The 114,782-nt window shown below is 61.3% G+C and carries 98 protein-coding genes, 1 tRNA gene and 2 pseudogenes (1 of these 101 running past the window's edge); 42 read left to right on the top strand and 59 right to left on the bottom strand.

The features are described from left to right. The 3 genes in view from dgcB to NPS29_RS06885 are tightly spaced (each overlapping or abutting the next) and all read left to right on the top strand, a layout consistent with a single transcriptional unit that may run on beyond the window. Nucleotides 1-1,733, top strand: the 3' portion of a protein-coding gene (dgcB, locus tag NPS29_RS06895) for a dimethylglycine demethylation protein DgcB (protein WP_274131578.1). 214 nt of this gene lie to the left of the window's left edge; the window shows 1,733 of its 1,947 coding nt (coding positions 215-1,947); the start codon falls outside the window, past its left edge; its stop codon occupies nucleotides 1,731-1,733. Then, entirely contained in the window at nucleotides 1,733-2,953 is a 1,221-nt protein-coding gene (locus NPS29_RS06890; protein WP_274131577.1) for an electron transfer flavoprotein subunit alpha/FixB family protein, read from the top strand. Before dgcB ends, NPS29_RS06890 begins: the two co-directional genes overlap by 1 nt. Next, entirely contained in the window at nucleotides 2,943-3,746 is an 804-nt protein-coding gene (locus tag NPS29_RS06885; protein WP_274131576.1) for an electron transfer flavoprotein subunit beta, read from the top strand. Before NPS29_RS06890 ends, NPS29_RS06885 begins: the two co-directional genes overlap by 11 nt. A gap of 183 nt (nucleotides 3,747-3,929) precedes the next feature. Here NPS29_RS06885 and NPS29_RS06880 read toward each other — a convergent pair whose 3' ends face one another. The 3 genes from NPS29_RS06880 to gbcA all read right to left on the bottom strand — a co-directional run bounded on the left by NPS29_RS06880 (nucleotide 3,930) and on the right by gbcA (nucleotide 6,784). Beyond that, nucleotides 3,930-4,448: a hypothetical protein gene (locus tag NPS29_RS06880; protein ID WP_274131575.1), complete on the bottom strand. Its 519-nt coding sequence runs from the start codon at nucleotides 4,446-4,448 to the stop codon at nucleotides 3,930-3,932. After that, complete coding sequence (locus tag NPS29_RS06875) at nucleotides 4,445-4,639, bottom strand: hypothetical protein (protein ID WP_274131574.1); 195 nt, start codon at nucleotides 4,637-4,639, stop codon at nucleotides 4,445-4,447. The genes NPS29_RS06880 and NPS29_RS06875 overlap by 4 nt, the downstream gene beginning before the upstream one ends. A gap of 846 nt (nucleotides 4,640-5,485) precedes the next feature. Then, the gene (gene gbcA, locus NPS29_RS06870) at nucleotides 5,486-6,784 is read right to left on the bottom strand and encodes a glycine-betaine demethylase subunit GbcA (RefSeq protein ID WP_274131573.1); all 1,299 of its coding nucleotides are present in this window, start codon (nucleotides 6,782-6,784) and stop codon (nucleotides 5,486-5,488) included. Between the two features lie 332 nt (nucleotides 6,785-7,116). On the opposite strand from gbcA, the gene gbcB reads away from it, so the two are divergent. Then, nucleotides 7,117-8,217 (top strand): glycine-betaine demethylase subunit GbcB, encoded by a 1,101-nt coding sequence (gbcB, locus tag NPS29_RS06865; RefSeq protein WP_274131572.1) that lies wholly within the window; start codon nucleotides 7,117-7,119, stop codon nucleotides 8,215-8,217. A gap of 84 nt (nucleotides 8,218-8,301) precedes the next feature. On the opposite strand, the gene NPS29_RS06860 is transcribed toward gbcB, so the two are convergent. Both NPS29_RS06860 and NPS29_RS06855 read right to left on the bottom strand, forming a co-directional pair. Then, a complete protein-coding gene (locus tag NPS29_RS06860) occupies nucleotides 8,302-9,285 on the bottom strand; it encodes an Abi family protein (RefSeq protein WP_274131571.1) in 984 nt (327 codons plus the stop codon). 209 nt (nucleotides 9,286-9,494) lie between these two features. Next, the gene (locus NPS29_RS06855; RefSeq protein WP_274131570.1) at nucleotides 9,495-11,120 is read right to left on the bottom strand and encodes a methyl-accepting chemotaxis protein; all 1,626 of its coding nucleotides are present in this window, start codon (nucleotides 11,118-11,120) and stop codon (nucleotides 9,495-9,497) included. A 318-nt stretch (nucleotides 11,121-11,438) separates the two neighbouring features. Between NPS29_RS06855 and NPS29_RS06850 the strand changes: the two genes are divergently transcribed. Continuing rightward, the gene (locus tag NPS29_RS06850) at nucleotides 11,439-11,672 is read left to right on the top strand and encodes a hypothetical protein (RefSeq protein ID WP_274131569.1); all 234 of its coding nucleotides are present in this window, start codon (nucleotides 11,439-11,441) and stop codon (nucleotides 11,670-11,672) included. Next, complete coding sequence (locus tag NPS29_RS06845) at nucleotides 11,669-11,971, top strand: cell division protein ZapA (RefSeq protein ID WP_274131568.1); 303 nt, start codon at nucleotides 11,669-11,671, stop codon at nucleotides 11,969-11,971. The genes NPS29_RS06850 and NPS29_RS06845 overlap by 4 nt, the downstream gene beginning before the upstream one ends. Nucleotides 11,972-12,104: 133 nt before the next feature. Here the strand turns inward: NPS29_RS06845 and NPS29_RS06840 are convergent, their stop codons facing one another. After that, a complete protein-coding gene (locus tag NPS29_RS06840; protein ID WP_274131567.1) occupies nucleotides 12,105-13,145 on the bottom strand; it encodes a low specificity L-threonine aldolase in 1,041 nt (346 codons plus the stop codon). Nucleotides 13,146-13,242: 97 nt separating this feature from the next. Between NPS29_RS06840 and NPS29_RS06835 the strand changes: the two genes are divergently transcribed. From NPS29_RS06835 to fdhA, 9 genes are all read left to right on the top strand, one after another. After that, entirely contained in the window at nucleotides 13,243-13,986 is a 744-nt protein-coding gene (locus tag NPS29_RS06835; RefSeq protein WP_274131566.1) for a TraX family protein, read from the top strand. A gap of 212 nt (nucleotides 13,987-14,198) precedes the next feature. Further along, the gene (gene alaC, locus NPS29_RS06830) at nucleotides 14,199-15,416 is read left to right on the top strand and encodes an alanine transaminase (RefSeq protein WP_274131565.1); all 1,218 of its coding nucleotides are present in this window, start codon (nucleotides 14,199-14,201) and stop codon (nucleotides 15,414-15,416) included. 329 nt (nucleotides 15,417-15,745) lie between these two features. Continuing rightward, nucleotides 15,746-16,999 carry a serine hydroxymethyltransferase gene (glyA, locus tag NPS29_RS06825; RefSeq protein ID WP_274131564.1) on the top strand — a complete coding sequence of 418 codons (1,254 nt, stop codon included), beginning with the start codon at nucleotides 15,746-15,748 and terminating at the stop codon, nucleotides 16,997-16,999. A 15-nt stretch (nucleotides 17,000-17,014) separates the two neighbouring features. Beyond that, complete coding sequence (locus NPS29_RS06820) at nucleotides 17,015-18,265, top strand: sarcosine oxidase subunit beta family protein (protein WP_062385335.1); 1,251 nt, start codon at nucleotides 17,015-17,017, stop codon at nucleotides 18,263-18,265. Nucleotides 18,266-18,279: 14 nt separating this feature from the next. After that, nucleotides 18,280-18,594 (top strand): sarcosine oxidase subunit delta, encoded by a 315-nt coding sequence (locus NPS29_RS06815; protein ID WP_166595674.1) that lies wholly within the window; start codon nucleotides 18,280-18,282, stop codon nucleotides 18,592-18,594. Next, nucleotides 18,591-21,611, top strand: a complete 3,021-nt coding sequence (locus NPS29_RS06810; protein WP_274131563.1) for a sarcosine oxidase subunit alpha — start codon at nucleotides 18,591-18,593, stop codon at nucleotides 21,609-21,611. Before NPS29_RS06815 ends, NPS29_RS06810 begins: the two co-directional genes overlap by 4 nt. A 156-nt stretch (nucleotides 21,612-21,767) precedes the next feature. Further along, nucleotides 21,768-22,400 (top strand): sarcosine oxidase subunit gamma, encoded by a 633-nt coding sequence (locus tag NPS29_RS06805; protein WP_274131562.1) that lies wholly within the window; start codon nucleotides 21,768-21,770, stop codon nucleotides 22,398-22,400. Between the two features lie 163 nt (nucleotides 22,401-22,563). Continuing rightward, on the top strand, nucleotides 22,564-23,421 hold the full coding sequence (gene purU, locus NPS29_RS06800) for a formyltetrahydrofolate deformylase (RefSeq protein WP_274131561.1): 858 nt from the start codon (nucleotides 22,564-22,566) through the stop codon (nucleotides 23,419-23,421). 220 nt (nucleotides 23,422-23,641) lie between these two features. Further along, complete coding sequence (gene fdhA, locus NPS29_RS06795) at nucleotides 23,642-24,841, top strand: formaldehyde dehydrogenase, glutathione-independent (RefSeq protein WP_274131560.1); 1,200 nt, start codon at nucleotides 23,642-23,644, stop codon at nucleotides 24,839-24,841. A 105-nt stretch (nucleotides 24,842-24,946) separates the two neighbouring features. Here fdhA and NPS29_RS06790 read toward each other — a convergent pair whose 3' ends face one another. After that, on the bottom strand, nucleotides 24,947-25,279 hold the full coding sequence (locus tag NPS29_RS06790; RefSeq protein ID WP_274131559.1) for a hypothetical protein: 333 nt from the start codon (nucleotides 25,277-25,279) through the stop codon (nucleotides 24,947-24,949). A 228-nt stretch (nucleotides 25,280-25,507) separates the two neighbouring features. Here NPS29_RS06790 and NPS29_RS06785 point away from each other — a divergent pair, with 228 nt between their 5' ends. Next, the gene (locus NPS29_RS06785; protein ID WP_274131558.1) at nucleotides 25,508-26,083 is read left to right on the top strand and encodes a DUF2780 domain-containing protein; all 576 of its coding nucleotides are present in this window, start codon (nucleotides 25,508-25,510) and stop codon (nucleotides 26,081-26,083) included. 100 nt (nucleotides 26,084-26,183) lie between these two features. Here NPS29_RS06785 and NPS29_RS06780 read toward each other — a convergent pair whose 3' ends face one another. Then, complete coding sequence (locus NPS29_RS06780) at nucleotides 26,184-27,068, bottom strand: acyltransferase (RefSeq protein ID WP_274131557.1); 885 nt, start codon at nucleotides 27,066-27,068, stop codon at nucleotides 26,184-26,186. A gap of 195 nt (nucleotides 27,069-27,263) precedes the next feature. Between NPS29_RS06780 and NPS29_RS06775 the strand changes: the two genes are divergently transcribed. After that, entirely contained in the window at nucleotides 27,264-27,764 is a 501-nt protein-coding gene (locus tag NPS29_RS06775; protein WP_274131556.1) for an ATP-dependent zinc protease family protein, read from the top strand. Nucleotides 27,765-27,904: 140 nt separating this feature from the next. On the opposite strand, the gene NPS29_RS06770 is transcribed toward NPS29_RS06775, so the two are convergent. The 9 genes and pseudogenes from NPS29_RS06770 to NPS29_RS28820 all read right to left on the bottom strand — a co-directional run. Continuing rightward, a complete protein-coding gene (locus NPS29_RS06770) occupies nucleotides 27,905-28,534 on the bottom strand; it encodes a glutathione S-transferase family protein (RefSeq protein ID WP_274131555.1) in 630 nt (209 codons plus the stop codon). 90 nt (nucleotides 28,535-28,624) lie between these two features. After that, on the bottom strand, nucleotides 28,625-28,816 hold the full coding sequence (locus NPS29_RS06765; protein WP_274131554.1) for a hypothetical protein: 192 nt from the start codon (nucleotides 28,814-28,816) through the stop codon (nucleotides 28,625-28,627). Then, nucleotides 28,813-29,946: a PepSY-associated TM helix domain-containing protein gene (locus tag NPS29_RS06760; protein WP_274131553.1), complete on the bottom strand. Its 1,134-nt coding sequence runs from the start codon at nucleotides 29,944-29,946 to the stop codon at nucleotides 28,813-28,815. The genes NPS29_RS06765 and NPS29_RS06760 overlap by 4 nt, the downstream gene beginning before the upstream one ends. A gap of 81 nt (nucleotides 29,947-30,027) precedes the next feature. Then, on the bottom strand, nucleotides 30,028-32,484 hold the full coding sequence (locus NPS29_RS06755) for a TonB-dependent siderophore receptor (protein WP_274131552.1): 2,457 nt from the start codon (nucleotides 32,482-32,484) through the stop codon (nucleotides 30,028-30,030). 197 nt (nucleotides 32,485-32,681) lie between these two features. After that, nucleotides 32,682-33,671, bottom strand: coding sequence for a FecR family protein (locus NPS29_RS06750; protein ID WP_274131551.1), 990 nt, complete (start codon nucleotides 33,669-33,671; stop codon nucleotides 32,682-32,684). Then, nucleotides 33,668-34,186, bottom strand: a complete 519-nt coding sequence (locus tag NPS29_RS06745; protein WP_274131550.1) for an RNA polymerase sigma factor — start codon at nucleotides 34,184-34,186, stop codon at nucleotides 33,668-33,670. The genes NPS29_RS06750 and NPS29_RS06745 overlap by 4 nt, the downstream gene beginning before the upstream one ends. Nucleotides 34,187-34,438: 252 nt before the next feature. Beyond that, on the bottom strand, nucleotides 34,439-35,158 hold the full coding sequence (locus tag NPS29_RS06740; protein ID WP_274131549.1) for a 3'-5' exonuclease: 720 nt from the start codon (nucleotides 35,156-35,158) through the stop codon (nucleotides 34,439-34,441). A gap of 11 nt (nucleotides 35,159-35,169) precedes the next feature. Further along, nucleotides 35,170-35,649 (bottom strand): putative nucleotidyltransferase substrate binding domain-containing protein, encoded by a 480-nt coding sequence (locus tag NPS29_RS28825; RefSeq protein WP_425312458.1) that lies wholly within the window; start codon nucleotides 35,647-35,649, stop codon nucleotides 35,170-35,172. A gap of 129 nt (nucleotides 35,650-35,778) precedes the next feature. Continuing rightward, a pseudogene (locus NPS29_RS28820) lies at nucleotides 35,779-37,001 on the bottom strand (DUF294 nucleotidyltransferase-like domain-containing protein); the annotation flags it as partial. Nucleotides 37,002-37,314: 313 nt separating this feature from the next. On the opposite strand from NPS29_RS28820, the gene NPS29_RS06730 reads away from it, so the two are divergent. Then, nucleotides 37,315-37,761, top strand: coding sequence for a response regulator (locus NPS29_RS06730; protein ID WP_274131547.1), 447 nt, complete (start codon nucleotides 37,315-37,317; stop codon nucleotides 37,759-37,761). Between the two features lie 194 nt (nucleotides 37,762-37,955). Here the strand turns inward: NPS29_RS06730 and NPS29_RS06725 are convergent, their stop codons facing one another. Continuing rightward, nucleotides 37,956-40,133, bottom strand: a complete 2,178-nt coding sequence (locus tag NPS29_RS06725; RefSeq protein WP_274131546.1) for a malate synthase G — start codon at nucleotides 40,131-40,133, stop codon at nucleotides 37,956-37,958. Nucleotides 40,134-40,607: 474 nt separating this feature from the next. On the opposite strand from NPS29_RS06725, the gene NPS29_RS06720 reads away from it, so the two are divergent. Beyond that, a complete protein-coding gene (locus NPS29_RS06720) occupies nucleotides 40,608-41,126 on the top strand; it encodes a glycine cleavage system protein R (RefSeq protein WP_274131544.1) in 519 nt (172 codons plus the stop codon). Between the two features lie 16 nt (nucleotides 41,127-41,142). Here NPS29_RS06720 and rarD read toward each other — a convergent pair whose 3' ends face one another. The 5 genes from rarD to NPS29_RS06695 form a co-directional block, all read right to left on the bottom strand. Then, nucleotides 41,143-42,030, bottom strand: coding sequence for an EamA family transporter RarD (gene rarD, locus NPS29_RS06715; RefSeq protein ID WP_274131542.1), 888 nt, complete (start codon nucleotides 42,028-42,030; stop codon nucleotides 41,143-41,145). Between the two features lie 162 nt (nucleotides 42,031-42,192). Next, nucleotides 42,193-43,167: a serine/threonine protein kinase gene (locus tag NPS29_RS06710; RefSeq protein ID WP_274131541.1), complete on the bottom strand. Its 975-nt coding sequence runs from the start codon at nucleotides 43,165-43,167 to the stop codon at nucleotides 42,193-42,195. A gap of 183 nt (nucleotides 43,168-43,350) precedes the next feature. After that, nucleotides 43,351-45,279, bottom strand: a complete 1,929-nt coding sequence (locus NPS29_RS06705; RefSeq protein ID WP_274131539.1) for a PhoX family protein — start codon at nucleotides 45,277-45,279, stop codon at nucleotides 43,351-43,353. A gap of 105 nt (nucleotides 45,280-45,384) precedes the next feature. Continuing rightward, nucleotides 45,385-46,149 carry a TOBE domain-containing protein gene (locus NPS29_RS06700; protein ID WP_274131536.1) on the bottom strand — a complete coding sequence of 255 codons (765 nt, stop codon included), beginning with the start codon at nucleotides 46,147-46,149 and terminating at the stop codon, nucleotides 45,385-45,387. Nucleotides 46,150-46,316: 167 nt separating this feature from the next. Next, nucleotides 46,317-47,051 (bottom strand): ComF family protein, encoded by a 735-nt coding sequence (locus tag NPS29_RS06695; RefSeq protein WP_274131534.1) that lies wholly within the window; start codon nucleotides 47,049-47,051, stop codon nucleotides 46,317-46,319. 109 nt (nucleotides 47,052-47,160) lie between these two features. Between NPS29_RS06695 and bioB the strand changes: the two genes are divergently transcribed. The 5 genes from bioB to bioD all read left to right on the top strand — a co-directional run bounded on the left by bioB (nucleotide 47,161) and on the right by bioD (nucleotide 51,915). Beyond that, nucleotides 47,161-48,216, top strand: a complete 1,056-nt coding sequence (gene bioB, locus NPS29_RS06690; protein WP_274131532.1) for a biotin synthase BioB — start codon at nucleotides 47,161-47,163, stop codon at nucleotides 48,214-48,216. 171 nt (nucleotides 48,217-48,387) lie between these two features. Further along, entirely contained in the window at nucleotides 48,388-49,578 is a 1,191-nt protein-coding gene (gene bioF / locus NPS29_RS06685) for an 8-amino-7-oxononanoate synthase (protein WP_274131530.1), read from the top strand. Continuing rightward, complete coding sequence (locus tag NPS29_RS06680) at nucleotides 49,571-50,302, top strand: alpha/beta fold hydrolase (RefSeq protein WP_274131528.1); 732 nt, start codon at nucleotides 49,571-49,573, stop codon at nucleotides 50,300-50,302. The genes bioF and NPS29_RS06680 overlap by 8 nt, the downstream gene beginning before the upstream one ends. Then, nucleotides 50,295-51,146, top strand: a complete 852-nt coding sequence (gene bioC / locus NPS29_RS06675; protein WP_274131526.1) for a malonyl-ACP O-methyltransferase BioC — start codon at nucleotides 50,295-50,297, stop codon at nucleotides 51,144-51,146. Before NPS29_RS06680 ends, bioC begins: the two co-directional genes overlap by 8 nt. Before the next feature lie 88 nt (nucleotides 51,147-51,234). Then, entirely contained in the window at nucleotides 51,235-51,915 is a 681-nt protein-coding gene (gene bioD / locus NPS29_RS06670) for a dethiobiotin synthase (RefSeq protein ID WP_274131524.1), read from the top strand. A gap of 146 nt (nucleotides 51,916-52,061) precedes the next feature. On the opposite strand, the gene NPS29_RS06665 is transcribed toward bioD, so the two are convergent. The 6 genes from NPS29_RS06665 to NPS29_RS06640 form a co-directional block, all read right to left on the bottom strand. After that, nucleotides 52,062-53,534: an aldehyde dehydrogenase family protein gene (locus tag NPS29_RS06665; RefSeq protein ID WP_274131522.1), complete on the bottom strand. Its 1,473-nt coding sequence runs from the start codon at nucleotides 53,532-53,534 to the stop codon at nucleotides 52,062-52,064. After that, nucleotides 53,527-54,345, bottom strand: a complete 819-nt coding sequence (locus tag NPS29_RS06660) for an ABC transporter permease (RefSeq protein WP_274131520.1) — start codon at nucleotides 54,343-54,345, stop codon at nucleotides 53,527-53,529. Before NPS29_RS06660 ends, NPS29_RS06665 begins: the two co-directional genes overlap by 8 nt. 1 nt (nucleotide 54,346) lies before the next feature. Beyond that, entirely contained in the window at nucleotides 54,347-55,279 is a 933-nt protein-coding gene (locus NPS29_RS06655) for an ABC transporter permease (RefSeq protein WP_274131518.1), read from the bottom strand. 43 nt (nucleotides 55,280-55,322) lie between these two features. Continuing rightward, nucleotides 55,323-56,474, bottom strand: coding sequence for an ABC transporter substrate-binding protein (locus NPS29_RS06650; protein WP_274131516.1), 1,152 nt, complete (start codon nucleotides 56,472-56,474; stop codon nucleotides 55,323-55,325). Between the two features lie 43 nt (nucleotides 56,475-56,517). Continuing rightward, on the bottom strand, nucleotides 56,518-57,654 hold the full coding sequence (locus NPS29_RS06645) for an ABC transporter ATP-binding protein (protein WP_274131514.1): 1,137 nt from the start codon (nucleotides 57,652-57,654) through the stop codon (nucleotides 56,518-56,520). A 211-nt stretch (nucleotides 57,655-57,865) separates the two neighbouring features. Beyond that, a complete protein-coding gene (locus NPS29_RS06640) occupies nucleotides 57,866-58,675 on the bottom strand; it encodes a helix-turn-helix transcriptional regulator (protein WP_274131512.1) in 810 nt (269 codons plus the stop codon). 306 nt (nucleotides 58,676-58,981) lie between these two features. Here NPS29_RS06640 and NPS29_RS06635 point away from each other — a divergent pair, with 306 nt between their 5' ends. From NPS29_RS06635 to NPS29_RS06620, 4 genes are all read left to right on the top strand, one after another. Next, on the top strand, nucleotides 58,982-59,278 hold the full coding sequence (locus NPS29_RS06635) for a pyrroloquinoline quinone biosynthesis protein PqqE (protein ID WP_274131510.1): 297 nt from the start codon (nucleotides 58,982-58,984) through the stop codon (nucleotides 59,276-59,278). Nucleotides 59,279-59,658: 380 nt separating this feature from the next. Continuing rightward, on the top strand, nucleotides 59,659-61,464 hold the full coding sequence (locus NPS29_RS06630; protein ID WP_274131508.1) for a phenylacyl-CoA dehydrogenase: 1,806 nt from the start codon (nucleotides 59,659-59,661) through the stop codon (nucleotides 61,462-61,464). A gap of 425 nt (nucleotides 61,465-61,889) precedes the next feature. Then, nucleotides 61,890-63,185 (top strand): GGDEF domain-containing protein, encoded by a 1,296-nt coding sequence (locus NPS29_RS06625; protein WP_274131506.1) that lies wholly within the window; start codon nucleotides 61,890-61,892, stop codon nucleotides 63,183-63,185. A 224-nt stretch (nucleotides 63,186-63,409) separates the two neighbouring features. Further along, the gene (locus NPS29_RS06620) at nucleotides 63,410-65,188 is read left to right on the top strand and encodes an acyl-CoA dehydrogenase C-terminal domain-containing protein (RefSeq protein WP_274131504.1); all 1,779 of its coding nucleotides are present in this window, start codon (nucleotides 63,410-63,412) and stop codon (nucleotides 65,186-65,188) included. Between the two features lie 245 nt (nucleotides 65,189-65,433). Here the strand turns inward: NPS29_RS06620 and NPS29_RS06615 are convergent, their stop codons facing one another. Then, nucleotides 65,434-66,342, bottom strand: coding sequence for a LysR family transcriptional regulator (locus tag NPS29_RS06615; protein WP_274131502.1), 909 nt, complete (start codon nucleotides 66,340-66,342; stop codon nucleotides 65,434-65,436). A gap of 162 nt (nucleotides 66,343-66,504) precedes the next feature. Here NPS29_RS06615 and NPS29_RS06610 point away from each other — a divergent pair, with 162 nt between their 5' ends. Together NPS29_RS06610 and NPS29_RS06605 are read left to right on the top strand one after the other, a co-directional pair. Next, nucleotides 66,505-67,161: an aminotransferase class III-fold pyridoxal phosphate-dependent enzyme gene (locus tag NPS29_RS06610; protein WP_274131501.1), complete on the top strand. Its 657-nt coding sequence runs from the start codon at nucleotides 66,505-66,507 to the stop codon at nucleotides 67,159-67,161. 173 nt (nucleotides 67,162-67,334) lie between these two features. Next, a complete protein-coding gene (locus NPS29_RS06605; RefSeq protein WP_274131500.1) occupies nucleotides 67,335-67,496 on the top strand; it encodes a YqaE/Pmp3 family membrane protein in 162 nt (53 codons plus the stop codon). 205 nt (nucleotides 67,497-67,701) lie between these two features. Here the strand turns inward: NPS29_RS06605 and NPS29_RS06600 are convergent, their stop codons facing one another. The 10 genes from NPS29_RS06600 to NPS29_RS06555 all read right to left on the bottom strand — a co-directional run bounded on the left by NPS29_RS06600 (nucleotide 67,702) and on the right by NPS29_RS06555 (nucleotide 78,752). Then, complete coding sequence (locus NPS29_RS06600; RefSeq protein WP_274131498.1) at nucleotides 67,702-69,528, bottom strand: S9 family peptidase; 1,827 nt, start codon at nucleotides 69,526-69,528, stop codon at nucleotides 67,702-67,704. After that, a complete protein-coding gene (gene pqqE / locus NPS29_RS06595) occupies nucleotides 69,494-70,696 on the bottom strand; it encodes a pyrroloquinoline quinone biosynthesis protein PqqE (protein WP_274131496.1) in 1,203 nt (400 codons plus the stop codon). Before pqqE ends, NPS29_RS06600 begins: the two co-directional genes overlap by 35 nt. After that, nucleotides 70,668-70,943, bottom strand: a complete 276-nt coding sequence (pqqD, locus tag NPS29_RS06590) for a pyrroloquinoline quinone biosynthesis peptide chaperone PqqD (protein ID WP_274131494.1) — start codon at nucleotides 70,941-70,943, stop codon at nucleotides 70,668-70,670. The genes pqqE and pqqD overlap by 29 nt, the downstream gene beginning before the upstream one ends. Beyond that, nucleotides 70,940-71,695, bottom strand: coding sequence for a pyrroloquinoline-quinone synthase PqqC (gene pqqC, locus NPS29_RS06585; RefSeq protein ID WP_274131492.1), 756 nt, complete (start codon nucleotides 71,693-71,695; stop codon nucleotides 70,940-70,942). Before pqqC ends, pqqD begins: the two co-directional genes overlap by 4 nt. 137 nt (nucleotides 71,696-71,832) lie before the next feature. Beyond that, nucleotides 71,833-72,744, bottom strand: a complete 912-nt coding sequence (pqqB, locus tag NPS29_RS06580) for a pyrroloquinoline quinone biosynthesis protein PqqB (RefSeq protein WP_274131491.1) — start codon at nucleotides 72,742-72,744, stop codon at nucleotides 71,833-71,835. A gap of 98 nt (nucleotides 72,745-72,842) precedes the next feature. Then, nucleotides 72,843-72,914, bottom strand: a complete 72-nt coding sequence (gene pqqA / locus NPS29_RS06575) for a pyrroloquinoline quinone precursor peptide PqqA (RefSeq protein ID WP_008365141.1) — start codon at nucleotides 72,912-72,914, stop codon at nucleotides 72,843-72,845. A gap of 174 nt (nucleotides 72,915-73,088) precedes the next feature. Next, the gene (gene pqqF, locus NPS29_RS06570; RefSeq protein ID WP_274131490.1) at nucleotides 73,089-75,494 is read right to left on the bottom strand and encodes a pyrroloquinoline quinone biosynthesis protein PqqF; all 2,406 of its coding nucleotides are present in this window, start codon (nucleotides 75,492-75,494) and stop codon (nucleotides 73,089-73,091) included. A 171-nt stretch (nucleotides 75,495-75,665) separates the two neighbouring features. Beyond that, a complete protein-coding gene (locus NPS29_RS06565; RefSeq protein ID WP_274131489.1) occupies nucleotides 75,666-76,466 on the bottom strand; it encodes a carbon-nitrogen hydrolase family protein in 801 nt (266 codons plus the stop codon). 10 nt (nucleotides 76,467-76,476) lie between these two features. Continuing rightward, entirely contained in the window at nucleotides 76,477-78,171 is a 1,695-nt protein-coding gene (locus NPS29_RS06560; RefSeq protein ID WP_274131488.1) for a flavin monoamine oxidase family protein, read from the bottom strand. Nucleotides 78,172-78,290: 119 nt separating this feature from the next. After that, nucleotides 78,291-78,752: an Lrp/AsnC family transcriptional regulator gene (locus NPS29_RS06555; protein ID WP_274131486.1), complete on the bottom strand. Its 462-nt coding sequence runs from the start codon at nucleotides 78,750-78,752 to the stop codon at nucleotides 78,291-78,293. 263 nt (nucleotides 78,753-79,015) lie between these two features. Here NPS29_RS06555 and NPS29_RS06550 point away from each other — a divergent pair, with 263 nt between their 5' ends. From NPS29_RS06550 to ppk2, 5 genes are all read left to right on the top strand, one after another. Continuing rightward, nucleotides 79,016-80,020: a 2-keto-3-deoxygluconate permease gene (locus NPS29_RS06550; RefSeq protein ID WP_274131484.1), complete on the top strand. Its 1,005-nt coding sequence runs from the start codon at nucleotides 79,016-79,018 to the stop codon at nucleotides 80,018-80,020. Continuing rightward, entirely contained in the window at nucleotides 80,017-81,306 is a 1,290-nt protein-coding gene (locus NPS29_RS06545; protein WP_274131482.1) for a four-carbon acid sugar kinase family protein, read from the top strand. The genes NPS29_RS06550 and NPS29_RS06545 overlap by 4 nt, the downstream gene beginning before the upstream one ends. Then, on the top strand, nucleotides 81,299-82,300 hold the full coding sequence (gene pdxA, locus NPS29_RS06540) for a 4-hydroxythreonine-4-phosphate dehydrogenase PdxA (RefSeq protein ID WP_274131480.1): 1,002 nt from the start codon (nucleotides 81,299-81,301) through the stop codon (nucleotides 82,298-82,300). Before NPS29_RS06545 ends, pdxA (NPS29_RS06540) begins: the two co-directional genes overlap by 8 nt. Nucleotides 82,301-82,354: 54 nt before the next feature. Next, on the top strand, nucleotides 82,355-83,125 hold the full coding sequence (locus tag NPS29_RS06535; protein WP_274131478.1) for a DeoR/GlpR family DNA-binding transcription regulator: 771 nt from the start codon (nucleotides 82,355-82,357) through the stop codon (nucleotides 83,123-83,125). Nucleotides 83,126-83,279: 154 nt separating this feature from the next. After that, nucleotides 83,280-84,191, top strand: a complete 912-nt coding sequence (gene ppk2 / locus NPS29_RS06530; RefSeq protein WP_274131476.1) for a polyphosphate kinase 2 — start codon at nucleotides 83,280-83,282, stop codon at nucleotides 84,189-84,191. 407 nt (nucleotides 84,192-84,598) lie between these two features. Here ppk2 and NPS29_RS06525 read toward each other — a convergent pair whose 3' ends face one another. Beyond that, the gene (locus tag NPS29_RS06525) at nucleotides 84,599-85,645 is read right to left on the bottom strand and encodes an FUSC family protein (protein WP_274131474.1); all 1,047 of its coding nucleotides are present in this window, start codon (nucleotides 85,643-85,645) and stop codon (nucleotides 84,599-84,601) included. Nucleotides 85,646-85,764: 119 nt separating this feature from the next. Here NPS29_RS06525 and NPS29_RS06520 point away from each other — a divergent pair, with 119 nt between their 5' ends. Continuing rightward, a complete protein-coding gene (locus tag NPS29_RS06520; protein ID WP_274131472.1) occupies nucleotides 85,765-86,457 on the top strand; it encodes a CatB-related O-acetyltransferase in 693 nt (230 codons plus the stop codon). Here the strand turns inward: NPS29_RS06520 and NPS29_RS06515 are convergent. The 6 genes and pseudogenes from NPS29_RS06515 to rpsU all read right to left on the bottom strand — a co-directional run bounded on the left by NPS29_RS06515 (nucleotide 86,454) and on the right by rpsU (nucleotide 94,973). After that, nucleotides 86,454-87,083 carry a hypothetical protein gene (locus tag NPS29_RS06515; protein ID WP_274131470.1) on the bottom strand — a complete coding sequence of 210 codons (630 nt, stop codon included), beginning with the start codon at nucleotides 87,081-87,083 and terminating at the stop codon, nucleotides 86,454-86,456. The genes NPS29_RS06520 and NPS29_RS06515 overlap by 4 nt on opposite strands. Before the next feature lie 62 nt (nucleotides 87,084-87,145). Then, a tRNA-Ile gene (locus NPS29_RS06510) sits at nucleotides 87,146-87,222 on the bottom strand. A 16-nt stretch (nucleotides 87,223-87,238) separates the two neighbouring features. Next, a pseudogene (locus NPS29_RS06505) lies at nucleotides 87,239-90,196 on the bottom strand (EAL domain-containing protein); the annotation flags it as partial. A gap of 429 nt (nucleotides 90,197-90,625) precedes the next feature. Then, nucleotides 90,626-92,473 carry an RNA polymerase sigma factor RpoD gene (gene rpoD, locus NPS29_RS06500; RefSeq protein WP_274131466.1) on the bottom strand — a complete coding sequence of 616 codons (1,848 nt, stop codon included), beginning with the start codon at nucleotides 92,471-92,473 and terminating at the stop codon, nucleotides 90,626-90,628. A 67-nt stretch (nucleotides 92,474-92,540) separates the two neighbouring features. Further along, nucleotides 92,541-94,511, bottom strand: a complete 1,971-nt coding sequence (dnaG, locus tag NPS29_RS06495; RefSeq protein WP_274131465.1) for a DNA primase — start codon at nucleotides 94,509-94,511, stop codon at nucleotides 92,541-92,543. A 246-nt stretch (nucleotides 94,512-94,757) separates the two neighbouring features. Continuing rightward, on the bottom strand, nucleotides 94,758-94,973 hold the full coding sequence (rpsU, locus tag NPS29_RS06490; protein WP_002551877.1) for a 30S ribosomal protein S21: 216 nt from the start codon (nucleotides 94,971-94,973) through the stop codon (nucleotides 94,758-94,760). A gap of 196 nt (nucleotides 94,974-95,169) precedes the next feature. Here rpsU and tsaD point away from each other — a divergent pair, with 196 nt between their 5' ends. Further along, nucleotides 95,170-96,195, top strand: a complete 1,026-nt coding sequence (tsaD, locus tag NPS29_RS06485) for a tRNA (adenosine(37)-N6)-threonylcarbamoyltransferase complex transferase subunit TsaD (protein WP_274131464.1) — start codon at nucleotides 95,170-95,172, stop codon at nucleotides 96,193-96,195. Between the two features lie 54 nt (nucleotides 96,196-96,249). On the opposite strand, the gene plsY is transcribed toward tsaD, so the two are convergent. After that, nucleotides 96,250-96,819: a glycerol-3-phosphate 1-O-acyltransferase PlsY gene (gene plsY, locus NPS29_RS06480; protein ID WP_274131463.1), complete on the bottom strand. Its 570-nt coding sequence runs from the start codon at nucleotides 96,817-96,819 to the stop codon at nucleotides 96,250-96,252. Between the two features lie 74 nt (nucleotides 96,820-96,893). Here plsY and folB point away from each other — a divergent pair, with 74 nt between their 5' ends. Both folB and folK read left to right on the top strand, forming a co-directional pair. Further along, nucleotides 96,894-97,247 (top strand): dihydroneopterin aldolase, encoded by a 354-nt coding sequence (gene folB / locus NPS29_RS06475; protein ID WP_274131462.1) that lies wholly within the window; start codon nucleotides 96,894-96,896, stop codon nucleotides 97,245-97,247. Further along, nucleotides 97,238-97,765, top strand: a complete 528-nt coding sequence (folK, locus tag NPS29_RS06470; protein WP_274131461.1) for a 2-amino-4-hydroxy-6-hydroxymethyldihydropteridine diphosphokinase — start codon at nucleotides 97,238-97,240, stop codon at nucleotides 97,763-97,765. The genes folB and folK overlap by 10 nt, the downstream gene beginning before the upstream one ends. 196 nt (nucleotides 97,766-97,961) lie before the next feature. On the opposite strand, the gene NPS29_RS06465 is transcribed toward folK, so the two are convergent. The 11 genes from NPS29_RS06465 to NPS29_RS06415 form a co-directional block, all read right to left on the bottom strand. Continuing rightward, on the bottom strand, nucleotides 97,962-99,191 hold the full coding sequence (locus NPS29_RS06465; protein WP_274131460.1) for a multifunctional CCA addition/repair protein: 1,230 nt from the start codon (nucleotides 99,189-99,191) through the stop codon (nucleotides 97,962-97,964). Between the two features lie 71 nt (nucleotides 99,192-99,262). Then, nucleotides 99,263-100,825 carry a SpoVR family protein gene (locus NPS29_RS06460; protein ID WP_274131459.1) on the bottom strand — a complete coding sequence of 521 codons (1,563 nt, stop codon included), beginning with the start codon at nucleotides 100,823-100,825 and terminating at the stop codon, nucleotides 99,263-99,265. Continuing rightward, the gene (locus NPS29_RS06455; protein WP_274131458.1) at nucleotides 100,822-102,093 is read right to left on the bottom strand and encodes a YeaH/YhbH family protein; all 1,272 of its coding nucleotides are present in this window, start codon (nucleotides 102,091-102,093) and stop codon (nucleotides 100,822-100,824) included. Before NPS29_RS06455 ends, NPS29_RS06460 begins: the two co-directional genes overlap by 4 nt. A gap of 169 nt (nucleotides 102,094-102,262) precedes the next feature. Beyond that, the gene (locus NPS29_RS06450; protein WP_274131456.1) at nucleotides 102,263-104,185 is read right to left on the bottom strand and encodes a PrkA family serine protein kinase; all 1,923 of its coding nucleotides are present in this window, start codon (nucleotides 104,183-104,185) and stop codon (nucleotides 102,263-102,265) included. 287 nt (nucleotides 104,186-104,472) lie between these two features. Further along, nucleotides 104,473-104,793 (bottom strand): thiosulfate sulfurtransferase GlpE, encoded by a 321-nt coding sequence (gene glpE, locus NPS29_RS06445; protein WP_274131454.1) that lies wholly within the window; start codon nucleotides 104,791-104,793, stop codon nucleotides 104,473-104,475. 56 nt (nucleotides 104,794-104,849) lie between these two features. Then, nucleotides 104,850-105,731, bottom strand: coding sequence for a symmetrical bis(5'-nucleosyl)-tetraphosphatase (locus NPS29_RS06440; RefSeq protein ID WP_274131453.1), 882 nt, complete (start codon nucleotides 105,729-105,731; stop codon nucleotides 104,850-104,852). Beyond that, entirely contained in the window at nucleotides 105,731-106,111 is a 381-nt protein-coding gene (apaG, locus tag NPS29_RS06435; protein ID WP_274131451.1) for a Co2+/Mg2+ efflux protein ApaG, read from the bottom strand. Before apaG ends, NPS29_RS06440 begins: the two co-directional genes overlap by 1 nt. 119 nt (nucleotides 106,112-106,230) lie before the next feature. Then, the gene (gene rsmA, locus NPS29_RS06430) at nucleotides 106,231-107,034 is read right to left on the bottom strand and encodes a 16S rRNA (adenine(1518)-N(6)/adenine(1519)-N(6))-dimethyltransferase RsmA (RefSeq protein ID WP_274131449.1); all 804 of its coding nucleotides are present in this window, start codon (nucleotides 107,032-107,034) and stop codon (nucleotides 106,231-106,233) included. Continuing rightward, on the bottom strand, nucleotides 107,031-108,020 hold the full coding sequence (pdxA, locus tag NPS29_RS06425) for a 4-hydroxythreonine-4-phosphate dehydrogenase PdxA (RefSeq protein ID WP_274131447.1): 990 nt from the start codon (nucleotides 108,018-108,020) through the stop codon (nucleotides 107,031-107,033). The genes rsmA and pdxA (NPS29_RS06425) overlap by 4 nt, the downstream gene beginning before the upstream one ends. After that, nucleotides 108,017-109,339: a peptidylprolyl isomerase gene (locus NPS29_RS06420; RefSeq protein WP_274131445.1), complete on the bottom strand. Its 1,323-nt coding sequence runs from the start codon at nucleotides 109,337-109,339 to the stop codon at nucleotides 108,017-108,019. The genes pdxA (NPS29_RS06425) and NPS29_RS06420 overlap by 4 nt, the downstream gene beginning before the upstream one ends. Further along, nucleotides 109,320-112,124: an LPS-assembly protein LptD gene (locus NPS29_RS06415; protein ID WP_274131442.1), complete on the bottom strand. Its 2,805-nt coding sequence runs from the start codon at nucleotides 112,122-112,124 to the stop codon at nucleotides 109,320-109,322. Before NPS29_RS06415 ends, NPS29_RS06420 begins: the two co-directional genes overlap by 20 nt. 129 nt (nucleotides 112,125-112,253) lie before the next feature. Here NPS29_RS06415 and NPS29_RS06410 point away from each other — a divergent pair, with 129 nt between their 5' ends. Genes NPS29_RS06410 through NPS29_RS06400 form a run of 3 tightly spaced genes read left to right on the top strand, consistent with a single transcriptional unit; the run spans nucleotide 112,254 to nucleotide 114,771 of the window. Continuing rightward, a complete protein-coding gene (locus tag NPS29_RS06410; RefSeq protein ID WP_274131440.1) occupies nucleotides 112,254-113,276 on the top strand; it encodes an aminoglycoside phosphotransferase family protein in 1,023 nt (340 codons plus the stop codon). Between the two features lie 55 nt (nucleotides 113,277-113,331). After that, nucleotides 113,332-114,000 (top strand): N-acetylmuramate alpha-1-phosphate uridylyltransferase MurU, encoded by a 669-nt coding sequence (murU, locus tag NPS29_RS06405; protein ID WP_274131438.1) that lies wholly within the window; start codon nucleotides 113,332-113,334, stop codon nucleotides 113,998-114,000. Then, complete coding sequence (locus NPS29_RS06400; RefSeq protein WP_274131437.1) at nucleotides 114,001-114,771, top strand: TerB family tellurite resistance protein; 771 nt, start codon at nucleotides 114,001-114,003, stop codon at nucleotides 114,769-114,771. The last annotated feature ends 11 nt before the right edge of the window (nucleotides 114,772-114,782 follow it).

The following is a 114,782-nucleotide window of genomic DNA, read 5'->3' as shown; positions in this document are numbered from 1 at the left end:
GTGGCGCGGTGGCGTCCATCATCCTGGCGATTCTGGTGCATGGTTTCGGCCTGCATAACCGCATCCTCGGCTATGCGCTGCTGCTGATGTCGGCGGTGATGTTCGTCGGTGCGATCTTCGTTTATCTGCGTCGTCGCAACCCGCCGAGCCGCCTGTCCAAAGGCCCGTGGATGCGCCTGCCGAAAAGCCTGCTGGCGTTCTCGGCCTCGTTCTTCCTGGTGACCCTGCCGGTGGCCGGGATCCTTCCGGAAAACTTCGGCGGCTGGTTGCTGGCAGTGATCCTGGGGATCGGCGTGCTGTGGGGTGTGTCCGAGCTGTTCTTCGGCATGACCTGGGGCGGGCCGATGAAACACGCCTTCGCCGGTGCCCTGCACCTGGCCTGGCACCGCCGCGCCGAGCGTTTTGGCGGCGGCCGCTCCACCGGCCTCAAGCCGCTGGACCTGGCTGATCCGACCGCGCCGCTGGGTGTGGAAAAACCCAAGGACTTCACCTGGAACCAGCTGCTGGGCTTCGACGCCTGCGTGCAGTGCGGTAAATGCGAGGCCGCGTGCCCAGCGTTCGCTGCAGGCCAGCCACTGAACCCGAAAAAACTGATTCAGGACATGGTCGTCGGCCTGGCCGGCGGCACCGATGCCAAATTCGCCGGCAGCCCCTATCCCGGCAAACCTGTCGGGGAGCACGGCGGCAACCCGCATCAACCGATCGTCAATGGTCTGGTCGATGCCGAAACCCTGTGGTCGTGCACGACCTGCCGCGCCTGCGTGGAAGAGTGCCCGATGATGATCGAGCACGTGGACGCCATCGTCGACATGCGCCGTCACCTGACCCTGGAAAAAGGCGCGACCCCGAACAAGGGCGCCGAAGTCCTGGAAAACCTCATCGCCACCGACAACCCGGGCGGCTTTGCACCGGGCGGCCGTCTGAACTGGGCTGCGGACCTGAACCTCAGCCTGCTGAGCGAAAAGAAAACAGCCGACGTGCTGTTCTGGGTAGGCGATGGTGCCTTCGACATGCGCAACCAGCGCACCTTGCGCGCCTTCGTCAAAGTACTGAAAGCCGCTCAAGTGGACTTCGCCGTGCTGGGCCTGGAAGAACGTGACAGCGGTGACGTGGCCCGTCGCCTGGGTGACGAAGCGACCTTCCAGATGCTCGCCAAGCGCAATATCCAGACAATGTCCAAATACAGCTTCAAACGCATCGTGACCTGCGACCCGCACAGCTTCCACGTCTTGAAAAACGAGTACGGCGCCTTTGGCGGCGAATACCTGGTGCAGCATCACAGCACCTACATGGCCGAGCTGATCGGTGAGGGCGCGTTGAACCTGGGCCAGCACAAAGGCTCCAGCGTGACCTACCACGACCCATGCTACCTGGGCCGCTACAACGGCGAATATGAAGCGCCGCGCGACGTGCTCAAGGCATTGGGGATCGAGGTCAAGGAAATGCAGCGTTCCGGTTTCCGTTCCCGCTGCTGCGGTGGCGGTGGTGGCGCGCCGATCACCGATATTCCGGGCAAGCAGCGTATCCCCGACATGCGTATGGAAGACATCCGCGAAATCGGTGCCGAGCTTGTGGCCGTGGGTTGTCCACAGTGCACGGCAATGCTCGAAGGTGTGGTCGAACCTCGCCCGATGATCAAGGACATCGCTGAACTGGTGGCCGACGCCCTGCTTGAAGAAGCAGCGCCCGCCAAGCCGGCTCCTGTCAAACGTGAACCTGCGGAGGCGCACTGATGAGCGACATTATCCGCCGCGACCCTCGTGCCGAGTGGATCGCCCGCAACCGCCTGCACCCGCTGCATGCCGCCATGCAGCCGCAACAGGCGAGCTGGATGGGGCCTAACGGCATCATTCGCAAGAACGTCCACGGCGCCGGTTTCATCGGCCCCAACGGCATCAAGCGTATCGACCGCAGTGGCGCGCAACAGGGCGGCTCGGTCAAGCGCTCCGCCTCCGTTGAAGCGCAATTGCCGCTGCATCAGGTTGCAGAGCCTGCGTTCTACATCGCCGTGGTGCCTGACATGGTCGGCGGCCGCCTGAGCAGCCACGACCGCGATCTGCTGGGCTTGGCCCATGGGTTGGCGGGCAAAGACGGTGCGGTACTGGCCGTGGTGTTCGGCGAGCACAAGGAGTCGGCGTTCGACACCGCCGGTGTCGATCGGCTGCTGGTCCTGGAGGGCAGCGAGTTCAGCGGTTACTCCCCTGAACAGCGCGTACAGGGGCTGCGGGCTGTGGATAACCAGTTCGACCCACGTCACTGGTTGCTGCCTGACAGCCGTACCGGTGGTGGGGAATTGGGCCGCCGCTTTGCCGCGAGCATGGGCGAGCGCCCGGCGACGCGCGTCTGGCAGGTCAAAGACGCACAGGCCACGGGCCGGGCAGGGGCAGGGCAGCAAGATGTGTCGCGTCCGGTTTCGCGCTTGATCCTGGCAGCCGCTGAATGTGCGGAGCCCGTGAGCGAAACTCGCCACGAAGCGTTGCCGGTGGAGTTGTCCACAGGCATCGCGCGCAGCCTGGCGCGTATTGAGGATCTGGGCGCGGTGGCGGTCGATCCGGCACTTATCCCCATGGCCGAAGCGGAGTTCATCTTCTCGGGCGGCAACGGCGTCAAGGACTGGGAACTGTTCCACCGCACAGCCGCTGCGTTGGGCGCCACTGAAGGCGCATCCCGCGTGGCCGTGGACGACGGCTTCATGACCCGTGATCGCCAGGTCGGCGCATCGGGCACCTGGGTCACCGCGCGTGTCTACGTGGCTGTGGGTATCTCGGGGGCGATCCAGCACTTACAAGGCATCGGGGCCTGCGACAAAGTTGTGGCGATTAACCTGGATCCGACGTGCGACATGATCAAACGTGCTGATTTGTCGGTGATTGGCGAAAGCGCAGACGTGCTCAAGGCGCTGATCGAGGCCGTTGAGGCGTACCGGAACGAGGGAAAACGCGATGCAGCCTGACAAAATACTGCCTGTGGATAAAGCCGCCTTGCACGTTATCAGCCTCGTGTCTGTGGGTGCGCACCCGACTTCCGATCGTCCACGCCGTGCGGAACAGGATGCCCGCGCAGTCGAACTGGGCCTGCAACTGGCTGGGGATAACTTGCACGTGCTCCACGCTGGCAATGCGGAGGAGCCTGCATTGCGCGCCTACCTCGGCATGGGCCTGAAAGAATTGCACGTGCTCGACCAGCCCGGAGGTGCCGATGCGCTGCCGGGGCTGGCCGATTACATACGCGAGTCCGGGGTACAGTTGGTGCTTGCTGGCACCCAGGCCGAGACTGGTGAAGGTTCGGGCATGTTGCCCTACCTGCTGGCCGAAAAACTCGGCTGGCCGCTGGTGGTGGGCATGGCTGAAGTCGAATCCATCAGCGGTGGATCCGCCCAGGTCCTTCAGGCCCTGCCACGCGGCCAACGGCGTCGCCTCAAGGTTCGCCTGCCTTTCCTCGCCACTGTGGACAACGCCGCCCCCAAACCGCGCCAGAGCGCCTACGGCCCTGCACAGCGCGGCACGCTGGATGTGGAACAGATCGAAGTCACCATTGATGAGTTATTCACAGGCGCCGAACTGACACCCGCCAAACCTCGGCCAAAACGCCTGAAGGTCATCAAGGCCAAAAGCGGTGCCGACCGGATGAAGGCAGCGACGGCCAAGGCCAGCGGTGGCGGCGGGCAAGTGCTCAAAGGGGTTAGCCCCGAGGAAGGCGCTGCAGCGATTTTGAAGCTCCTGGTGGAGGAAGGGGTGGTTCGCTAACCCCTCGCCGCGCCCTCAACGCCGCTCCCGCCGGCAAGCCGTGCTGCTACGGATCGGCGTCCGTACCCACATCAATGACAACCCCCATCCCCCGTAGCAGCATGGCTTGCCGGCGGGGGCGTTCTCGACATCGCTATCGTCGGCACGCCGTGAGGCGATGTGGGAACTGGGTGTATCTCCCGTTCAAGACTTTGGGTCATCTGTCTCCATCGCCGACCGAGTGGTGGCAGCATCGACAATCATCACGTCGAATACTTGCTCGATGACCTGACGAGGCCCTTGTTTCAAGCTCCAGGTGAAGAAGACAAGGCAGCCAAGCAGCATGATGAAGCATGCCGAGCCAATGACGCTCTGTGATACGCCAGTCCAGAAGCCAGGTCGCGCGGATCGTATCTCGTGGCTGGCTTTTGCGGCGTACATGTCTTCCATCTCCCTTGTTTCATCAGCGAGAGATGCTTTCAGAAAATCCACCGCCAGCTGCGCTGCCTGGCTCCGGTAGCTCTCAAGAACTGACACGTTGTTGCTCATATCGTGGAACGCGGCAAGGTCGGCGTCTTTCGGGAGTTCTCCGTGCTTTTCCTTGAATGCCAGGATGTATTCGATTTTCTGACGCTTGTATTGCGAATAGGCGAGCTTGCCAACGATGTCGTTATCGTCCGCGACCAACGCGTTATAGATATGGTTGTAGTTCGCTTTGGTCATGCAAACTCAGTCTCGCGCAGCCTTGCGTACGCAGTGGCAAAGGCGGTGTTGATCTCATCGATGGTTCTGGGGCGGAAGGTGACGACACCCAACAGCTCTCGTGGAAGCTTTGCAGGGCGGCCTCCGTGCTCGATCAGTTGGGCATTGGCTCTCAAGACGACGTCTCGTGAGAAGTGGGCTCTGCTTTTCATGATTGAATCCTTCCAGTCAGGAGAGTTGTGCTAGCGGGAGTTTACGGTCCTTGGATTTGCAACGATGTCAGACGCTTCCGAATCTTCTGCCCTTCAATCAATCCACATACCCACAATCGCTGTTGATCCACCTGTGGATAAACTGTTCGGCCATTGGTGCGAGCCACGTACGGCGTGGCTTACAAACGATCGATCAAAAAACAACCATCCTATCTAGCGGTTTCTAAAGGCTTTTTCTCCACAGCACCTGGTCCAGACTCAGATTTTTTGCCCACATTCTCTGTGCGCGGCTGTGTGGATAAGATGTTCGCTTTCCTCTGAGAGCAAGGTAAACCGGGGCTTTCAAAGATTTGTTCAAATTTTGATCAGTGCAACGTTTCTCTGACGAATGTGCATCGTATGAGCCTGAATTTCGGCGCGACATAAGCTTTTCCACAGATGCTCGCGTATCTTGACGAGTTGCGCACATTCTCTGTTGGCGGTTCTGTGGATAAGGTGTTTGCGCTCTTCTGCATCCCGCTATAATCGTGGCTTACAGAGCTTTGTTCAAATATTGATCAGCCATTTCCAGCCCACGCCAGGAGAAATAAGTCACGGTTTTTTCTGACTTTTTACACAGGCGAAATTCGACTTCCCCACAATTGCTGTGGGTTGTGCTGTGGATAAGTTGTTTGTGGATGCTGCAGAGGGGCGGCGGGGGTGGTGTGGAGCAGGGTTGAGCGTTTTCTGACCAATATTCGGATTTCAGCTCACAAACGCATCGCGGGCAAGCGCGCTCCTACAGTTCGATTTCTGCAGGAGCGCGCTTGCCCGCGATGACGTTGGAACAAGCGCTGCAGTTGGACCTTACTCGTGGTTGACCGCCACACCTTTCAGATACGGCGCAGGCTCAGCGCCCATGTTCTCCAGGAGCTTGGCGCTGTACCAGTCGATGAAGTTGACCACGCCGAACTCGTAGGTTTTCGAGTACGGGCCTGGCTGGTAGGCGACGGAGTTGATGCCGCGCTGGTTTTCTTCGGCCAGGCGACGGTCCTGGTCGTTGGTGGCGTCCCAGACTTCGCGCAGGCGGGCAACGTCGTAGTCCACGCCTTCGACAGCGTCCTTGTGCACCAGCCACTTGGTGGTGACCATGGTTTCCTGGGCGCTGATCGGCCACACGGTGAACACGATCACGTGGTCGCCCATGCAGTGGTTCCAGGAGTGCGGCAGGTGCAGGATGCGCATCGAGCCCAGGTCCGGGTTCTGGATGCGGCCCATGAGCTTCTTGCTGCCTTGCTTGCCGTCCATGGTCATGGACACGGTGCCTTTGAGCAGTGGCATGCGCACGATGCGGTTACGCAGGCCGAAGCTCTTGTGCAGGTAGGGAATCTTTTCGGCTTCCCACGCCGCGGCCGATTCGGCGACGTGATCCTTGAATTTCTGGTCGGCGCGGGGATCGTTGGTGTCGTCCCACTCCAGCAGGGTGTTCAGCAGTTCAGGGTGAGAACCGTTGCAGTGGTAGCACTCGCGGTTGTTTTCCAGCACCAGCTTCCAGTTGGCCTTTTCCATCAAGGTGGTTTGCACCGCCACCTTGGTGTTTTCCATGTCGTACGGTTCCATGTAGTGGTTCAGGGTCTGCAGGAACTCGTCGATGGCCGGCGGATTGGTCGCCAGGCTGATGAAGATGTAGCCGCCGGACACCTTGCAGTGCACAGGCTTGAGGCTGAATTCCTTCATGTCGAAGTCAGCGCCCATTTCGGTACCCGCGTACAGCAGGCGGCCGTCGAGCTCGTAGGTCCACTGGTGGTATGGGCACACCAGTTTGGCGACCTTGCCTTTTTCCTTGGTACACAGACGCGAGCCGCGATGGCGGCAGACGTTGTGGAACGCGTTGACCGTGCCATCTGGCGAGCGTACGACCAGGATCGGGTTCTTGCCGATCTGCAGGGTCATGAAGTTGCCCTTGGCCGGAATCTCGCAGGTCATGCCCGCGATCAGCCATTCCTTTTGAAAGATTTCCTGCATGTCGATTTCAAACAGCCGCTCATCGCTGTAGAAAGGCTGCGGCAGCGAATAAGTACGCTCACGAGTCTGCAGCATTTCGGCGGTTGCCTTGCGTGCGGGTTCCAGCGGATCGCCCAGGCTCAGAGTTGCGGTGACGTCCATCTTTCAAGTCCTCAGACCGCGATTTCAGCGGTCTACGAATGTGGCCAATTACGGTTGTGTTGTGTGTCTGGCACGCGAGGCGACGGTATTTTCTGTCGCTCAGGCTTTATGAGTAAAAAATGTGTATCGATTTAGCCGCGAGTGTGGAGTGGGGCGCGACGTGAACCTTATCCATGGGCGACATGGCCGATTCCGTTGACGACTACGCAACCCCTATAGACCGGGCCTGGTCGCCATAAGTATGTGAATGTCGCTGATAGGTAAATAGGCCGTTCTCGCGTTACGCAGAATCGCCACCATAAGAGGCCGACAGTCGGCCGTGGAGAGTGAGTATGTCCCAGAGTTTCCTCAGCCCGGTCAACACGCAGACTTGGGCCAATGGCCGCCACCTTGTGCGGGTCGTAAAAGTGATCCAGGAAACCTGGGACGTGCGCACCTTTTGCTTCATGGCCGATCAGCCGATCCTGTTCTTTTTCAAGCCGGGTCAGTTCGTCACCCTGGAGCTGGAAATCGACGGCGTGCCGACCATGCGCTCCTACACCATTTCCAGCTCGCCATCGGTGCCATACAGCTTCTCGATCACCATCAAGCGTGTGCCGGGCGGCAAGGTGTCCAACTGGCTGCACGACACCCTTCACGAAGGCCAGGAGCTGGCCGTGCACGGGCCGGTGGGTTTGTTCAACGCCATCGACTTCCCGAACCCGAAGATTCTGTACCTCAGCGGCGGTGTCGGTATCACGCCGGTGATGTCCATGGCGCGCTGGTACTACGACACCAACGCCAACGTCGACATGGTGTTCGTCCACAGCTCACGTTCGCCCAAGGACATCATCTATCACCGCGAGCTGGAGCAGATGGCGTCGCGCATCAACAACTTCTCGCTGCACATCGTGTGCGAGAAGCATGGTCTGGGTGAGCCGTGGGCGGGTTATCGCGGTTACCTGAACCAGAAGATGCTTGAGCTTATGGCGCCGGACTTCATGGAGCGTGAGGTGTTCTGCTGCGGCCCGACGCCGTACATGAACGCGGTCAAGCGCCTGCTGGAAGCCAACGGTTTCAACATGGCGCAGTACCACGAGGAATCTTTCGGCGCGACGCCTCCGGAGGCTCGTGCAGACGCCGTGGAGCATGCCGAGCAGGCCGCCGACGCACCGGAAATCGACGTTGCCGAGTTGCATCAGGTGGAATTCACCGACACCGGCAAGAGCATCCGCGTGGCGCCGGGCGAAACCGTTCACGCCGCTGCAGCCAAGCTTGGCCTGATGATTCCGAAAGCCTGCGGCATGGGGATCTGCGGGACCTGCAAGGTGATGAAGCTGAGCGGGGAGGTGGAGATGGAGCACAACGGCGGGATCACCGACGACGACGTGGAAGAGGGTTACATCCTGTCGTGCTGCAGCGTGCCGAAAGGGGATGTGCGGATCGAGTATTGATAAGCGTGTAGCAGCATGGCTTGCCGGCGGTGGCGATTTCGAAGGCGCTGCCGCCGGTAAGTCGGACTGTTCCATGCCACGGACCTAATTCCACTGTTCCTGGGCTGACCAACCAACCGGGAATCCCATCGGCCTCAGTTTTGAGGCGTCCTGATCTCTCAGCATCTTCAGTGCTCGGGCCTTCCACTGAGTATCCGGGCTGATCAGATCCGTCAGGTAAGCAAGCATGGTGAATACCACGTACAGCCGCTGTGATGGCTGAGGCTGGTTGTGGCAAGCCGCCAATAGCGCCCAGCTTTTGGGCAGTGACGGGCGAACGGGCAGCTCTCTGTTCCACAGGCGTGAGTGATGGGCGCAGCAGTTGCGGATGAACGTCAGCGTGTGCAACCAAGACTGCAGTACTTCAAAAGGCAGTTTGAACCGCGATGCGATGGCTTTCTTGTCGCGGCTTCTGGCGAGGGCCCTGAAAAGGGTCGAGACCGTCCCAAGGCTCATTTCCTCAAGCATTGCCCACGCAGGCGGCAGCTGCGGCGCACTATAGGTTGCGCCATAAAAGCGGAAGTAGTTATCGCGAGCGCGGTTCTCCATGTGTTGTTGAGTCGCCTGCTCAGAGAGTTCGTTGCGCCGGTTTCGGACGCGTTCGCGCTCCAGCTTTCTTGCCTCGTCGGCGAGCTTAAGCCGCAGTGGGCGCAAGAGCTCGCCATGAGCATAGGATGACTGAAACGACTTCGGGTCGGCTATCCAGCCTGAACCGAGCCTGGGACTTAAATGGTTGTTGATGGCTGCGCGCACGGCCACTTCGACTTTTTCTATTGCCTCCATGACGAGGCTGCGTAATGAAGAGTCGAAGCGATAGACCTCCACGATATCTTTCAAGCTTGAACCAGGCTTGAACGCGTGGTCAGGGCGTGTTTCCTGAAATGGACGCATGTATGGACTGAGCCGGAACAGCGTGACCACCTCCAGCAAAGACATCGCCTTTTTTTCATTCGCGATGTGCAGGCCGCGCTTCTTCAGCAGTTCCAGTTGCTGATCTACGCTGAGGGCGGGTTTATCGAATGGCCTCATGCCATTTTCTCCAGGCAAAAAAAACCCGCGCGATTTGAGCGTGCTGACCAGGTCAACCTAGGCTTGGCGGGTGTGTTGCGCTGGATTATATGGGCCTCCGTAAGGAGGTCAACTTTGAGGTTTCAGCAAATTGTAACGGTGGCTTCCTTGGTTCCAGAGGTCAGGAATGCCGCGATGAGCAGCATTCCCTTTCTGGATTTGGAACCCATTCACAAACGGAAGCGCGCCACCATCCCGTTCAAATCCACCGCCAGGCGCGACAGCTCATTGCTCGCTGCGCTGGTCTGGTTGGCACCGGTGGCCGACTGGGTCGACAGGTCACGGATGTTGACCAGGTTGCGGTCCACTTCGCGGGCCACTTGGGCCTGTTCTTCCGCAGCGCTGGCAATGACCAGGTTGCGTTCGTTGATTTCCACCACCGCGTTGTTAATGGTATCCAGCGCAAGACCCGCGCCTTTGGCGATGCTCAGGGTGGATTCTGCGCGTTCGGTGCTGCTGCGCATGGAGTTCACGGCTTGCTCGGTGCCACCCTGAATGCTGCCGATCATGCGCTCGATCTCGCTGGTCGACTGCTGGGTGCGGTGCGCCAGGGCGCGAACTTCGTCGGCGACCACGGCAAAGCCACGGCCGGCTTCACCCGCGCGCGCCGCTTCGATGGCAGCGTTGAGGGCCAGCAGGTTGGTCTGGTCGGCCAGGCCGCGGATCACGTCCAGCACCTTGCCGATGTCGCGGGATTCATCGGCGAGGTTGCCGATCAGGGTCGCGGTGCTTTGCACGTCGCCGCTCATGCGCTCGATGGCGCTGACGGTTTCCTGAACCAGGTCACGACCATCGCTGGCCGAGGTGGTGGCATTCTGCGAGGCTTCGGACGTGCTCACGGCGTTGCGTGCCACTTCTTCGACGGCGCTAGTCATTTCGTTGACCGCAGTCGCTGCCTGTTCGATCTCGTTGTTCTGCTGCGACAGGCCCCGGGCGCTTTCGTCGGTCACCGCGTTCAGTTCTTCTGCGGCCGAGGCCAACTGGGTGGCGGATCCGGAAATGCGTTGCAGCGTGTCGCGCAGCTTGGACTGCATTTTCAGCATGGCGGTCAGCAGTCGGCCAGCTTCGTCGGTGCCATCGACCTGGATGGTGCGGGTCAGGTCGCCTTCGGCAATTTCTTCGGCAGCGTTCAGTGCCGCTGCAATCGGACGGGTAATGCTGTTGGTCAGCAGCCAGGCGAACAGCAGGGTCAGTGCAGTGGCAATGATGAGCAGGGTCACGACCATGGTGAAGGCGGTCGAGTACTGGTCCGACGCCATCTTGTTGGTGTCGTTTAGCTGCTGGGTGTTGATCTCTACCAGCTTGCCGAGGACGGTGTTCATCTGGTCGGAGTTGGTTTGCAGGTCAGCGCCGAGCAGGGTTGCCAGTTCGTCCAGCTTGTTGGCGTTACTCAGGGACTTCATGCGGTCTTCGAGCCCGCGGTACTCGTTGAGCAGCCTGACGTACTGGTCGTAGGCGGCCTGCTCCTCGGGCGCTGCGATCAGCTTGACGTAGATGGCGCGAGCTTCTTCGATCTGCCTGTTGCGCATGGCCAGCAGTTCGACGGTCTTGGCCAGGGTTTCAGGCTCGCGATTGAGCATCAGGCGGTACGACAGCACGCGCAGGCGAATGCTGCCTTCGGTCAGTTTGTCCAGCGACTTGATGCTGGGCATGCTGTTGGTGGCCATGGTTTCGGTGGCGTCGTTGATCTTGCTCATTTGCATCAGAGCGAAGACACCCAGAACCAGCATCAACAAGCCGATGATGGAAAAACCGAGGAATGCGCGGGGCGCGATGTTCATATTACGTAGGGACATGACGGTTCCAGAAAGGCCGCAATCCATGCGAGGCGAGGGGGAGAATGGTCAGAGATGCATGACTTATCGGTCGCGTCTTCCCAGACTTGAACCCGTTGGTCCATACCTGTGCGCTTGTGTCGCAGGGGGCCGATCTGACGAACAGCAGGAACAAGACGGCCAAAACGCAGTCAATCAGGTCCGTTATGCGTTTGTGCCGTTGAAGTGAACGAAGTGCTTGCAAGGTCGGTGTTGTGGCGTAAATGCCCTGATTTCACTGGTAGCCGAAGTCTCTTTTCTTTATCGTACGCGCCCTTGAAATTTGCCTGAGAAATCAAAATGTTGGAAGCATCCCTAAGCCAGTTGGAAAAGCTCGTTGCAGACCTGGTGCAGCAGAACCAGGAATTGCAGAACTCGAACGCGCAACTCACTGACGAGTTGCGAAAGGCCAGGGATGACAACGACAGCCTGCAGTTGAGCCTGCTGGAGCAGGAAGAAAAGCAAGGCGCTACCGCAGCCCGCATTCAGGCGCTGGTTGACCGTGCCACCAGCGTCAGCGCGGTCGGCGCATGATTATCGACCGCGACACCACCAAGGTCATTTCCATTCTGGGCAACGATTACACGATCAAGGCACCCGAGGGTCAGGAGCAGACCTTGATGGATGCCGTGGTCATGCTCAAGGCGGCATTGTCCGAGACCAAGCGCAGCTACCCGACCCTGATCGGCGACCGCCTGCTGGTGCTGGCGGCGCTGAACCTGTGCTCGAAGCAGATCGAACTCAAACAGCAGCATGCCGCAGAGCTGAGCGTTTACGAGGAAAAGGTCAATGCGACGGTCGAGGTGATCGAGAAGGTGATTGCGCAGGGGTGAACATCCTGCCGATCACAATGGCTCTGTGGGAGCGGGCTCGCCCGCGAAGAGGTCGTAACAGCCGCAGCATATTCAGCGGCTGAAATTCCGTCTTCGCGGGCGAGCCCGCTCCCACAGTTGTTATTTGCTGTTCTCAGGCGCCCATCACCAGGCGGATATCCGCTGCCAGCTCGCGCACGCGGGCTTCTTCGGTGTCCCAGGAGCACATGAACCGTGCGCCGCCGCTGCCGATGAAGGTGTAGAACCGCCAGCCCTTTGCGGTCAGTGCCGCAATCGCCGCTTCCGACAGTTGCAGGAACACGCCGTTGGCCTGCACCGGGAACATCAGGTCGACCCCCGGAATATCCTTCACCAGTTCGGCCAGCAACTGCGCGCAGCTGTTGGCGTGGCGGGCATGTTTGAGCCAGGCGTCGTTTTCCAGCAGGCCGACCCACGGCGCCGAAAGGAAGCGCATTTTCGACGCCAGTTGCCCTGCCTGCTTGCAGCGGTAGTCGAAGTCTTCGGCCAGCTTGTGGTTGAAGAACAGGATCGCTTCACCCACCGCCATGCCGTTTTTCGTGCCGCCAAAGCACAGCACATCGATGCCGGCCTTCCAGGTCAACTCCGCCGGTGTGCAACCCAGGTACGCACAGGCGTTGGCGAAGCGGGCGCCGTCCATGTGCAGGTTCAGGCCCAGTTCCTTGCAGGTGTCGCTGATGGCCTTGAGTTCTTCAGGCAGGTAGACGCTGCCCACTTCGGTCGCCTGGGTCAGGGTCACGACCCGCGGTTTGGGGTAATGGATGTCGGCACGCTTGAGCGCCACTTCGCGGATCGATTCGGGCGTCAGCTTGCCGTTCTCGCTGCGTGCGGTCAGCAGCTTGGAGCCGTTTGAGAAGAACTCCGGCGCGCCGCATTCGTCGGTCTCGACGTGGGCGGTTTCGGAGCAGATGACGCTGTGGTAGCTCTGGCACAACGACGACAGGGCCAGGGAGTTGGCCGCCGTGCCGTTGAAGGCGAAGAACACTTCGCAATCGGTTTCGAACAACTGACGGAATTGATCGGCGGCGCGTGCTGTCCACTGGTCATCGCCATAGGCGCGTTGATGGCCGTGGTTCGCTTGTTCCATGGCCGCCCAGGCTTCCGGGCAGATTCCCGAATAGTTGTCGCTGGCAAACTGCTGGCTTTGGTCTGACATGGCCGGTTCCCTGTAGTCGAAGGCTGCGACTGTAACGAACATTCCATGGTTTGGTCATGCATTCTTGCGTCAGAAAATTCATCAGATGAGTGAGGACATGAGCGAGACCACGGCGAGTACCCGCCCTTTGCGTGACCGGGCACTGGACCTGCTCAAGTGGCTGGCGATGCTGAGCATGCTGCTGGACCACTTGCGTTACGTCGGCTGGTCTGCAGATTGGCTGTACGTGCCGGGACGTCTGGCGTTCGCGTGGTTTTGCCTGGCGATCGCGGTGAACGTGCGGCGCGGCATGGATCGCGCCCCTCAGGCCGGTGTGAGCTGGAAATATCTGGCGTGGCTTGCGGTGTTTTCGCTGATTGCCGAACTGCCTTATCGCCTGTACATGGCAGGTGAGGTGACCACGCTCAACGTGCTGGCGACCCTGGTGCTGGGGTTGCTGGTGGCGCAGGGGGCGGTCGCTCGTTCGTGGTCGGTGCGAGCCATGGGCATCGTCGCGCTGGGACTGGGTGTCGCGTTTGCGCCGCATTGGATGTTCGGCGCGTTCGGGGTCCTGTTGCCGGCCGCTTTTGTGTTGGTGTTGCGCGGTTCGTTGTGGTTGGCGGTGGTGCCGGGGATCGTCTGCCTGTTGAGTAATGAGTGGTCCAGGATCATCGACGGCATGCTCTGGGGTGACCCTATCTCAATCGGCGCGCTGGTCGCTTGTCTGCTCGGACCCTGGTTGGGACTGGCGCTGCTGCGCAGCAAGCCTGGGTTCGGGGTATGGCCGATGCGTAAATGGGCCTACCTGATTTATCCGGTGCATTTTCTGGTGTTGTACGTCCTGCGCTCACAGATCCTGTAGGAGTGAGCTTGCTCGCGATTATGGTGTGTCAACCAACATAGGTGTGTCTGACACGCCGCTATCGCGAGCAAGCTCACTCCTACAGGGCGCTGTGGTGTTGAAAAAACACTGTAGACAAACCGCCGTCCCCACCCTTATCTTCCGCACCAGGCCACCGCAGTGGCCAACGTCGCTCGGACGGTTCCGGGCGCTTACGTCTTCTAGAGGCCTCCATGGCAGACCAAGGTTCGCCGCGCCGCTTTGCGCGCATCGATCGACTCCCCCCTTACGTGTTCAACATCACTGCCGAGCTGAAAATGGCCGCTCGTCGTCGTGGTGAAGACATCATCGACCTGAGCATGGGCAACCCCGATGGGGCAACGCCGCCGCACATCGTCGAAAAACTGGTCACCGTCGCCCAACGTGAAGACACTCACGGCTACTCGACTTCGCGTGGCATCCCGCGTCTGCGTCGGGCGATCTCCAGTTGGTACAAAAAACGTTACGAGGTCGACATCGACCCCGAAACCGAAGCCATCGTCACCATCGGCTCGAAAGAGGGCCTGGCGCATCTGATGCTCGCCACCCTCGATCAGGGCGACACAGTGCTGGTGCCCAATCCCAGTTACCCGATCCACATCTACGGCGCAGTGATTGCCGGGGCGCAGGTGCGTTCGGTGCCGCTGATTCCGGGCGTGGACTTCTTCGCCGAACTGGAAAAAGCCATTCGCGGCTCGATCCCCAAGCCTAAGATGATGATCCTGGGCTTTCCGTCCAACCCGACCGCCCAGTGCGTCGAACTGGACTTCTTCGAGCGCGTCGTCGCGCTGGCCAAACAGTACGACGTGCTGGTGGTTCACGACCTGGCCTACGCCGACATCGTCTACGACGGCTGGAAAGCCCCCTCGATCATGCAGGTGCCGGGCGCCAAGGACATCGCGGTGGAGTTCTTCACCCTGTCCAAGAGCTACAACATGGCGGGCTGGCGGATCGGCTTCATGGTCGGCAATCCCGAGCTGGTCAACGCACTGGCGCGGATCAAGAGCTACCACGACTACGGCACCTTCACCCCGCTGCAAGTCGCTGCCATTGCCGCGCTGGAAGGCGACCAGCAGTGCGTGCTCGACATCGCCGAGCAATACCGCCAGCGCCGCAACGTGCTAGTAAAAGGCCTGCATGAACTGGGCTGGATGGTCGAAAACCCCAAAGCCTCGATGTACGTCTGGGCCAAGATCCCTGAGGCGTACGCCCACTTGGGCTCGCTGGAGTTCGCCAAGAAGCTGCTGGCCGAGGCCAAGGTCTGTGTGTCACCGGGTGTCGGTTTTGGCGAATACGGCGACGATCATGTGCGTTTCGCCCTGATCGAGAACCAGGATCGTATTCGTCAGGCGGTGCGCGGGATTCGCGGGATGTTCCGGGCGGATGGGTTGTTGCCTGGCAAATCTGTCTGATTGCGACATTCGTCACTCTAAAATCCCCGGCATTGACCGGGGATTTTTGTTTCAACACATCCCTGCGTAGGAGCGCGCTTGCCCGCGATGGCGGTGTGTCAGAGGCGTAGAACCCGCCTGATACAACGTTTTCGCGGGCAAGCGCGGTCCTACAGGTGTCATGTCAAACCCGGCATTTCCCCCTCCCTGCAAAACCATGTCGTAAACGCGCCTTTGCGTGGCGTGCGTAGGCATCTAGCCTGTCTGCGTCGGCCCTACCATCGCTTTCAAAGGACAGTCCACAAGTCCTACTGACAATCAGGCGCCGCGCCGCCGCTGGGAGAACCGCGATGTTCAGCAAGCAAGACCAGATCCAGGGTTATGACGATGCACTGTTGGCAGCGATGAATGCCGAAGACCAACGTCAGGAAGATCACATCGAGCTGATCGCCTCGGAAAACTACACCAGCAAGCGCGTCATGCAGGCGCAGGGCAGCGGCCTGACCAACAAATACGCCGAAGGCTACCCGGGCAAGCGCTACTACGGTGGCTGCGAGCACGTCGACAAGGTCGAGCAACTGGCCATCGACCGCGCCAAGCAACTGTTCGGCGCCGATTACGCCAACGTGCAGCCGCACTCCGGTTCCTCGGCCAACAGCGCCGTTTACCTGGCCCTGCTGCAAGCCGGCGACACCATTCTGGGCATGAGCCTGGCCCACGGTGGCCACCTGACCCACGGCGCCAAAGTGTCGTCCTCGGGCAAGCTCTACAACGCTGTTCAGTACGGCATCGACACCACCACCGGCCTGATCGACTACGACGAAGTCGAGCGCCTGGCGGTAGAGCACAAGCCTAAGATGATCGTTGCCGGCTTCTCGGCTTACTCCAAGACTCTGGATTTCCCACGCTTCCGCGCCATTGCTGACAAAGTAGGCGCGCTGCTGTTCGTCGACATGGCCCACGTGGCCGGTCTGGTTGCTGCGGGCCTGTACCCGAACCCGCTGCCGTACGCCGACGTGGTCACCACCACCACCCACAAGACCCTGCGCGGTCCACGTGGTGGCCTGATCCTGGCCAAGTCCAACGAAGAAATCGAAAAGAAACTGAACGCTGCCGTATTCCCCGGCGCTCAGGGCGGCCCGCTGATGCACGTCATCGCAGGCAAGGCCGTGTGCTTCAAGGAAGCGATGGAGCCAGGTTTCAAGGCTTACCAACAGCAAGTGATCGACAACGCCCAGGCCATGGCCCAGGTGTTCATCGACCGCGGCTACGACGTGGTGTCCGGCGGTACCGACAACCATTTGTTCCTGGTCAGCCTGATCCGTCAGGGCCTGACTGGTAAGGATGCCGACGCCGCTCTGGGCCGTTCGCACATCACCGTGAACAAGAACGCCGTACCGAACGACCCACAATCGCCATTCGTGACCTCGGGCCTGCGTATCGGCACCCCGGCCGTCACCACCCGCGGTTTCAAAGTCGCTCAATGCACGACGCTGGCTGGCTGGATCTGCGACATTCTCGACAACCTCGGCGATGCCGATGTCGAGGCCAATGTTGCCAGCCAGGTTGCCGCCCTGTGCGCCGATTTCCCGGTTTACCGCTGAGTCAGGAGTAGCACTATGCAACACTATTCGGGCTTCGGCCTCTTCAAACACTCCCTCAGCCACCACGAAAACTGGCAGCGCATGTGGCGCACGCCGACCCCTAAGAAGGTCTACGACGTGGTCATCGTTGGCGGTGGCGGTCACGGTCTGGCGACTGCCTACTACCTGGCCAAGGAGCACGGCATCACCAACGTGGCCGTGGTCGAGAAAGGCTGGCTGGGCGGCGGCAACACCGCCCGTAACACCACCATCGTGCGCTCCAACTACCTGTGGGACGAATCGGCCCACCTGTACGAACACGCGATGAAACTGTGGGAAGGCCTGTCCCAGGACCTGAACTACAACGTCATGTTTTCCCAGCGCGGTGTGTACAACCTGTGCCACACCCTGCAGGACATGCGTGATTCCGAGCGTCGTGTCAGCGCCAACCGCCTGAACGGCGTCGATGGCGAACTGCTCAACGGCAAGCAGGTAGCCGAAGAAATCCCGTACCTGGACTGCTCGAAGAACACCCGTTACCCGATCATCGGCGCGACCGTTCAACGTCGCGGTGGTGTAGCGCGTCACGACGCCGTGGCCTGGGGCTTTGCCCGCGCCGCTGACGCCCTGGGCGTTGACCTGATCCAGCAGACTGAAGTCACGGGTTTCCGCAAGGAAAACGGCGTGTGCATCGGCGTTGAAACCAACAAGGGCTTCATCGGCGCCAAGCGTGTCGGTGTGGTGACTGCCGGTAACTCCGGCCACATGGCCAAGCTCGCGGGCTTCCGCCTGCCGGTCGAGTCGCACCCGCTGCAAGCACTGGTATCCGAGCCGATCAAGCCAATCATCGACAGCGTCATCATGTCCAACGCCGTTCACGGCTACATCAGCCAGTCCGACAAGGGCGACCTGGTGATCGGCGCCGGTATCGATGGCTGGGTCGGCTACGGCCAGCGCGGTTCCTACCCGGTGATCGAACACACCATCCAGGCCATCGTCGAGATGTTCCCGGTGCTGTCCCGCGTGCGCATGAACCGCCAGTGGGGCGGCATCGTCGACACCACGCCGGACGCTTGCCCGATCATCTCCAAGACGCCAGTTCCGAACATGTTCTTCAACTGCGGTTGGGGTACCGGTGGCTTCAAGGCTACACCTGGCTCGGGCAACGTTTTCGCGGCGAGTCTGGCGAAAGGCGAAATGCACCCGTTGGCCAAACCGTTTTCCATCGACCGTTTCCACAACGGCGCACTCATCGACGAACACGGCGCTGCCGCGGTCGCCCACTAACAGGAGAATTTCCTATGTTGCACATCTTCTGTCCTCACTGTGGCGAACTGCGCTCCGAAGAGGAATTCCACGGTTCGGGTCAGGCTCACATTCCGCGTCCACTGGACCCGGCTGCCTGCACCGACGAGCAGTGGGGCGACTACATGTTCTTCCGCGACAACCCGCGCGGTCTGCACCACGAGCTGTGGATTCACGCTGCCGGTTGCCGTCAGTACTTCAACGCCACGCGTGACACCGTGACTTACGAAATTCTCGAGACCTATCTGATTGGCACCAAACCGCAGTTCGTGAACCCGGTTCCAGCCGTCGGGAAGGGAGACAAAGCATGAGCCAGTCCAATCGTCTGCCCAATGGCGGCCGCATCGACCGCAGCAAGGTCCTGAACTTCAGCTTCAACGGCCAGACCTACCAGGGCTTTGAAGGCGACACCCTGGCCGCAGCCCTGCTGGCCAACGGCGTCGACATCATCGGCCGCAGCTTCAAATACTCGCGTCCTCGCGGCATCTTCGCGGCAGGCTCCGAAGAGCCGAACGCGGTACTGCAGATCGGCGCGACCGAAGCCACCCAGATCCCGAACGTGCGCGCCACGCAACAGGCGCTGTACTCGGGCCTGGTCGCCACCAGCACCAACGGCTGGCCGAGCGTGAACACCGACATGATGGGGATTCTCGGCAAGGTCGGCGGCAAGCTGATGCCACCGGGCTTCTACTACAAAACCTTCATGTACCCGCAATCGTTCTGGATGACCTACGAGAAGTACATTCGCAAGGCCGCAGGTCTTGGTCGCTCGCCGACCGAGAACGATCCGGACACCTACGACAACATGAACCACCACGCCGACGTGCTGGTGGTCGGCGCAGGCCCTGCGGGTCTGGCGGCGGCACTGGCAGCTGCGCGCAGCGGCGCCCGCGTGATCGTGGCTGACGAACAGGAAGAGTTCGGCGGCAGCCTGCTCGACTCCCGCGAAAGCCTGGACGGCAAGCCCGCCGCTGAGTGGGTAGCCACCGTCGTTGCCGAGCTCAAAGGCTTGAAGAACGTTGTGCTGCTGCCACGCGCCACTGTGAACGGCTACCACGACCACAACTTCCTGACCATCCACGAGCGTCTGACCGATCACCTCGGCGACCGCGCGCCAATCGGCCAGGTGCGTCAGCGCATGCACCGTGTCCGCGCCAATCGTGTGGTGCTGGCGACTGGTACTCACGAGCGTCCGCTGGTCTACGGCAACAACGACGTACCGGGCAACATGCTGGCCGGTGCCGTTTCGACTTACGTTCGCCGTTACGGCGTGGCACCGGGCAAGAAGCTGGTGCTGTCCACCAACAACGACTACGCCTACCGCGTTGCGCTGGACTGGCTCGATGCCGGCCTGCAAGTGGTGGCCGTGGCCGATGCACGCCACAACCCACGTGGTGCGCTGGTTGAAGAAGCGCGTGCCAAAGGCATTCGCATCCTGACCGGCAGCGCGGTCATCGAAGCCCGCGGCAGCAAGCGCGTCACCGGTGCCCGTGTAGCGGCTATCGACGTGCGTGCACACAAAGTCACCAGCAATGGCGAGTGGCTGGACTGCGACCTGGTTGCCAGTTCCGGCGGTTACAGCCCGATCGTTCACCTGGCGTCCCACTTGGGCGGCAAGCCGGTCTGGCGTGAAGACATCCTCGGTTTCGTACCGGGTGAAGCGCCTCAGAAACGCGTGTGCGTCGGCGGCATCAACGGCGTATACCCACTGGGCGACGCATTGGCCGACGGTTTCGAAGGCGGTGTTCGGGCAGCGTCCGAAGCCGGCTTCCAGCCTGTGGAAGGCGTTATTCCAAAGGCTCTGAGCCGCGTGGAAGAAGCCACCCTGGCGATGTTCCAGGTGCCGCACGAGAAGGGCACTTCCCGCGCGCCGAAACAATTTGTCGACCTGCAGAACGACGTCACCGCTGCCGCCATCGAACTGGCGACCCGCGAAGGCTTCGAGTCGGTCGAACACGTAAAACGCTACACCGCGCTGGGCTTTGGCACCGATCAGGGCAAGCTGGGCAACGTCAACGGTCTGGCCATCGCGGCCCGCTCGCTGAACGTCACCATCCCTGAGATGGGCACCACCATGTTCCGCCCGAACTACACGCCGGTGACCTTCGGCGCGGTAGCCGGTCGTCACTGCGGTCACATCTTCGAGCCTGTGCGCTTCACCGCGCTGCACGCCTGGCACGTCAAGAACGGCGCCGAATTCGAAGACGTCGGTCAGTGGAAACGTCCTTGGTACTTCCCGAAAGCCGGTGAAGACATCCACGCAGCCGTGCGCCGCGAATGCAAAGCCGTGCGCGACAGCGTCGGCCTGCTGGACGCCTCGACCCTGGGCAAGATCGACATCCAGGGCCCGGATGCACGGGAGTTCCTGAACCGCATCTACACCAACGCCTGGACCAAGCTGGATGTGGGCAAGGCGCGCTACGGCCTGATGTGTAAAGAAGACGGCATGGTCTTCGACGACGGTGTAACCGCCTGCGTCGCCGACAACCACTTCATCATGACCACCACCACTGGCGGCGCTGCACGCGTGCTGCAATGGCTGGAGATCTATCAGCAGACCGAATGGCCGGATCTGAAGGTGTACTTCACCTCCGTGACCGACCACTACGCGACCTTGACCCTGTCGGGCCCGAACAGCCGCAAGCTGCTCAGCGAAGTGACCGACATCGACCTGGATCGTGAAGCCTTCCCGTTCATGACCTGGAAAGAAGGTCTGGTCGGTGGCGTACCGGCTCGCGTGTTCCGGATTTCCTTCACCGGTGAGCTTTCCTACGAAGTGAACATCCAGGCCGACTACGCCATGGGTGTTCTGGAAAAAATCGCCGAGGCGGGCAAGAAATACAACCTGACCCCGTACGGCACCGAAACCATGCACGTACTGCGGGCCGAGAAGGGCTTCATCATCGTCGGCCAGGACACTGACGGCTCGATGACCCCGGACGACCTGAACATGGGCTGGTGTGTCGGTCGCACCAAACCGTTCTCGTGGATCGGCCAGCGTGGCATGAGCCGTGAAGACTGCGTGCGTGAAGATCGCAAGCAACTGGTCGGCCTCAAGCCGGTCGATCCGAACAAGTGGCTGCCGGAAGGTGCGCAACTGGTATTTGATCCGAAGCAATCGATCCCGATGACCATGGTCGGTCACGTGACCTCGAGCTACGCAGCGAACTCGCTGGGTTACTCGTTCGCCATGGGCGTGGTCAAGGGCGGTCTGAAGCGCATGGGCGAACGTGTGTTCTCGCCGCAGGCGGATGGCAGCGTGATCGAGGCGGAAATCGTTTCCTCGGTGTTCTTCGATCCGAAGGGTGACCGGCAGAACGTGGAGTAAGCCTGCGAGCTTGTTGAGATCCCTGTAGGAGTGAGCTTGCTCGCGATGACGTCAGACCAGACCCATTTGGGGTGACTGACACACCGCAATCGCGAGCAAGCTCACTCCTACAGGGGCCGTGTTCACCGATACAACAGAATTCAACACAGGTGCTCTATGACCACAGCCAACGTTTACCAACAGCGGCCAACGACCGACGCCAAAGTCGAGTCGCCTCTGTTTCACGCCGATCTGAAAAGCCTGGTCGGCAAGGGCCGCACCAACCCGGGTGTGGTGCTGCGCGAGAAAAAACTGCTGGGCCACCTGACCATTCGTGGCGATGCCCATGATCCGGCGTTTGCCGCCGGTGTTCACAAGGCGCTGGGCATGGAACTGCCTGCCGCGTTGACGCTGGTCTCCAGCGGCGACAGTTCGATCCAGTGGATGGGCCCGGACGAGTGGCTGCTGATCGTCCCGACCGGCGAAGAATTCGCCGTCGAGCAGAAGCTGCGTGAAGCGTTGGCCGGCCTGCACATCCAGGTGGTCAACGTATCCGGCGGCCAGTCGATTCTGGAACTGACCGGGCCGAACGTGCGCGACGTGCTGATGAAATCCACCAGCTACGACGTACACCCAAGCAACTTCCCCGTGGGCAAGGCCGTCGGCACCGTCTTCGCCAAATCGCAACTGGTGATCCGCCGTACCGGTGAAGAAACCTGGGAACTGCTGATCCGCCGCAGCTTCGCCGATTACTGGTGGTTGTGGCTGCAGGATGCCAGCGCCGAGTACGGCCTCGGGATCGCAGCCTGATTCGGGGCGAACCCGTCACACCTGTGGGAGCGAGCTTGCTCGCGAAGGCGGTATTACAGACACCAGAGATCCGGAGTTTGTATTACCGCCTTCGCGGGCAAGCCCGCTCCCACAGGGAATCTGCATTTTTCTGCAGAAATTGATTGAACAGGAGCAACACCCCATGAGCCGCGCCCCCGATACCTGGATTCTGACCGCCGACTGCCCCAGCGTGCTGGGCACGGTGGATGCGGTGACGCGGTTTCTGTTCGAGCAGGGCTGCTACGTCACCGAGCACCACTCGTTCGATGACCGGCTGTCCAGCCGCTTTTTCATTCGCGTCGAATTCCGTCAGCCCGACGGTTTCGACGAGGCGTCGTTCCGCGCAGGCCTGAGCGAGCGTGCCGAAAGCTTTGGCATGAACTTCGAGCTGACAGCGCCGAACTATCGGCCAAAAGTGGTCATCATGGTCTCCAAGGCCGATCACTGCCTGAACGACCTTCTGTACCGTCAGCGCATCAACCAACTGGCCATGGACGTGGTCGCAGTGGTGTCCAACCACCCCGATCTCGAACCGCTGGCTCGCTGGCACGAAATTCCCTACTACCATTTCCCCCTCGACCCCAACGACAAGCCGGCGCAGGAAGCGAAGGTGTGGAACGTGATCGAGGAGTCCGGTGCGGAGCTTGTGGTACTTGCCCGTTACATGCAGGTGCTGTCGCCGGAGCTGTGCCGCAAGCTCGACGGCAAGGCGATCAACATCCATCACTCGCTGCTGCCGGGCTTCAAGGGTGCCAAGCCGTACCACCAGGCCTACAACAAGGGCGTGAAGCTGGTCGGTGCGACGGCGCATTACATCAACAACGATCTGGACGAAGGCCCGATCATCGCCCAGGGCGTCGAGGTGGTGGACCACAGTCACTACCCCGAGGACCTGATCGCCAAAGGCCGCGACATCGAAGGCCTGACGCTGGCGCGAGCGGTGGGGTATCACATTGAACGGCGGGTGTTCCTCAACGCCAACAGGACTGTCGTCCTGTAGCTCGGGCCGCTTCGCGGATCGCGAGCAAGCTCACTCCTACAGGTTATGCGATCCCCTGTAGGAGTGAGCTTGCTCGCGATGACGGCATCACAGACAACCCAAGAATCACGGCAGTAAACAACATCAATCCAGAGCAACCAATGCGTTGCAGCAACACCAAGCAACGCATTTCTCCGCTACACAGCTGTATCCATAAAAACAATTCAGCGAGGTGAAAAGCATGTCTGGTAATCGTGGTGTGGTGTATCTCGGCGCAGGCAAGGTCGAAGTACAAAAGATCGACTATCCAAAAATGCAGGACCCACGCGGTCGCAAGATCGAGCATGGCGTCATCCTGCGCGTGGTCTCCACCAACATCTGCGGCTCGGACCAACACATGGTGCGCGGCCGCACCACTGCCCAGGTCGGCCTGGTGCTGGGTCACGAGATCACCGGTGAAGTGATCGAAATGGGTTCCGGCGTCGAGAACCTGAAAATCGGTGACCTGGTTTCCGTTCCCTTCAACGTCGCGTGCGGCCTGTGCCGTTCGTGCAAAGAGCAACACACAGGCGTCTGCCTGACCGTCAACCCGGCTCGTGCCGGTGGTGCCTACGGCTACGTGGACATGGGGGACTGGGTCGGTGGCCAGGCCGAATACGTGCTGGTCCCTTACGCTGACTTCAACCTGCTCAAGCTGCCGGATCGCGACCGTGCGATGGAAAAGATCCGCGACCTGACCTGCCTCTCCGACATTCTGCCGACCGGTTACCACGGTGCCGTGACTGCAGGCGTTGGCCCGGGCAGTTCGGTGTACGTTGCCGGTGCCGGCCCTGTCGGCCTGGCGGCTGCTGCGTCGGCCCGCCTGCTGGGCGCGGCCGTGGTGATCGTGGGTGACGTCAACCCTGTCCGTCTGGCACACGCCAAGGCTCAGGGCTTCGAAATCGCCGATCTGTCCAAGGACACCCCGCTGCACGAACAGATCGCAGCCTTGCTGGGCGAGCCCGAAGTGGACTGCGCCGTTGACGCCGTGGGCTTCGAAGCCCGTGGTCATGGCCATGCAGGCGTGAAGGCCGAAGCACCGGCTACCGTGCTCAACTCGCTGATGGGCGTGGTACGCGTGGCAGGCAAGATCGGTATTCCTGGCCTGTACGTGACCGAAGACCCGGGCGCTGTCGACGCTGCCGCGAAAATGGGCAGCCTGAGCATTCGTTTCGGCCTGGGCTGGGCGAAATCCCACAGCTTCCACACAGGGCAAACACCCGTGATGAAGTACAACCGCCAACTGATGCAAGCCATCATGTGGGACCGCATCAACATTGCCGACGTCGTGGGCGTGGAAGTCATCAGCCTGGACGACGCGCCACGCGGTTACGGCGAGTTCGACGCAGGCGTACCGAAGAAATTCGTGATCGACCCGCACAAGACCTTCAGCGCGGCATAAGTCATTACGCTAAAAAAATGCCATGTGCTAGATGACCACTGTGAATGGCCAGCAAGGAAAAAGAGACCCATTCTCTTTCCTTGCTGCTGCCGTTTTTACTTAACGCTACTGTGTAATAGCCATTCTTAACTGCGCGTCTTTGCCTTCGTAGTTACACACAATCTTTGACTTAACATCGTCCGCGCTTTGAAGCGTCAGCCCGTACTGCTTCTGCAAGTAGTCGTCGTTCGAGTCGGCTGAAAAACCAAGCCACTTTCCTGAAGCTGTGGAAGCTTCATATTGAAAACCTTCATTGAAGGGCTCCGGCATATCCGCGAAAATGTGAGGCTTGGCTGTGATATCGCTGACCTTTGGGCACTGTGTAATGTCGGCAGCGAAGGTCTGGCATGCCATGGCTGTCAAAATAAATGCGGCGAAGGTGGCTCTGGTACTAATCATGACGTACTCCATTACATTATGAGGTATTTACGGGTCCCCATTATTCATCCAGTCCCCAACCGTAGCTACTGTCACAATTGCCAGTTTTTAGATTGTTTCGAAGTAACCGTTATCGCGATTCGCTTTCGTCCGCCTTGGAACTAATCTCCTCGTAACTGTCCAACCCGTATTTACCCGGCCTTGGCCGGTGTTTTTCGAAATGTGAGCTGGAAAGTGAGGTGGGTGTAAATGAACGTTTCAGTAAAGGTCACACAATCAATCGCATGCGGCGCCGCATTGGCGACGTTGATGGCGCTGGTAGCAAGCCCGGTATTCGCTTTCAACCTGAACGACGCAGCCAACGCCGTTTCCGGCGCAACCGGCGGGCAGCAGAAGGCTACGGCGGCGCCCGAGGCTGCTGGCTTGCTCAACACGCTGGGTACGCAATTGAATGTCACGCCGCAACAGGCAGTCGGCGGTACGGGCGCGTTGCTGGGGTTGGCGAAAAACAAGCTGGCCGGTAATGACTATTCGCAGTTGAGCCAGGCGGTGCCGGGCCTGGATCAGTTGTCAGGCACCTCGGCGCTTGGCAGCCTGGGTGGTCTGGGCGGCATGCTGGGCGGTTCCGGCGGCAGCAACTCGGCGATCAACAGCGCGCTGGGCAACGTGCAGAGCATGGGTGACGTGAACAAGGCGTTCAGCGCACTGGGCATGGACAGTGGCATGGTCGGGCAGTTTGTGCCGGTGATCCTGCAGTACCTGGGGCAGCAGGGCGCCAGTGGTTCGGCGTTGCAGGCGCTGAGCGGAGTGTGGGGCGCGAAATGATCTTGTAGGAGCGCGCTTGCCCGCGACGGCGGTGTGTCAGACGACTCATCATGGGCGGCATGACGCTGTCGCGGGCAAGCGCGCTCCTACAGGGGCGGTGTCAGGGTTCTGCGCGCAGGGTCTGGATGCGGGCGTTCTTTTCGGCCCACAGCCGGTTGACCCAGTCCTGCACGTATTCGCGAAACACAGGATCATTCTCGTAATCGCCCTGCCACAGCGCGGGGTCGAGTTCGCGGGTCTTGATGTCGATGATGACGCGCGGCACCTGGCCTGAAATCAGGTCCCAGAATCCTGGAATTCTCTGCTGCGGATACACCACGGTGACGTCGAGCACGGCATCGAGTTGTTCGCCCATCGCCGCCAGTACAAAGGCCACGCCGCCGGCCTTGGGCCGCAACAGGTGGCTGTAGGGCGAATCCTGCTCGATTTTCTTGGCCTCGGTGAACCGGGTGCCTTCCAGATAATTCACCACGGTCACCGGCTGGCGCTTGAACAGCTCGCAGGCCTCTTTGGTGATTTCCAGATCCTTGCCCTTGAGTTCCGGGTTCTTGGCCAGGAACGCCTTGGTGTAGCGCTTCATGAACGGGTAATCCAGCGCCCACCAGGCCAGCCCCAGAAACGGCACCCAGATCAGTTCTTTCTTGAGGAAAAACTTGAAGAACGGCGTGCGCCGGTTAAGCGTCTGCACCAGGGCCGGGATATCCACCCAGGACTGATGATTGCTCACCACCAGATAAGACGTATCGCCACGCAGGCCCTCTGCACCGCGAATTTCCCAGCGGGTGGGCAGACACAGCTTGAAGATCAGCTTGTTGATCTCGCTCCAGGTCTCGGCGATCCACATCACCGCATGGGAGCAGCGGTCACGCAATTCGCTCTGGAACACCAGCTTGAGCAGCGCGAAGACCATCAGCGGGCCGAACAGCACCAGGGTGTTGAGCAGCAACAGTAGCGTGACGGCAATTCCGGTGAGCAGGTGACGCATATATCACTCGTGGTCATGAGAAGGGCGGGCAATGATAAGCAGGTCTTTCGTTACAACCAAATCCGACTGTCGCTGACAAATGTTTCACCCGGTTACATGTAGCCTGATGATCTGTATTAGTGACCGAACGATGCGCAAAGTTGCGGTCTAAAATCGGGCCTGTGCAACGTCCACCCACAACGAGGAACCTGTCACGTGAAATCCCTTCTGGCGCTTCTGTCTCTGCTGGCGTTGCCTGTGATGGCCGCCGAACCGACGCTGTATGGCCGCTACGAATACATTCAGGTTTCCGAATTTGGCGAAACCTTCAAGGCCAAGATGGACACCGGCGCACTCACCGCGTCCTTGTCGGCCAAGGATATCGAGCTGTTCAAGCGTGATGGCGATGACTGGGTCCGCTTCCGTCTGGCGACCAAGGATGCCGACAGCAAGGTCTACGAGCACAAGGTGTCGCGTATCAGCCGGATCAAGGGGCGCGCCGATGGGGAAGACGAAGACGAGCCGGTAGACCCGACCAAGCGTCCGGTGGTGGATCTGGAACTGTGCCTGGGCAACGAGAAGCGCACCGTCGAGGTCAACCTGGTGGACCGCAGCCACTTCAACTATCCGCTGCTGATCGGCGCCAAGGCCCTGCGCGAGTTCGGCGCGGCGGTTAACCCTGCGCGCCGCTACACCGCCGACAAGCCCGACTGTTAAAGGATTGGGCCTACCGCGTCCCGTAGCAGCACGGCTTGCCGGCGGGAGCGGTGTATCAGGCAACTCATCTGTGACTGACACACCGCCCCCGCCGGCAAGCCGTGCTGCTACGGGTTCCGGGTGTGCCGAAGATTCGGTGTTCAGGCCGGCGGTTGCGTTTCCAGCATCGACGGACGTTCGCTGACTTCGCGATACCAGCTCGCCAGCCGTGGATAGCTGCTGCGCCAGCCCAGGTTGGGTTGGCGGAAGTCCAGGTAGCCCAGGGCGCAGGCGACGCTGATCGAGGCGATGTCGAAATGGGAGCTCAATTCGGTCACCGCTTCGGCTTCGAAATAGGCCAGGGAGCGGGCAATCTTCTCGCCCTGGCTGTCCATCCACTCGCCCCAGCGCTTTTCTTCCGGGCGCAGGAAGGTCTCATAACGCATCAGCAGGGCCGCATCGAGCACCGCGTCGGCCAGCGATGCCAGGGTCAGGCGTCTCCAGCGTGCGGAGCCGTCATGGGGAATCAGCGGGTTGCCAACGTGCTGGTGGTCCAGATAGTCGAGAATGACCCGGCTGTCGTGGATCACGTTGTTGTCGGCCAGGCACAGTGCCGGAATCTTGCCGCAGGGGTTTTCGTGGCACACCGCCGCGTCGGGGGCAACCGGGGTGACGGTGACCGGCTTGAGTTCGACCCGTGCGGTCTGTCCTGTTTCGTGTAGCAGAACCAGCACCTTGCGCGCGAATGGCGAAGCGGTGTTGTAATACAGCGTCATGCTAGGGGCAGACATGGACATTCCTCTGGACGGACTGGCCCCTAGACTAGTCAGCGGCGCAATGCCCTGCAACATCGCTCGATGCAATCTGCACTGCCGCTTGCCTCAAGCCTGGCGCCGAACCATCAACCCCTTGATGCTCAGCCACGCCGGGATGCCCATGCCGATCCACGACAGCACGTCCCAGCCGTCATCGCCCAGCAACGCGGCGAACAGACCCACGGCCATCAACAGCGCAATCCAGGTCGGCTTGGCGAAGGTTTTCCAGAACCCGGAGTGCTTCTTGTGTCGGGTCATGCCGCCTCCGCCGTCTGTGCAATCTTCACGGTGGCGGCCGCCTTGCGCCGCACCACCCACAGGTAGACGCCACTGCCCAGCACGATGATGCTCAGCACATCAAGCACGCCCCACAGGATCTTCATCGGCATGCCGCCGTAATCACCGAAATGCAGGGGTTGCGAGAGTAGTAATGCGTCCATGTACCACGGGCTGCTGACGATGGCGGTGACTTTCAGGTCGGTGGCGTCGATCAGCACCGGTGTCAGCAGATGGGATGTCAGGTGGGTATCGCCTTTCATGAACACGGCGTAATGGTGTTCGCTGGAAAAGCGCGAACCGGGGAAGGCAATGAACGAGGGCTCGGCGCCCGGCACCGTGGCCTGGGCGATGTCCAGCAGGCGCGATGCGGGTGCACGTTCGGTCAGCGGCGGCGCGTCCTTGTAGGTGGCGACCACCGCCGCCAGCGAATCATTGCGCCACTGGGCGATCACCAGGTCCGCGCAGGCGTTGAGCACGCCGGTAAGGCCGACCACGAAGGCCCAGGTCAGCGTGACGACGCCGATCAGGTTGTGCAGGTCGAGCCAGCGCACGCGGTTCGATTTGTTGGGCCGCACGGTGGCGAAATCCAGCCGGCGCATGAAGGGCGAATACAGCACCACCCCGGAAACAATCGCTAATACAAAAAGCAGCCCCATGAAGGCCAGAAGCAGCTTTCCTGGCAGGCCTGCGTACATGTCCACGTGCAGACGCAGCATGACCATCATGAAGCCGCCGTTGGCCGAGGGCGTTTCAACCGCTTCCCCGGTGCGCTGGTCAAGCATGAAGGTGTGGGTGTCGTTGGGGTCACCGCCGGCGGTCTTGCCCATGAACGCGTAGACGCCGTTGGCTTCGTCTTCATCCCAGCCAAAGTACTGCACCACCTCGCCAGGGCGATGGGCTTCGGCGGCCTTGACCAGCTGTTGAAGGTCCATGCGCGGCGTGTTTGCGGGCATTTCCTTGAGTTCCGGGGCGTCCCCGAGCATGTGCTCGATTTCGTGATGGAACACCAGCGGCAAGCCGGTGATGCACAGCATCAACAGGAACACCGTGCAGATCAGGCTGCTCCAGGTGTGGATGAACGACCAGCGGCGAATGGTTTGGCTTTTCATGGTGCGAGGTACCGGTGAGCGAAAGCAAAAAGGGCCGCTGTTGCGAGCGGCCCTTGTTTTCAGCACTGGGAGTTTAAACGATTACCATTTGTAGTTCACGCTGGCGAGCACGTTGCGGCGATCCCCGAAGTAGCAATAGAAGCCGTCGCAGGTGGACAGGTATTCCTTGTCGAACACGTTGTTGGCGTTGACCGCAACGGTGACGCCCTTGAGCGAGCTGTTCATGCGGCCCAAGTCGTAATGAACTGCTGCGTCATAGACGGTGTAGGCGGGGCTGTGTCCATCGTCCTTGTCACGCACGAAACCCAGGCTGCCAATCGCGACGTTGTCGGTCTCGCCGATGTAACGCGCGCCGAAGCCCAGGCCGAAGCCATCGAGCAGGCCGGTGTGGAAGGTGTAGTCAGCCCAGACCGAGGCTGCGTTTTCCGGCGTCAGCGGCAGCGGACGGTTTTTGTCCAGCGGGTCGGTGACCTTGGTCATCTTGCTGTTGGCGTAGGTGTACGACGCGGTGACTTTCAGCTCTTCGGTGACGTTGCCCACCGCTTCCAGCTCAAAGCCGCGAACCTTGGCTTCGCCCAACGGGCGTGAAGTGCCGAAGGTGTCACTGAGCACGATGTCGCGGCGGGTCAGCTCGTACGCGGCGGCGGAGAACAGCAGATTGGTGCCTGGCGGCTGGTATTTGATACCTGCTTCATACTGCTTGCCGGTACCGGGCTTGAACGCGTTGCTCTGGCCGCTCTGAACGTCTGCAGCACCGCCTTGCTCGGCCTGGAACGACTCGGCATAGGAAATGTACGGCGTGAAGCCGGAATCGAACACATAGCTCAGCGCGGCGTTGCCGGTGAAGGCGCTGTCGGTGCGCTCGTCGCGGTCGTCGGCCAGGTTGTAGAAGCGCGTCTTGGTCTTGAGCAGGTCCTGGCGGCCGCCCAGTGTCAGGCGCCATTGATCCAGCTCCATCTGGTCTTGGATGTAGGCACCGAAGTTGTCGGTCTTCTGGTTGTAGTTCTGGAACGCGAAATAGTTGACGTTGCTGAAGTCCAGACCGTACGGGTGGGTGATGATGTTGCCGTCGGGCGCCGAGCCGAACAGCCATTTGTAGTTGTGGTTGACGCGCTGATAGTCAGCACCCAGCAACAGTTTGTGCTTGATCACGCCGGTGTCGAAGTTGGCTTCGAAGTTGTTGTCGAACGCGAACTGGCTGATGTCCTCGTTGACCACGTTGGCGCCACGGGAAAGGGTCCCGTCGTCAGCAACGGCGAAAGCACTGCCGCCCGAAGTAATGGTCTGGAACGACAGGTCGCTCTTGGTGTAGCGCAGGTTCTGGCGGAACTGCCAGACATCGTTGATTCGATGCTCGAAGGCGTAGCCCAGCGAGTAATAGGTCCTGTCGTAGAATTCCCAGTCCGGATCGCCCAGGTTCTCGTGAGCACCGACCTTGCCTGCCGGCGTGGACAGGCGAGTGCCCTGCAACGGCAGGAACTGGCTCGTTGCGCCCGTATCGTCACGGGTGAACATGCTGAGGAACGTCAGCTTGGTGTCCGGATCGATGTTCCAGGTCAGGCTGGGAGCGATGTTGTAGCGCTTGTCGTCGATGTGATCGACAGTGGTGCCGCTGTCACGGACCACGCCACTGACGCGGTATTCGAAATTGTCGGCGTCATCGATCTTGCCGGTGCTGTCGAAGCTGATCTGCTTGCGGTTGTAGCTGCCCACCTGGACCTGCACTTCGTGGCTGGCTTCGGCCTGTGGACGTCGGCTGACCATGTCCACCAAGCCGCCCGGTGGCGTCTGGCCGTAAACCGAGGAAGCAGGGCCGCGCAGTACGGCGACGCGCTCCAGGTCCCAGGTTTCCATCTTCGGCATCACGTAGGCGCCTTTGGGCAGCGGCAGGCCGTCGAGGAATTGTGTTGGCTCGAAGCCGCGGATCTTCAGCCATTCAGCGCGGCTGTCGCTGCCGTAGCTGCTGGCGACGACCCCGGGCATGTAACGAACGGCGTCGTCCAGGTTCTGTACTGCGCGATCCTGCATTTGCTCGCGGGTGGCCACGGAAATAGAGCGCGGTGCTTCGGCCAGCGCGGTGTCGGTCTTGGTGCCCGCTGCGGTACGACCTGCGGCATACCCCTCGGCCGGCCCCCACGCACTTTCAATGTTGTCCTGACGCCCCTGAATACTGGTCTCCGGAAGTGCCATCACACCTTCGGGCGCCGGAACCAGGCCGTATGTGCCTGCTGTGGTCTGGCTCAGTTGCAGCCCGGTGCCGCGCAGTGCCTGGGCCATTGCCCCCGGTGCGTCGAACTGCCCTTGAACCGGCGCCGACGTACGGCCAGCGGCCAGTGCCGGGTCCAGCGACAGCGCGATGCCACCCTGGCTTGCGATCTGGGTCAGGGTGGTGGACAGCGGCGCCGCCGGCAGGTTGTAGGCGCGAACGCTGGAAGTCTGGGACGCCGCCAGGACCTGCGAGCTGGCCAGCGGTGCGGCGAGTGCGACGGCGACGGCCAGCAGGCTCGGTCGCAGAAGGGTTTGAAGCGTGCGGGACATGGGCGGGCTCCTGAGTGGATAGTGTTCTCAATGCCTATGTGCCGGACGAGATTTGAAAAGTGATAGGGCCTAATCGAAAATAATTTAGATTTACAATTTCACGATTCGCGCAATATCCCGTAGCAGTCCGGCTTGCCGGCGTCAGCGATCCAAAGGGCGCGGACGCCGGCAAGCCGGACTGCTACGTCAGACGTGGCTTAAAGCTTGTGGGTTTGCTTCACGTCGCTGGCAATCACCGTGACCCACCAATGGGTGCGCTGCTCGATGGCTACAGGCAGCGTCGGCATCAAAGCCTTGAGGGCGAGGTCAGTATCGTTGAGCGGGAAACTGCCGGTGATGCGCAAGTCGGCAACGTCCGAAGCGACCCCAAGATAGCCGGAGCGATAACGGCCAAGCTCCGCGATCACATCCTTGAGCGCCGCGTTGTCGACCACCAGCATCCCGCGGGTCCAGGCGTCGGCGCCGGGATCGAGCGCCAGCATCGGCCCCAGGCTGTGACGCTGGATAAGCATCTGCTGGCCTTCATGCAGGATCATTTCGTTGCCGGCCGCCTGCGGGTGGGCCGCCACCGCCGATTGCAACACGCTCAACAGCGTCCCGTCGTCCCGTCGCTTGACCAGAAATTTCGTACCCAATGCGCGCATCTGTCCTTCATCGGTTTCAACGATGAAAGGGCGCGGGTCGTCGTGGCTGCCGGTTTCGACGAAGATTTCGCCTTCCTGAAGGATGATCCGACGTTGTTTGTCATCGAATCGCACATCCAGCGCGCTGTGGGTATTAAGGCGGACCAGGGTGTTGTCCGACAGGCGAATGGTGCGTTGCTCGCCAGTGGCGGTGCGTTGGTCTGCCAGCCAGTAGCTGACGGGCAGGTAGCGTTCCCCCGCGAGCAGCGTCAGGCCCAGCGCCACGGCGAAACCGGCGACGCCGCGCCCGAGCTTGCGCATCTGCCGGCCCACGCCATCGCGCGAACGCAGCAACGCCGAACGGGCGGGGCCGGTGGTGCCCACGAAACGCTGGTCGACCATGCCCAACTGCAACCAGGCGCGTGCATGCTCTTCGCTGGCGGCGTACCACTTGGCGAACTCTTCGCGGTCAGTGTCGCTGCCCTGGCCGCAATCCAGGCACAACTGCCAGGCGATGGCGGCATCCAGTACCTGCGATGAAACCGGGCGCGTGCTGATGCTCATGTCGGCTCGCCGTACAGCGCGATGTAGCACTGGCGCATGCCCTGGGCCAGGTACTGGCGCACGCGGGGCACGGACACGCCGATCTTCTCGGCGATTTCGCCGTGGCTCAGGCCGTCGAGACGGTTATAAAGGAAGGCTGCCCGTGCCTTGCTCGACAGCTTGCCGAGCATCCGATCGATGGCCTTCAGGTCTTCGATAATGAGTTGCCGTTCTTCGAGCGAAGGTTGTTCCGCCTCCGGGATCAGCATCAATTCGTTGAGGTAGGCCTGTTCCAGTGCGGCGCGGCGGAAATAGTCGAACAACAGACCCTTGGCCACCTGAACCAGAAACGCCCGGGGTTCGCGCGGCTCGGCCAGTTGATCCCGCCCCAGCAGGCGAACGAAGGTGTCCTGGCTCAGGTCCTCGGCGCGATGAGGACAGGCGACGTTGCGGCGTAGCCATGCGAGCAACCAGCTGCGATGGTCGCGATAGAGCGTTCCGACAAGCTGTTGCTGATGACTTTGAATGGACGACACGTACGCACCGAAGAGAACAAAGTAACTAACGAGAATTATTCGCGATTGTGTCAGAGCCGATAGGTGCTGGCAATTAGCGCTCATCGGATTCAAGGGAGCGTTTCTTGTAGACCTCTCCAAATGAAATGTAGGCATCACATTCCTGTAGGAGTGAGCTTGCTCGCGATAGCGTCGGGTCAGTGAGCGCAGGGGGCACCGACAGGACGCCATCGCGAGCAAGCTCACTCCTACAGGGGCGTGCGATGCCGGCAGTTAAAAAGAATGCGACTGCTGCCGGCGGCGCCATTTGCCCAAGGCTTGCTCCAGCTGCAGCGGGCTGTCCATGTCCTGGCGCCGGGCATGGCTGAACAGGATCAGCGCCAGTTCTGCGGTCACCAAGGCATCGGCGCTGGCGTTGTGGCGCTCGCCGGCGTGCAGGCCGAAGAATGCGGTCCAGTCATCCAGCCCCGCCTGGCGCAGGCAGGCCTGGGGGCAAAGCAGCGGGGCAATCTCGGCCACGTCGAGAAACGGGTGTTGCAGGCGATAACCCAGGCTTTCCTTCAAGGCACGACCCAGCATGTGCTGATCGAACGGCGCATGAAACGCCAGCAGCGGGCTGTCCCCGACGAATTCCATGAAGTCCAGCAAGGCTTCTACCGGTTCGCTGCCTGCCGCAATCGCGCTCGGGCCCAGGCCGTGGATCAACACGCTGGGGCCGAGCTTGTGATCGGGGCGTGAGAGGGTGCGTTCGAACTGCTGCCCCAGATCGATGGCGCCGTCCTCGATCACCACGGCGCCGATGGACAGCACCTGGTCGCGGTTCATGTTCAGGCCGCTGGTTTCTAGGTCCAGCACCACCCAGCGTTGCTGGCGCAGAGGATGCCCGCCCAAGGCGCTCGCGCGGGGCAACTGGCTCAGGCGCAGCAGTTGCTCGGCGGTGAGGTCCGCGCCCTTGGCGGGTCGGTTGGGCTTGAGCCATTGAAACAGGTTCATGATCGGGTCGCTTAAAGTTGATAACGCAGGGTCAGGCTGGTTTGCAGACGCTGTGCCTGACGGAACGATTCACGCAGGATCCGGCGGTCCAGATGGTTGAGCACGTCCGGGTCGATACGGTTGGAGTAGGGCAGGTTCTGACGGCTCTGCTGCTGGTGCTGCTGCATGCGCGTCTGCTGAATGAAGTGATAGGCCTCCTCATAGGCTGCGCCGTCCAGTCGGTCGATGACTTCTTTGGCCACCAGTTGGCGCAACCGTTCAAGGGTGTTGTTGGCGGTCACGCCGTTGGCCAGCGCCAGCAGGCGGGCGCCATCGACAAAGGGCGTCAGGCCCTGGGTCTTGAGGTCCAGGGTGTCTTTCTCGCTGCCCTTGCGTGCCACCACGAAATCCTTGAAGCGCCCTACCGGCGGACGCTGGCGCAAGGCGTTGTCGGCCATCATGCGCTGGAACAGCCGGTTGTCGGCGACCTGCGCCAGAATACTCTGGCGCAATTGTTCGCCACCGCTCTCGTCGCCCCAGACCACTCGCAGGTCGAAATAGATGCTCGACGACAGCAGGTTCTCCGGCGTCGCCTCGCGAATAAACGCACTGAAGCGCCGCGCCCACTCCAGGCGCGAAAGGCACAGTTCAGGGTTGCTGGCCATGATCCCACCCTTGCACAGGGTAAAGCCGCATTGGGCCAGGCTCTGGTTATGCGCTCGGCGATGGGCAGCAGCTTGCCGCGAATTTCGGCGGCTTCGGCGGCATCCTTGGCTTCGAACAGAATGCCGTTGTCCTGATCGGTGTGCAGCGTCTGTTCGCGGCGGCCTTCGCTGCCGAAACACAGCCAGCTGAACGGGATGCCGGGGTCGCCTTTCTCTTGCAGCGTCAGCTCGATCACCCGGCAAACCATATGGTCGTTGAGCAGGGTGATGATGTGGGTGATCTGCGTCGATGAGGCGCCGTGGGCCAGCATGCGGTCCACCAGTTGCACGATGTCGCCGCGCAGGTTGCTAAGGGATTCGATTCGCGGCGCGTTGCGGATGGTCCGGGCCAGGTGCACCAGATCCACCCGTTGCAGGGAAAACAGGTCGCGCTCGGACACCACGCCGCACAGGCGCTGATCCTCCACCAGGCAGACGTGGGCGATGTGCCGCTCGGTCATGGCGATCGCTGCATCGAACGCGCTGGCGTCGGGGCTCAGGTAAAACGGCGCCTGGATCATGCTGCGTTCGATGGGCTGGCCGAAGTCGGCGTTGACGTCCGCCACCACCTGGCGCAGGTCGCGCAGGGTAAAGATGCCCAGTGGCGCCTTCGCCTCATCGACGATCACGATGCTGCCGACCTGTTGCTCGTCCATCTGCCGCACGGCCTCGCGCAGCGGGGTCTGGGGCGAGCAGGTCACGGGGTGACGCATGGCCAGTTCGCCCAGCCGTGTGTTCAACGAATATTGCGTGCCGAGTGTCAGCGCAGCCTTCTGCTTGACCTGTTGGTTCACCTGCTCCAGCAGGCTGCTGACGCCGCGCAGGGCGAAATCGCGAAAGGTGCTGGAGAGGGCGAACAGCTTGATGAACGCCTGCTTGTTCAGTTGCAGGCAAAAGGTGTCTTCGGCCGCCAGATGCTCGGTGCGGGTGGCGCGTTCGCCCAGCAGTGCGGCAAGGGGGAAACACTCGCCGGTGGTGATTTCAAAGGTGGTTTCGGTGCCGCCCTTGGCCGTATGCGGGCGTTCGCCCACGACGCGGCCCTGTTTGACGATATAAAAGTGCTCTACTGGCCCATCGCCAGGCTTGATGATGCTCTCATGCGTAGCGTAGAAACGTAGCTGGCACTGTTCAACCAGATAGGCCAGATGGGCGTTCTCCATCTGATTGAATGGCGGGAATTTTTGCAGAAATTGCATCGTGCCGTGAATGTTCTGCAACACGGCTGTCTTGCCTGCCTGGGTAAAAGCGTCGGCTTTGCTCATGACCGGTACCACTTGTTTTTATAACGCCATGGTCGACCGCTTATCGGGCAGTGCCCATTGGACGTAAGTCTTAGGTGATGGAAAGTCGTCGGAGTGCTTCTCTTAACCTCGACGAAGGCCGTCCTGGCCTGGCATGACGCCGACGAAGTGTGCAGCGTACGCATTGTGTTTGCGCTGTCGGAATGAGAGTCGACAGGAAGATGAGACGGGTATGTTCGATCACGACATTTTGAGTGATGAAGAGCGCGATGCCCTCAACGAGGTCATGCTGGCGCCGCAGTCGCAATCACCACAACGGGTGCTGATCGTCGACGATGACAAGGATGCGCGGGAAATACTGGCCGAAATCCTAAGTCTCAACGACATCAGCTGCATCACCGCAGCCGGCGGCACCAGCGCGATGCATCTGCTGGAAACCCGACCGTCAATTGCCTTGCTGATCACCGATCTGCGCATGGCGCCGTGCGACGGGCTGGACCTGATTCGCCGGGTGCGCGACTCCGATCGCGCAGCGCTGCCGATCATCATCGTCTCAGGCGACGCCCATGTGCGCGATGCCATCGATGCGATGCACCTGAGCGTGCTGGATTTCCTGCTCAAGCCGATCAATACCAAGCAGCTGGTGCGGTTGGTGAAGCGGGAACTGGGGATGAGCTGAACTGGCTTGTTCCTCTCCCGTAGCAGCACGGCTTGCCGGCGGGGGCGGTGTGTCAGCCGATGATGAGTTTCCTGACACACCGCTCCCGCCGGCAAGCCGTGCTGCTACGGGAACGTGCAAATCCACAGAAACGGTGGATGCAAAAAAAGGCGGTGCGTCCCGAGACGCACCGCCTTTTTGTTTTCCCGGCCGGTTTACAGGCCGTTCTTCGCCTTGAACTCACGACGGCGGCGGTGCAGCACCGGCTCCGTGTAGCCGTTTGGCTGTTTGGTGCCTTCGATCACCAGTTCGACCGCCGCCTGGAAGGCGATGTTGCTGTCGAAGTCCGGCGCCAGCGGGCGATACAGCGAGTCGCTGGCGTTCTGACGATCCACCACCGGCGCCATGCGCTTGAGGCTTTCCATCACTTGCTGCTCGTTGACCACGCCGTGACGCAGCCAGTTGGCGATGTGCTGGCTGGAAATACGCAGCGTGGCGCGGTCTTCCATCAGGCCGACATCGTTGATGTCCGGCACTTTCGAGCAACCCACGCCCTGGTCGATCCAGCGCACCACGTAACCGAGGATGCCTTGGGAATTGTTGTCCAGTTCGTTCTGGATCTCTTCAGGCGTCCAGTTGGTGTTCGGCGCCAGTGGGATGGTCAGGATGTCATCGACCGAAGCCGGCGCACGCTGGGCCAGTTCGGCCTGGCGGGCGAACACATCGACCTTGTGATAATGCAGCGCGTGCAGCGCCGCTGCGGTCGGCGACGGCACCCAGGCGGTGTTGGCACCGGCCAAAGGGTGGGCGATCTTCTGTTCCAGCATCGCGGCCATCAGGTCCGGCATGGCCCACATGCCTTTGCCGATCTGCGCACGACCCTGTAGGCCGCACTTGAGACCGATATCGACGTTGGAGTTTTCGTAGGCGCCGATCCACTTCTCGGCCTTCATCTGCGCCTTGCGCACCACGGGACCGGCTTCCATGGAGGTGTGGATTTCATCGCCGGTGCGGTCCAGAAAACCGGTGTTGATGAACACCACGCGCTCGCTGGCCGCCTTGATACAGGCCTTGAGGTTAACCGTGGTGCGGCGCTCCTCGTCCATGATCCCGACTTTCAGCGTGTTACGCGGCAGGCTCAGCACATCTTCGATGCGACCGAACAGCTCGTTGGTGAACGCCGCTTCTTCCGGGCCGTGCATCTTCGGCTTGACGATGTACAGCGAAGCCTTGCGGCTGTTGGCGCGCGAGGTATTGCCCTTGAGGTTGTGGATCGCCGCCAGGCTGGTGAGCAGGCCGTCGAGGATGCCTTCCGGCACTTCATTGCCCTGATTGTCGAGGATCGCGTCGATGGTCATCAGGTGACCGACGTTGCGCACGAACAGCAGCGAACGGCCGTGCAGCGTCACCGCTTCGCCTTTTGGCGAGGTGTACACGCGGTCCGGGTTCATGGTGCGGGTGAAGCTCGCGCCGCCCTTGGAGACTTCCTCGGACAGGTCGCCCTTCATCAGGCCCAGCCAGTTGCGGTAGACCACCACCTTGTCGTCGGCGTCTACGGCGGCGATGGAGTCTTCGCAGTCCATGATGGTGGTCAGCGCAGCTTCCATCAGCACGTCTTTCACACCTGCGGCGTCGGTCTGGCCGACGGGGCTTGTGGCGTCGATCTGAATCTCGAAGTGCAGGCCGTTGTGCTTGAGCAGGATGGCAGTCGGCGCCGAAGCGTCGCCCTGGAAGCCGATCAGTTGCGCGTCGTCACGCAGGCCGGTGTTGCTGCCGCCTTTCAAGCCGACGATCAGCACGCCATCGACGATCTTGTAGCTGGTGGAATCGACGTGGGAGCCGGCAGCCAGTGGCGCTGCGTCGTCGAGGAAGGCGCGGGCGAAGGCGATGACCTTGTCGCCGCGAACCTTGTTGTAGCCTTTGCCTTTTTCGGCGCCGCCTTCTTCGCTGATGGCATCGGTGCCGTACAGCGCGTCGTACAGCGAACCCCAGCGGGCGTTCGAGGCGTTGAGGGCAAAACGGGCGTTCATCACCGGCACGACCAGTTGCGGGCCGGCCATGGTGGCGATTTCTTCATCGACGTTTTGCGTCGTCACGTGGAAGTCCGCTGCTTCTGGCAGCAGATAACCGATTTCCTGCAGGAAAGCCTTGTATGCCGAGGCGTCGTGGGCCTTGCCGGCATTGGACTGGTGCCAGGCGTCGATGCGCGCCTGCAAGTCATCACGTTTGGCGAGCAGGGCTTTGTTCTTCGGTGCCAGCTCGTGGATGAGCTTGTCGGCACCGGCCCAGAAGGCCTCGGCTTGAATGCCGGTTCCGGGAATGGCTTCGTTGTTCACGAAATCCAGCAGGACTTTGGCGACCTTAAGGCCACCGACTTGAACGTGTTCAGTCATTGCTTGCCTCACTCTGCTCAGCTATCTGCGCCTCGATCACGGGCACAATCTTGTTAAAGCCATCGACATCGCCACTCGCCCTTGCCAGAACATGCCATCGCTGGCGGCTGGGCCGGGGCTGCAATCCCTGAACACGAAGCGACGTGCACAGCAGGTTTCAATGAATGGCGATGCTGGGTCAGGCATCGTTACAACGTTTATGTAGTGAACGCGGCGGAATACTACATGATGAGTTGCGGTGTGAGAATCAGACTAAATATGTCACCAATCGACTGGATTTTCACAAATGGTCACACCACGGTTACGGATGTTCTCAAAAAGTTCATGAATTGTTCCAGAGAATTCTGAAAATGGTACACAAAATGTTTCCGCAGGAAGCAGTCAGGCGACGTCGGGGAGCTTGCCTATACTTGCCCGACAGCCGCGCAGGCACGCCTTGCAGCCTGCGGACATGCACAAGAAGAGGATTCGACCGTGGACCATCTCATCGTCACTGTATTTGCCCCTGACAAACCGGGGCAGGTCGAACAGATCGCGGCAACCATTGCAAATCACGGTGGCAATTGGCTGGAAAGCCGCATGACTCATATGGCCGGGCAGTTCGCCGGGATTCTGCGCGTGGGCGTACCCGCCGAGGCTCATGAACAGTTGCGTGATGCGCTGGAGGGGTTGTCGAAGCACGGCATCCGCGTGCAATTTGCGGAAATCGGCATCGAGACGTCGTGCACCTGGAAGCCGATCAGCATGGAACTGGTGGGCAATGACCGGCCAGGGATCGTGCGGGATGTCACGCGGCTGTTGACCGAGCAGGGGGTAAACGTCGAGCAGTTGGTGACCAACGTCGAGCCTGCGCCGATGAGCAGCGAGCCGCTGTTCCGGGCCAATGCGACGCTGGGATTACCGCTGACGTTATCGCTGGATGTGTTGCAGAAGCGCCTGGAAACCCTGGCCGATGACTTGATGGTGGAGTTGAAGTTGCGGGCCGACGAGTGATCGCCGGCCCGGGGTTTCATGCACGGCGGCGGGTCGTCAGCCAGGCATCGACGCTATAGATAATCAGGCCCGCCCAGATGAAACCGAAAGTCACCTTGGTTGCGGCCGGCATGTGTTCGCCGAACATCAGCACCGCCAGTGACAGCACAAGCGTCGGCGCGATGTACTGCAAGAAACCCAGCGTCGCATAAGGCAGGTGCCGTGCAGCCGCGTTGAAACACACCAGTGGCACCAGCGTGACCGGGCCGGCAGCCGCCAGCCACAGCGCCTCGGTGGTGCTCCAGAACTCGGGCTGCGCGCTGTGGGCCATGGGATTGAACAGCAACCAGCCAATGGCCAGTGGCACCAGAATCCAGGTTTCCACCACCAGCCCCGGCAACGCCGCCACCGGCGCCTTTTTGCGGATCAGCCCGTAGAAGCCGAAGCTGAAGGCCAGTGCCAGCGAAATCCACGGCAGGCTGCCGACCTGCCAGACCTGTTGCGCCACGCCCACCAACGCCAGTATCACCGCCGCCCATTGCAGCGGCCGCAGCCGTTCGCGCAGCAGCACCATGCCCAGCATCACGTTGATCAGCGGGTTGATGAAGTAACCCAGGCTGGCCTCGACCATGTGATTATTGTTCACCGCCCAGACATAGATCAGCCAGTTGGCGGCGATCAATGAACCGCTGCCGGCCAGGATCGCCAGCCGTTGCGGGTTGTCCCGCAGCTCGCGCCACCAGCCGGGGTGTTTCCACACCAGCAGCAGAAGCGAGCCGGAAATCGCCGACCAGATGGCCCGGTTGACGATGATTTCCAGCGCCGGTACGGAAGAAAGCAGCTTGAAGTAGATCGGGAACAATCCCCAGATGATGTAGGCAGTCAGGCCCAGAATGTACCCGCGACGCGGGTTGGCAGCTTGCATGGGTGGTCCTTCGGCAAGTTGTGGTGTGTTCGGTCAGTGGCGTATCGCACGACCCGTAGCAGCACGGCTTGCCGGCGGGGGCGGTGTGTCAGCCTACTCATCTGTGACTGACACACCGCCCCCGCCGGCAAGCCGGACTGCTACGGACCGCGTCGGTGCGGGTCAAAACAGCTTCAACGGCTCCTCGTTCAGCGCGGCCAGTTGCTCGCGCAGCGCCAGTACCTGGTCGCCCCAGTACCGTTCGGTGCCGAACCAGGAAAAACTGTGGGGGAACGCCGGGTCGTCCCAGCGGCGGGCCAGCCAGGCGCTGTAATGCATCAGGCGCAGCGCCCGCAGTGGCTCGATCAACGCCAGCTCGCGCGGGTTGAAATCGTGGAATTCGTTATAGCCGTCCATCAATTCCGACAACTGACTCAGGCAATCCTGACGATCGCCGGCGAGCATCATCCAGATGTCCTGCACCGCCGGGCCCATGCGGCAGTCGTCCAGGTCGACGATATGAAAGATCTCGTCTCGGGTCATCATGTTGCCGGGATGACAGTCGCCGTGCATGCGGATGTTCTGATGCGGGGTGTTGGCGTAGGCATCTTCCACACGCTTGAGCAGATCCTTGGCTACCGACTCGTAGGCCGGGAGCAGGCTGCGGGGAATGACGTCGTTTTCCAGCAAATAGTTGAGCGAATTGTGCCCAAAGTTCTGCACGCCCAGCGCTTCGCGGTGCTCGAACGGGCGGGTGGCGCCCACGGCGTGCATGCGGCCGAGCAACTGGCCCAGGCGATACAACTGGTCGAGATTGCCGGGCTCCGGCGCTCGCCCGCCGCGACGGGGGAACAGGGTGAAGCGAAAGCCCTGGTGCTCGAAGAGGGTCTGGCCGTTGTGTTCGAGGGGCGCGACGACAGGGATTTCCACCTCGGCAAGCTCGGCGGTGAAGCTGTGTTCTTCAAGGATGGCTTCGTTGGTCCAGCGCTCGGGGCGGTAGAACTTGGCGATCAGCGGCTGGCCATCGTCGATGCCGACCTGATAGACGCGGTTCTCGTAGCTGTTGAGCGCCAGAATGCGCGCGTCGCTGATGAAACCGATGCTTTCGACAGCGTCCAGCACCAGGTCAGGGGTGAGTGTTGCAAACGGGTGGGCCATGCTTACTCCTGCGCGCAGCAGGCTGCCGCGTCGGGCCAGTCATGGTAACTCAGGCGTGCTACCGCTGACACACCGCGTAACGCCCATCGCGAGCAAGCTCACTCCTACAGGATCAATCCGACCCGCAGATTTTTGCCAGGCGCCAATTCCTGTAGGAGTGAGCTTGCTCGCGATAGCGGTCTATCAAGCGCCGATGATCCCGCCGTCCTCCCGCGTAATCACCATCACCGAAGACCTCGGCTTGCCGTCGGGCAGGTGCTCAGGAAAGGTCGAGCCGCCTTTCTCGCCGGGGTGCTGGATGCCGACGAACAGTGCCTTCTGGTCCGGCGCGAAGCTGATCCCGGTCACTTCACAGCCCACAGGGCCCACCATGAAACGGCGGATCTCACCGCTGGCCGGGTCTGCGCAGAGCATCTGGTTGTTGCCCATGCCCGCGAAGTCGCCGGCGTTGGAGTAATCGCCATCGGTGAGAATCCACAACCGCCCGGCCTTGTCGAAACCCAGGCCGTCCGGGCTGTTAAACATGTTCTGTGGCGTGATATTGCTGGAACCTGCCTGGGGTTTTCCGGCGTGCGCCGTGGGGTTGCCGGCCACGACGAACAGATCCCAGGCGAAGTCCATGGACGCCGCATCCGAGCCCTTTTCCTGCCAGCGCAGAATCTGCCCGTACTGGTTCTTTTCACGTGGGTTGGGGCCGCCCACCGGCTGACCGTCCTCACCGCGCTTGGCGTTGTTGGTCAGCGTGCAGTAGACCTGGCCATCCTTGGGGCTGACCACGATCCACTCCGGGCGATCCATGCGTGTGGCCTTGACCACGCTGGCGGCCAGGCGCGCATGAATCAGCACTTCAGCCTGGTTGGCAAAGCCGCTCGAGGCATCGATGCCGTTCTTGCCGTGTGTCAGCTCGATCCACTTCCCTTGCCCCTTGGGGTGATCGGGGTTGCTGTCGCCGTTATCGAACTGCGCCACATAAAGGGTGCCGTGGTCGAGGATGTCGCGGTTGGCCTTGGGGTTCTTGTGGTTGACCTTGTCGCGGCTGATGAACTTGTAGATGAACTCGCCACGTTCGTCGTCGCCCATGTAAACCACGACGCGGCCATCCTTGGTTTCGGTCAGCGCGGCGTTCTCATGTTTGAAGCGGCCCAGTGCCGTGCGCTTGACCGGCGTGGATTTGGGGTCGAACGGGTCGATTTCCACCACCCAGCCGTGGCGGTTGAATTCGTTGGGGTTCTTCGCCACGTCAAAGCGTTCGTTGTGCGGGTGCCAGTTCACTTCCTTGCTGGTGGCGACCACGCCATAGCGCTTGGCGGCTGCGTCGAACTTCTGTGCAGGATCACTGCTGCCGAAACAATCGGTGAAGTTTTCTTCGCACGTCAGATAAGTGCCCCAGGGCGTCTTGCCGTTGGCGCAGTTCTGGAAGGTGCCCAGAACGGTCTTGCCGGTTTTGTCGGCGGCAGTCTTGAGCCACTCATGGCCAGCAGCGGGGCCGCTCAGGTGAATCGGCGAGTTGCCGTGGATGCGGCGGTTGTATTTGGAGCCTTGCACGAACTTCCACTGGTCGCCTTCGCGCTTCACTTCGATCACCGAAACGCCTTCGCTGGCCAAGGCCTTGTGCACGTCGTCGGCGGATTGCGGATCCTTGCCGTGGTCGAACAGGTAGCGGTAGTTGGTGTATTCGTTGTTGATCGCCATCAGCGCGCGGGTGGCGGTGTCGGCGTTATCGCCAGGGAAGGTGAACAGGCTCATGCCGTCGTTGTTGTCGCCGAACTGCAGCTCCTGGGCCTTGGCCGTGCCCTTGCCGCTCGGATCGAACGCCGGACCGCCCGCGTGCAGCGGCTGGCCCCAACTGATCAGAACAGAAGACTTGTAGCCCGGTGGCAGGCTGATGCTGTCGGCGGTGGCGGCAGGAATGCTGTCGAAACCCAGCAAGGCGCTGTTGCCGGCGCTCACACTGGCAGCCATTACGCTGCGGCTGAGCAGGTTGCCGCCCATGAACATCGCGGCACCGCACAGGGCACCCGCGCTGATGAAGCCTCGGCGGGTCATGCCCACGCTGTTCTGTTGCACCAGTGTTTCGAGGTCGGTCGACTGGTTTTCTTCGAGTAGTTTCATCACGGGCTTCCTGCGGTTTTTGCCGCAAACCATATTCAGCCCGGATGACGTTATTGTGTCTGCCTCATGACGGCCATTGGCCTGCTTTCTGGCCGTTTGCCGGTGCTACAGCGGCGTGCCAATGAGCACGTTGGACGGCGCGAACTGCACCTGAACATCGCCGCCCACCTTGAGTTTCAAGGCCCCGAGGTGATCGGCCTCGGCCAGCGCACAGAGCTTCTGGCCACTGGGCAGGACGATTCTGACCTCGCTCGGGCCATCGTCCGCATCGAGAATTTCATCGATTTTGCCGTCCAGACAATTGTGTCCAGTTGTTGCGGGCTGCCCAGAGGCAAGCAATTCCAGCCAGCCGGCCTTGATCAGCGCGAACACGTCAGTGCCTGCTTCAAGCCCAAGGCGCAGGGTGCTGTCATGGGTGATCTGCGCCTGAATCTCAAGCCCGCCGGACAGTTGCATGCCGATCATGTCATTGCGCCCGAAGGCTGTGATATCCACCACCTGGCCATGCAACTGATTACGGGCGCTGGTACGCAACATCAAACGGCTGAGCAGCGCCAGATCGCCGGATTCCTCAGGACTTTCCAGCAACTGGGCCTGAAGCGCCTGCAAACGCTGATAAAGCTGCAACACCCGCTCGCCTTCCTGGGAAAGCTTCGCACCACCGCCGCCACGGCCGCCCACACTGCGCTCGACCAACGGCTTCTGCGCCAGGTTGTTCAGCTCATCGATGGCATCCCACGCCGCCTTGTAACTCAACCCCGCGCTCTTCGCCGCCCGGGTGATCGAACCTTGCTCGGCGATGTGCTGCAACAGCGCAATGCGATGCGGCCGGCGGACCATGTGTTGGGTGAGGGAAGGGGGTAGGGACATGTCGGGCAGATTTTTTCTGGAAGGTGTGGCGTAGGAGTTTAAGGCAAAAATGAATCTACGGTCCGCAGGTATTGTAGGAGCGCGCTTGCCCGCGACCGTAGTCCGCCTGCCACAGATAGGCCGGCTGAAGTGGCGCAATCGCGGGCAAGCGCGCTCCTACAGGGCCCTCAGTCACCAGGCTTGGGCGTACGCGCCAGGCAATACACGTCCACTCGCCTTGCACCCGCCTGAATCAACAACCTGGCCAATGCATCGGCGGTAGAGCCGGTGGTGAGAACGTCGTCGATCAGGGCGATGTGCAGGTCTGTCACGGTCGAGGGCCCGGTCAGGGCGAACGCGCCCTGCAGGTTGCGTTTGCGGGCCTTGGCGTCCAGGCCTTGCTGGGCCGGGGTTTCCTTGACGCGCTTTATCAGCCTTTCATTCACTGGAAGTTTCAGCGCCTGGCCTAGCCAGTAAGCAATCATTGCCGCCTGGTTGTAACCGCGCTCGCGCATTCTCTTGCTGGAAAGCGGCACCGGGATCAGCACGTCCGGCGGTTGCAGGCCTTCTTCAAAGCGGTGCAGCAGGTTTTGCGCGAGCAACTCGGTGAGCAATCGCCCCAGCGGCCACTTGCCCTGGTGCTTGAAGCGTGTGACCAGCGCGTCGATGGGGAAGTCGTACTGCCACGGCACGATGACTTCATTGAAGGCCGGCGGCTGGCGGGTGCATTGCGCGCAGGTCAGTCCCGATATCGGCATGGGCAGTGCGCAGCACTCGCAAGGGTCGATGAGCCAGGGAAGCTCGCTCTCGCATGGGGTGCAGATCGGGCTGATGGAATCGGTCTGTTCGTCGCACAGTAGACACGTCTGTACGTTTTTTAACCAGATGTAAACCTGATGCCCGTTGCGAGGTTGACAGCGCATGCCGCTTCCTTAAATATGCCGAACATCCGTGTTGCGCCTGTGGACTTTATGGTTTTGCCGAGTGAGCCAAACCGCCCGGGTAGTCGCCAAATACATCAAGGAGCCGCCCATGAGCGCCAGCATCAATGCCACTTTGCGTCACGACTGGACCTTAGCCGAAGTCAGGGCGCTGTTTACACAGCCCTTCAATGACCTGCTGTTTCAGGCGCAAACCGTGCATCGCGCTCACTTCGACGCCAACCGCGTTCAGGTCTCGACCCTGCTGTCGATCAAGACCGGCGCCTGCCCCGAAGACTGCAAGTACTGCCCTCAGTCCGGTCACTACAACACCGGCCTTGAGAAAGAAAAACTGATGCAGGTCCAGCAGGTGCTGGAAGAAGCCGCCCGGGCCAAGGCCATCGGTTCGACGCGTTTCTGCATGGGCGCCGCCTGGAAGCATCCGTCGGCCAAAGACATGCCGTACGTGCTGGAGATGGTCAAGGGCGTGAAAGCCATGGGCCTGGAAACCTGCATGACCCTGGGCAAGCTCGACCAGGATCAGACCATGGCCCTGGCCCAGGCCGGCCTGGACTACTACAACCACAACCTTGACACCTCGCCGGATTTCTACACCAGCATCATCACCACCCGCACCTACAGCGAGCGTCTGCAGACCCTGGCCTACGTGCGCGATGCGGGCATGAAGATCTGCTCCGGCGGCATCCTGGGCATGGGCGAGTCGCTGGACGACCGCGCCAACCTGCTGATCCAGCTGGCCAACCTGCCTGAGCATCCTGAGTCGGTGCCGATCAACATGCTGGTCAAGGTTGCCGGTACTCCGCTGGCCAATGCCGAAGACGTCGATCCGTTCGATTTCATCCGCATGCTGGCCGTGGCGCGCATCCTGATGCCGCAATCCCACGTGCGTCTGTCGGCAGGTCGCGAGGCCATGAATGACCAGATGCAGGCCCTGGCGTTCTTCGCCGGCGCGAACTCGATTTTCTACGGCGACAAGCTGCTGACCACCGCCAACCCGCAGGCCGACAAGGACATGTTGCTGTTCTCGCGTCTGGGCATTCAGCCCGAAGCGCGCGAAGAGCATTCCGATGAAGTGCACCAGGCGGCCATCGAGCAGGCGCTGATCGAACAGCAGAGCAGCGAGATGTTTTACGACGCGGCGGTTTGATTCCGCTGTCATTCCCCGCCTGATACACAACATGCGGCATGCACGGTAACTGTAGGAGTGAGCTTGCTCGCGATGACGATCCATCAGTCACATTTGAGTGACCGACAGAATGCAATCGCGAGCAAGCTCACTCCTACAGGGAAGTGCTAACGCATCTGATACGAGGCCTGCATGTCTTTCGATCTGAGCGCACGTCTCGCTGCCCGTCGTGCCGAACATCTCTACCGTCAACGCCCGCTGCTCGAGAGCCCGCAGGGCCCTGAAGTGGTGGTCGATGGCAAGCCGTTGCTGGCTTTCTGCAACAACGACTACATGGGCCTGGCCAACCATCCCGACGTCATCAAGGCCTGGCAGGCCGGCGCCGAACGCTGGGGCGTGGGTGGCGGGGCTTCGCATCTGGTGATCGGCCACAGCACCCCGCACCATGCACTCGAAGAAGCCCTGGCCGATCTCACCGGTCGCCCCCGCGCCTTGCTGTTTTCCAATGGCTACATGGCCAACCTCGGCGCGGTCACGGCATTGGTGGGGCAGGGCGATACCGTGCTGGAAGATCGCCTCAACCACGCCTCGCTGCTGGATGCGGGCCTGCTCAGCGGCGCGCGTTTTTCCCGTTATCTGCACAACGATCCCGACAGCCTGAACACGCGGCTTGAAAAGGCCATGGGCGATACGCTGGTGGTGACCGACGGCGTGTTCAGCATGGACGGTGACATCGCCGACCTACCTGCGCTGGCCAAGGTCGCCAAGGCGAAAAACGCCTGGCTGATGGTCGACGACGCCCATGGCTTCGGCCCTTTGGGCGCGAACGGCGCAGGGATCGTCGAGCACTTCGGTTTGAGCATGGAAGAAGTGCCGGTACTGATCGGCACGCTTGGCAAATCCTTCGGGACCGCAGGCGCATTCGTGGCGGGCAGCGAGGAGTTGATCGAGACGCTGATTCAGTTCGCCCGCCCTTACATCTACACCACCAGCCAGCCGCCTGCGCTGGCCTGCGCGACGCTGAAAAGCCTCGAACTGCTGCGCACCGAACACTGGCGGCGCGAGCATTTGCAGGCGCTGATCAAGCAATTCCGTGAGGGCGCCCAAGCGATTGGCCTTGAGTTGGTGGACAGCTTCACGCCGATCCAGCCGATCCTCATCGGCAGCAGCGACCGTGCCCTGCGCCTGTCGCAGATGCTGCGCGAGCGCGGCTTGATGGTCACCGCGATCCGCCCGCCCACCGTGCCTGCAGGCAGTGCGCGTTTGCGCGTCACCTTGTCCGCGGCCCACAGCGAAGCCCAGGTGCGGCTATTGTTGGAAGCACTGGAGCAGTGCTATCCGCTGCTGGGGGAAAGTGAATCGGTGGAGGCACACGATGCGTGACCAATTGATCCTGCTGCCGGGCTGGGGCCTGGGCGTATCGCCCCTTGAGCCGCTGGCGGCGGCGCTGCGTGGGCTGGACGAGCATCTGCGGGTCGAGATCGAGCCGCTGCCGGACATGGACACCGACAACCTCGACGACTGGCTCGACGAGCTGGATGCCACCCTGCCGGACAACGTCTGGCTGGGCGGCTGGTCCCTGGGTGGCATGCTGGCCGCCGAACTGGCTGCAAGGCGCGGCGAGCGCAGCTGCGGGCTGGTGACCTTTGCCAGTAACCTGTGCTTCGTCGCACGAGGAGACTGGCTAAGCGCGATGCCGCAGACCGATTTCGACGCGTTCATTGCCGGGTGCAAATCCGACCCTGACGCCACCCTCAAGCGCTTCAGCCTGCTGTGCGTTCAGGGCGCCGAAGAACCGCGTGCACTGTCGCGCCAACTCAAGGCCGGTGCGCCCCATGGCACGAGCCAGGGGCTGATCGAGGGCCTCAAACTGCTGGAGCAACTGGACACCCGTGCCGCGCTGCAGGCCTATCGCGGCCCGCAACTGCACCTGTTCGGCGGCCTCGATGCACTGGTTCCGGCAGAAGCGAGTGCCGATCTGCTCAATCTGCTGCCCGATATCGAAGTCGGCGTGATCGAGCAGGCCAGCCACGCCTTCATCCTGGAAAACCCCCACGGCGTGGCCGCGGCGGTCCAGGCGTTTCTACATGAGTCCGGTGATGACTGATCTTTCCCACTGTGCGGTGCTCAAAGCCGTGAAACAGCAACAGGCGACAACCCAGAGCCATCTGCCAGACAAGCGTCAGGTGGCGGCGTCCTTTTCCAAGGCAGCGGCCAGTTACGACAGCGTCGCTGAATTGCAGCGAGCGGTGGGCAGCGAGTTGCTGTCGCGCCTGCCGGCTGATGTCGTCCCTGAACGCTGGCTCGATCTGGGCAGCGGCACCGGTTGGTTCAGCCGGGTGCTGGCGCAGAACTTCCCGAGCAGCGAAGGCATCGCGCTGGACATCGCCGAAGGCATGCTCAACCACGCCCGCCCGCTGGGAGGCGCGCAGCATTACGTGGCCGGTGACGCGGAGCATCTGCCATTGGCCGATGGCAGCGTGGAACTGATGTTCTCAAGCCTCGCGGTGCAGTGGTGCTCGGACTTCTCCGGAGTGTTGAGCGAGGCCCGGCGCGTCCTCAAACCTGGTGGCGTATTCGGTTTTGCGAGCCTGTGCGTCGGCACCCTGTACGAGCTACGCGACAGCTGGCAGGCGGTGGATGGTCTGGTTCACGTCAACCGTTTCCGCGAGTTCGACGACTACCAGCGCCTCTGCGCCGACAGCGGGCTGCGGGTGCGTAGCCTGCAAGTGCTGCCCCACGTTCTGCATTACCCGGATGTGCGCAGCCTGACTCATGAACTCAAGGCACTGGGTGCGCACAATATCAATCCCGGGCGACCAGGCGGTTTGACTGGCCGGGCGCGGATTCAGGCGTTGATTGAAGCTTATGAGGCGTTTCGGCAGGAGAAAGGCCTGCCCGCGACCTATCAAGTGGTTTACGCCGTGCTGGAAAAGCCGGCCGCTGTTTAAAAAATGACCCGTTTTGCGAGCGCTGTTCGTGTGGGCGCTATAGTGAGTAGGCAACAGCTTTGAAATATCTGAATGGATGGTCGCCAAGATGAGTGCTGCGTATTTCATCGCGGGAACCGATACCGATGTGGGCAAGACCACCATTGCCACGGGGCTGTTGTACGCGGCGCGCTCGGCGGGGCTGAGCACGGCGGCGGGAAAACCCGTGGCGTCGGGCTGTGACGTCAAGCCCAAGGGCCTGCGCAACCCCGATGCGGTGGCGTTGCGCGCCGAGTGTTCGATTGAATTGACCTACAACGAGGTCAACCCGGTGGCCTTCGAGCCGCCCATTGCCCCGCACCTGGCGGCGCGAGAGGCGGGCGTTGCGCTGACGGTGCAGTCGCTGCTGGGGCCGATGCGCCACATCCTCGACAAGCAGGCCGACTTCACCCTCATTGAAGGTGCGGGCGGCTGGCGCGTGCCTCTGGCGGATCAGGCCAACCTGTCGGACCTGGCGATTGCCCTGGGCTTGCCGGTGATTCTGGTGGTGGGCGTGCGTCTGGGCTGCATCAGCCATGCGCTGCTGTCGGCTGAAGCCATCGCCAACGACGGGCTGCAACTGGCAGGCTGGGTGGCCAACATCATCGACCCTAAGACTTCGCGTCTGGAAGAAAACCTCGCCACCCTGGCCGAACGCTTGCCCGCGCCTTGCCTGGGCCGTGTGCCGCACATGAAGAAAGCCACGCCGGAAATGATCGCCGAGCATTTGCATCTGGAGTTGCTCGACTAAAAGCACATCACGCCGACCGTGATGATCGTTGATACCGACCGTAGCAGCACGGCTTGCCGGCGGGAGCGGTTTGTCTGTCACAGATGAGTTGACTGACACACCGCTCCCGCCGGCAAGCCGTGCTGCTACGGGATGTGGTGCGGCATTTACTTGATATACCACCCCCAAGGCTGCTCGCTGACGTACTCCGTCACCTGCTTGACCTCCAGATAGTTATCCAGCCCCCACTGCCCCAGTTCCCGGCCGATCCCGCTGTGTTTCATGCCGCCCCAGGGCGCTTCGACGAAGGTGGGCTGTGAGCAGTTGACCCAGATGATACCCGCCCTCAGCCGATTGGCCACCCGTGTCGCCCGTTGCGGGTCGTCGCTCATTACGGCGGCGGCCAGGCCGAAACGGCTGGCGTTGGCCATCTGCACGGCCTGTTCTTCGTCCTTGAAACGCTTGATGCACAGCACCGGGCCGAAGATCTCCTCGCGCCAGATGATGCTGTTGTGCCCGGGTTCGTCGAAAATCGCAGGCTCCATGAAATACCCGCGCTCAAGGTGCGCAGGCCGCTTGCCCCCGGTCAGCAGCTTCGCGCCGCTGGCCTTGCCCTGATCGACGAAACCCAGGACCTTTTCGTATTGCCCGCGACTGACCAGCGGCCCGAGCAGCACGCCAGGCTCCAGCCCCTGGCCGATGGTGATCTTGCGCGTCTCCTCGACCAGCCGTTCGATCAGCCGGGGCGCGATGCTCTCCTGCACCAACAGCCGCGACGTGGCGCTGCACACCTGGCCCTGGTTCCAGAAAATCCCGAACAGAATCCACTCCACCGCCGCCTCGACGTCGGCATCGTCGAACACGATGAAGGCCGATTTGCCGCCCAGTTCCAGGCTGATGTTCTTGATGTCGCTGGCCGCCGCCGACATGATTTTCGCGCCAGTGGGCACGCTGCCGGTGAAGGCCAGCTTGTCGACGCCGGGGTGCAGGGTCAGTGGGCTGCCAGCATCTGCCCCGAGCCCGGTAACGACATTGAGCACGCCCGCGGGCAGGCCGATACGATCGGCGGCACCGGCCAGTTCCAGCGCTGTGAGAGGGGTCAGCTCCGACGGCTTGAGCACCACGCTGGCACCGGCCGCCAGCGCGGGGGCGACCTTCCAGGCGGCCATCAGCAGCGGGTAATTCCAAGGAATGATTTGTCCTGCGACGCCAATCGGCTCCAGGCGGATACGGCAGCGAAAGCGCTCGTCGGGCAACGCCAGCGGCTTGTCCTGACGACCATCCAGCTCCCGGGCAAGGCCCGCGTAGTAGCGAAAGCAGGCAATTGCATCGCCAATGTCCCACTGCGCCTCGGGCAGCGGCTTGCCGTTGTCGCGCACTTCCAGGGTGGCGATGTCGTCCTGCGCGCCTTGCAACTCATCGGCCAGCGCTTCCAGCCATACCGCCCGTTCGGCGCCGGTGGTCTGCCCCCAGTCATTGTCGAAGGCCCGGCGCGCCGCGCGCACGGCATGGTCGATGTCCTCCTCGGTGCCGGCGGCCACTCGTTGCAGCGGTTGCTCGGTCGCCGGGTCGATCACGTCCAGGTAGCCGCCCAGGTCGGGGCTGACCCACTCGCCGTTGATGTACAACTGATCACGCATGTGAGGCTCCTGTGCGGCGATTCTGCAGGTAACGGGAGGTGAACAGCAGCGCCAGCGAAGCGCAGATGATCACGGTCGAAACGGCATTGATTTCCGGTGTCACGCCGCGGCGGATCGACGAGAAGATGTAGATCGGCAGCGTCGTCTCGGGGCCTGCCACGAAGAAGGCGATGATGAAATCGTCGAAGCTGAAGGTGAACGCCAGCAGGAACCCGGCCATGATCGCGGGCGTTATCTGCGGCAGCGTCACGCGCCAGAAGGTTTCCAGCGGCGGTGCGTAGAGGTCGGCGGAGGCTTCCTGCAAGGCCTTGTCGAGGGAGTCGACCCTGCTGCGCACGATCACCATCACCAGCGCCATGGTGAACAGCGAATGCGCGGCGACCACGGTGAAAAAGCCCATGTTCAGCTTCGGCAGGCTCGGCGCCAGTTGCGCCAGCAGCGGGTTGAGGATGTCGAACAGGCTGATGAAGGCGATCAGCGTCGAGATGCCGATGACGATGCCGGGAATGATGATCGCGCAGTAGGTCAGGGCGTCGAACATCAGCCGAACCTTCTTGCCCGCGCGTTGCAGGCCGAACACCGCCAGGGTGCCGAACAGCGTCGCCAGCACTGCCGAACAGGTGGCGATCAGCGCGCTGTTGCCCAAGGCTTCCATGATGAACGGGTTGCTGAACGCCCGGCCGAACCACTGCACCGAGCAGCATTCGAAGGCCAGCCCGCTGCGCCCGGCGTTGAAACTGAACAGCATGATGAGCGCGATGGGCAGGTACAGAAACAGGTACAGCGAAGTCGAGTAGGTGCGCAGCCACATGTCAGAGCGCTCCTTCGCCAGGCTTGCCGCCGTAGCGGGCCACCAGTTTGAGATAGACGCCGATGATGACCAGCATCATCGCCACCAGAGTCATTGCAAGGGCGCTGCCGAACGGCCAGTTGCGCGATTGCAGGAACAGGTCGACCAGCGCGTTGCCGACGAAGAACACCTTGCCGCCGCCGAGCACGGCGGGAATCAGGAACTCGCCCATCAGCAGGATGAACACCAGCATCACCCCGGTAATGATTCCCGGCGCCGAGAGCGGCAGGGTGATCCGCCGGAAACTCTCGAAGGCACTGGCGCCCAGGTCTGCCGAGGCTTCCAGCAGGCGTTTGTCGAGCTTTTCCAGGCTTACGTCAATGGGAAATACCATCAGCGGGAGGTAGCCGTAGACGATGCCGATCAGCACCGCATACGGGGTGTTGATCAGCCGCACGTCATCCAGTCCGACACTGGCCAGCAGTGCAGGAATGCCCTTGCCGCTGAGGATGAAAATCCAGGCGTAGGTGCGAATCAGGAAGCTGGTCCAGAACGGCACGATCACCAGCGTCAGCAGCAACGAACGATTCTTGCCCGCCTTGACCGCCAGAAAGTACGCCAGCGGATAGGCCGCCACCAGGCACACCAGCGTACCCAGCGGCGCCAGCACCAATGTGTTGCCAAACGCTGCGGCGCGAGAACCCAGGTTCAGGTAATTGGCCAGCGTCAGGCCACCGGCGTAGCCGCCGACGGCACTGCGCTCACCAAAGCTGAACACCAGGATGATCACCAGCGGCATCACCAGAAGCAGCAGGAACCACAGGGTGGACGGCAACAACATCAGCAGCGTGATGCGTCGGCCCAGGCTGCGTCGCCGGGTTTGCGCGCGCTCGCTGTCCGCATCGCTCGCGCCGGCTGCGGCGCCGCGTGCATCGGGGGTGATGACGGCATCCATGTGCGGTTCCTTATGGCTCATGTCGGTGTGTCGTGGCGTTCGATCAGGCGGATTTGAAGCGCGCCATCAGTTCGGCGCGAGCCGGGCTGGTCAGCGTTGCAGCCGCGCCGAACTCCAGCGGGCTCAGGTGCTCGGCGGCCGGATACATGATCGGGTCGTTGAGCATCTCCTTGGGCAGCAGGGCGTCGACGCGCTTGTCGCCGCTCGGGTAGCCGTGGCTCAGGACTTCCAGCTTGTTGTGCTGCGGGTCGAGCAGGTAATTGATGAAGGCGTAGGACGCATCCTTGTGCTCGGCGCTTTTCGGGATCGCGAAGAAGTCGCTCCACAGCTCGCCACCTTCGCTGCCCAGCGCGTAGACCATCGACGGAATGTCGCGATGCAGTTGCGAGGCATCGCCGGTCCAGGACATCGCCAGAATCGCGTCTCCGCTGCGCATCGACGGCTGGATGTCGGAGTTGATGGCGAACAGGTGCGGCTTGACCTCGATCAGCAGTTTTTCGGCGTCGGCCAGCTCTTTCGGGTCCAGCGAGTTGAAGCTGTAGCCGAAGGATTTCAGCGCGTTGCCGATGGCGGTCAGTTGGTAGTCGTGAACCATGGCGCGGCCATCGGCCTGGTCCTTGGCGACCGCCCAGAACTCTTTCCACGACGCCGGTTTCGCCTTGAGCTTGGCGCTGTCATAGGCCATGCCGGTGGTGCCCCAGTTTTTCGGCACGGCGTAGACCTTGCCATCGACCGTGCCCTGGGCCATGAATTTTTCCTGGAAGGCTGCGGCGTCGAAGTTGGGAATGCGCGACAGGTCCAGCGGTTCGATCAGGCCCAGCTTTACGTAGGTGCTGATGGTGTAGTTGGTCGGCACCAGCACGTCCCAGCCGCTGCCACCTGCCTGCAGCTTGGCGAGCATCTCCTCGTTGGAGCCGAACACGCTCATGGACACCCGCGCGCCGGTGGTCTTGGCGAAGTTATCGAGGTTGTCCTGGCTGTGGTAGTTCGGCCAGGTGGCCAGGCCCAGACGGTCGCCGATGTTCTGTTCGGCGCCAAACGCGCTGGCGCTGGAGCTGCCGGCCAGCAGGCCCGGCATGTTGGTGGCGACCACCGCCGCCGCGATGCCCAAGCCGGTGCGGCCAAGGAAGTCGCGGCGGGTGATCGAGCCGTTCTGCCAGCTGCGCATCGTCTTGATAAAGGTTTTCTGGTCCATGGCATTCTCCCCGTTTGTTAAATGGTGTGAAGCGCGTTGTCCGTTACAAGGCCATCGCCAGGCCGCTGGCGTTGTTCCAGCCCACCTGCACTGCCGCGCCGTGCTCGAAACCTGTTGTGTCGAATCCGCCTTGTGCGCCTGAACCGTGCTGGCGCGGCACCCGCACGCAGACGATGCCGAAGGGCTGGGTGCGAACCCGGTATTCAGTGATGTTGCCCAGATAAATGCGGTCCTCGACGCAGCCTTCCAGCGTCACGTCGCGACCTTGCAGGCTGCCGCGGGCGGCGATGTCGATCAGCTCCGGGCGCACCGCGATGCAGCCTTCGGTGTTGGCGCTCAGGGCCGCGCCGTTGGGCGTCAGCGGGCTGCTCAACTCGATGCCTTGCTCGGTCCGCAGCAAGGCCGAATTGCCCTGCACCTGGCGCACCGTGCCGTTGAACAGGTTGGATTCGCCGATGAAGTCGGCCACGTAGCGGGTGGCGGGGGCTTCATAGAGTTGTTCGGGGGAGGCGGTCTGGATGATCGAGCCGCTGTGCATCACGCTGATGCTGTCGCTCATCGACAGGGCTTCTTCCTGATCGTGGGTGACCAGCACGAAAGTGATGCCGACCTCCCGTTGCAGGCGCAGCAGCTCGGACTGCATCTCCTTGCGCAGCTTGCGATCCAGCGCTGCCAGCGGTTCGTCGAGCAGCAGCACGGTGGGCTTGTTCACCAGCGCACGGGCCAGGGCCACACGCTGTTGCTGGCCGCCTGAAAGCTCGCTCGGCTTGCGATGGCCCAGGCCCGACAGACGCACCATTTCCAGCGCTTCGTCGGCGCGGCGCTGCTGTTCTTTCTTGTCCGGGCGCGGCGTGAGGTAACGCAGGCCGTAGGCGATGTTCTGCGAGACGGTCATGTGCGGGAACAGCGCGTAGTGCTGGAACACCATGTTCACCGGACGCTGATAGGCCGGCACACCCGCCACGTTCTTGCCCGCCAGCCGCACTTCGCCAAGCGTCGGCTGATCGAAGCCTGCGATCATGCGCAGGGTGGTGGTCTTGCCGCAGCCCGAGCCGCCGAGAAAAGAGTGAAAGGTGCCGCGCTTGACCTGAAAACTCAGGTTATTCACGGCCTTTAGATTGCCGTAGTGCTTCTCGACGTTGCAGAACTCGATATCGTTTTCATGGCGACTGTCGTTCATCAGAGGCTCTCGCATTCCAGTGCAGGGTTCGCTGCGATGGAGGCCAAACTAACAATCGCGGTTTCGGGCTGTATATATCCCTTGGGGGATAGAGGCGGCGTACCCTTACCTGTAGGAGTGAGCTTGCTCGCGATTGGGATCTATCTGTAACGCCTGAGGTGACTGACCCTGCGCGATCGCGAGCAAGCTCACTCCTACAGGTCAGCGGTGTTCAGGCAGTGGCGGCGATATCCGGCCCGGTCAGCTCGCGAATGAACAACCCCAACAGCTCCGCCTGGCTGCCAATGCCAAGCTTGGCGTAGATGTTCTTGCGATGGATCTTCACCGTGCCAGGACTGATCACCAGTTGCTCGGCCACCGACGCACTGGAGTGGCCGCGCAACAGCAAACGCACGATCTCCTGCTCCCGCCCGGTAAGAATGTGATCGCCAAAGTGATCGAAAGCCGCGTGAACCTTGTAGTCCAGATCCTGTGGCGAGCGAGGCTGGCGCGCCCGATGCTGCCCCCAGGCCTCGGTGATGACTTGCTCGACAATCGGCTGCGCGCATTCCATCAATTGCAGTTCGTCCCGGCTGAACGCCGAGCTGGCCGTGGCGCGCATCAGCGACAACACCGCCATGGCGTCACCGCCCAGATCGACGAAAAACGCCACTTCCTCGGCCAGCCCGGTCTGCTGGTAATACGCCAGGTAATACTCGCTGAGGTAGAAATGGTCCGGCGCGAACTGGCGCAAACGCCACAGCCCCGGTGGCTGCCTGCGGGTGCAGGCGAGGTAGAAGGGGTCAAGCAGGTAAGGGCCGCACTGGTAATCGTCGACGTAGATCTTGCGCTTGTCCGGCGCAAACGTGTCGAACAGCGCCAGGGGGCGATGGTTGCCCTCGTAGATGAACAACACGAAGTGATCGACTGGAGCGATCTGTTTCAGCCAGTGGCTCAAGCCGCCCAGACGCGCAGCGCCTCCCGACAGGTCGAGAAGATGAGCGATGCCGCTGGTCCAGTGTTTCAGTTCCTTTGGGCGCATGGGGCGTTCGACGACAGATCCATGGATGAGCACTTCAACACAGGATGCAGGATGTGCGCCACTGCACAGTTCGCGGCTTGCAGTGAGGCAGAGCGGGGCCTGACCGGTTAAGGTGAGGTTTCGGACTGTGTCGGGCTGCACCGTTTTCAGGCACAAGATGTCACCGGTCGCCACGCAGTAACGTTTCACCGCCGATTCAGGCCTGCTCTATTAGCAGGCCCGATGCCATTATTGTTTTTGACGGGCGTTTTCGAGCATCGTCTGTTTCAATGCTGGCTGTTCGCTTTATGAACAGAGGATTTGGACATGCAGATTTCACTGAACAACACGCTGTATCCGGGCCTGAGTGCAATTCAGGTCGGGCAGAACCGTGTCGATCAGGCCGCCACCCAGTTGGCCAGCCCGGCCACGGAAGTGTCAGGTCGCAGCCAGTCTTCGGATTTCCAGCTTGAGCGCTTGCGCTCGGTGGATCGCCCGCAGCGTTCGGACATGGCGACCAACGTCGTGGAGCTGACCCAGGGCAAGATTCAGGTCCAGGCGGGCGTCAAGGTCGAGAAGGCCAGCGACGAAATGCTCGGCACCTTGATCGATACCTACGCCTGATCATCCGATTTCCCTCGCGACACCTCTGTTGAACGTGCGCTGTGGCGCACGTCATATCCTGCAACACCCTTCCTGAATAACGCCCTATCACGCGACCGAATCGCGGCCTTCCCGCGCCCGTTCCAGACGCTTCACTCAACTAGACTCAACCTGGCTGCCCGTTGCTTTTTTTCGAGCTGGCGGGCATGCAGCTGGATGACGTTTTGTGTGCCCCGGATGAAAGGTTCACGACGCACCCTTGACAAGGTTTGGGCGTAAACGTATGTTTCAAACACCTGTTTGACCCTCGGACAAAATCAAATCTCGAGGGCCGGGGCGAGCCCCCCACAGTGACCGGACGGTCATCCAATTCCAGGATTCATCAGCAGAGGTTTATCGCTATGCCGGACTACAAGGCCCCCTTGCGTGATATTCGCTTCGTTCGTGACGAACTGCTCGGCTACGAAGCGCACTATCAGAGTCTGCCAGCTTGCCAGGACGCCACGCCTGACATGGTCGACGCCATTCTCGAGGAAGGCGCCAAGTTCTGTGAGCAGGTGCTGGCCCCGCTGAACCGCGTCGGTGACACCGAAGGCTGCACCTGGAGCGAGTCCGGCGTCAAAACCCCGACCGGCTTCAAGGAAGCCTACAAACAGTTCGTCGAAGGCGGCTGGCCAAGCCTGGCCCACGACGTCGCCCATGGCGGTCAGGGCCTGCCTGAGTCGCTGGGTCTGGCGGTCAGCGAAATGGTCGGCGAAGCCAACTGGTCGTGGGGCATGTACCCGGGCCTGTCCCATGGCGCGATGAACACCATCTCCGAGCACGGCACCCCTGAGCAGCAAGAGGCCTATCTGACCAAACTGGTGTCGGGTGAGTGGACCGGCACCATGTGCCTGACCGAGCCTCACTGCGGTACGGACCTGGGCATGCTGCGCACCAAGGCCGAGCCTCAGGCTGATGGCTCGTACAAGGTTTCCGGCACCAAGATCTTCATTTCCGCTGGCGAACACGACATGGCCGATAACATCGTCCACATCGTGCTGGCCCGCCTGCCCGATGCGCCTGCGGGCACCAAAGGTATCTCGCTGTTCATCGTTCCGAAATTCCTGCCGGCGGCCGATGGCAGCGCGGGTGAGCGCAACGCAGTGAGCTGCGGTTCGCTGGAACACAAGATGGGCATCCACGGCAACGCCACTTGCGTGATGAACTTCGACAGCGCCACTGGCTTCCTGATCGGCCCGCCGAACAAGGGCCTGAACTGCATGTTCACCTTCATGAACACCGCACGCCTGGGCACCGCGCTGCAAGGCCTGGCCCACGCCGAGATCGGCTTCCAGGGTGGTCTGAAATACGCTCGCGAGCGTCTGCAGATGCGCTCTCTGACTGGCCCGAAAGCGCCGGACAAAGCCGCTGACCCGATCATCGTTCACCCGGACGTGCGTCGCATGCTGCTGACCATGAAGGCCTTCGCCGAGGGTACTCGTGCGATGGTGTACTTCACCGCCAAGCAGGTCGATATCGTCAAGTACAGCGAAGACGCCGAAGCCAAGAAGCAAGCCGATGGCCTGCTGGCGTTCATGACCCCGATCGCCAAGGCTTTCATGACCGAAGTCGGTTTCGAGTCCGCCAACCACGGCGTGCAGATCTACGGCGGCCACGGCTTCATCGCCGAGTGGGGCATGGAGCAGAACGTTCGCGACAGCCGCATCTCGATGCTGTACGAAGGCACCACCGGCGTTCAGGCGCTGGACCTGCTGGGCCGTAAAGTGCTGATGACTCAAGGCGAAGCGCTCAAGGGCTTCACCAAGATCGTGCACAAGTTCTGCCAGGCGCAGGAAGGCAATGAAGCGGTCAGCGAGTTCGTTGCACCCTTGGCTGCACTGAACAAGGAGTGGGGCGAACTGACCATGAAGGTCGGCATGGCTGCCATGAAGGATCGTGAAGAAGTGGGTGCCGCCTCGGTGGATTACCTGATGTTCTCGGGTTACGCCTGCCTGGCTTACTTCTGGGCTGACATGGCGCGCCTGGCTGCCGAGAAACTGGCCGCCGGTACCACCGAAGAAGCCTTCTACACCGCCAAGCTGCAGACCGCGCGCTTCTACTTCCAGCGCATCCTGCCACGCACCCGCACCCACGTTGCGGCCATGCTGTCGGGTGCCAATAACCTGATGGACATGAACGAAGAGCACTTCGGCCTGGCTTACTAAGCCACCGCCGGCTTTTACCTCAAGGCCGCCAGTCCTCCGGGACCGGCGGCTTTTTTGTGCCCGCAAGATCGCTCCCGCCGGCAAGCCGTGCTGCTACGGATTCGGGGTGGTCCCGATCTTGTGAACGACCGGATTCCCCGTAGCAGCACGGCTTGCCGGCGGGTCGCCCTCGAGCCTGCCTCCGATGCCGTGATCGACACCTCCCGCTGTAGGAGCGCGCTTGCCCGCGACTGCGGTGTGCCAGCCACCACAATGTTTGATGACACACCGCGATCGCGGGCAAGCGCGCTCCTACAGATGAGGCTGGAACGCAAAAAAACAGTGACCCAAATCACAATTTCTCCTCATCAAATCTGCCGGGCGGCCGATACAGGCACAATGCCATTTGATTTGAACTCGCTTCACACGGGTAGGAGATAGTCCTCTTGCAGCGCCCATCCGCCGCACGTCTCAGCCATTTTTTACCGTCATTGGGGTTGCTGCTCGCCGGCCTCGCGGCTGCCTACGTGAAAGACCTGAACGTGTTCTTCACCTCGCTCTTCAACGTACTGCCCACCCTGGTGCTTCTGCTCGGCGGTGCGTACTGCGGCGTGTACAAACGCCAGCGCGAACTGTTCCTGATGATTACGGTGTACGTCGCCTACTTTTTGCTCGACACCCAGACCGATTTCTACCGCGACAACGGCAAGGTGCGTGAAGACGCCGCCGTGATCTTCCACCTCTGTTGCCTGTTGCTGCCGGTGATGTACGCGCTGTATGCGGCCTGGGAAGAACGCACCCATCTGTTCCAGGATCTGGTGGCGCGCCTGGCGGTATTCGTCGCCGTTGGCAGCGTGGCTCTGGGCCTTGAGCAGAGCTTCCCGGAAAGCCTGCTGGCGTGGCTCGCCGATATCCGCTGGCCAGCGCTGCATGGCGAGTGGATGAGCCTGATCCAGTTGTCCTACGCGACCTTCATGATTGCCTTCGGTGTGCTGATCTTCCAGTACGTGCGCAAGCCGCGTCCGCTGCATGCCGCGCAACTGGTGGGCTTGCTCGGGTTGTTCTGGGCATTGCCCAAGACCTTCATCCTGCCGTTCACCCTGAACATCATGTGCAGCCAGGTGATGTTGATGCTCGCTTCGGCGGTGGCTCACGAGGCCTACCAGATGGCCTTCCGCGATGAGCTGACCGGCCTGCCTGGGCGCCGCGCGCTCAACGAGCGGATGCAGCGTCTGGGTCGCAACTATGTGCTGGCGATGAGCGACGTCGACCACTTCAAGAAATTCAACGACACCCACGGCCATGACGTCGGCGACCAGGTGCTGCGGCTGGTGGCCAGCAAGCTGTCGAAGATCACCAACGGCGGCGGGCGCGCCTACCGCTACGGCGGTGAGGAATTCGCCATCGTATTCGCGGGCAAGACGCTGGAAGAGTGCATGCCGCACCTGGAAGCGATTCGCGAAACCATTGCGGTGTACGCGATCCATCTGCGCAACCAGGAGAACCGCCCGCAGGATGACCAGCAAGGCCGTCAGCGCCGCGCCGGGTCCCAGGCCTCGACCGTGTCGGTCACCGTAAGCATGGGCGTGGCCGAGCGTCAGCCCGAACACCGCAACCCCGAAGAAGTGCTCAAGGCTGCCGACCAGGCGCTCTATGCCGCCAAAGGCGCAGGCCGCAACTGCGTGGTCGCCCACGGCCAGACCAACAAGCGCGGCGCCGTGCGAATGGCTGCCGCCAGCTGATTTTCCACCGCTGCTCATCCTCAGGTCTTTGCCTCAAAGTGAAGACCTGCCGGGATCTGCTTATAGCTTGCAGCTTGTGACTTAAAACTGCTTTTTGGTCATGACTTGACCCTATGTGTCGCAAATGGTGTTCCTGTACACTCGGGATCAACTGACACATTGACGTCGCAAGATGAGCGCGATGTCTTTTCCCGGGTTATCTGCTGCTGTTTGCGAGGTTTGCCATGGCTGACTACAAAGCGCCGCTGCGCGATATGCGCTTCGTCCTCAATGAAGTGTTCGACATCTCCTCCCTCTGGGCCACGCTGCCTGAATTGGCCGAGGTGGTGGATGCCGAAACCGTCGAGGCCATTCTCGAGGAAGCGGGCAAGGTCACCAGCAAGTCCGTCGCGCCCCTGAGCCGCGCCGCCGATGAAGAAGGCTGCCACTGGAAAGACACCGCGGTGACCACGCCGGCCGGTTTCGTCCAGGCCTACAAGACCTATGCTGAAGGCGGCTGGGTCGGTGTGGGCGGCAATCCCGAGTTCGGTGGCATGGGCATGCCCAAGGCCGTTTCGGCGCAGGTCGAGGAGATGGTCAACTCGTCGAGCCTGGCTTTCGGCCTGTACCCGATGCTGACCTCCGGCGCCTGCGTGTCGATCAACACCCATGCCAGCGAAGCGCTCAAAAGCAAGTTCCTGCCCAACATGTATGCCGGCATCTGGGCCGGTTCCATGTGCCTGACCGAAGCCCACGCCGGCACGGACCTGGGCATCATCCGCACCAAGGCCGAGCCGCAGACCGACGGCGCCTACAAGATCAGCGGCACCAAGATTTTCATCACCGGCGGCGAGCACGACCTCACCGAAAACATCATCCACCTGGTGCTGGCAAAACTGCCGGACGCGCCGGCGGGCCCGAAAGGTATTTCGCTGTTCCTGGTGCCGAAATTCCTGGTCAATGACGACGGCAGCGTGGGCGCGCGCAACACCGTCTCCTGCGGCTCCATCGAACACAAGATGGGCATCCAGGCCTCTGCCACCTGCGTGATGAACTTCGATCAGGCAGAAGGCTACCTGATCGGCGAGCCGAACAAGGGCCTGGCGGCGATGTTCACCATGATGAACTACGAGCGTCTGGGCGTCGGCATTCAGGGCCTGGCCTCGGGCGAGCGTTCGTACCAGAACGCCATCGAATACGCCCGCGACCGTCTGCAAAGCCGTGCGCCTACCGGTGCCCAGTCCAAAGACACCATCGCCGACCCGATCATCGTACATCCCGACGTGCGCCGTATGCTGCTGACCATGAAGGCGCTGAACGAAGGCGGCCGTGCGTTCTCGACCTACGTGGCGATGCAACTCGACACCGCCAAGTACAGCGATGACGCCGATACCCGTCAGCGCGCCGATTCGCTGGTGGCGCTGCTGACGCCGGTGGCCAAGGCGTTCTTGACCGATGTCGGGCTGGAAACCACCGTTCACGGCCAGCAGGTGTTCGGCGGCCACGGCTACATTCGTGAATGGGGCCAGGAGCAACTGGTGCGCGATGTGCGCATTACCCAGATCTACGAAGGCACCAACGGCATCCAGGCGCTGGATCTGATGGGGCGCAAGGTCGTCGCCAGCGGCGGGGCTTTCTACAGATTGTTCAGTGACGAAGTGCGTCAGTTCATCGATGCATCCGACGCGAATCTGGGTGAATTCACCAAGCCGTTGGGCACCGCTCTCACCACCCTCGATGAATTGACCGACTGGGTTCTGGACCGTGCGCGCAGCAATCCGAACGAGATCGGCGCTGCTTCTGTCGAGTATCTGCACGTGTTCGGTTATGTGGCTTACGCCTACATGTGGGCGATGTCGGCAAAAGCTGCGTTGGGCAAAGAGGCGCAGGAAGATTTCTACGCCAGCAAGATGGGCACCGCACGTTTCTACTTCGCGCGTCTTTTGCCGCGAATTCAATCGCTTGCAGCGTCGGTGAAAGCAGGCAGCGAATCCCTGTACCTGCTTGACGCAGCGCAGTTCTGAGTCGGTCGCGCTCGTGTAAGCATTTGCTTACACGACGTGCTGGCATTTAGCTCTATCGCGGAATCGGATCCAAGTTTAATCTACATACATGGACGTCGCGCAGGATGCGCAAACAGACAACATGGACACGTAGGGAATACCTGCCAGGACGGCGGGACGAAAGGGAAGTCACAGGGAAACAGTCTGGAAAACCTCGCTTAGGCGGGGTTTTCTTTTATCTGCGCCCTGCAAATCCTCGCCTCTGCTCACGTCCCTGCAAACGGTGGGGGTTTGGGATTCTCCACCTCATCGAGCACCGACTTGAGCAACTCCAGAGTCGCCTGCTGTCTTTGTGCATCCCGATACACCAGGCCAATCTGCAGCGGCACCCGCGGTTCGCTCAACGGCTTCCACAACAGCTCGACATCTTCCTGAATATTCTGCGCCCGCCCGGGCAACACCGTCGCAAGCTTCATGTGGGTGAGGCTGTCGAGAATGCCCGCCATGTTGTTCAGCTCGGCCTGCACATGGGGGCGGCGACCGAGGTTGGCCAGCTGGCTCTGCCAGATCTGCCGCACCTGAAACTCTTCGCCCAGCAACAGCATCGGCATCTCCGCCGCCTGGCTCATCGACACCTTCTTGAATTCACGCAGCGGATGACTGGCCGGGATGACCAGCTTGAGTTCGTCTTCGTACAGCAGCATGCCGTGCAAACCCGGCTGACGCGGCGGCAGGTAACTGATGCCGATGTCGAGCGAGCCGTTGAGCAGGCGGCGCTCGATCTCCATCGCGCTCAATTCATAGATCTGCACCACCAGATGCGGCTGGGCCTTGCGCACGTGTTCGAGCATCTGTGGCACCAGACTTGAATGCACGGTCTGCATCACCCCGATGGCCAGGGTGCGCTGCGACTGACCCTTGAAGTTGCGCAGCGCATCCCGCGCCCGCTGCATGCCTTCGAGCAGCGGCACCGCGTGGTTGTAGAGGGTGTGCGCGGCCAGCGTCGGCAGCAGGCGTTTGCTGCTGCGTTCGAAGAGGCTGACGTCAAGGCTGTGTTCAAGCAGGCGGATCTGCTGGGAGAGTGCAGGCTGAGAGAGCGAAAGGCGCTCGGCAGCGCGTCCTACATGGCCTTCTTCATAGACCGCGACGAAATAACGCAGTTGGCGGAAATCCATAAGCAATACTTATCGAAATGGCTGGAAAATCGAAATGGTCGTTTCGGCTGATGGCCCTTAGTCTACGCGCAACTCACGAGGGTTACAGAGCGATAACACGCGATGACAAGTGCTGGTGCCAAGGGTGTTTACATAGGTAAAGCGAAAAATCCGGATCAGGGTTTGGGTCACTCGCTTCTATCGCCTCTGCAGCGTCTGCGCCTTCGCACCGGCTGTGACGAAGCCGGCCTGTTCGCCAGTGAATCCGACGCTTGTGCGGGAGCGATGACGCTGGCCCGCAAATGGGGTGAGCGGCATCGGCGCGGCAAGTGTGGCGTGGTCCTCGCCAGCGGCGGACGCTTCGACGGGCTGATCGAGTCGATGGTTTCGGACTGTTTTAAGGTGCCGTTCAATGACCTGGCTGCGGTGGATGCGGCTGTCGATTCCGCCACTGTTGCCATCGTGCTTGAGCCGTTCCAGGGGCAGAGCGTCGTGACACCTGCCTTTCAGGCTTATGTGCAAGGTGTGGCCACGCTGTGCCACGAGCTGAACATCCTGCTGATTCTCAATGATGCCCGTGGCTCGACCGGGCAGCAGGGCGGGTTGCTGTGCGAAGAGGCCTATGGCATCAGCGCCGATATCGTGGTGCTGGGCGACCATTCCAATTGCAGCCCCCGCAGCGCGGCGTTGCTGGTGCGCGGCCATGCCTGCACGGCTGATCTCGACAGGTTGCCAGGCTTTGTGCCGGAGCCGGTTTCCCACCATGCGCCAAGGCCCGCGCCCAGACCTCAACCCAAGGCAGCGCCGTATATCCAGGCTTTGCACGGCCTGTTTGCATAACCGAATACCGTCTTGCGTTTTGTACGCCTCGCCCCGCACCGGATCTCTGGGAGCGGGGCGCTTTTTTTCCGGGGTGATGGCTTGATGACATGCGATGTTGAACCCCGCCAACGCGCCAGGGTCGATTAGCTGTGTGGGCCATACAGGCCTCTTATCGATCAGGAGCTTCACCCATGGACATCATTCGCATCATCGTCGCCATCCTGCTGCCACCCCTGGGCGTGTTCCTGCAAGTCGGATTCGGCGGTGCGTTCTGGCTGAATATTCTGCTGACGCTGCTGGGTTATTTCCCGGGGATCATCCACGCGGTCTACATCATTGCCAGCCGTAAGTAAGAGCGTCGCCTGGATTTCCCTGTCTTCATCCGGCTTGCCAGCGATTGCGATTTTAAATCCGCCACGCCGGCAAGCCGGACTGCTACGGGGTGAGAGGTGATCATTCAGAGATTTTCGGCGAACGCTTCGTAGCAGCACGGCTTGCCGGCGGGAGCGATCTTGAATCCGCCACGCCGGCAAGCCGGACTGCTACGGTCCGGGTTTCTCAGCTGTCGATCACCTTGCGATAAAACGCCCATTCGCTTTCCAGCGCATGGGCAAGGTTCTCGGCCTTGCGGAAACCGTGGCGTTCTTCAGGGTAAAAGTGGCCTTCTGACGGAATGCCCCGTTCCCTCAGCGCGTCGAGCATGTCGCGGGTCTGGGCGGGGACCACCACCGCGTCCAGCTCGCCCTGAAAGAAGATCACCGGCACCTTGATTCTGTCAGCATGTAACAGCGGCGTGCGTTCTTTGTAGCGCGCCATGTCGATGTCCGGATCGCCGATCAGCCAGTCCAGATAATCCGCCTCGAACTTGTGGGTCGCTTCGGCCAGAGCCAGCGGATCGCTCACGCCATACAGGCTGGCACCTGCACGAAACACATCCTTGAACGCCAGCGCACAGAGCGTCGTGTATCCACCCGCGCTGCTGCCACGGATAAAGGCCTTGTTCGGGTCGATCAGCCCGCGTTCGGCTAGATGCCCGACCACGGCGCAGGCGTCTTCGACGTCCACCGCGCCCCACTCCAGAAACAGCGCCTGCCGATACGCCCGGCCGTAACCGGTGCTGCCGCGATAGTTGAGGTCGGCCACGGCAAACCCGCGCTGGGTCCAGAACTGGATGCGCGGGTCCAGCACCGGGTAGCAGGCTGAGGTCGGCCCGCCATGGACGAACACCACCAGTGGCGGTTTCGCGTCGCCGTTCATGACCGGATAGAAGTAGCCGTGTGCCTCGCCCGAGCCGCTTGGATAGCGCAGGGTCTGCGGGCGGCTGATACGCTCGGCGGGCAGGGGCGTGACACCGCCTGCCAGCAACTGGACGGTTTTGTCCTGTCGATTGATGGCGATCACGGCCGCAAGGCTGACTGCCGACGCAGCGATGCAGTAGATGTACTGGTCATCCATCGCCAGGCTACGAAAACGGCTGTAATCGCTGCTGAAATCGTCCACCGAGCCGTCAGTCCTGTGCAGGCCAAGCACACCAACGCCATTCTCCGACCAAGTGGCCAGGTAACCATTATCACCAGTCGGCAGCCAGCTCGAAGCGCCCATCTGCCAAGGAGCGCCCGCGTGATCGGCCTTGGCGGCGGGCAGGGCCTTGAAGCCGTCCAGTGTCTCGACCCAAGGCTGCCAGAACCCGCCCCGGTCGGTAATGCAATACAGCGTGCCTTGCTCGTCGAAACGCGGTTGCTGCAACGCTTCGAGCCCCAGCCCGCCCGCCAGGCAGTGCGCGCGTCCCCACGTACCATCAGCCAGACGCTCGACACTCAACAGCCGCGTCGAAGTCCAGGGCTGGTGCGGGCGCCACCACTCGATCCACACCAGCCGCTCGCCATCGGGGCTCAGGGTGGGTGCCGCATAAAAGTCCGCGCCCTCGGCCAGTACTTCACGCCTGCCATCTGCCAGGTCAATGCTCACCAGACGGTGCGTGTCCTGATCCTCTTCCACGGCGAACACCTGGCCACGGGCAACGCTCAGGTCGGCAAAGCGTCTGTCACCCTGGGTCAGTGGCTGCGGGGTGATGGAGTCAAACGGCTGGAGGTAGAGCTGCTGGTCGGCCTCGTTCACGAACACCAGCGCGTCGTCAGTCAGGCAGAACGACCCGCCGCCGTACTCGTAGACCCGGGTGCGGACGCTGAAACCTTCGGGCGTCAGGCAGGCGGTGAGGCCGTTGCTCCAGCGCCAGATGCGCGAGGCCGCATCCTGCGGGCGAAATTCGATCCAGAAGAGGCCGGCGGCGCTGACGCTCAGCTCGGAGAAATCGACGCCTGCCGCCACAGCCTGGGCGGCAGAGAACAGATCAGGATTTGGCGATGAGCCGTGAGTTTCGTTCATTGCGAAAAGCCAGTTGCTCGATGGTCTGGCTAGCATACTCGGCTTCGTCGCGGGCTTGGGTGATCAGCCCGTGGTGCTGTGATTTGCTGCACACAGGGTCTGCGTTGCTGGCATCGCCGGTGAGCATGAAGGCCTGGCAGCGACAGCCGCCGAAGTCTTTTTCCTTTTCATCGCAGGAGCGGCACGGCTCGGGCATCCATTCGTAACCGCGAAAGCGATTGAAGCCGAAAGAGTCATACCAGATGTGTTGCATGCTGTGATCACGCACATTGGGGAACTGGATCGGCATCTGCCGCGCGCCGTGGCAGGGCAGGGCGGTGCCATCCGGCGTGACGGTCAGGAACAGGTTGCCCCAGCCGTTCATGCAGGCTTTCGGGCGCTCTTCGTAGTAGTCGGGTGTGACGAAAATCAGCTTCACCGGATGATTCTCGGCGGCAAGCTTCTCCCGGTATTCGTTGGTGATGCGTTCAGCGCGCACCAGTTGATCCTTGGTCGGCAGCAGGCCAACGCGGTTCAGGTGCGCCCAGCCGTAGAACTGGCAGGTCGCCAATTCGACGAAGTCCGCCTCCAGCGCCACACACAGCTCGATGATCTTGTCGATGCGGTCGATATTGTGCCGGTGGGTCACGAAGTTGAGCACCATCGGATAGCCGTGTTTTTTCACTGCACGGGCCATTTCCAGCTTCTGGGCGAAGGCTTTTTTCGAGCCTGCGAGCATGTTGTTCACTTGCTCGTCGCTGGCCTGGAAGCTGATCTGGATGTGGTCCAGGCCGGCTTCCTTGAAATCGATGATTTTCTGCTCGGTCAGGCCAATGCCGGAGGTAATGAGGTTGGTGTAGAACCCCAGCCGCCGCGCTTCGGCGATCAATAGCGAGAGATCCTGGCGCACCAGCGGCTCACCGCCGGAAAAGCCGATTTGCGCCGCGCCCATTTGCCGGGCTTCGGCCATGACCTTGAACCACTGTTCGGTCGTCAGCTCCTGCCCTTGCCTGGCGAAGTCCAACGGGTTGGAGCAGTACGGACATTGCAGCGGGCAGCGGTAGGTCAATTCCGCGAGCAGCCACAGCGGCAGCCCGACCGGTGGCGTAGGCGGGATGTGCACCTTGGATTCGCCTGACACGGGGGCTTGGGTTGCAGCGTCAGGCAAGCTCGATCCAGTGTTCTGCACGCGCGACCTCCATGAATTGCTCGACATCGCTGCCAAGCTCGGGAACGCCGGGGAATTTTTCGTCCAGCAGGGCGATGATCGCACCGACGCTGCGTTTGCCGTCGATCAGGCCGCCAATTTCAGCAGCGCTCTCGTTGAGCTTGATCATGCCTTCCGGGTAGAGCAGCACATGGCCATTCTGCGCCGGTTCGAACTGGAAGCGGTAGCCACGGCGCCAAGTGGGGACGTGTTCGCGATTGAAGCTCATAGCTCGATACCTTTGTGCCAGACGCGCTGGTCAGTGACGCTGTGATAGGGCGGGCGGTTCAGCTCGTACGCCATGCTCATGGCATCGAGCATGCTCCACAAAATGTCGAGTTTGAACTGCAGAATTTCCAGCATGCGCTGCTGGCCTTCCCAGGTCGTGTAGTGCTGCAGCGTGATCGCCAGACCATGCTCCACGTCGCGTCGAGCCTGGCCCAGGCGGGTGCGGAAATATTCGTAGCCGGCCGGGTCGATCCACGGGTAATGCTGCGGCCAGCTGTCGAGGCGGGACTGGTGGATCTGCGGGGCGAACAGTTCGGTAAGGGAGCTGCTGGCCGCTTCCTGCCAGTTGGCGCGGCGAGCGAAATTCACATAGGCATCGACAGCGAATCTTACGCCTGGCAGTACCAGTTCCTGCGAGCGCAGTTGGTCCGGGTCCAGACCGACCGCCTGGCCCAGGCGCAACCAGGCTTCGATGCCGCCGTCTTCACCGGGGGCGCCGTCGTGGTCGAGCAGGCGCTGAATCCACTCGCGACGAATCTCGCGATCCGGACAGTTGGCCAGAATTGCCGCATCTTTCAGGGGAATGTTCACCTGGTAATAGAAGCGATTGGCGACCCAGCCCTGAATCTGCTCGCGACTGGCGCGGCCCTCATACATCGCCACGTGATACGGGTGATAGATGTGGTAATACGCGCCCTTGGCACGCAGGGCCTGTTCGAATTCGGCGGGGGACAGCGGCGTGTTTTCGCTCATGTCGTCACTCTTCCTGAAGAATTTCCGCAGATCCTGTGGGAGTGAGCTTGCTCACGAATGCGATCTGCCTGCGCCAAATGGGCTGGCTGACCTGACGCCTTCGTGAGCAAGCTCACTCCCACAGTTTATTCGCGTCGTTAAAGCTCGATACTCATGCCATCGAAAGCCACTTCGACTTCGCGGCGGGCCAGTTCCGCGCGCTCGGGCGAGTCTTCGTCGAGGATCGGGTTGGTGTTGTTGATGTGGATCAGCACCTTGCGCTGGCGCGGCAGTTTTTCCAGCACTTCGAGCATTCCGCCCGGGCCATTCTGCGCCAGATGGCCCATTTCGGTCCCGGTGCGCGTGCCCACGCCGCGCCGCTTCATCTCGTCGTCGTCCCACATCGTGCCGTCCACCAGCAAGCAGTCGGCGCCGCTCATCTTCTCCATGAGGGCATCATCGACCTTGCCCAGGCCCGGTGCGTAGAACAGCTTGCCGCCGGTCCTGAGGTCTTCGACCATCAGCCCGATGTTATCGCCCGGGTGTGGGTCGAATCGGTGCGGCGAGTAGGGTGGCGCCGCGCTACGCAGAGGAAACGGCGTAAAGCGCAAGTTCGGGCAAGCCGGAATCACGAAGCTGCCTTGCAGTTCGATGCGGTTCCACACAAGGCCACCGTTCCAGTGCTTGAGCATGTTGAACAGCGGGAAGCCGGTGGTCAGGTCTTCATGGACCATGTCGGTACACCACACCTGATGCGGGCAACCCTCGCGCAGGCTCAAAAGCCCCGTGGTGTGGTCGATCTGGCTGTCCATCAGGATGATCGCGCTGATGCCGGTGTCGCGCAGGCCGCGATTGGGCTGCATGGGGGCAAAGCCTTGCAGTTGCGCCCGGATGTCGGGGGAGGCGTTGCACAGTACCCAATTCACGCCGTCATCTGACAGGGCAATGGATGACTGAGTGCGAGCATGTGCCCGCAGGCTGCCGTCACGAAAGCCTGCGCAATTGACGCAGTTGCAGTTCCATTGGGGGAAACCGCCGCCTGCAGCGGAGCCGAGAATCTGGATTTGCATGGGTACTCCGTGCCGATTGGCCGCCTGCCGGGCCAGAAAAATCTTGAGTGCTGGAACAAAAAAGCCCCGGCGAACCGAGGCTTGTCACCGCGCAAACATTAACGGCTTGCGAAGTACATGGTTACTTCAAAGCCGATGCGCAGATCAGTGTAAGCAGGTTTAGTCCACATAAAAGACTCCTTCTGGGTTAATGCAACGGTGGGTGGGTACATCTTTAGTACACCTACGAGAGGAGACGTTCAAATGCTTAGGCAGCTATGTTACTAAAATTTACTCCGGCTCAATGATGAAATATCCGATAAAGATTTTTACAGATCAGGCAACGATGGGTTCGCTGCAGCCAGCTAGACGCGTGGGTCAGGGCGGTTTGCCAGGCAAAGGCGGGCCCTCTGAGGTAGCGCTATCCGACTGGCGGCATCCCGCAGCATCGCTGGGGTCAAATGTGCAAACGAATGTTGCACCCGCTTGAGGTAATCCTGGGGGTGCCCGCACAGGTGCGCCTGCCAGAGAAGCTCGGCCGCTGCGGGGATTTCCATGGCGCCAGGGTCCGTCTGGCCGGCCAGCGTTGCGAGCTCCGCAGGCAGGTCTGCTTGCGCGACCAGCTCAGGCAAGGTTTGCAGGAATGTCTCGGTGTGTCCGACCAGTTGTTCAACGTCGGCGCTGGGAGATTGCACGCCAAACAACAGCCCGCCTTGCCCGGCAATCTGTCGGAAACCGCTGAAAACTGCGTAGCCCAGTTGCATTTCAACCCGAAGACGTTGGTAGAAAGGGGCCTGAACCAGATGAGCGAATAATCGCCAGACGGCCTCATCCTCAATGCTGTTCGAAGGCGTCGGGTAAAAAAGCAGCACAGCATTTTCAGAAGAGTCCGACGGCTCGCTGCGCCAGCGCTGGCCTGGGATCTGGGCAGCCGGTTCTATCGGCGCGTTATCCGGCTTGCCGGGCACCTGTTGCAGGGTGTGATTCAGCGCCGTGCCGACCCCTGTGGCAAAACCGCCCCAGCGCGAGCTGGCCCAGACGCTCTGCAAGTCGTTGGTTTCCGTGGTAAGCGTACTGTTCAAAAAGTGATCAGCAAGGGTGGCGAGCAACTGACGGATTGGAATGGGGGCGGGGTCTGTCAGCGGCTGACCGTATCTCGCCAGGGTTTGCCCATCGGGACGGGAAAGCAGTTGCAGCGCTTTTTCCAGCACGGCCGGCACAGGTTCGGCCAAGCCACTCAATTTAAGTTGCCAATAGTTGCCGTAGGCCGTGAATGCCAGCGTGACGCCTGCCTGCTGGGCGTCTGCGGTCAGGGCCTTGAGGCTGTCGTTGAGCATTCGGTGCAGCATCGGCTGCGGCGCGGGGAGGGTCCAGCGCAGGTAGAGGGCGGCCTCGCCGGTCATCGGCAGGGCGTCGCTGAAGGTCATGGCAGGCAGCGTAGTGGCCGTGCTGATCGGCGTGGATGGCGCGCGCAGGAACGGGTTGGCCTCAGGCAAGCGCCAGTTGATCTCGCCCAAGGCCATGGATGGCAAATTGACCGGAGCTGTGAGTTGGTCGAGAAGGGCGTCGATCGCGTTATCGTTCAAGTCCGTTGGCTGGGCGCTGTAGTGTCGGGCCAGGGGCAGGGCGGTGCTGACGGCGAGGCGACGTTGTTCCAGCCGCGTGTGCTCGCCGAGCAGGTTGCGGTGGTGGGTTTTGAAGAATGTCAGCCAGTTGAGTATCAAACCTTGGATTTGTGTTGCCCGTCCTGACGCTATCGCGAGCAAGCTCACTCCTACAGAAGATTGCGAACATCCTGTAGGAGTGAGCTTGCTCGCGATGACGTCAGACGTAACGACATCTATCTCAAGCAACGCCTGCCCCGCAAACTCATACACCACCTGAGCCTTGAGCGACTCGATCAACCCCCGCTCCCGCAATTGCGCGACCAGCCCGCCCGGTTGCGTATTGTTCATCCAGGTGCAGAGGAAGGCCGCCGCCTGTTCGTGCCCCTCGGGCAGCCCTTCGCACGGGAACATCAGATGAATCTGAAGCTGATCGGTATCGGCCTTGTATTCGCGCTGGCCATCCATCAGCGCCGGGGGCATCTGTTGCTGCACCCGACTGCCCTTTGTGAAATACCCGCCATGGGCCCGCGCCAGAGCCTCCAACTCATCCAGCGGCTGCGGCCCGGCCAGGCTCAAGGTCATCTGGCCGCCCTGATAGAAGGTGCGATAAAAATCCTGCAGCGCCTGCTGAAACGCCTGACGCGGGACCGGCAAGCTGAAGCGATTTCCGGCGTGGAACCCGCGCAACGGGTGCAGGGGCGAAAGCGGCTGCAAGCGCTTGAGCTGTTCCCGTGATGCGGCATCCCGGGACCAGGCGATGAACTCTGCGTGCAACACTTCCCTTTCCCGCAACTGATCGTCCAGCGTCATACGAGGATGCGCGAGCATTTCGCACAGCCGCGCAAGACCTCCGGCGAATGCAGCAGGCGCCAGCTCAAAGAAAAAGTCGGTGGTGCGTTCGCGAGTGCTGGCGTTGAGTTGCCCGCCATGACGCTGAACATAGGCCATCAGCTTCTGATCGGCAGGAAATCGCTCCGTGCCGAGAAAGAACAGGTGCTCAAGAAAGTGCGCCAGCCCTGGCCATTGCGGCGCCACATCATGGCTGCCCGCCGCCACCCGCAGTGCCGCTGCAGAACGCTTCAGGCGCGGCGCACAGCACAGCTCCACCCGCAGGCCGTTGGGCAGGGTCAGGGAGCGGTGGGTGGTTGAGTCGGGTGCAGGCATGACGATTTCCGCAAAGCGTTGGGGCGTGACGGGTCATGCTAGCGGATTCCCGATCAGGCGGCATGCCCCGTAGCAGCACGGCTTGCCGGCGGGGCCGTGTGTCAGTCACTTCATCAGGTACTGACACACCGCTCCCGCCGGCAAGCCGTGCTGCTACGGGTGAGGTGCTACTCAGGGTTTGCTCAGCCCGGAATAGAAACCGGGGCGTCGGTCCTTGAAGTAGGTGTTGATCGCCTGGGATTTGCCCATGACCTGCCGATCCAGATCCGCCACCACCAGGGCTTCCTCGTGCCCCGCCAGCCCAACCTGCTTGCCGTCCGGCGCGCAGATGCTGCTCAGTCCGCAGTAATGAATCGGGCCTTCGCTGCCGCAGTAGTTGGCGTACACCAGATAGCACTGGTTTTCGAACGCGCGCGCACGCACCGTGACTTCGGCGACGAAGTCGTACGGTTCCATGTTGGCGGTCGGCACCAGAATCAGGTTCACGCCTTCCAGCGCCAGCCGCCGGGTGTTCTCGGGAAATTCCACGTCATAGCAGATCAGGAAACCCAGCTTCCAGCCGTCGAATTCCACAACCGGAAAATGCTCCTCTCCTGCACTGAACATCGACTTGTCCAGCTCACCGTAGAGATGCGTCTTACGGTAATTGCAGAGGCGTGCACCTTTGGCGTCGATCAGCTGCACCGCGTTGAAGACCTGATCGTTCTCGCCCAGCTCCGGATAGCCATACAGAATCGCCACGCCAGTCGCCTGGGTGATGGTGGCGATGGCTTGTGCCGCCGGGCCGTCGCAGCGCTGGGCCAGTGAACGTGCGGCCTGCGCGCCGATGTTGTAGCCACTGAGAAACATCTCCGGGCAGACCAGCAGCGTAGCGCCTTGGGCCGCCGCTTCGATCGCCTGGGTATTCAGGCGCTGCAGGTTGCCGCTGATGTCCAGCGGCAGGGGTGGGCATTGATACAAAGCGACGCGCATGGAGAGCCTCTTATTCCGGCAACACGACCGGGCCGATTTCGTGGAAAACGTCACCCGGCCCCGGGTTCTCGGCGTGGGTCTTGCCGCCGAAGTGGGTCATGATGCCCCACACCGCGTTGAGCGAGGTCTGCACCGCGCCCTCGACCCAGGCGGGCGTCCATGACACGTCGTCGCCGGCGATGAAAATGCCGCGCTGATCGTCAGGCATGTCCTTCTGCATGAAGTGCGCATACATCCGCTGGTTGTAGCGGTAGTGCCCCGGCAGTGCACCCTTGAAGGCGCCAAGGAAATGCGGGTCGGCTTCCCACGACACCGTGATCGGATCTCCGATGATGCGCGCGGCGATATCCACCTTCGGGTAGATCTTTTTCAGCGCGCCCAAGGCCAGGCTGACGCGCTTTTCCACTGGGTGCGGCAGCATTTTCAGCGCATCGCTCATCCATGAGTACGACAGACAAATCACCCCCGGCTTCTCGGTGCCATTGGCGTAGGTGCCGTTGTCGAACAGGTAGGTGCCGCGGGTCAGGCGGTCGGTCAGGGTCATGCTCATCAGGTCGCGGCCGGTTTCCGGGTCCTTGTCCTTCCAGAACGGGCGATCGACCATGACAAAGGTTTTCGACGACTGCATGTAGCGGGTGCGGTCCAGGGCCATCCACATCTTCTGCGAAAACAGCGACTCTTCGCATTCGATCTGGGTGGTCAGCAGCCAGCTCTGGCAGGTGGCGAGCACAGCGTCGTAATGCCGGGTGTCACCCCAATTGTCGGTCACGGCAAACTGGCCGTCGGCGGAGCGGGCAATGCGCTTGACCCCGGTACGCGGCGCGCCGTGGTGCAGGGTCGAGAGGCTGGTGCCTTCCGGCCAGTGAGCACAACGTTCCGGCGCGTGACGCCAGATACCCAGCGGCACTTGCTCGACGCCGCCGACGATGAGGTGCTGGTGATCGTCGCAGTTGGTCATCACCACGCGAAAGATTTCCAGCATCGAGTTGGGGAAGTCCGAGTCCCAGCCGCCGGTGCCGAAACCGACCTGGCCGAACACTTCGCGGTGATAGAACGACAGCTTGGCGAAGGCTTTTGAGGTGGCGACGAAATCGTAGAAAGTGCGGTCGTCCCACAGCGGCACCAGCTTGTCCCACAGTTCCTTTAGGCGTGGCACGTCGCGGTCGCGGATGGCTTGCTGAATGTCGGCGAACTGCGCGCCGTCTTCCAGCGCATCGGCCCAGGCGTCGGCCACCTCCTGAAACAGTGCAGGCAAGTCCGACAGTTTCTGTGCGTAGTGGGTAGCACCTTCCAGGTCGATGACAGTGCTGCCAGAGGCTGCGGTCAGCGGGTTGGGGAAGGGTTTTGATTCAAGACCCAGTTTGTCGACGTAGTGGTAGAACGCCGTGGAGGACACCGGGAAGCGCATGCCGCCCAGTTCGGCGATGATGCCTTCGGCGCCTTCGAATTGCTGCGAGCGCAAGCGGCCGCCCATTTTCGAGGCTTCGTAGACGACCGGCTTGAGGCCCAGTTTCATCAACTCGTAAGCCGCGACCAGCCCCGCGATGCCAGCACCGACGATGGCCACTTCCTTGCCGTGATTTTCCTGGGGAATGCTGCCCAGGCCGGCCGGGTGTTCGATCCAGTCGTCAAAGGCGAACGGAAAGTCCGGACCGAAAATCGTGATCGGTTTTTTGCCGTCGGCGGGGTGGCGATTGTTCTTCATGGACTGACCTTGTTCGACTGTGGCGCGAAAAGGAAAGTCTAGATAACAGTTGAGACGTTAATAAGACGCAGAGTGTCGTCGTTGTGTAGATAAATCAGTCAAAATGACGAACTTTTTGGTCAGACCGGCTGCCCGCGATCGATCTTGCTGCTGAGGATGATCGAGGTGGTGGTCTTTTCCACGCCGTCGACGCTGCCGATCAGGTCCAGCAACTGGTCCAGCTGTTCGGGTGAATCGGTGCGCAGCCAGGCCACGTAGTCGAATTCGCCACTGACCGCGCACAACTGCTGAACCTGCGCCAGCGCGCTCAAACGCCGCAACACTTCCTTGCCCGAACGAGGCTGCACGGTGATCCCGACATAAGCCTGCAGGCCGCCATCGACGACCCGCTGGCTCAGGCGCACGCCGTAGCCGGTGATGATTCGGGTTTTCTCCAGGCGCGCCAGGCGAGAGGTGACAGTGGTACGTGCGATCCCCAACTGCCGGGCCAGATTGGCGACGGGCTCGCGGGCGTTGATCTGCAGGGCCGCGATCAACTGGCGATCGATTTCGTCGAGAGCGGGAGGGCGGGTGTCGGACAAGGGAATCTCCATCAGCAAGCGGGCAATATTACCCGCTACCGGGATTTGTGTCCGACCTGCGCCGCGTGGCGCGCAGCTGCGGGCTTGTTTCTCCGCTCGTCTGCGCGAAATGAACATTTTATTGATCGAATTGCGCATTTATTTTGATTGGCATAAGCTCGTCTGAGCAAATCGATCACAAAGATGATCATTTCGCGCAGATTTGAGTGTTTAGCGCCTGCACCACACCCATTGCTGCAACCATAAAAATAAGGAGTATTCCCGTGGCCCAGATTCCAATCAAACGCACCATCGAACGTGTACCCGGCGGCATGATGATCGTGCCGTTGCTCATCGGCTCGCTGATCGCGACGTTTCTGCCTGACATGCCGAAGTTCTTCGGCTCCTTCACCAATGCGCTGTTCACCGGTTCGCTGCCGATCCTGGCGGTGTTCTATGTGTGCATGGGCGCGAGCATCGACGTGAAGGCCACGCCTTACCTGCTGAAGAAAGGCGGGGTGCTGTTTGGCACCAAGGTCGGCACTGCCATGGTGATTGGCGTGGTCATGGGGCACTTCCTGGGCGAGCAGCCGATCAGTTCCGGGGTGTTCGCCGGGCTGTCGACGCTGGCTGTCGTGGCGGCGATGAACGACACCAACGGTGGTCTGTACATGGCGCTGATGGGCCAGTACGGGCGTTCCGAAGACGTGGGCGCCTACTCGGTCATGTCGCTGGAGTCCGGCCCGTTCCTGACCATGGTCACCCTCGGCGTTGCGGGCCTGGCGGCATTCCCCTGGCCGACGCTGGTGGGGGCGATCCTGCCACTGATGCTGGGCATGTTGCTGGGTAACCTGGACCGCGAAATGCGCGACTTCCTGGCCAAGGCCGTGCCGGTGATGATTCCCTTCTTCGCCCTGGCGCTGGGTGCCAGCCTGGACCTGCACAAGGTCTGGCAGGCCGGCCTGCTGGGCATCGGCCTGGGCCTGGCCGTGGTGGTGCTGACGGGTATTCCGCTGTACTTCGCCGACCGTGCCACGGGCGGCACAGGTGTTGCCGGGATGGCGGCCGCCAACACGGCGGGTAACGCTGCGGCAGTGCCGGCGCTGGTGGCCGCGGCTAACCCTGTCTATACGGAGGCCGCGAATTCCGCGACTCTGCTGGTGGCCGCTTGTGTGGTGGTCACGGCTGTTCTGTCGCCGATTCTTACGGCGTCCGTCGCCAAGCGTCACAAAGAGCGTCACGCTGCAAAACAGGTGAAGGTCAATGCGCAGCAGGAGGCCGTGAGATGACATTGCTGATCATTGCCGATGATCTGTCGGGCGCGGCGGACTGCGCAATTGCCTTCGCCGGCGCCGGGCTGAGCACGGTGGTGACCCTCGATGCGTCCCATGACACCGGCGATGCCAGCGTGGTCGCCATCGACACCGACACCCGCCGCCTGTCTGCCGATGCAGCAGGTCAGCGCACGCTGTCGGCCTGGCAGGTGCTGCGCCGGCCCCGGCAGCACCTGTACAAGAAAATCGATTCGACCTTGCGCGGCAACTGGGCGGCTGAAGTCGCTGCCCTGCAACCCCAGGCGGGCCTTGCGATTGTCGCGCCGGCATTTCCTGCCACCGGGCGCACCACTCTTGAGGGCCGGGTGCTGGTCAATGGTCAGCCGCTGGAAACCACTGACACCTGGAAGCTGGAACATGCCGAGCGTTCGGCAGACATCGCCTCGATGCTCGAGGGTGAGGGCCTGCGCACTGCGAAGCTGAACCTTGAACTGCTGCGAGGCGATTCCATTGCATTGGTCAGGCACATTGCCGAAATCGCCGGCAGTGGCGTCGAAGCCTTGATCGTCGATGCGCAGACCACCGCCGATCTGCACGTTCTGGCCAGCGTTACGCTGCAGATGACCGAGGCGCTGGCGCTGTTCTGGGTCGGGTCCGGCGGGCTGGCGCGGGAAATCGCTGCGCTGTCTGAACAGGTGGCAGTTCCTGCACAAGCCCCTGAGAAGTTCGCGCCGACGCTGGTTCTGGTCGGCAGCCTGTCCAGCGTTTCCGAACGCCAGTGCGCGCTGCTCAAGGAGCGCTCCGGCATCGGTGAACTGATTGTCCCGCCTGCCGTGTTGCGTCACGGCATGGCCCATGCGGACTGGGCTGGTTGGGAAATGCGCATCGGCCAATGTTTGCGTCGCGGCGAAGATCTGCTGCTGCGCATTGGCCGTGACGACGCATTCGATCCGGCCGAAGGTGCGCGCCTTTCGACGCTGCTGGCCGCGCTGGTCAGGCCGCATTTCGCCCATGTCGGCGGGCTGGTGGCCACTGGTGGCGAAACCGCCCGCGCCATGCTCGGCGCGGTGGGGATCGGCAGCCTGCAATTGCTCTGTGAAATCGAAGCGGGTGTTGCCTTTGGCCGCCCGATCGCAAGCCGGGACGGTCATCGTCCGGGCGTGGTGACCAAGGCCGGGGCGTTCGGCACCGATCACGCGCTCTACGCCGCCTGGCTGCATATGAACAACGCTGTAGCGCCTGTGGAATCGTCCGCAGGTCTTGTAACGAATCCTGCTCTACAAGGTAAGAATCATGAGTAATTATTTGCCAGTCATCGGTATCACCATGGGCGACGCGACTGGCGTCGGTCCTGAGTGCATCGTCAAGAGCCTCGCCCACGACGTGGTGTATCAGCAGTGCCGACCGCTGGTGATCGGCGATGCCGGGCGTCTGGAGCTGGCCAATGAAATCGTCAAGGGCAGCCTGAAGATCCGCCGTATCGACGACGCCTCCCAGGCCCTGTACGAAAAGGGCGTGGTGGATTGCATCGACCTGAACCTGATCCCGGCCGACCTGCCTTTTGGCGAGTTGTCACCCATTGCTGGTGACGGCGCCTACCAGTACATCGCCCGTGCGGTGAAGCTGGCCGAAGCCGGCGAGATCGACGCGATCTGCACCGCACCGCTGAACAAGGAAGCACTGCATGCCGGTGGCCACAAATACCCCGGCCACACCGAGATGCTGGCCCACCTGACCAACGTCGACGAAGTGTCGATGATGCTGGTGGCGCCGCAACTGCGGGTCATTCACGTGACCACTCACATCGGCATCATCGATGCGATCCGCAAGATCGAGCCGGGCCTGGTCCAGCGCACCATCGAACGCGGCAACGCCACCCTCATCAAGTCCGGCATTGCCCGGCCACGCATCGGCGTATGCGGCATCAACCCGCATGCGGGCGAGAACGGCCTGTTCGGTTATGGCGAGGAAGAAGAGAAGATCATTCCGGCGGTCAAACTGTTGCAGGAGCAAGGTCTGGACGTGACCGGCCCGCTGCCGGCAGACACCCTGTTCTTCCGCGCTGGCCGGGGCGATTTCGACCTGGTGGTAGCGATGTACCACGACCAGGGTCATGGCCCGGTCAAGGTGCTGGGCCTGGAAGCGGGCGTCAATGTCACGGTGGGCCTGGAAGTGATTCGTACCTCGGTCGACCACGGCACCGCGTTCGACATCGCCGGTAAAGGCATCGCGGACGAGCGCAGCCTGCTCGAAGCCCTGCGCCAGGGCGCCGAGCTGGCGACGCGGCGGGGGTGAGGAGGTGTGGCCCGGTCGTGTAAGATCAGCGGCCTTCCACCCACGAGGCCACCCATGAAAGCCACCGACCGTCACCGCGCCATTCTCGAACTGGTTCGCGCCCGCGACACCAACGTCGAGCAATTGAGCGCTGCCCTGGGTGTGTCGGAGGCGACGGTGCGGCGCGACCTGACCATGCTCGCCAAGCAGCGCCACCTGGTGCGCACCCATGGTGGTGCCACTGCGCTGATCGGCGTGCATGAGCCGGAAGCCTCGCTGGAGGAACGCAAGTCCGCCCAGCGCGACCAGAAAGACGTGATCGCCAAGGCGGCGGCGATGCATGTCGAAGAGGGTGACACCGTGCTGCTCGATGGCGGCACCACCTGCGCGGCGCTGGCCTTGCACCTGTGCTCGCGGCAGAACGTACACGTGGTGACCAATAACCTGCTGGCAGTGATGACCCTGGCCAACGCACCGGGAATTCGTCTGACGTTGATCGGCGGTGACCTGCGCGGTTCGAGCATGAGCACCCTGGGCCCGCTGGCCGAGCTGACCCTCAGCCGCTTGAGCGTGGACAAGGCGTTCCTGGGCGCGGACGGCGTGGTGGCGGAGTTCGGGCTCTGCGAAGCCAGTGATCAGCAGGCCTATCTCAAGGAGTGCATCATCAAGCGCGCCGCCCAGGTGTTCGTGCTGGCGGATGTAGACAAGCTGGGTCGCGCCCGCCAGCAACACTGGACCCCCATCGAGCGCGAGTGGACGCTGATCACCTCCGGTGAGGCGGATGAGTCGTTGCTGGCGCCGTTCAAGGCGATGCAGCAGATCTCGGTGGAAACTGCAGACGCCTGAGCGCCAAAGGACCTGCGTTTACTGGTGTTCGTAGGCTGTTTCCCCAATATTTGTAGGACTTTTCCCTGCTGTCACCGCTTTGTCATTCAGCTGTCACTCCCGGCATGTCTAAATCGGCTCCCTGACCCTCTGAATCCACGCTGGGAGCCCTCTCATGAGTCTGGATATTTCCGAAACCGCCCGCTACATCCAAGCCGACATCCTCGACAGCTTCGACGAAGAACTGGAGATGGAGTACGACGACGCACGTCTTGACGGTCTGCTTGCGGACCTGGGTGAGGAAGTCCCTAAAGGCATCGACCGTCGCGTGTATTTCCGCGAACTGCTGCGCCTGCAAGGCGAGCTGGTCAAGCTGCAGGATTGGGTGGTCAGCCAGAAGCTCAAGGTAGTCGTGCTGTTCGAAGGTCGTGACGCGGCGGGCAAGGGCGGCGCGATCAAGCGCATCACCCAGCGCCTTAATCCTCGGGTCTGCCGAGTCGCCGCGCTGACCGCACCGAGCGAGCGCGAGCGCACCCAGTGGTACTTCCAGCGCTACGTTTCGCACCTTCCGGCGGCGGGCGAAATGGTGCTGTTCGACCGTAGCTGGTACAACCGCGCGGGCGTCGAGCGGGTCATGGGGTTCTGCGATAACGAAGAATACGAAGAGTTTTTCCGCACCGTTCCCGAGTTCGAAAAGATGCTGGTGCGCTCGGGCATCATCCTCATCAAGTACTGGTTCTCGATCACCGATGACGAGCAGTATCGCCGCTTCCTGATGCGCATCCACGATCCGCTGAAACAGTGGAAGCTCTCGCCGATGGACCTGGAATCGCGCCGTCGCTGGGAAGACTACACACGCGCCAAGGAAGAAATGCTCACCCGCTCGCACACCGACGTGGCGCCGTGGTGGATCGTGGAGGCCGACGACAAGAAACGCGCGCGGCTCAACTGCATCCATCATTTGCTGGAGCAGATCCCGCGTGGTGAAGTCGAGGCGCCGCAGGTGATCCTGCCGGAGCGCGAATACAACGCCAACTACCTGCGCGCCCCCGTGCCGCGCAACATGGTGGTGCCTTCGGTTTACTGAGGACCCTGCCTGCTGGCGGAGGTGCCCTCAAGATCGCTCCCGCGGGCAAGCCCGGCTGCTACGGGGATTTGGTTGTCACGAAGATTCGCGCCTCCCCCCGATCCCGTAGCAGCACGGCTTGCCGGCGGGGAAGCCCTCAAGATCGCCGACGCCGGCAAGCCGGACTGCTACGTCGTCATAGGATGTCACGAAGATACGCGCTTCACCCCGATCTCGTAGCAGCACGGCTTGCCGGCGGGGAGGCCCTCAAGATCGCCGACGCCGGCAAGCCGGACTGCTACGTCGTCATAGGGGGTCACGAAGATAGGCGTTCCACCCGATCTCGTAGCAGTACGGCTTGCCGGCGTCGACGTCTTGAAGGTCGCCATAACCGCGAAGGCGAACGTCTAGAGGCGGCGAACTCCGAATCAGATCTTCCACTTCCTGGCCGTCTTGGCCAACCGCTGTTGCAGCCCTTCGAGGTTCAGCGCCAACTGCCGGTTCATCAACTGATAACCCAGCATTTCAGCCGAGGCCGCAGGCGCTTCTGGCCCCACCGACAAGGATTCGGTCGGCCGCTTGAGGCGCTCTGTCGCGCCGCTTTGCAACGCGCGAGCCATGCCGATCAGCATGCGCCGGATACGCCGTTGTTCGGCGTCCAGGCCGGTCGCCCCCATGTCCGCCGGGCGAAGATTGGAAAGAATTTCCAGGGTGCTCAGACACATCCGGAAATGCCCCTGTATCGCGTCCAGCTCCACCGCTGAAATCCTCACCTCCTTGGACACCGATGGCATCAGCGACCTTAACTGCAGCATCGTTGCGTTGAGCTTGGCCGTCAGTTTCAGATGCTCGTCAGCCGTGATCGACTGCCCGCTGCAAATCCGCTCGTACACCTTGGCGCAATTGCGCAACCCCTTGGCCAGGTTGTAGCGCCACGAGTACACCGCATACAGCGGCAGGGCGAAGGAGAACGCCAGGGCCAGCACGATGCCGATCAGGATATCCACAGTGCGCCACAGCCCATCGGTGATCGGGTTGTCGCCATGGCCCGCAACGATAAACAACGTAATGGCCGAGAGCAGCGCCGTGTAACCGCCCTTGCCGATGGCGTGATAGGCGAAGAACCCGCAGATCAGCGCCATGATGCAGTACGTCAGCAAGGGCATGCCCAGGTACATCTGCTGCGCCACCACCATCAACCCGAGCGCCGCGCCGATCAGGGTGCCATAGGCCCGCTCCACCGACTTCTTGCCGATATTGCCGTGATGCTGCAATCCGCCGATCACGATCAGCATCGTGACCGACGCCCATTCGCCGTGGGGCAGATGAATGCCGGTGGTCAGCAGAATCGACACGATCAGGCCGACCACGATGCGACCGGCGTGAATGTAGCGCGCGTACAGATAGCGGCGGTATGGGTCCAGCAAAGGACGCAGCAGCGGGCGCAGAAAGGCGGGCAGGGAGAGGATATTCATGGGGTAACAGACCCTGAAAGTGGCGAATGTATCCGGATAACTAGCAAACGCCCGGCCCAGAGCTTCTGGTAGGCTGGCGACATGACAGGTCCGCTGGCCGGGCGACGAGGAATAACCAATTGCAATACCTGAAAGATCTGTACTGGAAACGCTGGATCAGAAAGCGCGGTGCCAAGCTGGCCGGTGGTTTGCCGTCGTTGAGCAAGCGCTGTGAGCTGGTCATCGAGGATCACGTCGAACTGGGACATTTAGAGTTGCGCACAGGTCACGTCGAAATCGGGGCCCACACCTACATTCGCAGCGGAACGCACCTGTCGCTGGTGTCGTCCATCGGACGTTTCTGTTCTATCGCCTCGGATGTCTACATCGGCCAGGAGAAATACACCCATCCCAGCGACTGGACCAGCTCGCACCCCTTCCAGTACACCGACTCGCCACTGACCTACACCGCGCCAACTGAACTGGCTGTCATTGGTCATGACGTCTGGATCGGCCACAGCGCCATGATCATGGAAGGCGTCACTGTGGGGACTGGCGCCATTATCGCAACTCGCGCCGTGGTCACTCAGGATGTGCCGCCGTACGCCATCGTCGCGGGCTTTCCGGCGAAGGTCGTCCGCTATCGCCACGCGCCGGACATCATCGAACGCCTGCTGGCCAGCCAGTGGTGGGAGCGTGATGTGAGTGAGTTGAGAGCCTTACCCATGGACCAGCCCGAGCTGTTCTTGCAAGCGCTGGAGGCCGGCCGCGCCAGCACCCAGGCTCGTTACCGCAAGCTCAGTATAAGCCGAGACGGATGCCGGGAGATTTAAGCGTCAACTGTGGCTGAACGGTGCACAACCAGATCGGCTGACAATCCTGCGCGGAACAGCTGCACCACGTGTTCCGGTGTCAGCACGACGACCTGTTCGTCCGGCGACATCTTTTCGCGAAGGGGCTCGTACCCTTCAAACGACCAGCGCCACTGCTTGCCCCGCCACAGCAGAATGGCCTGGCCGTCAGCCTCGATCATCGTCCCGTCCGGCAAATTTCCCAACCTTGCCCGCCAGGTCCGCTGGCTGCCGTCAGCGTTCAACCGCTCCCCATGCAGGACCCGGTCAATGCCGACGGCGGATCGATCCGCTTCGGGAAACACCTCTGCCCAAAGCGTCTGAAAATGTTTGTAGGATGCACGGCGGCAATAGCTGCACGGCCGATGCCCGGCCGCGTAGCTCGTGGCCTCATCAAGAAAGAACAACTCGGTATAACGCCCCGGCGACATCACCTGACGCCGCACACCCTTGAACTCCAGCACGCAGGTAATCCACCGCTCCAGCGCCCAGTGGCGAGTGATCTGCCGGTGGTCGTTGTGCAGCAGGCCACGATTGCCCATGAAGGTGCCGCGGCTGCTGTTGGCGCAGAGTTGTGAGGTTGGGGTGACGCGGTTTTGTAGAGGCATGGGGTGGTCCTCAACCGGGTATCGGGGCGAAAAAAAGCCGCGCAATGCGCGGCTTTCAAAGGTGGTGGGCCCACACGGACTCGAACCGTGGACCAAAGGATTATGAGTCCTCTGCTCTAACCAACTGAGCTATAGGCCCTCAGTCTGGCCGCGGATTATAACGATGGTTTGCGTGCCGGGCTATCCGAAAAGTCCGAAAGTGTCATACGAAGAAACGTCGCGCAAAATTCATCGGGGCGCAGGGGCAGGCTGACGATGTAGCCCTGTATCTGTTCGCAGCCTTCGTCGGCGAGGAATTGCTGCTGCTCGATGGTTTCAACGCCTTCGGCGATGACGGTCAGTTGCATGCTGCGGCCCAGGGCGATGATGGCTCGCACGATGGCGGCGTCGTGGGGGTCGTCGGGCAGGCCGCGGACGAAGGACTGGTCGATTTTCAGGATGTCCAGCGGCAGGCGCTTGAGGTAGCTGAGCGAGGAGTAGCCGGTGCCGAAGTCGTCGATGGCCAGTTGCACGCCGAGTTTTTTCAGGCGGTGCAGCACAGACAGCGCTTCTTCGGTCTGGGACATGATGAAGTTTTCGGTGATCTCCAGTTGCAGGCAGCCCGGTTGCAGTTGGTACTGGTTGAGCAGTTGTTCGATGCGGTTGACCAGGTTCGGCTGGCGCAACTGGGCACCTGCCAGGTTCACCGAGAGCGGGCCGAAGATGTCGTAGGTCTGGTTCCAGCGGTGCAGCTGCTGGCAGGCCTGTTCCAGCACCCACTCGCCGATCTGCAGGATCATGCCGTTCTCTTCGGCCAGGGGAATGAAGCGCTCGGGTGGGACTTCTCCGAAAGTGGGGTGGCTCCAGCGAATCAGTGCCTCGGCTCCTACCAGTCTCTGTGTCAGAAGGCTGACCTTGGGCTGGTAGGAAAGCGTGAATTCGTTGCGTTCGATGGCGCGGCGCAGTTCGTGTTCCAGGGCCACGCGCTCGCTGGCCTGGGCGGTCAGGTCGCGGGTGTAGCTTTCGACGCGGTTGCGGCCCTTGGCTTTGGAGCGGTACATCGCGGCGTCGGCGTTCTTGATGATGGTGGCGACGTCCGAGCCGTCGGTCGGGAACAGCGCGGTGCCGATGCTGGTGCTGATGAAGAACTCGTGCTCGCCCGCCTGGAAGGGCGCCGAGAAGCTGTGCAGCAGTTTGGTGGCGATGGTTTCTGCATCGTGGGCAGTTTGCAGCCCAGGCAGCAGGATGATGAATTCATCGCCGCCCAGGCGCGCCACGGTGTCGATGTCCCGCAGGTTCTCTTTGAGGCGATGGGCGATGCCTTTGAGCAGCAGGTCACCCACCGGATGGCCGAGGCTGTCGTTGATGTGCTTGAAGCGGTCCAGGTCGAGAAACAGCACCGCGCCCAGGCTGTGGGCATCCCGGCTGTGGTTCAGGGCGGCATGCAACCGGCTCTCGAACAGGGTGCGGTTTGGCAGGCCGGTCAACGGGTCATGGTGGGCCTGGTAGTCCAGGCGGGCCTGGGCCTGCTTGAGGCTGGAAATGTCTGCAAACACCGCGACGAAGTGGGTGATGAACTTGTCGCGGTTGCGCACGGCGCTGATGGTCAGCCAGGCAGGGTAGATCTCGCCGTTTTTGCGCCGGTTGCTGATTTCCCCCTGCCAGTGCCCTTCGGCCGTCAGTTGGTACCACATGGCTGCGTAGAAGGCGCTGTCGTGCAGGCCGGAGGCGAGCAGGCGAGGAGTCTGGCCAATGGTCTCGCCTTCGCTGTAGCCGGTGATTTCGCTGAAGGCTCGGTTGACGGCGTTGATGCGCTGGCGGGTGTCGGTGATCAGAACGCCTTCTGCCGTGCTTTCGAACACGGTTGCGGCCAGTTGCAGTTTTTCCTGCATCTGGTGACGTTCGGTGATATCCCGGGCGATGGTCAGCATGCAGTCTTCACCGCCGATGGGCAGTGGCCGCGACGAAATTTCGCACAGCCTGACCTGACCGTCCCTGCGACGAATGTGGCTGGGGAAGTCCTTCACAAACCCGTCGCGATGGAGCTGCTCCAGCAGCTGCTGGCGCTCGTTCAGATCGACCCAGATGCCCAGGTCCAGCGTTGAGCGGTCAAGGGACAGCGAGCTGTGGTAGCCGGTGATGCGGCTGAAGCCGTCGTTGATTTCCACCAGCAGGCCGTCGCTTTGCCGGGTGATAAGCATGCCGTCCGGGGAGGAGTGGAAGGCCTTGGCGAATTTCTCTTCAGACAGCTGCAGCTGTTGCTGCGCTTCCTTGAGCGGGGTGATGTCACGCACCACAAGGACCACGGCGGGGGTGGAGTCCAGGTCGAACGGCTCGGCGGACAGCAGGCCGGTGAAGGTGCGGCCATTGCTGCGGCGGAAGGGCATTTCCAGGTTGCGGATGCTGCCTTTTTGCAGGCGCTGCAGCAGGCTGCTGCCGATGTCCGGGATGCCCCAGATGTCCAGCTCGCTCGGGGTCTTGCCAATCACCTGGTCGGGCGCCAGGCCGATCTGTTCGACGAAGGCCTGGTTGGCCTCCAGGAAGCGGCCGTCTGACAGCCGGGCGATCACCAGAATGTCCGGACACTGGGCGAATACCGACGCGAACTTGCCTTCGGAGCGGCGCAGGGCCTCTTCGGTCTGCTTGGCTTCGCTGATGTCGATCATCAGGCCGCGCATGACAGGCTCGTGGCCATAGCTGATGAGGCTGACGATGTCGCGTACCCAGACCACTCGGCCATCGGCGGCGATGACGCGGTAATCGAGGCTGTGGTCGTTGCCCTGGGCGATCTCCTGATGGCAGAAGCCTTCTGCGCGGTCCACATCGGCGGGGTGGACGATGCCGCGCCAGAAGCCGTGCCGGCGCCACTGGTGAAGCGGATAGCCCAGCAGGTTCTCGGCGTGTGGCGAGACGTAGCTGTAGGAGAAATCGTGGGTGTTGGCTTCCCAGGCAATGGCCGATAGGCTCTCGATCATGCCGCGGTAGTGGTATTCGCTGCTGCGAAGCTCTTGTTCCAGGGCTACGCGCCGGGAGATTTCCGAGCTGAGCCGGCGGTTGATGCGCACCATGACCGCCAGTACGGTGGACAGCAGAAGCAGGCCCGGAAGGCCATAGAGCACGAAGTCGCGCCAGAACCTGCCGGGCTCTCCAGCGGAAGGCGAGGGGCTATCGGGGTACGGGGCTTCATTTGCGGCCAGCGCCGTGTGCAGCGCGTCGTCCATGTTCGAAAGACCCGCGCCCACGTCATCGCGCTGCGAGGTGGGAGCTCGTTCGATGTCGGGCAGTGCAGCTTCCTTACTCTGCATTGAGTCCCCGTGCACGCCCTGCCAGGTTTCCCCTTGAGGGAGCACCTGCGCGTCGACTGTCGTCGACCCCATCAAGCACAAGAAAACAATGGCCGGCATCCGAAACATGGCAGGCCTCAAAAGGTTTCAGCGTTGAGAATGAGTCGAGTGTAGCCTCGCTGATAGCCACTGGCATACTGCCAAAAATCCGATTCCCTGAAATGCAAAAACCCCGGCATGGGCCGGGGTTCTTGTAATGCAGCGTGACGCAGCGTTTGCTTACTCGTCCAGGAACGAACGCAGGTGTTCGCTTCTGGTCGGGTGACGCAATTTGCGCAGGGCCTTGGCCTCGATCTGACGAATACGCTCACGGGTTACATCGAACTGCTTACCGACTTCCTCAAGGGTGTGGTCGGTATTCATGTCGATGCCGAAGCGCATGCGCAGCACCTTGGCTTCACGGGCGGTCAGGCCCGAGAGGACTTCGCGAGTCGCTTCCTTGAGGCTCTCGACGGTTGCCACATCGATTGGCGACTGCATGGTCGAGTCTTCGATGAAGTCACCCAGATGCGAATCTTCGTCGTCACCGATCGGGGTTTCCATGGAGATCGGCTCTTTGGCGATCTTCAGAACCTTGCGGATCTTGTCCTCAGGCATCTCCATGCGCTCACCCAGCTCTTCCGGGGTCGGTTCGCGACCCATTTCCTGCAACATCTGGCGGGAAATGCGGTTGAGCTTGTTGATCGTCTCGATCATGTGCACCGGAATACGGATGGTGCGTGCCTGGTCGGCGATCGAGCGAGTGATCGCCTGACGGATCCACCAGGTGGCATAGGTCGAGAACTTGTAACCACGACGGTATTCGAACTTGTCCACCGCCTTCATCAGGCCGATGTTGCCTTCCTGGATCAGGTCCAGGAACTGCAGGCCGCGGTTGGTGTACTTCTTGGCGATCGAGATCACCAGACGCAGGTTCGCCTCAACCATCTCTTTCTTCGCGCGACGGGCCTTGGCCTCGCCGATCGACATGCGACGGTTGATGTCCTTGATTTCCAGGACGGTCAGGCCGGTTTCTTCTTCCAGTGCGGTCAGCTTCTGCTGGCAACGCTGGATGTCGGCTTGCAGGCGACCAATGGCTTCGGCGTATTTGCTCTTGCCTTTGGCCAGTGCGTCGGTCCAGCTCTGGTCGACTTCGTTGCCAGGGAACTGGCGCAGGAAGTCGGCACGCGGCATGCGGGCGTCACGAACGCACAGTTGCATGATGGCGCGTTCCTGGGCGCGCAGACGCTCCAGGGCACTGCGAACGGTCTCGACCAGGTTTTCAAACTGCTTGGGTACCAGTTTGATCGGCATGAACAGCTCGGCCAGAGCCAGCAGCTCGTCGTTGGCCTGCTTGCTGCCACGACCGTGCTTTTTCAGGGCCTTGAGCGTGATCGCCATCTGATCGGAGACTGCACCGAAGCGCTGGGCGGCGATGACTGGATCCGGGCCGCTTTCGGCCTCTTCCTCGTCATCTCCGTCGGCGGATTCTTCGTCGTCATCGTCGGAATCGTCAGCCTTGGCGGCTTTCTGATCGACAGGGATCGGCGCTTCGGCAGGCGGCGCGATGCCGTCGTCCGGATCGATGTAACCGCTCAGGACGTCGGACAGCCGACCGCCTTCGCTGGTAACGCGATCATACTCGGAGAGAATGTGCTCGACCGTGCCAGGGAAGTGCGCGATGGCGCCCATCACTTCACGGATGCCTTCCTCGATACGCTTGGCGATTTCGATTTCGCCTTCGCGTGTCAGAAGCTCGACCGTACCCATTTCGCGCATGTACATGCGCACCGGGTCGGTTGTGCGACCGATGTCGGTTTCGACGGCCGCCAACGCTGCGGCTGCTTCTTCAGCGGCTGCCTCGTCGGTGTCGGCTTCAGCCAACAGAAGGGCGTCCGCATCCGGAGCGCTCTCGAATACGTTGATCCCCATGTCGTTAATCATGCGGATGATGTCTTCCACCTGTTCCGGATCTGAAATATCCTCCGGCAGGTGGTCGTTGACCTCCGCGTAAGTCAGGTAACCCTGCTCACGACCACGGCTGATCAACTCTTTGAGGCGAGACTGCTGTTGCGCTTTTCCGGACATAACACCCTATCCACTGAAGGTCTTGGCGGGCAAAAAACAAGCCGAGGATTATACCCGAGCTAGGACCTCACGCGCCAGTTGAGGTCGGGGTTTGTGCAGGAACTTTGCGATTTAACAGGTTGAGTAGCTGAACTTTTTCGTCCGCGCTCAACCCTGACTGCCGTTCCTTCCTGATTAACTGATCCAGGCTTCGCTCGCGTTGGCGGGCAGACAAGCTAGTTATAGTGTCGAAAAACTGTTGTTCAAGGTTATCGGCCGAGATCAGCCATTCCTTTTCCGCCAGTTGTCGTAATAATCGTCCCTGATCGGTCCCGTGCCAGCGTGCGATCAATTGCAGGGATCGCAGCTTCGGGTTTTTCTGCAAGGCTTCCAGCAACGCCACCAGCAACTGCGAGTAAACGTTGTCTTCGGCTGCGAAATGGCTGGTATCTTCCACTTTCTGCGACAGGTCAGGATGGTGCAGCAAGGTCCTGAGTGCCGTCAGTGTCGGTGGCTCGACCGTGGCCGGGGTACGCGGGGCGCGCGGTTCAAAATCCGGCCGCTTGCCGTTCTTGTCCCACTTCTTGCCTTTTTCCCACGGCTTGTTTTCCCATTTCTTCTTCTGGCCACCCGGTGCCTGCGGTGTCCATTCCTGCTGCGGCTCGTAGGCGTCATGCGGCTGGTAATCGCCGTAATCGGGCACCGAGTCGTAGTCGAAGCCCGGGTCGTATGCCGGCGGTGCTTCAGCCGGTGCGTTCTGCACCAATTGATTGACCGCTGCGGTATCCAGCCCGGTAATTTCCTTGAGGCGCCGACGCATCAGTTCGCGCAGGTTGGCGCCGGGTACTTTCTCGATCAGCGGTGCGGCCAGGGTGACCATGTGCGCCTTGCCTTCCAGCGAGCGCGGGTCCGCTTCCTTGGTCAACTGCTCGAAAAAGTAATCGGCCAGCGGCTGTGCGTGCTGGTTGATCCTTGCCTTGAACGCGTCGGTCCCTTCGGCGCGCACCAGGGTGTCCGGGTCTTCGCCCTCGGGCAAAAACAGGAACCGCGCGCGACGACCATCCTGCAAGCTTGAAAGTGTAGCTTCCAGCGCTCGCCAGGCCGCGTTTCGCCCTGCCTGGTCGCCGTCGAAACAGAACAGCACGTTGGGCACGACGCGGTACAGGCGCTTCAAATGCTCTTCGCTGGTCGCGGTACCCAGGGTCGCTACGGCATTGCGCAGGCCTTGTTGGGCCAGTGCGATGACGTCCATGTAACCTTCGACAACGATGATCTCGTCGAGGTTGCGATTGTGTTTGCGCGCCTCGAACAGCCCGTACAGTTCCTGACCCTTGTGAAACACCGGTGTTTCCGGCGAGTTCAGGTATTTGGGCTTGTCGTCGCCCAGTACGCGGCCGCCAAAGGCGATCACCCGGCCGCGCGAGTCGCGAATGGGAAACATCACCCGGTCGCGGAAGCGGTCGTAGCGTTTGCCGGTTTCGGCATTTTCGATCAGCAGGCCGGCATCGATCATGGCCTTCTGCTGAAGGGTGTCGCTGCTCAGGTGCTTGTAGAGGTTGTCCCAGCCCGGCGGGGCGAACCCCAGGCCGAAGTCGCGGGCAATCTCCCCCGAAAGGCCACGGCCTTTGAGGTAGTCCACTGCGGATTTTCGTGTCGGATGGCTTTTCAGCGCGGCACGGTAGAAATCGGCGGCGGCGGTCAATAACGGGTAAAGCGGCGAATCAACGGGTTGCCGGGGCTTTTGGCCGCGTACGCCCTGTTCGCGGGGTACTTCCATGCCGGCGGCTTTGGCAAGATCTTCGACGGCCTGGGGGAAATCCAGGTTGTCGTGGTCCATGATGAAGCCGAGGGCGTTGCCACCTGCGCCACAGCCAAAGCAGTAATAGAACTGTTTGTCGGGGCTGACGCTGAACGACGGTGTCTTTTCCTTGTGGAAAGGACAGCAGGCGCTGAAGTTCTTGCCGGTTTTCTTTAACTGAACGCGTGAGCTGACAACATCGACGATGTCGGTGCGGTTCAGGAGGTCGTCAATAAAACCTTGAGGGATCAGTCCGGCCATGGCGTTCTCATCATCAGGCGCCCCGCCAGAACGATCGTGGCGAATCCAAAGCGTAACGACGGTTGCTCGGTCAGTGTAGACCGGCCAGCGATGCCTGAAGCAGGCAGGAAGAGTTCGACGGAGTGTGTCTAGGTCGCATCTGCGGCGTCGACAGCCTCGGTCTGTGTAGCGTGAGGCTAAAACTGCAACTGCCGGCAGCCCGGCTTGTGGGCCGGGCGAGGCAGAAGCTTGCGACGAACGTCTGTATTAGTACAGACGAACGGCGCGGCGCTGTTCGCGCTGTACTTTCTTGGCGTGACGTTTGACAGCAGCAGCTGCCTTGCGCTTACGCTCAGAAGTCGGCTTCTCGTAAAATTCGCGGCTACGAACTTCAGCCAGAACACCGGCTTTTTCGCAGGAGCGCTTGAAACGACGCAGAGCTACGTCGAAGGGTTCGTTCTCTTTAACTTTGACGGCTGGCATCCAGAGCTACCTTCATTCATTACCGGGGTCAACGCCTCGTGCAACGCTTGCACTAAGTACGTCGGTTTTTAAGGGTTGCGGATGTTAACCCCTTGTCGCGAGGAATGCAAAGCCTCTGATCGAAAACCGCTGGTCGCAGGCATGAGCGGCGACTATTATGCGCGCCTTCGAATTTGGCCTCAACAAGGCGTATCCCATGTTAGTACTGGGTCTGGAAACCTCTTGCGACGAGACCGGCGTTGCGCTGTACGACAGCGAACGCGGCCTGCTCGCCGATGCATTGTTCAGTCAGATCGACCTGCACCGTGTCTACGGCGGGGTGGTGCCCGAGCTTGCCTCGCGCGATCACGTCAAACGCATGCTGCCGCTGATCCGGCAGGTGTTGGCCGAAGCCGACTGCGCGGCCACCGAGATCGACGCCATCGCCTATACCGCTGGCCCGGGCCTGGTCGGCGCGCTGCTGGTGGGGGCTTCCTGCGCCCAGGCGCTGGCCTTCGCCTGGGGCATTCCGGCGCTGGGTGTACACCACATGGAAGGGCATCTTCTGGCGCCGATGCTGGAGGAAACACCGCCAGAGTTTCCGTTCGTCGCTTTGTTGGTTTCCGGTGGCCATACCCAGCTGGTTCGTGTCGATGGCATCGGCCATTACGAGCTGTTGGGCGAGACCCTGGATGACGCCGCCGGCGAAGCTTTCGACAAGACCGCAAAAATGATGGGCCTGAATTATCCGGGTGGCCCGGAAATCTCCCGTCTGGCACTCAAGGGCGTCGAGGGGCGTTTCACCTTCCCGCGGCCAATGACCGACCGTCCGGGCCTGACTTTCAGCTTCAGCGGCCTGAAAACCTCCGCCCTGAACACCTGGCAGCAGTGCCAGAGTGCTGGAGACGACAGCGAGCAGACCCGTTGCGACATCGCGCTGGCCTTCCAGCAGGCGGTGGTGGAGACTCTCACCATCAAGTGCAAGCGCGCCCTGAAGCAGACTGGCCTCAAGCGTCTGGTGATCGCCGGCGGTGTGAGTGCCAACCGTGCGTTGCGCGCTTCGCTGGAGCAGATGCTCGACGGTCTGGGCGGCAATGTGTATTACGCACGGCCCGAGTTCTGCACCGATAACGGCGCGATGATCGCGTTCGCCGGTTGCCAGCGTTTGCAGGCGGGCCAGAAGGAAGACCTGAGCATTACCGTCCAGGCCCGTTGGCCGATGGAGCAATTGCCGGGCCTGTAATGCAGGGGCTGGTCGACGAAAAAGGCTCGAATGAGCCTTTTTCAGCTTATGGGATTAAAAATGCCGTTCGCGCCCGGCGAACAGGTCGCGTAAATTGCCGCGATGTCGCCAGACGATCAGCAAGGTCAGCACGCTCATCGGCACCAGTGCGTGGGGTTGCTGCCAGGCCAGTAGTGGCAGGGTCAGCGGCGTTGCGATCAACGAAGCCAGTGAGCTGGTGCGGGTCAGGTAGAACGTCAGCAGCCAGGCGGCGATGGCCAGCAAGGCGGCGGGGAAGTAGAGCCCCAGCAGCATGCCGGCAGCGGTGGCAACACCCTTGCCGCCACGGAAGCGGAAGTACAGCGGAAACAGGTGCCCCAGAACGGCGCAAACGCCGATCCAGGCCTGTTGACGAGGATCCAGGCCGATCCAGCTGGCGATCAGCACGGGCACAAGCCCTTTGCAGACGTCGCCGATCAGGGTCAGGATCGCGAGCTTCTTGCCCGCCAGGCGCAGCATGTTGGTAGCGCCGGCGTTGCCTGAACCGCTGGCGCGCGGGTCCGGACTGCCGGTGATGCGGCTGAGCAGGATGGCGAAGGACAGTGAGCCGAGCAGGTAGGCGACGATCGCCAGTGACCAAAACATGCTAACCATTCCGGGCGAGGATGGCTTGATTCTAACGGCGCATCGCGCCCTTGTCGTGCAACGGAGAGAAAGGCTTGGACAGAGTTTTCATTGAGGGTCTGGAAGTCGACACGGTGATCGGCGCCTACGACTGGGAACGCAGCATTCGCCAGTGCCTGCGTCTGGACCTGAGTTTTGCCTGGGACAACCGCCCTGCGGCAGCCGGTGACGACCTGAGCAAGGCGCTCGACTACGCCAGCGTTTCTGCCCGTATTCAGGCGTTTGCCGAAGTTTCGAAGTTCGAACTGGTCGAGACCTTCGCCGAGCGCCTGTGCGAGGTGCTGATGAGCGAGTTCAACATTCCCTGGATGCACCTCAAGCTGACCAAGCCAGGCGCCGTTCCAGCCGCCAAGGGCGTGGGTGTGGAGATCGAGCGCGGATGTCGCTGACACGGATTTTCCTGGGCCTGGGCAGCAATATCGACCGCGAGCAGCACCTGTGCGCCGGGCTCGATGCGCTGGCCGGCTTCCTCACTGACATGAGCTGCTCGCCGGTGTTCGAGAGCCATGCAGTGGGGATCAAGAGCGGGCCGTTCTTCAATCTGGTGGTCTCGGCGCTCACGGACCTGCCGCTGATCGAGCTGGATCGCCGGTTGAAGTTCATCGAGGCCGATAACGGCCGGTATGCGCCGGATCGCAAAGGCTTGCCGCTGGATATCGATGTGCTGCTGTTCGACGAACATGTCGGCAATTTCGACGGACTGGTGCTCCCGCGGGCCGAGATTCTGAAGAATGCGTTCGTGTTGTGGCCGCTGTCGCTGATTGCGCCGAAGCGTTTGCACCCGGGGGTGGGTGTGCCGTTTGCGCGGTTGTGGGCTGATACGCAGATCGATCAGCAGTTGTGGCCGGTGGCGTTTGAATGGCGCGGTGATCAGCTGACGCCGAGCGCGCTTTTGAATACCCCCTGACCCGGCCGGACTGCTACGGATATAGGATAACGACGATCGTCGATCAATGGGGGGGGGTGTGGGAGCGGGCTTGCCCGCGAAGGCAGCGGTTCAGCCACCCTCGATGCGTCAGGTCTGACGCATTCGCGGGCAAGCCCGCTCCCACAGAGTTGTCCTGACGCATCGGCTGCAGGTAGCAGGGTATCTACAGTATCTGTCAGGGTTGGTATGAGGCCTTGTAGGTCGTCAGGGTGTCCAGCCTTTCGCGCTTGAGCGCTTCACCCAATTCCTGTCCTTGAAAACCCTTGTCCAGCAACGGCTGCACCGCGACTTGCCGGGCGGCTTCGGCGGCGCCGCGCAGGTAATGGGCCTGTGGATAACTGCGGTCTTCGAACCCCTTGCGCCCCCGGGCGTCCATCTCGCAGGAAACGATGAACTCCTCGAAGCGCTGTGGCCGACGATAAACGTCGAAGCTCTGCAGCAGGTCGAGCAGGGTCGATGGCTTTAGCTCCAGGGCACGGTGACCATGGGTGTGGTACTGGCCGACCAGCAGCGCCAGTTCCTGGCAATCCCTTGGGACCTTGAACCGCAGGTTGACCGCCTTGATCGCCTTGAGCCCTTTGTGCTCATGGGCGATATGCCGAGGCCACTCTTCCTCGGGCGTCAGGCCCTTGCCCAGGTCGTGGAGCAGGCAGGCCCAGCGCACGCTGAGGGGTTGTTCATGCAGCGCCGCCTGATGCAGAACGCTCAGCACATGCAGGCCGGTATCGATTTCAGGGTGATGGGCTTCAGGCTGGGGGATGCCGAACAGGGTGTCGATCTCCGGCATCAGCACCTTCAGCGCCCCGCAGTCACGCAGGACTTGGATGAACACCTGTGGCTCTTTTTCCATCAAGGCGCGGGAAATTTCCTTCCAGCTGCGCTCGGGCGTCAGGGCCTGCAGTTCGCCCGAGCCGCTGAGCCTACGCATCAGGCTCAGCGTTTCCGGGGCAATGGTGAAACCGTCAGGCGCATACCGCGCAGCAAAGCGCGCAACCCGCAGCACACGAAGGGGATCTTCCTCGAACGCCGGCGATACGTGACGCAAAATGCGCAGTTCGAGGTCGCGCTGGCCATGGAAGGGATCGGTCAGGTGGCCGTCCTTGTCTTCTGCAATGGCATTGATGGTCAGGTCGCGGCGGTTCAGATCCTCTTCGAGCGTGACTTCAGGGTCTGCGTGAAACACGAATCCGCCATAGCCCGGAGCAGTCTTGCGCTCGGTGCGGGCCAGGGCATATTCCTCACCGGTCAGCGGGTGCAGAAATACCGGGAAGTCTGTTCCGACCGGCCGATAGCCCTTGATGAGCATCTCGTCGGTTGTCGCACCGACGACCACCCAGTCAGTGTCAGCCACAGGTTTGCCCAGCAGGCGATCACGCACGGCGCCGCCAACTTTATAGATCTGCATAAAAAAGCCTCCGTAAGCGCGACAGGATAAACCTAATGTCACGCGTGCGGAGGCGGCAATTGCGTTATCCCCTAAAGGTGAACGACCGCGAGGTCGAGCCGGGGATATTCACTGTCAGCGTGTTCGCTTCTCGGTGGCACGTGGTGGACTTTCATGATCTGGTCGCCCTGGAGCGTTTCCAGATGGATATCGAAACCCCACAGGCGATGCAGGTGTTTGAGCACCTCGTCGGTGGAGTCGCCCAGCGGTTTGCGGTCATGCTGCTGGTGGCGCAGGGTCAGGGAGCGGTCGCCGCGACGGTCGATGCTGTAGATCTGCACGTTGGGTTCACGATTGCCCAGATTGTACTGGGCGGCCAGAGTCTCTCTGATGGTCCTGTAGCCGGTTTCGTCATGGATGGCAGGCACCAGCAGATCGTCTTTCTGGTCGTCATCCAGGATGCTGAACAGCTTCAGGTCACGAATGACCTTGGGTGACAGGTACTGCAGGATGAAGCTCTCGTCCTTGAAGCTGCTCATGGCGAACTTCACGGCAGTGAGCCAGTCTGTGCCGGCAAGTTCGGGGAACCAGCGGCGATCCTCTTCAGTTGGGTGCTCGCACATGCGGCGGATGTCCTGGTACATCGCAAAGCCCAGGGTGTAGGGGTTGATGCCGCTGTAGTACGGGCTGTCGAAGCCGGGCTGGAACACCACGCTGGTGTGGGACTGCAGGAATTCGAGCATGAATCCGTCAGTGACCAGGCCTTCGTCGTACAGGTCGTTCATCAAGGTGTAGTGCCAAAACGTCGCCCAGCCTTCGTTCATCACCTGGGTCTGGCGCTGTGGATAAAAATACTGCGCGATCTTGCGCACGATGCGCACCACTTCACGCTGCCATGGCTCCAGCAAGGGCGCGTGCTTTTCAATGAAATAGAGGATGTTTTCCTGCGGTTCTGCGGGGAAGCGCGAGTAATCCTCCTTGTCGTTCTTGTTGGCGTTTTTCGGGATGGTGCGCCACAGATCGTTGATCTGCTTCTGCAGGTGCTCTTCCCGATCCTTCTGCCGGCGGCGTTCTTCTTCGGCCGAGATAGGGTAGGGGCGCTTGTAGCGGTCGACGCCGTAATTCATCAACGCATGGCAGGAGTCGAGCAGGTCCTCGACGGCGTCGATGCCGTGGCGCTCCTCGCATTGCATGATGTACTGCTTGGCGAACACCAGGTAATCGATGATCGAGCTGGCGTCGGTCCAGGTGCGGAACAGGTAATTGCCCTTGAAGAAGCTGTTGTGGCCATAGCAGGCATGGGCCACGACCAGGGCCTGCATGCAGATGGTGTTTTCTTCCATCAGATAAGCGATGCACGGATCGGAGTTGATGACGATCTCGTAGGCCAGACCCATCTGCCCGCGTGAGTAGGATTTTTCGGTGCTCAGGAAATGCTTGCCGTAGGACCAATGGTGATAGCCCAGCGGCATGCCGACCGACGCATAGGCGTCCATCATCTGCTCGGCGGTGATCACCTCGATCTGGTTGGGGTAGGTGTCCAGGGCATAACGCTCGGCGATGCGGCTGATCTCCCGGTCATAGGCCTGGATCAGTTCGAACGTCCACTCTGAACCCGTGGAAAGGGGTTGGCGTTTCTGCTCTCTACCGGTCATGTCACTAACCTGCGCTGGAAGAGTTCACGGAATACCGGATAGATGTCACCGGCAGAGACCAGCTGCTGCTGGGCGAACGTGTCGGCGAAGGCCTCGCCGATGCGCTCGTATTCGAACCACAGCGCCTGATGCTCGCGTGGGGTGATTTCGACGTAAGTGTAGTACTGCACGAACGGCATGATCTGGTTGATCAGAATGTCGCGGCAGATGGGCGAGTCGTCGTTCCAGTTGTCGCCGTCGGAGGCCTGGGCTGCGTAGATGTTCCACTCATTGGTGGGGTAGCGCTCGGCCATGATCTCCTGCATCAGTTTCAGGGCACTGGAGACGATGGTGCCGCCGGTTTCCCGGGAATAGAAAAACTCCTCTTCGTCCACTTCCCGCGCACTGGTGTGATGGCGGATGAACACCACTTCGATCTTGTCGTAGTTCCGCTTCAGGAACAGGTACAGCAGGATGAAGAAGCGCTTGGCGATGTCCTTGGTCGCCTGGGTCATGGAGCCCGAGACGTCCATCAGGCAGAACATGACGGCCTTGGAGCTGGGGTTGGGCTGCTTGACCAGCAGGTTGTACTTGAGGTCGAAGGTGTCCAGGTAGGGTACGCGCTTGATCCGTGCCTGCAGACGCTCGGCTTCGATTTCCAGCTCCTGGATGTCGCCGAAGTTGTCAGGCTCTTCGCGTTTCAGGCGCTCGAGTTCAGCGAGCACTTCCTTGAGTTTGGCCCGGCTGCTGCCGGACAGCGCGATGCGGCGGGCGTGTGCCGAACGCAGCGTGCGAATGATATTGATGCGTGACGGGTTGCCTTCGTTGCTGATGCCCGCGCGCACGGTCTTGAAGGTGTCGGTGCCGCTGAGGTTGCGTTTGACCAGATTGGGCAGTTCGAGGTCTTCGAACATGAATTCGAGGAATTCTTCCTGGGTGATCTGGAACACGAACTCGTCCATGCCTTCGCCGGAGTTGCTCGCCTTGCCAGGCCCTTTGCCACCGCCGCCGCCCTGTGGACGGGCGATGTGTTCACCGGTGGTGAACTCCTTGTTGCCGGGGTGCACGACGGTCTGTTTGCCGCCGCGCCCGTGGTGAAGCACCGGTTCGTCGATGTCGCGGCCGGGAATGCTGATCTGTTCGCCGTGCTCCATATCGGTAATGGAGCGGCGGCTGACGGCTTCTTCCACTGCTTTCTTGATGTGGTCACGGTAGCGGCGCAGGAAACGCTGCCGGTTCACCGTGCTCTTGTTCTTGCCATTGAGACGTCGGTCGATCACGTAGCTCATAGGGGGCCCCTTCGGGGAGCTGCAAGCTTTAAGCCGCAAGCTGCAAGTTTGATTGCAAATTACCCGCCCCAAGCGGCAGGCCTCAAGTATGCCGGTGCCTTATCCAGCGCACCGGATTGCTCTTGGCTTGCAGCTTGAAGCTTGCAACTTGTCGCTGCTTCGTTGCTGCTTATTGGGATTTCCTGACCCGCAGGTACCACTCGGAGAGCAAGCGAACCTGTTTGTCGGTGTAGCCCCTTTCGACCATTCGGGTAACGAAGTCGTTATGCTTCTGTTGATCCTCTTTGCTGGCTTTTGCGTTGAAGCTGATGACCGGCAGCAGATCCTCGGTGTTGGAGAACATTTTCTTCTCGATCACCACGCGCAGCTTCTCGTAGCTTAGCCAGGTCGGGTTCTTGCCGTTGTTGTTGGCGCGAGCACGCAGCACGAAGTTGACGATCTCGTTGCGGAAATCCTTCGGATTGCTGATGCCGGCCGGTTTCTCGATCTTCTCCAGTTCTTCGTTCAGGGCCACGCGGTTGAGGATTTCCCCGGTTTCCGGATCGCGGTATTCCTGATCCTGAATCCAGAAGTCCGCGTAGAGCACATAGCGGTCGAAGATGTTCTGGCCGTACTCGCTGTAGGACTCCAGGTACGCCGTCTGGATTTCCTTGCCGATGAACTCGATGTAGCGCGGCGCCAGGTATTCCTTGATGAAGCGCAGGTAGCGCTCGCGGGTTTCGGCCTGGAACTGTTCCTGCTCGATCTGCTGCTCCAGCACGTACAGCAGGTGAACCGGGTTGGCGGCCACTTCGTGCGGATCGAAGTTGAAGACTTTCGACAGAATCTTGAAGGCGAAGCGGGTGGACAGGCCATTCATGCCTTCATCCACGCCGGCGCTGTCGCGATATTCCTGGATCGACTTGGCCTTGGGATCGGTGTCCTTGAGGTTCTCGCCGTCGTAGACCCGCATCTTGGAGTAGATGTTCGAGTTTTCAGGCTCCTTGAGGCGCGACAACACAGTGAACTGAGCGAGCATTTTCAGTGTGTCGGGCGCGCAATGGGCCTTGGCCAGCGAGCTGTTGAACAGAAGCTTGTCGTAGATCTTGATCTCGTCGCTGACGCGCAGGCAGTACGGCACCTTGACGATGTAGATCCGGTCGATGAAGGCTTCGTTGTTCTTGTTGTTGCGGAAGGTGTGCCACTCCGATTCGTTGGAGTGGGCCAGCAGGATACCGGTGAACGGGATCGCGCCCAGGCCTTCGGTACTGTTGTAGTTACCTTCCTGGGTGGCGGTGAGCAGTGGGTGCAGGACCTTGATCGGCGCCTTGAACATCTCCACGAATTCCATCAGGCCCTGGTTGGCCCGGCACAGCGCGCCCGAGTAGCTGTAGGCATCGGCGTCGTTCTGTGGGTATTCCTCGAGCTTGCGGATGTCGACCTTGCCGACGAGCGCCGAGATGTCCTGGTTGTTTTCATCACCAGGTTCGGTCTTGGCCACGGCGATCTGGTTGAGGATCGACGGATAGAGTTTGACCACCTTGAACTGGCTGATGTCGCCCCCGAACTCGGCCAGTCGTTTGGTCGCCCATGGCGACATGATGGTGTTGAGGTAGCGGCGCGGGATGCCGTAGTCCTCTTCGAGGATCGTCCCGTCTTCGGTGGGTTTGAACAGGCCCAAGGGCGATTCGAAAACCGGCGAGCCCTTGATGGCGTAGAAAGGTATTTTTTCGACCAGCTGTTTGAGTTTTTCAGCCAGGGACGACTTGCCGCCGCCTACAGGGCCGAGCAGGTAAAGGATCTGTTTCTTCTCTTCCAGGCCCTGGGCCGCATGGCGGAAGTACGAGACGATTTGCTCGATGCAGTCCTCCATGCCGTGGAAATCCTCGAACGCCGGATAGCGCCGGATGACCTTGTTGGAGAAGATGCGTGATAGCCGGGAGTTGGTCGAGGTGTCGAACAACTCAGGCTCGCCAATGGCCATCAGAAGACGCTCTGCGGCTGAGGCGTATGCGCTGCGATCGGTTTTGCAAAGCTCCAGGTACTCCTGTAGCGAGAGCTCTTCCTGGCGTGTCGATTCAAAGCGTTGTTGGAAGTGGCTAAAAATACTCATGACGTCACCTCGCTCGATACGTGGAGCCGGCGGCGGATCGTCAGTCGATGTTGGATGGACGCCGATCACTCGACAACCATTTACCCCCCAAACACCATAAAAGTAGCTACCGATGACCCGCGCGCCGGTGTACCGGCTCTCCCCTGATTCGGATGGCCTGAGGTAAGGATAGATCGGAATCGCGCATACAAAGAAGGAATGCGCGTGAAGGCAGGCTTACCGTTCGTCAGTTGAGGGCGCGAGCCCGCGTAGAACGCGGGATCGGGCGTCAAAAAAATATTTTCGAATCAGCCTTGTGCGGTTTCTGCGGGGAAAGTGGTTTTCCACAGTTCGAAACCGCCATCCATGCTGTAGACCTCGGAGAAGCCCTGACCTACAAGATAGGCTGCGGCGCTCTGGCTGGAGTTGCCGTGGTAGCAGACGACGACGAGCGGTTTGTCGAGATCGGCATTTCGGATGAAATCGGCAATGGAATGATTGTCCAGATGATGCGAGTCGGGGATGTGATTGCTGGCGAACGTCTGTGCGTCGCGAACATCGACCAGCACCGCGCCTTGCTCACGCAGGGCCTGGGCCTGCTCCGGCGGAATGCGTTTGAAGTCGGTCATGGCGTGGGCTCCTGGGCCGTTGGGTTCTCGACGGTTCGAGAACGGAAAAGGGAATTCTAACGCCGGGCTGCGATGGAGTCGCCAGTGCCAGGGTTGCTGGATGTTGAAGGGGCAAGGTTGCCGCGCTCGTCGCAGTCGCAGTGGATCAACTGCCGGGTATCGACGTTGAGCATGCGCATCCTGCCGCCCCACACGCAGCCGGTGTCCAGGGCGTAGACGCCAGGCTCTTCGCATCGCCCTTCTAGGGCAGCCCAATGGCCGAAGATGATGTTCAGGCCGCGGGTCTTGCGATCCTTGTGGCTGAACCATGGCAGGTAGCCATCTGGAGCGCTGTCCAGGCCTTCCTTGCTCTTGAGGTCCAGCTTGCCGTCAGCGGTGCAGAAGCGCATGCGCGTGAAGTAATTGGTGATGACCCGCAGCCGCGTGACGCCGTGCAGGTCCTTGTCCCACTTGGCCGGCTCGTTGCCGTACATGCCGTCCAGAAACGGCTCGAACAGGTTGTCGTCGCGCAGGGCCTCTTCGACTTCTTCGGCGCAGCGCAGGGCCTTTTTCAAGGTCCACTGCGGCGGGATCCCTGCGTGCACCAGGGCGATGTCGCGCTCGGCGTCGTAGTGCAGCAGCTTTTGCTGGCGCAGCCAGTCGAGCAGGTCCCTGGCATCGGGCGCTTCGAGGATTTCGCGCAGGGTGTCGCCCTTTTTCAGGCGTTCGATGTTGCGCCCGGCAGCCAGCAGGTGCAGGTCGTGATTGCCCAGCACGCAGACCACAGAGTCGCGCATGGCGTAGAGGTAACGCAGGGTTTCCAGCGACTGGGGGCCGCGATTGACCAGGTCGCCCACCAGCCAGAGCGTGTCTTTGCCGCGTTCGAACGAAACGCGCTCCAGCAGGCATTTCAGAGGTTCAAGGCAACCTTGCAGATCGCCGACCGCGTAAACCGTCATCAGTGAAGCGCCCCCGGTACCGCCAGCCGGAAGGGGGCGATGACCGCGTCGAAGCGTTTGCCGTCTTCGGCGAGCATCTGATAAGTGCCCTGCATGTTGCCGACCTTGGTCGTCATCACGGTGCCGCTGCTGTAGGTGTGGCTTTGTCCGGCCTGGATCAGCGGCTGCTGGCCCACGACGCCCTCGCCGCGAACTTCTTCGACATGGCCGTCGCCGTCGGTAATCACCCAGTGACGCGACAGCAGCTTGGCAGGCAGTTCACCGTTGTTGTGCACGGTGATGGTGTACGCGAACGCAAAGCGGTTCTGCTCGGGCTGAGACTGTTCGGCGAGGAAGCGGGTAACGACGCTGACGTCGACCTGATAACGAGGATCGGACATGCGAGAGGCCTTAAAGCGGGAGCGGAAAAAGCCGGAAAAGCCCGGAAAGGGTTCAGTCTAGGACATGTCACGGGTAAAAAACCAATGGCGGCTTGGCCCCGGACATGTCCTTGCAGGTATCAGACGACAGGCTTGTCGCTGAGTTTGTCAGCCAGGCGCACGAACGCAGCCAGATCCAGCTGCTCGGGGCGCAGGCTGCCGTCTACGCCAGCTTCGGAAATTTCCTCGCTGGTGAGCAGCGCCTTGAGCGTGTTGCGCAGGGTCTTGCGGCGCTGGTTGAACGCTTCGCGCACGACGCGCTCAAGCACGCGGTGATCCTTGGCCGGGTGCGGCAGGGTTTCGTGCGGCACCAGGCGCACGATGGCCGAGTCGACTTTCGGCGGCGGGTTGAACGCGCCCGGGCCTACGTTGAACAGATGTTCCACGCGGCAGTGGTACTGGACCATGATCGACAGACGGCCCCAATCGCCACCGCCAGGCCCGGCGGCCAGGCGCTCGACCACTTCCTTCTGCAGCATGAAGTGCATGTCGCGGATCAAGTGGGCGTTCTGCAGCAGATGGAAAATCAGCGGCGTGGAAATGTTATACGGCAGGTTACCGACCACGCGCAGGCTGCTGGGGGCCGCGTTCAGGCTGGTGAAGTCGAACTTCAGCGCATCGCCCTGGTGCAGGTTGAAGTTGCTCAGGTGGCTGAACTGCTGCATCAGGATCGGCACCAGATCCTTGTCCAGCTCGACGACGTCCAGTTGCGCGCCGCTGCTCAGCAGGCCTTCGGTCAGGGCGCCCTGGCCCGGGCCGATTTCCAGCATGCGGTCCTCGGCCTTGGCGCGGATCGAGCGCAGGATCTTGTCGATAACGCCTGCGTCGTGCAGGAAGTTCTGGCCGAAGCGCTTGCGCGCCTTGTGTTGGTATTGCTCGGTCATTTACGGGTCTCGGCCATCTGATAGGCGGTTTGCAACGCGACCTTGAGGCTGCCGGTGTCGATCTTGCCGCTGCCTGCCAGGTCCAGCGCCGTGCCGTGGTCCACGGATGTGCGGATGATCGGCAGGCCAAGGGTGACGTTGACGGCGGCCCCGAAGCCTTTGTACTTGAGCACGGGCAGGCCCTGGTCGTGGTACATCGCCAGCACTGCGTCGCAGTGCTCCAGATATTTGGGGGTAAACAGAGTGTCGGCGGGCAGCGGGCCGCGCAAATCCAGGCCATCGCTGCGCAGACGCTCCAGGGTTGGTTCGATGATGTCGATTTCTTCGCGGCCCAGATGGCCGCCTTCGCCCGCGTGCGGATTCAGGCCACAGACCAGAATGCGCGGATGGGCGATGCCGAACTTGTTGACTAGGTCAGCGTGGAGAATGCGCGTGACGCGCTCCAGCCGGTCCGGGGTGATCGCATCGGCGATGTCACGCAGGGGCAGGTGAGTGGTCACCAGTGCCACCCGCAGATCGCCAGTGGCGAGCATCATCACCACCTGTTCGGTGTGGGTCAGTTCGGCCAGGAATTCGGTATGCCCGGAGAACGGGATGCCGCTTTCGTTGATGACGCCCTTGTGCACCGGTGCGGTAATCATTCCGGCGAACTGGCCGTCGATGCAGCCTTGCCCGGCGCGGGTCAGGGTTTCAAGTACGAAACTGCCGTTGGCCTTGTCCAGTTGCCCGGTGATGACAGGCGCACCCAGCGGGGTGTCCCACACATACAGGCTGCCGGCAGGGGCGGGCAGGTCGGGAAAGGCATCCGGCGTGACGGGAATCAGGCTGACGGCCACGCCCAGTTGCGCGGCCCGCTCGTTGAGCAGGTCGCAACTGGTGATGGCAATCAGGGGATGAGGCTGGGACTGCGCGGCGAGCAGCAGGCAGAGGTCAGGACCAATGCCGGCGGGCTCGCCGGGTGTCAGGGCGAAACGCTGGGGTTTCACTTGGCAGCCTGGTCAGCGCCAGGGAGCTTGATTTCTACATAGGCTTCGTCGCGGATCTGACGCAGCCAGGTTTGCAGCTCTTCGTCGTACTTGCGGTTACGCAGTACGGTCATTGCCTGTTGCTCGCGAGCCTGGTTGGTGCTGTCGGTTGCACGACGGCCCAACACTTCCAGAACGTGCCAGCCGAATTGAGTCTGGAACGGCTTGGAAACGACACCTTGCGGGGTCTCGTTCATCACATCGCGGAATTCCGGCACCAGCGTGCGCGGATCAACCCAGTTCATGTCGCCGCCGTTGAGCGCCGAACCCGGGTCTTCGGAGAAGTTCTTCGCAAGTTCTGCAAAGTCTTCGCCGTTCTGGATACGGTCGTAGATGCGCTGCGCGAGCATCTTGGTTTCAGCTTCGCTGCGGATTTCGCTTGGCTTGATCAGGATGTGACGAACATGGACTTCGTCGCGCATCTGGGTCTGATTCTCGCCGCCGCGTTTTGCCAGCAACTTGAGGATGATGAAACCGCCTGGGGTACGGGCAGGAGGTGTCACTTCGCCCGGGCTCATCGAGTTGAGCATGTCGCCGAATGGCGGTGGCAGTTGAGCGGCTTTACGCCAGCCCATGTCGCCGCCGTCCAGGGCGCTTTCGCTGGCCGAGGAAGAGATCGCCAGTTGTTCGAAGTTGGCGCCTTGCTGCAACTTGCCGTAGATGTCCTTGGCCTTGACCGCGGCTGCCTGGATCTGGTCCGAAGAGGCGCTGTCAGGGGTAGGAATCAGGATGTTGGCCAGGTGGAATTCTTCGGAGAACTGCGCCTTGCCCAGGTCCGAAGCCAGGAAGTTCTTCACTTCCTGTTCCGACACCTGGATACGCTCGGCGACCCGGCGCTGACGCACCCGGCTGATGACCATTTCACGGCGGATCTGCTCACGGGCGGTGTTGTACGACAGGCCGTCGTGGGCCAGCGCCGCCTTGAACTGCTCGATGCTCATGTTGTTGCGTTGAGCGATGGTGCCGACCGCCTGGTTCAGTTCTTCGTCGGTGATTCGAATGCCGGAGCGCTCGCCGATCTGCAACTGCAGGTTTTCCAGGATCAGACGATCCAGGACTTGGGATTCCAGCGCGCTGGCCGGGGGGACGCCCTGGCCGCGCTTGGCGATGGTTTGCTGAACTTCACGGGTGCGTTGGTCGAGCTGGCTTTGCATGACCACGTCGTTGTCGACGATGGCTACAACCTTGTCGATGGAGCGCACTTCAGCGTGCGCTACGGTACCGATGAGCAGCGCGCCCAGCATCAGCGGGCGCAGACAATCAGAAAGCTTGGTCTTCACGTTCACGATAACCTTGGATGCCTTTGTCGAGGAAGCTTTCAACTTTTTGGCCAACAACGCCGCCAAGTCCCTTCAACACGATTTGTAGGAAGATGCCGCGGTCGCCTTTCTCGTTGCTCGCAACTTCTTGAGTGGATTCGTCGTAGTCAACCCAGTAGCGGTTGATCAGACGCAGCTTCCAGCAGCAGTTGTCGTATTCGAAACCACCGAAGGCTTCGAGGGTACGGTTGCGGTTGTAGTCGAACTGCCAACGAGCAATGGCGCTCCACTGCGGCACGACTGGCCAGATGACCGAGAAGTCGTGCTGCTGGATCTTGTAGTAGTCCTTGATGACCGAGCCGTCTGGCAGAACCGCGTCGCCGCCGCCCACGGTCCAGCGACCGGTGGTCTGGTCGTAGCGGATCTGGTCGTTACGGTACCGGTAACCGGCGTTGATGATCTTGCCCGGCTCGTCTTCAGGCTGGTAGTGAACCATGGCGCTGCCGGAGCGGGTGCTGCGGCTGTCCGGGTCCCAGTTGAAGTCCGACGTGGCACGCCAGTCGCGGTTGAAGCGGTATTCGTATTCCAGTGCATACGGGGATACGTCGGATTGCGAGTCCTTGCGAGTGTCTGCATCGATACCCGGCAATTGAACCTTGCGATCCTTGAAGTACAGCGCCTGGCCGATACTGAAGCGCTGACGTTCGAAGCCGTTTTCCTCGATCCAGCGGTTGGTCACGCCCAGGGACAGCTTGTTCTCGTCACCGATGCGGTCGGAGCCGACAAAGCGGTTGTCGCGGAACAGCGAACCGTAGTTGAACGTGGTTTCACCCGTGTCGAAGATCGGGATGTCTTTCTGATCCTTCTCCGGAACGTAGAGGTAGTACAGACGCGGTTCCAGGGTCTGGCGGTAGTTCTTGCCGAACCAGTTGGTGTTGCGGTCGAAGTACAGGCCGCTGTCCACGCTGAAGATCGGTACGGCGCGGTCTACGCCACTGTCGAAGTTTTCCTGGTAGCCGGCGCCCTGGTTGCGGGCCGTCAGCAGGTCAGCCTTGCCCTGCCCATCCAGGTCCAGATCGTACTTGGTGTAAACGTATTTCAGCTTCGGCAATACGTAACCATAGCTCGCCGACATCGGCAGGCTGATGGATGGCGCCAGGTTCAGGCGGGTGCCGTTGGCGCGTTCGATGCCGAACACGGAGCGGTCCAGTCGGTTCGACAGGATTCCGTCTTCGTCACTGTACTGGCCAGTGCGCAGGTCACGATCGAACCGGACCAGCTCGGATTCATACCCGAATCGCAGTCCGCCAGGGTTGTACGGCAGCGTACCGTTGAGGGTCAGTTGCGGCAGACGGCCATAAGGCGTGGTCTGGGTCACTGTGGTCAACTGGTACTGCTGGACGTTGAGCCCGGCGGTGTAGGTGTCGCCACGGTAGACCAGAGCCCCTTGCTGGTTCAGGTAGTCATGGGTGCTGACCCCTTCCTGACCGCTTTTCAGATCCTTGAAGTAGTAAGGATCGCTGACCCTGGTGTAGTCGACCTTGGCAGTGAGGCGCTCATCCAGGCCGCTGCGGTTCTGCCAGTTGATCATCCAGCGTGTGTCCTTGTAATCGGACTGCAGCTTGCGATCATCGTTGTCGTCGTTCAGGTAAGCGGCACCGAACTGACCTTCACTGCTCTTGGTCAGGTAGCGGAACTCGCCTTCGAGCAACAGGCCGCGCTTGGCCATGTAGGTCGGGTACAACGTGGCGTCGTAGTTAGGCGCCAGGTTGAAGTAGTACGGGGTGAGCAACGAGAAGCCGGTGTCGCTGTTGGCACCGATGGTCGGTGGCAGGAAGCCGGACTGGCGACGGTCGTCGATCGGGAAATAGATGTACGGCGTGTAGAGGATCGGAATGTCCTTCACGCGCAGGGTTGCGTTGGTCGCGGTACCGAAGCCGGTGGCCGGGTTCAGGGTGATGTTGTTGCCCTTGACCGTCCAGGCGTTGCTGTTCGGTTCGCACGTGGTGTACGTGCCGTCCTTGAGGCGGATGATCGCGTTCTCTGCACGACGGGCGTACAGCGCGTTACCACGCACGTTGGATTTGTGCAGCACGTACTCGGCGTTGTCGACTTTCGCCTCGCCGGTGTCCAGCTGGATTTCAGCATGGTCACCCACGATCAGGGCGCCGTTGTCGCGCAGACGGACATCGCCGTTCAGCTCGCCACGGTTCTCGGCCTGGTGCAGGCTGGCTTCGTCGGACTCGACCTGCATCGAACCCTGGCGCATGACGACGTCACCGGCCAGCGTTGCGATCTGTTCTTCCTGCTGGTAGCGCGAGGCCTTGGCACCGATGAAGGTCGGCGCGTCGCTCTTGGCGGTCTTGTCGTCCATGCCAGGGCGAATCGGCTCGATGTAGGCGCCGGAGCAGTAAGGACCGGTCTCTGCCAGTTGGGCAGCGGTCAACTTCTCGCGTGGCACCCAGTCCAGATGGCTGTAGTCTGCGCTGCGCGATTTCAGGCCACGGCCCTTGGCCTCGGTGACCAGCATCGTCTTGGGCACGACTTCACCGCTTTCGGTGGTCGTTGTGCTCTCAGTCGCCGTGCTGCTGTTGGACGACACGCTGTTGGCGTCGTGCACAGGCCGCGGAGGCAACTGGGCTGCGTTGGATTTTGGAGCGCAATCCCAGGAACCTGTTGCCGACACCGAGCAGTCATACTGTTCAGCTGCAACCACGTACTGGGTGGCCAGGGGTTGCATCGCCAGCAAACTGCCGGTTACCAGCAACGGAAATTTTTTACGAAACGCGGGGGATTTCAATGCCATCTTATTAGTCCGGGCTTCCTGCGCGCCATCTGCCCGCGGGGGGGCCGCACGCCTCTCGATGGGCTGAAAAAGATGTCGGATAATAAAGCATGACCCGCTTGACGGCTAGCGCCGTCGGAGACCCTTGCAATGCCAGATCAAGATGTACGCCTGCAACACCTGAAAGTTTGGCTCGATGAGCAGCTGCCAAAATTGTTTTCTGCACAGGGCTGGGGCGCCGTACCCCCGGCCACGTTGACTGCGGCCAGCAGTGACGCCAGTTTTCGTCGTTACTTCCGCTGGGAAGGCGAGGGTCGCACTTTTATTGTGATGGATGCGCCACCCCCTCAGGAAAACTGCAAACCGTTTGTGGATATCGCTCATTTATTGAGCGAATCGGGAATTAATGTTCCGATAATTTATGCCGAAGACCTGAATCAAGGCTTTTTGCTACTCAATGATCTGGGGCGAAAAACCTATCTGGATGTGATCGATGAGCAAAATGCCGATCAACTGTTCGCCGATGCCATCGACGCGCTGGTTGCCTATCAGCAATTGCCGATGCAGGCACCGCTGCCCAGTTACGACGTTGCCTTGTTGCGCCGCGAGCTCGAGCTTTTTCCCGAGTGGTACGTGAAGCGTCATCTGGGTGTGGAATTCGACCCGTCGCAGCAGGCCAGTTGGCAGCGGGTCAGTGAACTGTTGATCGAGAGCGCCCTGGCGCAGCCCAAAGTGCTGGTTCACCGCGACTACATGCCGCGCAACCTGATGCTCAGCGAGCCCAACCCCGGCGTGCTGGATTTCCAGGATGCAGTGTACGGCCCGGTGACCTACGACATCACCTGCCTGTTCAAGGATGCGTTCCTGAGCTGGCCCGAAGAGCGTGTAGCGGGTTGGCTCAAGCTGTATTGGGACAAGGCCGTGGCACTGGGCATTCCCGTGCACGATGATTTCCAGGAGTTTCGCCGCGCCAGTGATTTGATGGGGGTTCAGCGTCACTTGAAGGTGATCGGCATCTTTGCCCGCATTTGCCATCGCGATGGCAAGCCGCGGTACGTCGCCGATGTCCCGCGTTTCTTCTCTTATATAGAAGCCGTGCTGGCTCGCCGGCCGGAGCTGGTGGAACTGAACAACCTGCTGACCAGCCTGGGCCAGCCAAAACAAGAAGCCTGAGCATCAATTGCTGCTTTGAAGGTACGGATGTGAAGACTGTTTTCAAGAGGAACCCATGAAAGCGATGATTCTGGCCGCCGGCAAAGGCGAGCGCCTGCGTCCCTTGACCCTGCACACGCCCAAGCCGCTGGTGCGCGCCGGTGGCGTGCCGCTGATCGAGTACCACCTGCGCGCACTCAAGCGCGCAGGCTTCACCGATGTGGTCATCAACCATGCCTGGCTCGGGCAGCAGATCGAAGATTACCTGGGGGATGGTGAGCAGTTGGGCCTGAGCATCCGCTATTCGCCCGAAGGCGAACCGCTGGAGACCGGTGGCGGCATCTTCCGTGCGCTGCCATTGCTGGGCGATGAGCCGTTCCTGGTGGTCAACGGCGACATCTGGACCGAGTGTGATTTCGCCGGGTTGAACCGCCCCATTCAGGGCCTGGCGCATCTGGTGCTGGTGGATAATCCTGCGCATCACCCGGCTGGCGATTTCGCGCTGGTCGATGGCAAGGTGCTGGACGACGCCAGTTTGCCGCGCCTGACCTACAGCGGCATTGCCATCCTGCATCCGCAGCTGTTTGCCGAATGCAGCGAGGGCGCTTTCAAGCTTGCGCCGTTGTTGCGTGACGCCATGGCCAAGGGGCAGGTGAGCGGTGAGCATCTGAGCGGGCGTTGGGTGGATGTCGGCACCCACGAGCGGTTGGCGGAAGTCGAGCAGATCCTTGCGGTGAAGTCCTAAATGCTTTGGCCATTCACGGTGATCGGCGGCGGTACCGGGTATGCGATCGCCAGCATTCCGGGCGCCATGCTGGGCGCGTTGCTCGGCCAGGCGCTGGACCGGCGCCTGCATGTGCAGAGCCTGGCCGAACTCTGGGAGCGCGCCCGAGGGCGTAGCGTTCCGCAGGATGAAGAGCTGCTGTTCATCCTGTTGGGGCGCGTGGCCAAGAGTGATGGCCGGGTGGTCGACGGTCACATTCAGCAGGCCCGGGTGGAAATGCGCCGCCTGGACCTGAGCGAGGCGGCGACGCGGCGTGCGATTGCGGCGTTCAATCGTGGCAAGGATGGGCGCGACAATCTGCAGGTCCATCTGCATCGCCTGAAAACCCAGCCCCATGCTGCCGAAGGTTTGCTGCGCGCCAGTTGGCGCATGGCGTGGGCAGACGGCAGGGCTTCACGGGCCGAGCGCAGTCTGATCGTGCTGTGGGGCAAGTGGCTGGGCTGGACGCCAGAGCGGGTCGAAGCATTGTCGGCTACCGAGGATGAACAACGGACCCGTGCGCCTGCCAGCAGTGGCGGGGAGTACCAGGAGGCGTTGCGCCTGCTGGGTGTGCGCTCGGATTCGGAGCCGGCGCAGATCAAGCGCGCGTATCGGCGTTTGCTCAGTCGCCATCATCCCGACAAGATCGCAGGGTCCGGCGCCAGTCAGACCCAGGTGCGCGAGGCCACCGAAAAAACCCGCGAACTGCACAACGCCTACGCCGTGATCCGCGACCGCCGCGGGTTCCGCTGATCCTCATTTCC

The organism is Pseudomonas putida (assembly GCF_028682175.1).
GTDB lineage: Bacteria > Pseudomonadota > Gammaproteobacteria > Pseudomonadales > Pseudomonadaceae > Aquipseudomonas > Aquipseudomonas putida_AD.
Note: the sequence above shows the minus strand (reverse complement) of the source record. Positions and strands in the feature narration are given on the sequence as shown.

Bases quoted from the DNA above. Each gene is read 5' to 3' on its own strand.
- NPS29_RS06890 (WP_274131577.1), top strand. From the start codon at position 1,733: ATGAGCGACATTATCCGCCGCGACCCTCGTGCCGAGTGGATCGCCCGC.
- NPS29_RS06885 (WP_274131576.1), top strand. From the start codon at position 2,943: ATGCAGCCTGACAAAATACTGCCTGTGGATAAAGCCGCCTTGCACGTT.
- NPS29_RS06880 (WP_274131575.1), bottom strand. From the start codon at position 4,448: ATGACCAAAGCGAACTACAACCATATCTATAACGCGTTGGTCGCGGAC.
- NPS29_RS06875 (WP_274131574.1), bottom strand. From the start codon at position 4,639: ATGAAAAGCAGAGCCCACTTCTCACGAGACGTCGTCTTGAGAGCCAAT.
- gbcA (WP_274131573.1), bottom strand. From the start codon at position 6,784: ATGGACGTCACCGCAACTCTGAGCCTGGGCGATCCGCTGGAACCCGCA.
- gbcB (WP_274131572.1), top strand. From the start codon at position 7,117: ATGTCCCAGAGTTTCCTCAGCCCGGTCAACACGCAGACTTGGGCCAAT.
- NPS29_RS06860 (WP_274131571.1), bottom strand. From the start codon at position 9,285: ATGAGGCCATTCGATAAACCCGCCCTCAGCGTAGATCAGCAACTGGAA.
- NPS29_RS06855 (WP_274131570.1), bottom strand. From the start codon at position 11,120: ATGTCCCTACGTAATATGAACATCGCGCCCCGCGCATTCCTCGGTTTT.
- NPS29_RS06850 (WP_274131569.1), top strand. From the start codon at position 11,439: ATGTTGGAAGCATCCCTAAGCCAGTTGGAAAAGCTCGTTGCAGACCTG.
- NPS29_RS06845 (WP_274131568.1), top strand. From the start codon at position 11,669: ATGATTATCGACCGCGACACCACCAAGGTCATTTCCATTCTGGGCAAC.
- NPS29_RS06840 (WP_274131567.1), bottom strand. From the start codon at position 13,145: ATGTCAGACCAAAGCCAGCAGTTTGCCAGCGACAACTATTCGGGAATC.
- NPS29_RS06835 (WP_274131566.1), top strand. From the start codon at position 13,243: ATGAGCGAGACCACGGCGAGTACCCGCCCTTTGCGTGACCGGGCACTG.
- alaC (WP_274131565.1), top strand. From the start codon at position 14,199: ATGGCAGACCAAGGTTCGCCGCGCCGCTTTGCGCGCATCGATCGACTC.
- glyA (WP_274131564.1), top strand. From the start codon at position 15,746: ATGTTCAGCAAGCAAGACCAGATCCAGGGTTATGACGATGCACTGTTG.
- NPS29_RS06820 (WP_062385335.1), top strand. From the start codon at position 17,015: ATGCAACACTATTCGGGCTTCGGCCTCTTCAAACACTCCCTCAGCCAC.
- NPS29_RS06815 (WP_166595674.1), top strand. From the start codon at position 18,280: ATGTTGCACATCTTCTGTCCTCACTGTGGCGAACTGCGCTCCGAAGAG.
- NPS29_RS06810 (WP_274131563.1), top strand. From the start codon at position 18,591: ATGAGCCAGTCCAATCGTCTGCCCAATGGCGGCCGCATCGACCGCAGC.
- NPS29_RS06805 (WP_274131562.1), top strand. From the start codon at position 21,768: ATGACCACAGCCAACGTTTACCAACAGCGGCCAACGACCGACGCCAAA.
- purU (WP_274131561.1), top strand. From the start codon at position 22,564: ATGAGCCGCGCCCCCGATACCTGGATTCTGACCGCCGACTGCCCCAGC.
- fdhA (WP_274131560.1), top strand. From the start codon at position 23,642: ATGTCTGGTAATCGTGGTGTGGTGTATCTCGGCGCAGGCAAGGTCGAA.
- NPS29_RS06790 (WP_274131559.1), bottom strand. From the start codon at position 25,279: ATGATTAGTACCAGAGCCACCTTCGCCGCATTTATTTTGACAGCCATG.
- NPS29_RS06785 (WP_274131558.1), top strand. From the start codon at position 25,508: ATGAACGTTTCAGTAAAGGTCACACAATCAATCGCATGCGGCGCCGCA.
- NPS29_RS06780 (WP_274131557.1), bottom strand. From the start codon at position 27,068: ATGCGTCACCTGCTCACCGGAATTGCCGTCACGCTACTGTTGCTGCTC.
- NPS29_RS06770 (WP_274131555.1), bottom strand. From the start codon at position 28,534: ATGTCTGCCCCTAGCATGACGCTGTATTACAACACCGCTTCGCCATTC.
- NPS29_RS06765 (WP_274131554.1), bottom strand. From the start codon at position 28,816: ATGACCCGACACAAGAAGCACTCCGGGTTCTGGAAAACCTTCGCCAAG.
- NPS29_RS06760 (WP_274131553.1), bottom strand. From the start codon at position 29,946: ATGAAAAGCCAAACCATTCGCCGCTGGTCGTTCATCCACACCTGGAGC.
- NPS29_RS06755 (WP_274131552.1), bottom strand. From the start codon at position 32,484: ATGTCCCGCACGCTTCAAACCCTTCTGCGACCGAGCCTGCTGGCCGTC.
- NPS29_RS06750 (WP_274131551.1), bottom strand. From the start codon at position 33,671: ATGAGCATCAGCACGCGCCCGGTTTCATCGCAGGTACTGGATGCCGCC.
- NPS29_RS06740 (WP_274131549.1), bottom strand. From the start codon at position 35,158: ATGAACCTGTTTCAATGGCTCAAGCCCAACCGACCCGCCAAGGGCGCG.
- NPS29_RS06730 (WP_274131547.1), top strand. From the start codon at position 37,315: ATGTTCGATCACGACATTTTGAGTGATGAAGAGCGCGATGCCCTCAAC.
- NPS29_RS06725 (WP_274131546.1), bottom strand. From the start codon at position 40,133: ATGACTGAACACGTTCAAGTCGGTGGCCTTAAGGTCGCCAAAGTCCTG.
- rarD (WP_274131542.1), bottom strand. From the start codon at position 42,030: ATGCAAGCTGCCAACCCGCGTCGCGGGTACATTCTGGGCCTGACTGCC.
- NPS29_RS06710 (WP_274131541.1), bottom strand. From the start codon at position 43,167: ATGGCCCACCCGTTTGCAACACTCACCCCTGACCTGGTGCTGGACGCT.
- NPS29_RS06705 (WP_274131539.1), bottom strand. From the start codon at position 45,279: ATGAAACTACTCGAAGAAAACCAGTCGACCGACCTCGAAACACTGGTG.
- NPS29_RS06700 (WP_274131536.1), bottom strand. From the start codon at position 46,149: ATGTCCCTACCCCCTTCCCTCACCCAACACATGGTCCGCCGGCCGCAT.
- NPS29_RS06695 (WP_274131534.1), bottom strand. From the start codon at position 47,051: ATGCGCTGTCAACCTCGCAACGGGCATCAGGTTTACATCTGGTTAAAA.
- bioB (WP_274131532.1), top strand. From the start codon at position 47,161: ATGAGCGCCAGCATCAATGCCACTTTGCGTCACGACTGGACCTTAGCC.
- bioF (WP_274131530.1), top strand. From the start codon at position 48,388: ATGTCTTTCGATCTGAGCGCACGTCTCGCTGCCCGTCGTGCCGAACAT.
- NPS29_RS06680 (WP_274131528.1), top strand. From the start codon at position 49,571: ATGCGTGACCAATTGATCCTGCTGCCGGGCTGGGGCCTGGGCGTATCG.
- bioC (WP_274131526.1), top strand. From the start codon at position 50,295: ATGACTGATCTTTCCCACTGTGCGGTGCTCAAAGCCGTGAAACAGCAA.
- bioD (WP_274131524.1), top strand. From the start codon at position 51,235: ATGAGTGCTGCGTATTTCATCGCGGGAACCGATACCGATGTGGGCAAG.
- NPS29_RS06665 (WP_274131522.1), bottom strand. From the start codon at position 53,534: ATGCGTGATCAGTTGTACATCAACGGCGAGTGGGTCAGCCCCGACCTG.
- NPS29_RS06660 (WP_274131520.1), bottom strand. From the start codon at position 54,345: ATGTGGCTGCGCACCTACTCGACTTCGCTGTACCTGTTTCTGTACCTG.
- NPS29_RS06655 (WP_274131518.1), bottom strand. From the start codon at position 55,279: ATGGATGCCGTCATCACCCCCGATGCACGCGGCGCCGCAGCCGGCGCG.
- NPS29_RS06650 (WP_274131516.1), bottom strand. From the start codon at position 56,474: ATGGACCAGAAAACCTTTATCAAGACGATGCGCAGCTGGCAGAACGGC.
- NPS29_RS06645 (WP_274131514.1), bottom strand. From the start codon at position 57,654: ATGAACGACAGTCGCCATGAAAACGATATCGAGTTCTGCAACGTCGAG.
- NPS29_RS06640 (WP_274131512.1), bottom strand. From the start codon at position 58,675: ATGCGCCCAAAGGAACTGAAACACTGGACCAGCGGCATCGCTCATCTT.
- NPS29_RS06635 (WP_274131510.1), top strand. From the start codon at position 58,982: ATGCAGATTTCACTGAACAACACGCTGTATCCGGGCCTGAGTGCAATT.
- NPS29_RS06630 (WP_274131508.1), top strand. From the start codon at position 59,659: ATGCCGGACTACAAGGCCCCCTTGCGTGATATTCGCTTCGTTCGTGAC.
- NPS29_RS06620 (WP_274131504.1), top strand. From the start codon at position 63,410: ATGGCTGACTACAAAGCGCCGCTGCGCGATATGCGCTTCGTCCTCAAT.
- NPS29_RS06615 (WP_274131502.1), bottom strand. From the start codon at position 66,342: ATGGATTTCCGCCAACTGCGTTATTTCGTCGCGGTCTATGAAGAAGGC.
- NPS29_RS06605 (WP_274131500.1), top strand. From the start codon at position 67,335: ATGGACATCATTCGCATCATCGTCGCCATCCTGCTGCCACCCCTGGGC.
- NPS29_RS06600 (WP_274131498.1), bottom strand. From the start codon at position 69,528: ATGAACGAAACTCACGGCTCATCGCCAAATCCTGATCTGTTCTCTGCC.
- pqqD (WP_274131494.1), bottom strand. From the start codon at position 70,943: ATGAGCTTCAATCGCGAACACGTCCCCACTTGGCGCCGTGGCTACCGC.
- pqqC (WP_274131492.1), bottom strand. From the start codon at position 71,695: ATGAGCGAAAACACGCCGCTGTCCCCCGCCGAATTCGAACAGGCCCTG.
- pqqB (WP_274131491.1), bottom strand. From the start codon at position 72,744: ATGCAAATCCAGATTCTCGGCTCCGCTGCAGGCGGCGGTTTCCCCCAA.
- pqqF (WP_274131490.1), bottom strand. From the start codon at position 75,494: ATGCCTGCACCCGACTCAACCACCCACCGCTCCCTGACCCTGCCCAAC.
- NPS29_RS06565 (WP_274131489.1), bottom strand. From the start codon at position 76,466: ATGCGCGTCGCTTTGTATCAATGCCCACCCCTGCCGCTGGACATCAGC.
- NPS29_RS06560 (WP_274131488.1), bottom strand. From the start codon at position 78,171: ATGAAGAACAATCGCCACCCCGCCGACGGCAAAAAACCGATCACGATT.
- NPS29_RS06545 (WP_274131482.1), top strand. From the start codon at position 80,017: ATGACATTGCTGATCATTGCCGATGATCTGTCGGGCGCGGCGGACTGC.
- pdxA (WP_274131480.1), top strand. From the start codon at position 81,299: ATGAGTAATTATTTGCCAGTCATCGGTATCACCATGGGCGACGCGACT.
- NPS29_RS06535 (WP_274131478.1), top strand. From the start codon at position 82,355: ATGAAAGCCACCGACCGTCACCGCGCCATTCTCGAACTGGTTCGCGCC.
- ppk2 (WP_274131476.1), top strand. From the start codon at position 83,280: ATGAGTCTGGATATTTCCGAAACCGCCCGCTACATCCAAGCCGACATC.
- NPS29_RS06525 (WP_274131474.1), bottom strand. From the start codon at position 85,645: ATGAATATCCTCTCCCTGCCCGCCTTTCTGCGCCCGCTGCTGCGTCCT.
- NPS29_RS06515 (WP_274131470.1), bottom strand. From the start codon at position 87,083: ATGCCTCTACAAAACCGCGTCACCCCAACCTCACAACTCTGCGCCAAC.
- rpoD (WP_274131466.1), bottom strand. From the start codon at position 92,473: ATGTCCGGAAAAGCGCAACAGCAGTCTCGCCTCAAAGAGTTGATCAGC.
- dnaG (WP_274131465.1), bottom strand. From the start codon at position 94,511: ATGGCCGGACTGATCCCTCAAGGTTTTATTGACGACCTCCTGAACCGC.
- rpsU (WP_002551877.1), bottom strand. From the start codon at position 94,973: ATGCCAGCCGTCAAAGTTAAAGAGAACGAACCCTTCGACGTAGCTCTG.
- tsaD (WP_274131464.1), top strand. From the start codon at position 95,170: ATGTTAGTACTGGGTCTGGAAACCTCTTGCGACGAGACCGGCGTTGCG.
- plsY (WP_274131463.1), bottom strand. From the start codon at position 96,819: ATGTTTTGGTCACTGGCGATCGTCGCCTACCTGCTCGGCTCACTGTCC.
- folK (WP_274131461.1), top strand. From the start codon at position 97,238: ATGTCGCTGACACGGATTTTCCTGGGCCTGGGCAGCAATATCGACCGC.
- NPS29_RS06465 (WP_274131460.1), bottom strand. From the start codon at position 99,191: ATGCAGATCTATAAAGTTGGCGGCGCCGTGCGTGATCGCCTGCTGGGC.
- NPS29_RS06460 (WP_274131459.1), bottom strand. From the start codon at position 100,825: ATGACCGGTAGAGAGCAGAAACGCCAACCCCTTTCCACGGGTTCAGAG.
- NPS29_RS06455 (WP_274131458.1), bottom strand. From the start codon at position 102,093: ATGAGCTACGTGATCGACCGACGTCTCAATGGCAAGAACAAGAGCACG.
- NPS29_RS06450 (WP_274131456.1), bottom strand. From the start codon at position 104,185: ATGAGTATTTTTAGCCACTTCCAACAACGCTTTGAATCGACACGCCAG.
- glpE (WP_274131454.1), bottom strand. From the start codon at position 104,793: ATGACCGACTTCAAACGCATTCCGCCGGAGCAGGCCCAGGCCCTGCGT.
- NPS29_RS06440 (WP_274131453.1), bottom strand. From the start codon at position 105,731: ATGACGGTTTACGCGGTCGGCGATCTGCAAGGTTGCCTTGAACCTCTG.
- apaG (WP_274131451.1), bottom strand. From the start codon at position 106,111: ATGTCCGATCCTCGTTATCAGGTCGACGTCAGCGTCGTTACCCGCTTC.
- rsmA (WP_274131449.1), bottom strand. From the start codon at position 107,034: ATGACCGAGCAATACCAACACAAGGCGCGCAAGCGCTTCGGCCAGAAC.
- NPS29_RS06415 (WP_274131442.1), bottom strand. From the start codon at position 112,124: ATGGCATTGAAATCCCCCGCGTTTCGTAAAAAATTTCCGTTGCTGGTA.
- NPS29_RS06410 (WP_274131440.1), top strand. From the start codon at position 112,254: ATGCCAGATCAAGATGTACGCCTGCAACACCTGAAAGTTTGGCTCGAT.
- murU (WP_274131438.1), top strand. From the start codon at position 113,332: ATGAAAGCGATGATTCTGGCCGCCGGCAAAGGCGAGCGCCTGCGTCCC.
- NPS29_RS06400 (WP_274131437.1), top strand. From the start codon at position 114,001: ATGCTTTGGCCATTCACGGTGATCGGCGGCGGTACCGGGTATGCGATC.